The organism is Cryobacterium psychrotolerans, from assembly GCF_900101115.1.
Classification (GTDB): Bacteria; Actinomycetota; Actinomycetes; order Actinomycetales; family Microbacteriaceae; genus Cryobacterium; species Cryobacterium psychrotolerans.
Genome location: NZ_FNFU01000001.1, coordinates 285790 through 373714, shown reverse-complemented (window position 1 = coordinate 373714; position 87925 = coordinate 285790). Strand labels below are relative to the sequence as shown.

The following is an 87925-nucleotide window of genomic DNA, read 5'->3' as shown; positions in this document are numbered from 1 at the left end:
CCTTCCCGATATCGGCATACGTCATCCCGTTCCGATGACCGATCTGGATCATCCCCCGCTCGAATTTGGTCAACGACCGATACCGCCGAGGGACCCCACCCTGCTCGACGGCGGGCCACTCGTCCGGGACGTGCTCCGAGGCATCAGGAGCGATCTTGAGGCGTGACCGGGCATGTCGAAGAGGCATTCCGACAGACTGCCGCCACCACACCGTCGCCGTGTTGACCGACGCGCCCACACTGGCGCCCGCTTCTCGCAAACCCACCCCCGCGCACACCAAGTCAACGAACTCATCACGAGCAGCCTGCGGAAACAACTTGACCATAAAACGCTCCATCAATCAGAGCGTTGCTTTGACCCTATGACTTTGCCGCCCCACGAAGGTGCCAAACTCACAGTTCGGCGGATCGGGATGGAGCGGAAAAGGCGGGCGGGGGTCAGCGGACGGGGGTCAGCGGGCGGAAGGGCTAGCGGGTGGGGAAGTCGCGGGCCGGAGAGCCGATGTAGAGCTGCTGCGGGCGGCCGATCTTCGTCGCCGGGTCTTCGTTCATCTCGCGCCAGTGTGCCACCCAGCCGGGCAGCCGGCCGATGGCGAACAGCACCGTGAACATCCGGGTCGGGAAGCCCATCGCCTTGTAGATGACGCCGGTGTAGAAGTCGACGTTGGGGTAGAGCTTGCGCTCCTGGAAGTAGTCGTCGTTCAGCGCGATGTGCTCGAGTTCCTGGGCGATGTCGAGCAGGTCGTCCTTGACGCCGAGGGCGGCGAGCACCTCGTGGGCGCTCTCCTTGACCAGCGTCGCGCGCGGGTCGTAGTTCTTGTACACCCGGTGGCCGAAGCCCATCAGGCGCACGCCGTGCTCCTTGTTCTTCACCCGTTCGACGTACTTCTCGACGCCTTCGCCCGAGGACTGGATCTCGCCGAGCATCTTGAGGACGGCCTCGTTCGCGCCGCCGTGCAGCGGGCCGAAGAGGGCGTTGATCCCGGCGGACACCGACGCGAACAGGTTCGCCTCGGTCGACCCGACCAGGCGAACGGTGGAGGTGGAGGCGTTCTGCTCGTGGTCCTCGTGCAGCATCAGCAGGCGTTCGAGCGCCCGGCTCACGACGGGGTTGACCTCGTACGGCTCGGCCAGCGTGCCGAAGTTGAGTTTGAGGAAGTTGTCGACGAAGCTCAGCGAGTTGTCCGGGTAGAGGAAGGCCTGGCCGATGCTCTTCTTGTGCGCGTACGCGGCCATCACCGGCAGCTTGGCGAGCAGGCGGATTGTCGAGATCTCGACCTGGGCCGGATCCTTCGGGCTGAGCGAGTCCTGGTAGTACGTCGACAGCGCCGAGACGCCGGACGAGAGCACCGACATGGGGTGCGCGTTCGTGGGCAGCGCGTCGAAGAAGCGGCGCAGGTCCTCGTGCAGCAGCGTGTGGCGGCGGATGCGGGTGTCGAACTCCTCGAGTTCGCTCGCGCTGGGCAGCTCGCCGTAGATGAGCAGCCACGCGGTCTCGAGGAAGCTCGACTTCTGGGCGATCTGCTCGATCGGGTAGCCGCGGTAGCGCAGGATCCCCTTCTCACCATCGATGAACGTGATCGCCGAGCGGGTGGACGCCGTGTTGACGAAGCCCGAGTCGATCGTCGTGAGGCCCGTTTGCCGGGTCAGGGTGGAGATATCGATACTGCCGGCGCCGTCGGTGCTCTCCAGGATCGGGAACTCCGCGCTCCCGCCGGGGAAGGTGAGGGTGGCCATCTTCGGCTCGCCGGATGGGGTGCGTGCGACGTCGCTCACGGCGCCTCCTTGAAGTATGGCAGCGAGAAGATCGCTGCCTGATGGTCTGTGGCGGTCCGCCGCAGAGCACTGGTGCATGGCAACGTCAACCGCATACAGCCTAATCGTCCGTGCCGCCTACTGTCGCATCCGCCAAAGCTCCGGCGGATTCGATGGCGGTAATGCACAACGTCAGGAACGGAGCCGATCGGCGGCTGCCGCGATCCGTTCGTCGGTGGCGGTGAGCGAGAAGCGCACGTGCCTCGGGTAGAAGTCGCCGTAGAACGGCCCGGGGCCGGCCAGGATGCCGAGGTCGGCCAGACGGCCGATGGATTCCCACGCGTCGACGCCCTCGGTGGCCCAGAGGTAGAGGCCGGCCTCGCTGTGGTCGATCCGGAAGCCCGCGTCGCGCAGGGCCGGCAGCAGCACGGCCCGGCGCGCCCGGTAGCGTTCCCTCTGCACGGCCACGTGCGCGTCGTCAGCGAGCGCGGCGGCCATGGCCGCCTGCAACGGGGCGGGGAGCATGAGCCCGGCATGCTTGCGCACGGTCAGGAGGCGGGCCAGCACGCCGCCGCACCCCGCCACGAAGGCTCCGCGGTAGCCGGCCATGTTGGACTGCTTGCTCAGCGAGTAGATCGCCAGCACATTGTGACGGTTGTCCCCGATCACCCGAGGGTCGAGGATGCTCGGGATCCGCTCTGTCGCCCACGCTGCGTCCCAGCCGAGCTCGGCGTAGCACTCGTCGCTGACGATGACGGCGTCGATTTCGCGCGCCCGGGCGACGGCGGCTGTGAGCTCCGGGACCCCGAGGACGCGCCCGTCGGGGTTGCCGGGGCTGTTCAGCCAGATCAGTTTCGTCGTGGCCGGCCACTCCGCCGGGTCGTCGGAGGCCAGGGCCGAGGCTCCGGCCATGGCCGCGCCGATCGCGTAGGTCGGGTAGGCGGCCCGGGGGTGCACCACGGTGTCGCCCTCGCCGAGCCCGAGCATGAACGGGAGCAGGGCGACGAGCTCCTTCGAGCCGATCGTGGGCAGCACGTTCTTCTCGGCCAGGCCGGTGACGCCGCGGCGCCGCTCATACCAGGCGATGATCGCGCGCTGCAGCTCGGGGGTGCCGGCCGTCTGGGGGTACGAGTGGGCGTCGGTGGCGCCGGCGAGGGCCTGCCGGATGACGTCGGGCGTGGCATCCACCGGCGACCCGATCGAGAGGTCGACGATGCCGCCCTCATGAGCGCGCGCCCGTGCGGCAAACGGGACCATCTGGTCCCACGGGTAGTCGGGGAGCGGTTTCAGCACGCGAGGACTAGTGCGTGACCTGCGGAGGAAGCACCGCGATGACGGGGTGGTCCTTGGGGATGACACCGATCTTCGCCGCGCCGCCCGGAGAACCGATGTCGTTGAAGAACTCCACGTTGGCCTTGTAATACTCGGACCATTTGTCGGGCAGGTCGTCTTCGTAGTAGATGGCTTCGACCGGGCAGACCGGTTCGCAGGCACCGCAGTCGACACATTCGTCCGGGTGGATGTAGAGCGAGCGTTCGCCCTCGTAGATGCAATCGACCGGGCATTCATCGACGCAGGCGCGGTCTTTCACGTCAACGCAGGGTAAGGCAATGACGTAGGTCACAGTGGGCGGATTCCCTTCAGGAGCCGGATATCCAGTCTAGGCCGGTTCGGCGCGTGCGCGACCGTTCAGCGTTTGGCCGGGAGATGGGGCCAGGCGAGCACGAACGTCGCCACGAGGGCGGGCACGATGCTCCAGAGCGTTCCGGGCAGGCCCGCCGGGACGAGCACCGAACCGCCCGTGCTCCGCAGCGACAGCAGGAAGATCGTGCCGAGCATCCCGATGGCGCAGGAAAACACGACCATCCGGTCGCCGAACACGAGCCGCAGCCCGACCAGGAGCGCGGACACGGCGAGCAGGGCGAGGATCAGTCCGATCGGGATCGTCACCGGCCCGAGCACGAAGACGCCCTGGTGGGCGATCGTGCCCAGCAGTGCGAACGCCGCGCCGAGGAGCAGGGCGATCGCTGCGGCGGCCAGGCGGGCGCCCCGGGAGGGCGGGATGCCCCTGACCTCGCGGGCATCAGGCTCGTTGCGGAGGAACGCCTCCGTGCCGGTCACGGCGAGCAGCGAGCCATCCGGCAGTTCTGCGGCACCGTCGGTGACCGTCCACCGGTCCGGGTAGGCGGCGAGCGCGCCGCGCTTGCGTTCCAGCATGTCGCTGACATCGATGGCGACCAGGCGCGCGCCGGCCCCCTGCGTCACCCGGCGGGCGAGGAAGACGGGCACGCCCATCGCCTCGGCGGCCCGAGTCGCGGACTCCCGCAGCCCCTCGTCGGTGGAGCCGATCGCCACCGCGGTGGCGCGGGCCTCGGCGAGGGCCCGGCGGAGGGCGTCCTCCCGCCCGGCGGATGCCGCGGGCAGCGTCTGCCACTCGGTCACCCCGAGCTCGGCCAGCCCCGCACGGGCGGCATCCGACTCCCCCGGCAGCATGGCGCCGAACAGCACCACGACGGGTGCGCCGTCGGAGCGGAGCCGGGCGATTGTGCCGCCGGTCGCCAGCGCTTCGTCGCCGGGGCGGTCGTGCACGAAGACCACGCGTTCCTCGCTGCCGGACATGACCATCGGGACCCCACTGCCTTCGTGCGCGTGTGACGGGCCAAGCGCCCTCGTTCAAAAGCATAACTGGACAGCATCCGGCGGCCCCGGTTAGAGTGATCAGGAAGTAAGGTTAGCCTTACCAACCTCGGCCGAACCGGCCGCGGGAATCACGCCGCCGGCCGACCCGACGGAACAAACCAGGAAGACCCGTGCTCGCAAACTATCTGATCGGCCTGCGCGAAGGTCTCGAAGCCGCCCTCATCGTCACGATCCTGATCGCGTACATCGTCAAGATCGACCGGCGCGACGTGCTGGCCCGCATCTGGCTGGGCGTGGGCCTCGCCGTGCTTCTGGCCCTCGGCATCGGCGCCGTCCTCACCTTCGGAACCGTCGGCCTGTCCTTCGCGGCCCAGGAGACCATCGGCGGCGTGCTGTCGATCGTCGCCACCGGCCTGGTCACCTGGATGGTGTTCTGGATGCTCCGCACCGCCCGTGACCTCAAGGGCCATCTGCAGGGCAGCATCGACCGCCATCTCCTGGGAACCGGGCTGGGCCTCGTGCTGGTCGCCTTCCTCGCCGTGGGCCGGGAGGGCATCGAGACGGCCCTGTTCATCTGGGCCGCCGTGCAGGCGACCGGCGAAACCACACTCCCCCTGCTCGGCGCCGGGCTCGGCATCCTCACCGCGGTCGCCCTCGGCGCTCTGATCTACGCGGGGATGCTGCGGATCAACCTGGCGAAGTTCTTCGCCTGGACCGGCGGCATCCTGATCGTTGTCGCCGCGGGCGTGCTCTCCTACGGCGTGCACGACCTGCAGGAGGCGGGCATCCTGCCGGGCCTGCACAGCCTCGCCTTCGATGTGAGCGCCGCCATCCCGCCCGACAGCTGGTACGGCACCCTGCTCAAGGGCACGCTGAACTTCTCCCCCGCCACCACGTGGCTCGAGCTTGCGGCCTGGCTGGCCTATCTCGTGCCGACGATGACCCTGTTCATCCTGAAGAGCCGGCAGGGCCGGCCACGCCCGGCCGCAGCCCGCCCGGATGGCGCCGGTCGCGCCGTCGTCGCCGCCCGCTGAACCCTCTCTTTCCCGGCTACCAAAGGACTCCCATGCGCTCCCGCCTCGCCCTGCCCGCCTTCGTGTGCTCCGCCGTGCTCCTGGCCCTCACCGGCTGCGTCGCGAACGAGAGCGGCCCGGATGCCACCCACGCCACGCTGACCGTCGACAGCAGCGCCTCCGAGTGCGCGGTGTCGGCGGCCGAGGCCCCGGCCGGCACCGTGCGTTTCCGAGTGACGAACTCCGGCGACAAGGTCACCGAGTTCTACCTGCTCGGCCACGACGGCCTGAGGATCGTCGGCGAGGCCGAGAACATCGGCCCCGGCCTCAGCCGCGACCTGGTCGTGGAACTCGAGCCCGGAAAATACTTCACGGCCTGCAAGCCGGGCATGACCGGCGACGGCGTCGGCAAGGCGCCCTTCACCGTGACGGAATCGGGCGCTGCCGGCGAGGTCGACGCCGCCCTCGCCGCGCGGATCGAAACGGCCAACTCCGGTTACGCCGGCTACGTCCGGGACGAGGTAGCCGAGCTCGCCACCGGCACCGACGCCTTCGCCGCCGCCTATGTCGCCGGGGATGAAGCCCTGGCCCGCAGCCTCTACGCCCCGACCCGCGCCCACTGGGAACGCGTGGAAACCATCGCCGAGTCCTTCGGCGACCTCGACCCGAAGCTCGACCTGCGCGAAGCCGACCTCGAGGAAGGCCAGGAGTGGACCGGCTGGCACGCCATCGAGAAGGACCTCTGGCCCGCCGAAGCCGAGGCCGGCTATCAGGCCTACGGCGCCGACAAGCGCGCGCACCTGGCCAAGCTGCTCGTCGCCGACACGCAGACCCTCAAGGGCAAGGTGGCGGACCTGAGCTTCACCCTGTCCCAGCAGACGAACGGCGCGATCGGGCTGCTCGAGGAGGTCGCCTCCGGCAAGGTCACCGGCGAAGAGGAGTTCTGGTCGCACACCGATCTCTGGGACTTCCAGGCCAACGTCGACGGCGCGAAGGTGCTCTACGCGGGGGTGCGCGACATCCTGCTGGACAAGGACCGGAAGCTCGCGCGGCAGCTCGACACGGAGTTCGCCGCTCTCCAGGCGCTCCTCGACGAGCACCGGGTCGGTGACGGCTTCGCGGCGTACACCGAGCTCTCCGCCGCCGACATCCGCGCCCTCGCCGACCAGGTAAACGCGCTCGGCGAGCCGCTCAACCGGCTCACCGCGGCACTCGTCATCTCGTGACCGACGCCACGCCGCCTTCCGCCGGCCGGCCCGCCGCGCCGCGCGGCCTGTCCCGCCGCGGACTGCTCGGCCTGGCCGGAGCCGGCATCGCCGGGCTCGGGCTGGGGGTCGCCGGTGACCGCACGGTCATCGCAGCGACCGGGGGCGCCGGCACGGCGGCCGGCTACCCGTTCTACGCCCGGCACCAGGCCGGCATCGTCACCCCTGCCCAGGACCGCCTGCACTTCGCGTCCTTCGACCTCAGCCCGGGCACCAGCCGCGCGGACCTGATCGCACTTCTGCGTGACTGGACCGTCGCCGCGGCGGCCATGACCGCAGGCCGGGACGTCGGAGAGTTCGGCGCCGTCGACGGGCCCTACGACGCGCCCCCGGAAGACACCGGGGAGGCGCTCGGCCTGGAGCCCGCGGGCCTGACGATCACCTTCGGCTTCGGGCCGACCCTGTTCGAGGCGACGGATGGCACCGACCGCTTCGGCCTCGCCTCGCAGCGCCCCGCCGACCTCGTCGATCTCCCGCACTTCCCCGGCGACATGCTCGAGGAGGGCCAGGGCGGCGGCGACCTCTGTATCCAGGCCTGCGCGAACGACCCCCAGGTGGCCGTGCACGCGGTGCGCAACCTGTCCCGGATAGCGTTCGGCAAGGCGGCCATCCGCTGGTCACAGCTGGGCTTCGGGCGCACCTCGTCCACCAGCACGAGCCAGGCCACCCCGCGAAACCTGTTCGGGTTCAAGGACGGCACAGCGAACATCAAGGCCGAGGAACCCGCGGCGGTGGACGAGCAGGTCTGGGTGCAGTCCGGGGACGGCCCCGCCTGGCTGGCCGGGGGCTCCTACCTGGTGACCCGGCGCATCCGGATGACGATCGAGACCTGGGACCGCACGATCCTGCGCGAACAGGAGGCGATCATCGGCCGCAGCAAGGGCGAGGGCGCCCCACTGTCGGGCGGATCGGAGTTCACCGAGCCCGACTTCGACAAAGCCGGCCCGGACGACGCCCCACTGATCGACAAGGCCGCCCACGTGCGGCTCGCGCATCCGTCCCGGAACGAGGGGCGCAGGATGCTGCGCCGGGGGTACAACTTCGTCGACGGCAACGACGAACTCGGCCGGCTCGATGCCGGCCTGTTCTTCATCAGTTTCCAGCGGTCGCCGGAGCAGTTCTCCGCGGTGCAGCTGAGCCTGGCCAGGAACGACGCGATGAACGAATACACCCGGCACGTCGGGTCGGCGCTCTTCGCCGTGCCGCCCGGCGCCCGGGACGGCGCATACATCGGGCAGGCCCTCTTCGCCTGACCCGGCGCCCGTCAGGTTGAGTTACGGAGAAAGTACCCTCAATCCGAAAACGAAGGTACTTTCTCCGCAACTCAGCGCGTAGCGGCGCCCGCGGGGCGGATTAGCCCGGGCTGACCGTGTAGAGCAGGCCGTCGGAGTTGCTGGCGACGACGACGGTATAGGTGTCGTTCTTCATCGCGACGACGCTGGCGTCGCCGGCCGAGACGCGCGTGTCACCGACGAAGCCGGCATCCTCGAGCGTCTTCCTGGCCTCTTCGAGGGGGTCGGTGGCGTCGGACTTCACCGTCACGACCCAGCCGTCCTTGTTGTCGCCGGCGCCGCGGGCGCCGAAGAGGAGTTCCCCGTCAATGACGGCGACCTCGTCCGGCCAGCCCGTGGGCAGCTTCCCGCCGAGGCTGACGTCCCCGCCGGTCGCGCCCTGGACGGCGCCGTTGACGGCGCCTTCGGCCGAGCAGCCGGTGAGCAGCGGAACGCCCGCTACGGCGATGACGATGGCGAGCGAGACGCTCAGGCTCTGCCTGCTGATGGTCTTCATGGTTCTGCTTTCCTCATACAAAATGGCGCGAACCCGCAGTTGTGCAGGCTAAATCGACGATTTAGCGCGCACAACTGCGGGTTCGCGGATGGGGCAGGGGGGTGCCTAGTTGGCGTCCTGCTTCTTCAGGCGTGACGTCTGGCGCTGGCGGGCGGATGCCGCGAGCTCGACCTTGCGGATGCGCACCATGGCGGGCGTGACCTCGACGCACTCGTCCTCGCGGGCGAACTCGAGGCACTCCTCGAGGGTCAGCTGCTTGGACGGGGTCATCGACTCGAACGTGTCGGAGGTGGACTGACGCATGTTGGTCAGCTTCTTCTCCTTGGTGATGTTCACGTCCATGTCGTCGGCGCGCGAGTTCTCGCCGATCACCATGCCCTCGTAGACCTCTTCGGTCGGGTTGACGAAGAATGACATCCGCTCCTGCAGCGCGATGATCGCGAACGGGGTGACCACACCGGAACGGTCGGCGACGATCGATCCGTTGCTGCGGGTGACGATGGTTCCGGCCCACTCCTCGTAGCCGTGGAAGATCGCGTTGGCGATTCCGGTGCCGCGGGTGTCGGTGAGGAACTGGGTGCGGAAGCCGATCAGGCCGCGGGACGGAACGATGAACTCCATCCGAACCCAGCCGGTGCCGTGGTTGGCCATGTTGTCCATGCGGCCCTTGCGCGCGGCGAGGAGCTGTGTGATCGCACCGAGGTACTCTTCCGGCGAGTCGATGGTGAGGTGCTCGTACGGCTCGTGGATCTTGCCGTCGACGCGCTTGACAACCACCTGCGGCTTGCCGACGGTGAGCTCGAAGCCCTCGCGGCGCATCTGCTCGACCAGGATGGCGAGGGCGAGTTCTCCTCGGCCCTGCACCTCCCAGGCGTCGGGGCGTCCGATGTCGACGACCTTGAGCGAGACGTTACCGACGAGCTCGCGGTCGAGGCGGTCCTTGACCATGCGCGCGGTGAGCTTGTGGCCCTTGACCTTGCCCATGAGCGGCGAGGTGTTGGTTCCGATGGTCATCGAGATGGCCGGCTGGTCGACCGTGATGGTCGGCAGCGGGCGAACGTCATCCGGGTCGGCCAGGGTCTCACCGATGGTGATGTCGGCGAAACCGGCGACGGCGACGATGTCGCCGGGGCCGGCGCTCTCGGTCGGGTAGCGGTCGAGAGCCTTGGTGATCAGCAGCTCGGTCACCTTGACGTTCGCCACGGTGCCGTCGGACTTTACCCAGGCCACGGTCTGGCCCTTCTTGATCGTGCCGTTGAAGATACGCAGCAGGGCGAGGCGGCCGAGGAACGGGCTGGCGTCGAGGTTGGTGACGTGCGCCTGAAGCGGGTGCTCGTCATCGTACTGGGGCGCCGGGATGTGCTTGAGGATGGCTTCGAACAAAGGCTCGAGGTCATCGTTGTCGGGCAGCTGGCCGTTCTCGGGCTTGTTGCTGCTCGCCGCGCCGTTACGTCCGGAGGCGTAGACGACGGGAACGTCGAGGATCGCGTCGAGGTCGAGGTCGGGCACGTCGTCGGCCATGTCGCTGGCGAGGCCGATCAACAGGTCCTGGCTCTCGGCCACGACCTCGTCGATGCGCGCGTCGGGGCGGTCGGTCTTGTTGACCAGCAGGATGACGGGCAGGTGAGCCTCGAGCGCCTTGCGGAGCACGAAACGGGTCTGCGGCAGCGGGCCCTCGCTCGCGTCGACGAGCAGGACGACGCCGTCAACCATCGACAACCCGCGCTCCACCTCGCCACCGAAGTCGGCGTGGCCGGGGGTGTCGATCACGTTGATCGTGATCGGACCGTCGGTCGCGTGCAGCCCCTTGTAGGACACCGCGGTGTTCTTCGCGAGGATCGTGATGCCCTTTTCGCGCTCGAGCTCATTCGAGTCCATCGCGCGTTCTTCCACATGGGAGTGGTCTGCGAAGGAGTTCGTCTGCTTGAGCATCGCGTCCACCAGCGTTGTCTTGCCGTGGTCAACGTGGGCAACGATTGCAACGTTCCGGAGGTTATTGCGCGTGGCAATCGCCATAAGTTCTATTCCTTGTTTTGTCGTTTCGCAATCTGGCGAGCCTCGCGGCGAGCTCGTTGCTCGGCGGGGTCAGGCACAGGCACGGCGCTGATTAGGCGCTGGGTATAAGGGTCCTTGGGGGCACGAAGAATCTGGTCGCTAGTCCCCTGTTCGACTAGTTTACCCTTATGCATCACCGCAATGCGGTGCGACAGCGCATCGACGACCGCCAGGTCGTGGCTGATGAACAGGCAGGCGAAGCCCAAACGGCCCTGCAGCTCCTGCAAAAGCTCGAGGAATCGAGCCTGAACTGACACGTCCAGGGCGCTGGTCGGCTCGTCGGCGACGAGCAGATCGGGGTGCAGGGCGAGCGCCCTGGCGATGCCGACGCGCTGCTTCTGGCCGCCGGAGAGTTCGTGCGGGAACCGGTTGCGGTAGCTCGTGGGCAGTTCGACCTGCTCGAGCAGGGTCTGCACCCGCTTGTCGAGATCGGCACCCCTGGCCTCCCGCGACAGGTAGAGCGGCTCCCCGATCGACTCGCCGATGGGCATCCGTGGGTTCAGCGACGATGCCGGATCCTGGAAGACGATGCCCGCTTTGCGGCGCAGGGGGCGAAGGTCGCGCATGCCGGCCTTCGAGATGTCGATGCCGCACGAAATGAGGGTCCCCTCGCGGATCGGCAGCAGTCCGACGGCCGCGCGGCCCAGGGTGGTCTTGCCCGACCCTGACTCCCCCACGAGGCCGACGATCTCGCCCGGGAAGACCTGGAAGTTGATCTCGTCCGCGGCACGGAAGGCCGGGATCCGCCCACGCTTGGGGTACTCGATCGCCACGTTCTGAAAGTCGAGCACCGGCTTCGCGTCCACAGCGCGGAAGGCCTGCGGGCGCTCGGTGAGCTCGATGCCTTGGCCGAGGTGCGGGACCGCCGCGAGCAGCTGCTTGGTGTACGGATGCTGCGGCCGGTTGAAGATGTCGTCGATGACGCCGGACTCCACCGTGATCCCGTCTTTCATCACCATCACCCGGTCGGCGAGGTCGGCGACGACACCCATGTCGTGGGTGATCAGGATGATGGCGCTGTCGAGCCGCTTGTGCAGGTTGCGGAGCAGGTCGAGGATTTCCGCCTGGACCGTCACGTCGAGCGCCGTGGTCGGCTCGTCGGCGATGAGCAGGACCGGGTCGCAGGAAATCGACTGGGCGATCATGGCCCGCTGACGCTGTCCGCCCGACAACTGGTGCGGGTACTTGTTGAAGGACTCCGACGGGTTCGGCATCTCAACCATGGTGAGGAGCTCGATCGCGCGCTCCTTCGCCTCGTGCGGGGAGAGGTCGAAGTGCGAGCGCAGGGCTTCGGTGATCTGGAAACCAACCGTGTAGACCGGGTTCAGGGCCGTCATCGGCTCCTGGAAGATCGTCGCGATCGCGTTGCCGCGCACCTTGCGCAGCTCCGCCTCGGGGATGCCCCGCAACTGCTTTCCGAGCAGGGTGATCGAGCCGGTGACACGCGCGTTCGACGGCAGCAGGCCGAGCAGCGCCATGGTCCCCGTGCTCTTGCCGGAGCCGGACTCGCCCACGATCGCGAGGACTTCGCCGCGGCGCACCTCATAGTTCATGTCGATGGCGGCCGGGTACAGCTCGCCCTCTACCCAGAAGTCGACGTCGAGGTCCTTCACTTCGAGCACGATCTCGGGGAGGGTGTCGAAAACCATGTCGTCGCTCAGTGCGACGGTCGCTGGATCAGTCATTGCTTGCCATCCTGTCTGGGTGAAGCGGGCTATCTGCGAAACTAAGGGTGTGCTGACAGAGTCGTTCCAATTTCACCCCATGTTCGGGCGTGTCCTCGCCGCGGTGATCGTCGTGTTGTGCCTGATCGGGCTGGCCGGCCTCGCCGTTGCCGGCGACTGGGCCAACCTTCTCCGCACGGTCTGGCCGCTGGCCTTCTTCAGCGCCCTGGCGATCGCCGTGTTCTGGCGTCCCCGGATCCTGATCGACGATCACGGCGTCACGGTCGTCAACGTGCTGCGCACGTTCGAGGTGCCTTGGCCCGCGATCCTGCGCATCGACACCCGGTTCAGCCTGACCCTGTTCACTCCCGAACGGAAGATCCCGGTCTGGGCCGCGCCGAGCCCAGGCATCCGCGGAGCCGTTGCGATTGAGAGGGCCGATGTGCGGAACCTGGGCGAGACCGCCTACGGGCAGGGCCGCAGCGTGCGCCCCGGCGATTCGGTGAGCACCGCCTCCGGCCAGGTAGCCTTCGTGCTGCGGCGGCGCTGGGAAGCGCTGCGCGATGCCGGCCACCTGGACAGCGGGGTCGTTGAACCCGGATCGCTTAAGGTCACCGTGCACTGGGCCACCATTGCCGTGCTCGGCGGGCTTCTCGCGGGTACCGTGGCCGGCATGGTCGTGTAGCTGCACTGCCTGGAGCAGCGCCGCCTGGAGCACCGGGGCCACCGCTAGACCGAGACGCGCTTGTCGCGGGCCCGGCGGACGGCCGCCCGGGCGAGCGCACGAGGCGACGGCATCTTCTTCTGGCGGGGATCGAACGCATCGCGCAGGCCGTCCCCGATGAAGTTGACGCTCAGCGCAATGACGATGATGAACACACCCGGCCACCAGAACAGCCACGGCCTGGTCGCGAACGCGGCCTGGTTCTCGGCGACGATCAACCCGAGCGATGTGTCGGGCGACTTGACGCCGAAGCCGAGGAAGCTGAGCGCCGTCTCGCCGAGGATCGCACCCGCCATGAGCAGCGTCGCGCTGACGATGATCACGCCGACGGCGTTGGGCAGGATGTGCTTGAAGATGATCCGCTTGTCGCTGGCCCCGGAGACCCGGGCCGCATCGATGAACTCGCGCTCACGAAGCGAGAGGAACTCGCCGCGCACGAGGCGGGCCAGCCCGGTCCAGGCGAACAGACCGAGCATCAGCCCAAGGACGGCTGCTCCGAGCGACCCGGTGGAGCGTCCGATCACGGCGCCGATCACGATGAACGGGATCGTGATGATCACGTCGGTGAAGCGCATCAGCAGCGAGTCAGACCAGCCTCGGTAGAAGCCGGCCAGCGAACCGATGAACACGCCCACCATGGTGCCGACCGAACCGACGAGCACCATGATCATGATCGACTGCTGCGCACCGCGCATGACCAGCGCGAAGATGTCGTGCCCGACGACGTCCTGGCCGAACGGGTGAGGTCCGATGCCGAAGCCCGGCCCCGGAATCAGGTTCAGCGTCGGAATACCGCGGTTGACCAGGGGCGGGGTTTCCCGCCAATGCCAGGGCCACCACCCGGTGGTGCTCAGACCCCAGAGGTGGAGCCCGACGGAGGTGTAGGCGAGCACGATGACGAAGGCCAGCACGAAGATCGAGATGACGGCGCCACGGTGACGGAAGAACCGCTTGCGAACGATCTGCCCCTGGCTGAGGCCGATGGTTTCGCGCTGCTCGATCGTGGATTCGTCGCGTTCGGGTTCACCCTCGTGCGGAGGATCCTGGAGGGCCAGGTTGAGGTCGACCATTATGACACCCTGATTCTCGGGTCGAGGGAAGCGTACAAGAGGTCCGCGACGAGGTTGAAGATCACGGTCAGCAGACCGGTGACCACAAAGAACGCCATCACCGGGTTGGGGTCGACGTTTTGGAGCCCCTTCTGGAAGAGCTGGCCCATTCCGCTCCAGCCGAAGACGAACTCGGTGATCACGGCGCCGCCGATCAGCGCTCCGATGTCGAGCGCGATGATCGTGGCAATCGGGATGAGCGCGTTCCGGAGGGCGTGGCGAACGACGACCGTGCGCTGCGTGAGTCCCTTGGAGCGCGCGGTGCGGATGTAGTCCTGGTTCATCACCTCGAGCATGCTCGACCGCGTGTACCGGGTGAGCCCGGCGAAGGAGATCAGGATGATCGCGATCGTGGGCAGCAGCAGGTGGGTGAAGGTGTCAATCCCCTGCACCCAGAAGTTGCCGCCGAGGTTCGGCGTCGCCGAACCGAAGGTCGCGATCGGCCGCCCGTTGATCCTGGTCGAGTTGAAGTAGTCACTCCAATAGAACAGGTGGCCCTCGAGCGCGATGACCGCGCTGATGATGACCGACACAATGGCCGAGGTGCGAGCGGACTGCCACCGGTCTCGTCCGCCCAGAAAATACCCGATCGCGCCGCCGACCACGACGGAGAGTACCGCGAGGCCGAGGAAGAGCGGCAAGGTCATGAACCGGAAGACATACCAGGTCATCGGGTAGTAGAGCGCGATGCCCACGGCCGCCGTGACCAGCGAACCGCGCAGCGCGTTCCTGTTCTTCAACCCGACCGAGATGGCAGTGACGCCCAGGGCCGCGGCAACAGCTGTGAGGACCACGCCGACGATGCCGATGCTGGGGGTGCTGAACCAGCCGGTCAGGTTGAGGTAGGCCAGGAGCGCGCCCGTTGACACGGTGGCGACGGCGAGTGTGGTCAGCCGTTTCCTGCCGGTGCCGCCGAGAACAGACATCCAGAGCAGGCCCGAGACTATCGATATCCCGATCAGAACCGCTATCCCGATGCTGGGCTCAGCCAGCCAGTCATTGAATCCGATGGCGATGTACTGCTTGAGCAGTACGGCCACCCAGAAGATCGGGAGCGAGAAGAAGAGGAAGGAAGCGAACGTGATGGAGTAGTCGTATCCGCTGTACTGGCGCAGGGCGGTGGTGATTCCGACCGCGAGGCCGACGACAATCGCGATCAGCTGGGCGGAGACGACCAACTGCAGTGTTGATCCCATCGCCTGCTGGAGCAGCACGTTGACCGGCAGGCCCTGCACGTTGACGCCGAAGTCACACTGGCCGACGAAGCATTGCGCGATGCCGCCGAGCCAGATGAAGTACCGGAAGAAGGGGGGAACGTCGAGGTTGAGAAGCCTGGTGCGGGCCTCCATCAGCTCGAGCTTGTTCGGAGCGCTGCTTTCCCGCAGCTCCTTGAGCGGGTCGCCCGACATTGAGACGAGGATGTACATCAGGAATGTCGCGGCGAGGAGTACGAAAACTGCGGCGATCAGGCGCCGGGTTACGAATGAGGCCATGAGCGGTGGCGACCAGCCAATCTATGAGGATCTGGCAGTGGGCGCCGGGACCTTTCGGTCCCGACGCCCACCGGATTTCAGTGGAAGCGGGGGCTCAAGCCCTACTTCTTGGCTGCAACCTTCCAGTCCCAGATGTTCCAGAAGATGGTCGGCGACAGGATCGACGGGTCAACGCCGTCGATCTTGTTGTTGTATGCCGTGACACCGGGGAACTGGAAGACGGTGACGCCGTAGTAGCTGTCCCAGATGAGCTTGTCGAGCTGCTTCTGCAGTTCGATCTGCTTCTCCGGGTCGAACTCGCCGTTGAGCTTCTTGATGACCTTGTCAGCCTCGGCGTTCGAGAAGAACGTCATGTTGTTGATGCCGCCCGTCTCGAAAGTCGGGCCGGAGCTGGTCACGCCGAGGCTCGTGGACTGCCAGCCGAACAGCGAGGCGTCGTAGGCACCGGGGGTACCGAGGAGGCCACCCCAGTTCTCGTTGCCACAGTCTTCAACGACGAAGCCGGCAAGTGCCGCCGACGTCTGGATCAGCTGGAACTCGTTGACGCGGCGCGGGTTGGTCGAGCTGTAGAGGAAGCAGACCTTGGGGCTGGTCACGCCGGCCTCGGCGAGCAGCGCCTTGGCGCCCTCGACGTCAACCTCGGCGTATGCGGCCGAACCGTTGGCCTTGACGGAGTCGTCATAGCCTTCGGCGCCGGGGACGAAGATCTGCGAGTCACGCAGCGTGGCGTCCTCGCCGACGATCGGCTTGATCAGCTTGTCGATGATCTCCTGGCGCGGGATGACCTTCATGAAGGCCTCGCGCACCTTCGGGTCGCTGAACGTGCCGTTCTTCGACTTGTCGATCTGAAGGTCGATGTGCTCGTACGTGCCCTCGGCACCCTTGATCACCGTGACGTTCTTGACGCCGTCGAGGGCGGTCGTGATGTCAGCGGTCGCCTGGGGCGAGATGACGTCGACGTCGCCGTTCTGGAGCGCCTGCACTGCGGCCAGCGGGTCGCCGATGAAGCGGATGGTGACCTCTTCGATCGTCGGCTTGTGGGCGCCGGTGTAGTCGGGGTTGGCCTTGAGGGTGATGAACTGGTCGGCCTTGAACGACGAGATCGTGTACGGGCCGGTGCTCAGGTACAGGTCAGGGTCCTTGGGCAGCTCGGTGAAGTTGAAGCCCGAGTTCCAGAAGCTGGACAGCGAGGCCAGCGACTTGTCGTCCTTGTCCTGGATGGCCTTGATGACGGCATCCTTGGCCTTCTTGTTGTCCGTCAGGTCGAGGGCGTTCTTGCCGACAACGTGCGCCGGAAGAGCGCTCGGGAAAGCGAGCTCCCAGTCCACGTACGGGGTTTCGTACACCATCGTGATGGAGCGGCCGTCATCGCCGATCTTCGGCACGTCGTGCACCAGGCCGAGGCCGGAGTCGGGCGTTGCGCCGGAGTCGAAGAAGACGATGTCCTTCGGGAAGGCGTCGGTGAACTCGCCCGTGTCAGGGTCGGTGAACTCTGCCGGGTCGAAGTCCGGGGTGTCGAGCGAGCGCGAGTTGGCGGCCCAGTTGAGCAGCATGTCGGCGGCGTCGACGGCGGTGCCGTCAGACCACTTGACGCCATCCTTGATGGTGTACTTGACGGTCAGCGGGTCTTCGGAGACCTTCTCGTACGAGCCGAACTCGGTGTTCTTCACGAGCTTGGGCTCGTTGTCGTACAGGTTGAACCAGTCCATCGTCATGTAGATGATGTTGGCGTTCGCCGTGGCGTTGCCGAACGAGGTCATGCCGTTATACGAATAAAACGGCTGGTTCCACGCGACGTTGACCGACGTGCCCTTGTCGAGTCCGGATTCGGCCGTGGGGGCCGCGCATCCTGACATGACGAGAGCGACGACGCCAACGGCAGCAACTGCTGCCCCGATGCGTCTGATTCTCATTGTTCCTCCTGTGCAATGTGTGCAAGCGGCAGGGACTCCGTGCGGGCCTCGACGCCGTGCTGGTTGCTACTGACCCTAGAGAGGTCGACGCGCCCACCGCGCGCGACACGGGAAAACGTTACACATTGGTAATCAGGAGCCACGAAGATCTCATTTTCCGCACGAAAATTGCGTGGCCAACCGGACATATTGACCAGAAAGTGCGCTAGGGCCCCCGAAAGGGAGACTTCCGCCGTTAACGAATTCGACGGAGACTCCGTGCCGCGGCGCTCACATGAGCCTCACAGCATCCCTTTCGGGCAGAATCTCCGTCGAATTGGCGGAACGGGTTAGGTCAGCGACCGAACTCGAAGTTGCCGCCGGGGATGGCGGAGAGCAGTTCCTGCGTGTACAGCTCGCGGGGGTTGTCGAACACCTCGTCCGTTGTCGCGGCCTCGACGATCTGCCCCTTCTTCATGACGCAGACATTGTCCGCGACCAGCCGCACGACCGCGAGGTCGTGGGTGATGAAGAGGTAGGTCAGGTCCAGCTCGGCCTGCAGCTCGGTCAGCAGGTTCAGGATCTGGCCCTGCACGAGCACGTCGAGGGCCGAAACGGCCTCGTCGAGCACGAGCACGTCCGGCTTGAGCGCGAGCGCCCTGGCGACGGCGATGCGCTGCCGCTGACCGCCGGAGAGCTCGCTCGGATACCGGAATCGCGTGGACGACGGCAGCGACACCTGGTCGAGCAGTTCCAGCACGCGGGCCTGCCGTTCCCTGGCCGTGCCCACCTTGTGCGCGAGCAGCGGCTCGGCGATCGTGTTGCCCACGTTGTACTGCGGGTCCAGCGAGCCGTACGGGTCCTGGAAGACCGGCTGCACGCGGCGACGGAACTTCAGCAGCTCCGCGCCCTTGAGGCCGGCGACATCCTGGCCGTCGAACTCGATCCTGCCCTTGGTGATTCCCTCGAGCTGCAGGATGAGCTTGGCCACCGTTGATTTGCCGGAGCCGGACTCCCCCACGATGGCCGTGGTGGTGCCCTTCTTGACGCCGAAGGAGACATCGTTCACGGCGAGCAGTTCGTCGCTGCGGAACCCGCCCTTGCGGATGCGGTAGACCTTGGTGACGCCCTGCACGGAGATGAGGTCCCGGTCGGGAGCCGCGTTCTCACGCTTCGTCGCCCGTGCGATCAAGCCGGTGTCGAGCGATCCCTCTGAGTAAATCTTCTCGGCATCCGCCTGGGGGTTCTTCTTCGCCTGGATCCGCCGGGAGGCCAGGCTCGGCGCCGCTGCGACGAGCCGCTGGGTGTACGGGTGCCGGGGGTTGGCGAGGATCTCCCTGGAGGGCCCCGATTCGACGACCTTGCCCTTGTACATCACGACGAGCTGCTCGGCCCGCTCCGCGGCCAGGCCGAGGTCGTGGGTGATGAACAGCACCGAGGTGCCGTAGTCACGGGTCAGCGTGCCCAGGTGATCGAGGATCTGCCGCTGCACCGTCACGTCGAGGGCCGAGGTCGGCTCGTCGGCGATGAGGAGCCTCGGCCTGGCCGACAGGCCGATTCCGATGAGCACGCGCTGACGCATGCCCCCGGAGAACTGGTGCGGATATTGCTTGAGCCGGTCGGCAGCGTCACTCAGGCCGGCCTCCTGCAGCACCTCGATGGTGCGCTTCCTGACCTCCCTCTTGCCCTGAGCGACGTTGTTGGCCTTGATGGCTTCCTCGACCTGGTACCCGATGTTCCAGACCGGGTTGAGGTTGGACATCGGGTCCTGCGGGACGTAGCCGATCAGGCGGCCGCGAACATCCTGAATCTCCTTCGCCGACAGTTTCGTCAGGTCGCGGCCCTCGAAGAGGATCTCCCCGGCCGTGACCTTTCCCGTGCCGGCGAGCAGGTTGATGATGGCCTGCGCGGTCGTGGTCTTGCCGGAGCCGGACTCACCCACGATCGCCAGGGTCTGGCCCTCGTACAGGGTGAGGCTGACGCCGCGCACGGCGGGGACGAGCCCGTGCTGGGTCTGGAAGCCGACCTCGAGGTCACGGATCTGCAGCAGCGGTTGCCGGGATGCCGAATCCGTCGTCGTCGGGGACGCCGGAAGGGTCTGGAACACGTCGTCGTTCGCTATCTGGGTCATCGTCGGGCCCTCGCAGCCGGGTCGAGTGCGTCGCGGAGAACGTCGCCGAGCATAAGGAAGGAAAGCACGGTGATCGACAGGGCCGCCGCGGGATACAACAGAACCTGTGGACTCGTACGGATGGACGTCTGGGCCTGACCGATGTCATTGCCCCAGGACATGACGTCCGAGCCCAGGCCGATGCCCAGGAACGACAGCGTCGCCTCGGCCACGATGAACGTTCCCAGCGACACCGTCGCGATGACGATGACCGGCGCGAGCGAGTTCGGGATCACGTGGCGCAGCAGGATCTTGGAGTTCGACACTCCCAGGGCGATCGAGGCGGTCACGTAGTCGGAGTTCCGCGCCGACAGCACGGCGCCACGCATTATGCGGGCGATCTGCGGCCAGGCGAAGATCGAGAGCACGACCGCGATCGTCACCGGGGTGCGCACCGGCAGGACCGACATCAGCACGATGGCACCGAGCACGGTGGGAACGGCGAAGAAGATGTCGCCGATGCGGGACACGAGGGCGTCCAGAAGTCCGCCGTAGAACCCGGCCAGGGCGCCGATGATGACTCCGAAGAGCGTCACCAGCATGGTCGCCAGCAGTCCTACGGTGATCGAAGCCTGTGTTCCGAAGACGATCCTCGAGTAGACGTCACAGCCCTGGCGCGTGAAGCCGAGGGGATGTCCGGCCGCGGGTCCGTCGTTGCTGTTTCCCAGGTCGCAGGCGTCAGGTGCGGTCTGGGCGAACAGGCTCGGGAACAGTGCCACGACCACGATCAGCAGGATCAGCACGGAGGAGATCCAGAACGAGGGCCGACGACGCATCGAGTCCCAGGCATCCGCCCAGGTGCTGCGCGCCTTCTGCGATTCGTCGAGGCGGTCGACCGCGGCGACGGGAGTGTCCTCCAGTTCCGCGACGTAGTGGGTCTGCCCACTCGGGCTATTACTTGGCATAACGAATCCTTGGGTCAAGGGCTGCGTACAGCAGGTCGACGAGCAGGTTGGCCAGCACGAAGATGACGACCATCACGGCGATGAACGACACCACTGTCGGGCCCTCACCGAGCTTGATCGCCTTGTAGACGGTGCCACCGACACCGTTGATGTTGAAGATGCCCTCCGTGACGATCGCGCCGACCATCAGCGAACCCAGGTCGACGCCGAGGAAGGTGACGACGGGAACCAGCGAGTTGCGCAGCACGTGCACGGTGACGACGCGCGGTCGGGACAGCCCCTTCGCTGTCGCGGTGCGCACGAAGTCTGCATTGAGGTTGTCCGACACGCTGGCGCGGGTGAGCCGCACGATGTAGGCGAACGACACGGATGCCAGCACGAGAGCCGGCAGGATCAGCTCGTTCAGCGGCGCCTCTCCGCTCACCGTTGTGCGGGCCCAGCCGAGCTGCACGCCGAAGACGAACTGCAGCACGAAGCCGATGACGAAGGTCGGGACCGAGATCAGCAGCAGGCTGACCACGAGCGCGCTTGCATCGAACAGCTTGCCTTTGCGCAGGCCGGCGATGAGTCCGACGAGGACTCCCGCGAACGCCTCGAAGATCAGCGCGAGCATGGCGAGCCGGGCGGTGACCGGGAAGGCCGACGCCATGACCTCGGAGACCGGACGGCCCGAGTAGGTCGTGCCGAGATCGCCCTGGAAGAAGCCGACCATGTAGTGGAAGTACTGCACCAGCAGCGGCTGGTCGAGGTAATACTGGGCGCGGATCTGGGCGATCACGCCGGGGGAAGGCGTGCGGTCTCCGTAGAGAGCGGCGATGGGGTCTCCGGGGAGGGAGAACACCATGAAGTAGATGAGGAACGTGGCGCCGAAAAACACCGGGATCATCTGGAGCAGGCGCTTGCCCGTGTACCAGAGCATCAGGTTCCCTCGTTGGAACAAATGGGCATAACAGTCGCAATCACTGGGTGAGTCTGGTCAGTGCAATGCCCGGGGCGGTCAAGCGACCCCCCCGGGCATTCCACTGTGATGGATAACGTGCGGGTGTTACTTCTTGGTGATGTCGGTGTACATCGGGACGGAGTCCCAGCCGAAGACAACGTTGTCGACGGTCTCAGCCCACACACCGGTGACGTTCGAGTACCAGAGCGGGAGCGTCGGGAGGTCCTTCAGCAGGACTTCCTGTGCTTCCTGGTACTTTGCGGTGGCTTCCTCGACGGACGATGCGGCTGCACCCTCCTTGAGGAGCCTGTCGAACTCCTTGCTGCTGTAGCCTTCCTTGTTCGAGCCGGCACCGGTCTGGTACAGCGGAGCGAGGAAGTTGAACAGCGACGGGTAGTCCGCCTGCCATCCGGCGCGCGTGGCACCGGTCAGCTTCTTGGCGTCACGGTCGTCCAGTGCTGCGGCGAACGTGGGGTACGCCTTGCCGACAGCCTTGATGCCCAGCGTGTTCTTGATGCTGTTGGCAACAGCGTCAACCCAGGCCTGGTGGCCACCGTCGGAGTTGTAGGCGATGTCGAAGGTACCGGTGTACGGTGCGATTGCGTCGGCCTCGGCCCACAGCTTCTTGGCTTCCTTCTTGTTGTACTCGAGAACGTCGGCGCCCTTGAGCTTGTCCGAGTAGCCGTCGATGACCGGCGACGTGAAGTCGGTGGCCGGCGTGCGGGTTCCCTGGAAGATCACGTCGGTGATCTCATCACGGTTGATCGACATGGAGATGGCCGCGCGGCGAAGCTCGCCTTCCTTGCCACTCCAGTGCTCGAGGTAGTACGGCATGTTGAGCGCCTGGAAGACCGCGGCCGGCTGGTTCACCGAACGCTCCGGGAAGTCGGACTCGTAGGTCTCGAACGCGGCGTCCGGAATTGCATCCAGAACGTCGAGGTTTCCACCCTGGACATCCGCGTAGGCGGCATCCTGCGAGTCGTAGAAGACGATGCTCAGGCCGCCGTTGGCGGGCTTGCGCACGCCGTCGTAGGCCGGGTTGGTGACGAGGTCGATCTTGACGTCATGCTCCCAGGCGCCTTCGCCCTTGAGCATGTACGGGCCGTTGCCGATCGGGTTCTCGCCGAAGGCCGCCATGTCCTCGAACGCGACCTCGGGCAGCGGCGAGTAGGCCGAGTAGCCCAGGCGCAGCGGCCAGTCGGCCTCGGGCGCGACGAGCTCGACCGTGAAGGTCTTCTCGTCGACGACCTTGAGGCCGGTCAGTTCGGAGTCGGCGTCGTAGCTGAAGCCAGCGATGTCGTCGAAGAAGTAGGAGGAGCCCTGCGCGTTGCTGAAGAGCGCGCCGTAGTTCCAGGCGTCAACGAACGACTTGGCGGTGACGGGCTCGTCGTTGCTGAACTTCCAGCCGTCCTCGAGCGTGACGGTCCAGTTCTGGGCGTCATCGGACTCGATCGACTTGGCGACCTCGTTCTCGAGCTCGCCCTTCGCCGTGTAGGACACCAGTCCGGCGAACACCGAGGTGACAACCTTGCCGCCGCCGGTCTCGGCGGTGTTGGTGGGGATCAGCGGGTTCTGCGGTTCGGACCCGTTCGTGGTGATGATGGCCTTCGAGTCGCCCTTGGGGGCTGCGGCCTTTTCCGTGCCGGCAGCACAGCCCGAGAGCGTAAGCGCTCCCATGGCGGCGAGAGAAATGGCAACAATGCCAAGTCTGTTGATCTTCAATTTTCCTCCAGTGCAAAAGTGGGCGCGTTCCTCGGCTTGTGGCCGGCGAAACGCGCGCGATAAACAAAGACCTTAGGTCGAGGGCGTCGATAGCGCAAAACCTGAGGGGAACCGTTACCGATGAGCAACCTGCGAGGTCGATAGCTGCAGGGATTGATCTTTATGCGCATCATTCCCGCGGCTAACTGTGCGTTCGGTGGGAACGCCGGGGTGAGATGATGGAGCCATGGCGAGCCTTCCTGGTGCGAAAACGACGGTTCTGATCTTCGACGGGGACTGTGCCTTCTGCACGAGCGCCGTGCTCTGGCTGGGCCGAGTGCTGCCGGCCAGGCCGCCTGTCGAGCCGTACCAGTGGACGGATCTTGCCGCCTACGGCCTCACCGCTGCCGACGGCCGGTCACGGGTCTGGCTCGTCACCGGCGGGCGACGTTACGGCGGCGCCGCGGCCGTGGCCGCCCTGCTGCGCCACCAGCCGAACCCGGTGCTCCGGATGATCGGCTGGATCGGCACCCTTCCGCCGCTGTCCTGGCTCGCCGAGCTCGGCTACCGGCTCGTCGCCCGGTACCGCCACCGGCTGCCCGGTGGCACTCCCGCCTGCAGGATGCCGGCCGAAACATGAGCCTTCCCGATCTCCGTCCCCTCATGAGCGGAACCCGGCTGGCCTGGGAAGTTGCGATCGTGCTCGGGCTCTCTCTCGGGGCATCCGCAGTGTATTCGGTGGTCGCGATCGTTGCCAGGCTCACGAGGGGCAAGCCGCTCTCAGAGCAGTCGGCGGCGCTGAACGCCTCCCAGTCGGAGCGCGAGTGGCTCGACTTCACCTATCAATTCCTGGGCATCTTCTTCCAGCTGTTCGCCGTAGCCCTGGTGCTCTACCTGCTCTGGCTGCCCGGGAAGAGCGCGTTCGGCCGGATCGGCTTCGACCTCAGCCAACCGGGGCGCGACCTCTCCCGCGGAGTCGGCCTGGTTGTGGTGATCGGCTTTCCGGGCCTGGCCTTCTACCTTCTCGGTCGCGCCCTGGGGCTCACGGTCGCCGTGACAACCAACCCGCTCGACACCTACTGGTGGACCATTCCGATCCTCGTCTTCGCCGCGCTGGGCGCCGCGCTCTCCGAGGAACTCATCGTGGTCGGCTACCTGTTCACCCGCCTGCGCGAGTTCGGCTGGTCGACGTGGACGGTCATCCTGTCATCCGCCGTGCTGCGGGGCACCTACCACCTGTACCAGGGAGTCGGGCCGTTCTTCGGCAACGTCGCCATGGGCGTGCTCTTCGGCTGGTGCTACACCCGCTGGGGACGCACGATGCCGCTGGTCGTTGCCCACTGGATCCTGGACATCGTCTCGTTCGTCGGCTATCCCCTCGCGCTCGCCTGGTGGCCCGCCCTGGTCGCTCCCGCCGCCTAGCCCCCACCGCGAAACCGCAGTTGTGCGCGCTAAAACGACGTTTTAGCGCGCACAACTGCGGTTTCGCGGGAGGGGGAAGGGGCTACTCGAAGGCTTCGGGCGGCGGGCAGGCGCAGACGAGGTTGCGGTCGCCGAACGCGTTGTCGATGCGGCGCACCGGCGCCCAGTACTTGTTGCGGATGAGCGAACGCAGCGGGTAGACCGCGGTCGCGCGGTCGTAGGCGTGCTCCCACTCCCCCTCGATGACCGACTGCGCGGTGTGCGGCGCGTTGCACAGCGGGTTGTCGTCGGCGGGCCAGGTTCCGGCGGCGACGGCATCCGCTTCGGCCTTGATCGCGATCATCGCTTCGATGAACCGGTCGATCTCGCCCAGGTCCTCGCTCTCGGTGGGCTCGATCATGAGCGTTCCCGAGACCGGGAAGCTCATCGTCGGCGCGTGGAAGCCGTAGTCGACGAGGCGCTTGGCCACGTCGTCGACGGTCACCCCGGTCGCCGCGGTGAGCGGGCGGAGGTCGAGGATGCACTCGTGCGCGACCAGGCCGTTGTCGCCCGAGTACAGCACCGGGTAGTGCGCTTCCAGGCTCTTCGCCACGTAGTTGGCGGCGAGCACTGCGGCCCCCGTGGCCTGCTTGAGTCCGTCCATGCCCATCATGCGCACGTACGCCCAGGTGATCGGCAGGATGCTCGGGCTGCCGTACGGCGCGGCGGAGACCGGGCCGCCCTCGTGCCGAACGCTGCCGCCGAGCAGGTAGTGGTCCTCGCTCTGGGCGAGCGGGTGCCCGGGCAGGAACGGCGCGAGGTGCGCCTTGGCCGCGACCGGGCCGACGCCCGGTCCGCCGCCACCGTGCGGGATGCAGAACGTCTTGTGCAGGTTGAGGTGCGACACGTCGCCGCCGAAGTCGCCGAAGCGGGCGAAGCCGAGCAGGGCGTTGAGGTTGGCGCCGTCGACGTAGACCTGGCCGCCCGCGTCGTGCACGGCCTGGCAGATCGCGCCCACCTCGTGCTCGTACACGCCGTGCGTGGACGGGTAGGTGATCATCAGCGCGGAAAGGTTCTCGGCGTGCTCCGCGATCTTGGCGCGCAGGTCGTCCAGGTCGACGTTGCCGAGGTCGTCACAGGCCACGACGACGACCTTCATGCCCGCCAGCACGGCGGATGCCGCGTTCGTGCCGTGCGCGCTGGAGGGGATCAGGCAGACGGTGCGCTGCGCATCGCCGTTGGCGAGGTGGAACCCGCGGATGGCGAGCAGGCCGGCCAGTTCGCCCTGGCTGCCCGCGTTGGGCTGCAGCGACACGGAGTCGTAGCCGGTGACATCCGTCAGCCACGTTTCCAGCTGGTGGATCAGGGCCAGGTAGCCTTCGACGTCAGCGCGCGGCGCGAAGGGGTGGATGCCACCGAACTCGGGCCAGCTGACGGCCTCCATCTCGGTGGCCGCGTTGAGCTTCATCGTGCAGGAGCCGAGCGGGATCATGCCCCGGTCGAGCGCGTAGTCGTAGTCGGCGAGGCGCTTGAGGTAGCGCATCATGCTCGTCTCCGAGCGGTGAGTGTTGAACACGGCGTGGGTGAGGTACTCGCTCGTGCGACCGAGGCCGGCCGGGAGCCCCTCGGTCACGGCGGAGAAGTCCACGTGGCCGAACGCGTCGCGGCCGCCGAAGGCGCCGACGACGTTGGAAAGGTCGGAGGGCGTCGTCGTCTCGTCGACGGACACCCCCACGGTGTCGGCGTCGACGAGGTGCAGGTTGACGCCGGCTCCGGCGGCGCGCGCCACAACCTCGGCGGCGCGGGCGGGAACGGAGACCCGGACGGTGTCGAAGAACGAGTCACCCTGCACGTCGGCCCCGGCGGCGCGGAGCGCGGCGACCAGGCGGCCGGCGCGGTCGTGCACCTCGGTCGCGATCGCCTTGAGTCCGCCCGGACCGTGGTAGACGGCGTACATGCCGGCCATGACCGCGAGCAGCACCTGGGCGGTGCAGATGTTCGACGTGGCCTTGTCCCGGCGGATGTGCTGCTCGCGCACCTGCAGCGACAGGCGGTAGGCGGGGTGGCCGGCCGCGTCGACGCTGACGCCGACGAGACGGCCGGGGAGCTGGCGTTCGAGGCCCTTGCGCACGGCCATGTAGCCCGCGTGCGGACCGCCGAAGCCCATCGGCACGCCGAAGCGCTGGCTGGTGCCGACGGCGACGTCCGCGCCGAGCTCGCCCGGTGAGGTGACCAGGGTGAGCGCGAGCAGGTCGGCCGCGACGACGGCGAGGCCGCCCTGCGCCTGCGAGGCGGCGATGACGCCGGCCGGGTTCCAGACCCGACCGGATGCGCCGGGGTACTGCACGAAGGCGCCGAAGTGCTCGCCGAGGTCGCCGGCTGCCGTGGCCTCGTCGAGGTCGATGACGGCGAGCTCGATGCCCAGCGCGTGGGCGCGGCTGGCGAGGAGCGCCTGAGTCTGCGGCAGGGCATCCGAGTCGACGACGAACCGGGCCGACTTTGATTTCGAGGCCCGGCGGGCGAGGAGCATGCCCTCCACGACGGCCGTCGATTCGTCGAGCATCGACGCGTTGGCGGTGTTCAGCCCGGTCAGGTCGGCGACCATGGTCTGGAAGTTGATCAGCGCTTCCAGCCGGCCCTGGGAGATCTCGGGCTGGTAGGGCGTGTAGGCCGTGTACCAGCTCGGGTTCTCCAGGATGTTCCGCTTGATCACCGCGGGGGTGATCGTGTCGTAATAGCCCAGCCCGATCATCGACCGCTTGACCGTGTTCTGGTCGGCCAGGGCGCGGAGCTCCAGGATGGCCTCGCGCTCCGTGGCGGCCGGCGGCAGCACGCTGTCGTCGGCCTGGCGGAACTGGTCCACGTGGATCGACGGCGGGATCGCGGAGTCCACGAGCGACTCGACCGAGTCGTAGCCGAGGGCGGCGAGCATGTGGGACTGCGCCGCCGCATCCGTTCCGATGTGACGCTGGGTGAAGGGCTGTGACATGTGTGCTTGAACCTGCGCGTTCTGGTTGTGTGGCTGGTCGCCGGGGGAAACGGGTGCTGGGTGGGGCCTGTTAGCCGGTGCTACTCGCCGACGAGGGCGGAGTACTCGGCGTAGCTGAGGAAACTGGGCAGCTCGGTGAAGGAGACCTTGATCAGCCAGCCCTCTCCGAACGGGTCGCTGTTGACGAGCTCCGGGCTGTCGACGACGGCGTCGTTGATCTCGGTGACGGTGCCGTTGATCGGAGCGAAGAGCTCGCCGACCGACTTGGTCGACTCGATCTCGCCGACGACGGTGCCGCTCGCGACGTCGCTGCCGACGGCGGGCAGCTCGACGAAGACGACGTCGCCGAGCTTCTCCGCGGCGTACGCGGTGATGCCGATGGTCGCCGTGTCGCCGTCGACCAGCACCCACTCGTGCTCGGCCGTGTACTGCAATTCAGACTTGTCTGCCATGGGAATTCCTCTCGCGGGGGTGGATGCTGCTGTGCGCACTGCTGGTGGAGCTGGTGCTGACTACTTCTGACGCTTGTAGAACGGGAGCGAGGTGACGGTGGCCGGGATCCGGCTCCCCCGCACGTCGACGAAGACTTCGGTGCCCAGCCGGGCCAGGGCCGGCGCCACGTAGGCCATGGCGATGGGGTAGCCGAGGGTCGGCGACAGGGCGCCGCTGGTGATGACGCCGGATGCCTCGGTCGCGTCGGTGCTCGGGAAGATCTCGTAGTCTGCGCGACCGGCTCGCTTGCCCGCCGAGACGAGTCCGACCAGCACGCGCGCGTCGGCGCTGGGGCCTTCCTCGCTCGCGGCACGGCCGATGAAGTCGGTCTCCTTGGCGAGGCTGACCACGCGGCCGAGGCCCGCCTGGGCCGGGTAGGTCGACGTGTTCAGCTCGTGGCCGTAGAGCGGCATGCCCGCTTCGAGGCGGAGGGTGTCGCGGCTGGCCAGGCCCGCCGGGACGAGGCCGTGGGCCTTGCCGGCAACGACGAGGGCGTCCCAGAGGGCTGCGGCATCGGGCACGTCAACGTACAGCTCGAAGCCGTCTTCGCCGGTGTACCCGGTGCGGGCGATCAACACGGTGCCGTCTCGGTAGGTGCCGCCGAGGGCCCGGTAGTACTTGAGCGCCGCCAGGTCGCCGTCGACCGCGAGGCCCTCCGTTGCTTCCAGAATGGCGCGAGAGTCGGGTCCCTGCACTGCGATCAGTGCGACGTCGTCGCTCCGGTCGAGGACGGACACGTCGAAGCGGGCGGACCGCGCGGAGAGCGCCTCGAAGGCCTGCAAACGGTTGCCGGCGTTGGCGACGACGAGGTACTCGTTTTCGTTCGTGCGGTAGACGACGATGTCGTCGATGATGCCGCCGGCTTCGTTCAGGATGAGGCTGTACTTGGCCTGCAGCAGGTCGATCGCGGAGAGCTTGCCGGCGAGGGCGTAGTCGAGGAAGGCCCCGGCGTCGGGCCCGGCGACGACGATCTCGGCCATGTGCGAGAGGTCGAAGATTCCTGCTGCGCTGCGCACGGCGTGGTGCTCGGCGAGGTCGCTCGAGTAGCGGACCGGCATCTGCCAGCCGGCGAAATCGGTGAAGCTGGCACCGGCGTCGACGTGAGCCTGGTGCAGCGGGGAGTACCGGGTGCGCGTGGCGGGGGCTGACATGTCTGCCGAGGTCATGAGTTCTCCAGATTGGTCGGCCGCATGGCCGAGCGATTATCGCTGGGGTCGACGATGACCCCAGCTGGGAACTCCCCCTCTGTCATCCGGCCTGAGAGCTTCGTCGCACCTCGAGCGGGGTGTGACTTTCACCGTGGGCGAGCCGCGTATGTGCCGCGGCTACTTTTCAGAGTGGCCAGTTCGATGCGGTACGCGTACCTGAGAGATTGTCGGGGAGGATTGCTCCTTCGGTGTTCGCGCGCCTGGCGACGTCGAACTCTTCCGTATCGACCGTGTTGGCCCGGTATTCGGTTGTGGCTTGTGCGGTCCCAGCCTACCGCTCGCCGGGCGCATGCTCGTGTCATGACGGCATCCACAGCTCCGGTTCCCCGGGCCGGCCTCTATAAAAACGGGTCTGTGCAGTCGTGCGGCTTCGAACTGGACACCGAACTCCACGATCGTGGCAGTGGTTTCGCCAGGACGGTGCGCTGATGCGATCGGGCGAGTTCGACCGCGGTCAACAGGTGGGCGCCTGGCGCAGCTGGGACCGCGCGGGACGCCTGGTCAAGAAACGATCCTTCCGGCGAATCCCGACACATAACGGAACGGGCTACTGGTATTCCTGGCACGGGTAGCACCACCAGCCGCTGGCCCCGACCGGGGCCATCGCGTGGAAACAGCCGACGCACGGCGGGGCCGAGTGCAATTCCCCGCCGGCGGGGATCTCGCTGTCGTCGAGAAGCCTCAGGGGCGGAAAGGCCTGCGCGTACTCGGTTCGGTGCGGGGCTCCCTCGTCGTCGAAGCGCAATTCGGTGTAGCTCATGCCGGCTCTCGCTCTCGTTGTGAGTGGGGGTGACCATTCCTGAGCCCTGCATCAGGACGATCATTCTTCCCAATCCTAGAGAGAATGTATGCGCTGTCAATGGTGAGAGGAATCTTGCAGTCCGGACGAAAACCTGACGCAAAATCAGGAAACCGGTCTTTCATCGGGCCGTGCGTGACGTCGGCGGTGCCGAGCATGTGTTGCGGTTCCGGATGGGCGACAGTCGGCGCTACGACTCGCTCAGGCGGCCCGCCTCGACGCTCCAGCGGCGGTCGATGCTGACGTTTTCGAGCATCCGACGGTCGTGAGTGACCAGTAGCAGCGTGCCCTCGTAGGAGGCGAGGGCCTGTTCGAGCTGCTCGATGGCGGCCAGGTCGAGGTGGTTCGTGGGTTCGTCGAGGACCAGCAGGTTGACGCCCCGCGCCTGCAGCAGGGCCAGCGCGGCGCGGGTGCGCTCCCCCGGCGACAGCTCGTCGACGGGGCGATTGACGTGGTCGGCCTTCAGCCCGAACTTGGCCAGCAGCGTGCGGGCCTCGGCCGAGGACAGGTCGGGCACGAGGCCCTCGAAGGTCTCCGCGAGCGGCCGGGCCCCGGCGAGAAGGGTGCGGGCCTGGTCGATCTCGCCGATCGCGACGTTGGCGCCGAGACTCGCGGTGCCTTCGTCCGGCACCTGCCGGCCGAGGAGGGCGCGCAGCAGGGTCGACTTGCCCGCCCCGTTGGGGCCGGTGATCCCGATGCGCTCCCCCGCGTTGACCTGCACCGTCACGGGGCCGAGGGTGAAGCCGCCCTGGCGCAGCACGGCGTGGCCGAGGGTGGAAACCACGGCACTCGAGCGAGGGGCCGCGCCGATGGTGAACTCCAGCTGCCATTCCTTGCGCGGCTCGTCGACCTCCTCCAGCCGGGCGATGCGGCTTTCCATCTGGCGCACCTTCTGCGCTTGCTTCTCACTGGACTCGGCGGATGCCTTGCGTCGGATCTTGTCGTTGTCCGGCGCCTTCTTCATGGCATTCCGAACGCCCTGGCTGGACCATTCCCGCTGGGTCCGCGCCCGGCCGACGAGGTCGGCCTTCTTCTCGGCGAACTCGTCGTAGTGCTCCCGTTTGTGACGGCGCTCGGTTTCACGCTCCGCCAGGTAGGAGTCGTACCCGCCGCCGAACAGCCGATTCGCACCCTGGGCCAGGTCGAGTTCGAGCACGCGGGTCACGCAGCGGGCCAGGAACTCGCGGTCGTGGCTGACGAGCACGACGCCGCCACGGAGTCCGCGCACGAAGGCCTCGAGCCGCTCGAGCCCGTCGAGGTCGAGGTCGTTGGTCGGCTCGTCGAGCAGAACGATGTCGAATCGGGAGAGCAGCAGGGCGGCGAGGCCGACGCGGGCGGCCTGTCCGCCGGACAGCGACGTCATCAGGGCGTCCGCGGCGAGGTGCCCTCCCAGTTCCAGCCCGAGTTCGGCGAGCACGATCGGCAGCCGCTCGTCGAGGTCCGCGGCGCCGCTGGCGAGCCAGCGATCGAGGGCGCTCGAGTACACATCGGCGGGGTCGGGGGCGTCGGCTCGCGGGTCGGCGTCGCCGAGGGCGGAGGCCGCCGCGTTCATCTCGAGTGTGGCTGCGGCGCATCCGGTGCGGCGGGCGATGTAGCCGGCAATGCTCTCGCCGGCGACGCGTTCGTGCTCCTGCGGCAGCCAGCCGATGAACGCATCGGCCGGGGAGAGGCTGACCGTGCCCGCCTGCGGTTCGAGGATTCGGCCGAGCAGCCGGAGCAGGGTGGATTTGCCGGACCCGTTGACACCGACGACGCCCACCACATCGCCGGGGGCGACCGTGAGGTCGAGGGACTCAAAGAGCGTGCGGTGCGCGTACCCGCCGGCCAGGCCCTTGGCCACGAGTGTTGCGGTCATCCTCCAATGTTCTCACTGGTCGTCGTCCTCCTCCGGCCACTCGTCCGGAAAGGCCTCGCCCAGCGCGGCGGTGTATTCGATCACCGAATCGAGGAGCTGCTCCATCGTCGCCGAGCGCAGCAGCGAGACCTGGTCCAGGGGACCCAGTGGAGCGATCCCCGCGAGCTGCCATGCGGCCGCGGCCGGGTCGCCGGAGAGCTCAACGTCCGGAGGCCACAGCTGGTCGCTGAACTCGCTCGCCCTGGCCAGGGCGCGCCGCACCTCCCGCTCGGCGCGTTCCCGCAGCGGCAGCAGCCGATCGTCCCAGACGAGCTCGGCCAGCTCCTGCACCTCGGCCTGGGGGTACGGATCTTCCTCCAGCCAGTCGATCACCTCGAACCGGCGCCCGCCCTGCGCGACCAGGCCGACGAATCCTTCCGGCGCCACCATCTGCACGATCCGGGCCAGGGTTCCGTGGCGGAACCGTTGTTCCCCGCCGCCCGTTTCCTGGCCCCGTTCGATCAGGACGACGCCGAACTCGGCCGGGTCCGATTCGAGGATCCGGGACAACATGACCAGGTAACGGTCCTCGAACACGCGCAGCTGCAGCGGCATATGCGGAAACAGCACGGATCCCAGCGGGAACATCGGCAGCGTGGTCACCTGCCCAGCGAACCACGCTCGAGCCGGAACTCCAAGGGCTGGAACTGCACGGGCTGGAACTCCACGGGCCGGAGCCAGCACGCTTCGCGGGCGGCCGCCGCGGCGCGTACCCTGAGGAGTCGACCGCGAATCCCGCGGGCTTTACGAAAGGCGCTCCGTGGACATCTCCCTACTCCGGCTCTTCGTCGCCGCCGCCGAGGAGAAGCACTTCGCTCGCGCCGCGGAGACCCTCGATGTCTCGCGGATGACGGTGAGCGCGTCGGTCCGGGCGCTGGAAGCCGAACTCGGCTATCCCCTCTTCGACCGCACGGCGGAGACCACCACGCTCACCGACGAGGGTGTGGCGTTCCTGGCCACCGCCCGGCGGGAAATTGCCGCCGCCCCCGCCCCGGCGCCGGCCCAGGCGCCGCCGGTGCAGAAGGCCGGGGGCAAGGCGAAGGCGTCCAAGGGCAAGGGGCGCACGCCCGACGTCAAGGGCCAGACCCGCCCCGGGAAGCGCCGCCAGTCGCGCTAGCAGCCGGCCGCCGGCGCCGAGTTTGACCGTTCCGGTCGAGTTTGGCAGGCGCACCGGTCAAGCTCGGCCGAAACCGCCAAACTCGACGGACATCCGGCGAGCCGGTTACGGGGTCGTGACCGTCTCGAGCCCGGTCGACCCGCCGGCCTCGGAGATGCCTCCGGCGTCGGTGACGTTCGTGAAGCCGAGGCCTTCCATGCGCGCGACCGCAGCCGACGACCGGTTCCCGGAAGCGCAGTAGACGACGTACTCGCCGTCGGCCGGAAGCTCGGAGACGAGGCTGTCGAAGTCGGGCGCCTGCACGTCGATGTTGACGGCACCCTCGAGGTGGCCCGCGTTGTACTCGTCGCTGGTGCGGACATCGACGACGACCGTGTCGGCGGTCACCGCGATGGTCGGTTCTGCCGCCGGCGCTGAGCAGGCGGCCAGCCCGAAGACGGCGGTCAAGGCGAGGGCGAGGGCGGCAAGGGTTTTCTTCATCTGGAACTCTCTTCGGTCGTGGGGGTGGCGCGGGGAAGACCGCCTGAGGTGGCGGACGATCGGGGAAACAGTGGCCGGCAGGTGGTGCACACGACGCCGTCGGCGCCGGGCTCTGCCGCGTTCGCCTCGCGCTCGCTCTCGAGCCGTTCGCGCAGGGCCCAGACGAGCAGGGCAAGGGCGGCGAGTGCCACCACGGGGCGAACGGCGCCAGTCAGCACGGGCTCGAGGGATGCGACATCCGTCGCCAGGTACAGCGCGACCAGGCCGAGAACGGGCCAGCGGGTGTCGCACAGGGTCGCCTCGGCGCCGATCGGGGCTCCGAAGTAGCTGGCGACAACCAGGCCGATCAGGCCGGATCCGATCGCCGCGAACGCGTACGACCACCAGGGTCCGGCGACGCCGATGCCGAGCAGGCCGGAGGCGAGCGCGATGACCACAAAAGCCGCAGCGGCGGCGCCGGCGGCGATCAGCCGGCGTCGCCTCGGCCACAGGATGAGGTCAGCGAACACGATCGGTTGCCTCGGTGCGGCCGGTGACGGCGGCGTCGGCCGGGATCGCTGCGTCCGCTGCCCGGCGGGCGGGCAACCGGCAGGAGTTTTCGCGGGTGAGCCGGGCGTACAGTGCCCAGCCGAGCAGGATGATGGAGGCGGCCGCGAGGTAGGGCTGCACCGGTTCGAAGAACTGCATCGCGCCGGTCGTGCCCAGCGCCAGGAGCACGAGCTTGTTGCAGACCGGGCAGCCCACCGCGAAGAAGGTCACAACCCAGCCGGTCATTCCCAGGCGCCCCACGGCGCGGCTCGGCGCGGCGCCGTCAGGGTGGGCGATGTAGGTGGCCGTGACGAGGCCGGCCAGGACCGCGCTGACGAGCAGAACGGGCCAGGACCACACGGTCGGCGGGACCTCACGCGCGAAGAAGGGCGTATCGATCAGGTCGGTCGGAATCGCGATGAAGACGATGGTGAACGCCGCAGTGCCGAGGGCCACCCACCAGCGACGAGCAGGCCAGCGCCGAAGCTCTCCGCCGGCGACGCCGAACCCGCGGGCGACTCCGTTGAGTCGGGCCGCGATGCCAGGGGATGGCTTCGCTGGAGCGCTCTGCATTCGCCTGGACCTCATCCGCTGCGGGGGCCGGCTGACGGCCCCTGTTGTTGCTTGATACCCCGACGGGTATTCTGATACCCTAAGGGGTATATCGGCGCAAGGCAAGCCCGCGGCGCGCACGGCACGGATCAGAGCGTCACCGGCTGGGATTACCCGGCAAGACGCTTACCCGACCCGACGATGGCATCCGAAAGGGTATGGTGGCGTGATTATGGCTGCAGCAGCAACTCACCCCAGTGACGACATTCGCAAGACACTCAACCGCCTCAAGCGCGCGCAGGGACAACTCGGCGCCGTCATCGCGGCCGTCGAATCCGGCGCCGACTGCCGAGCCGTGGTCACCCAGCTGGCCGCTGTTTCCAGTGCCATCGATCGCGCCGGCTTCACCATCATTTCCACCGCCATGAAGGATTGCCTGATCGACACCGGATCCGACGGCGAGGCCAAGCAGCTCAACGTCAACGAACTCGAGAAGCTCTTCCTCTCCCTCGCCTGATCCGCGTTCATCTTTGAGTCCATCTGTGAGCAATGACGAGCGCCCTCCCCTCGTCGGCGTGCCCCCCGTCGACGACGAGCGGGACTCCGTGCTCCAAAAGCGGGTCGTCCGGGTGCTCGTCGCCGGGCAGATCCTCGGCGGAATCGGCATGGGGGCGACCCTGTCGCTCGGCGCCCTGCTCGCCGCGGACCTGTCGGGTTCGAGCGCCTGGTCCGGCATGGCCGCGACCATGAGCACCCTCGGTGCGGCCTTCGTCGCCGTGCCTCTCGCCCGTCTGGCCCAGGCCAGGGGCCGACGGGTATCACTGGCGACCGGATCCCTCATCGCGGGCAGCGGAGCCGTGCTCGCGATCAGCGCGGCCGCCCTCGATCTCTTCCCGCTCCTCCTCCTGGCCCTCATGCTTCTGGGAGCCGGATCGGCCACGAACCTCCAGGCGCGCTTCGCCGCGACCGACCTCGCCGGCTCCCGATTCCGAGCCCGGGACCTGTCCCTCGTGGTCTGGTCAACGACGATCGGCGCCGTGCTGGGTCCGAACCTGTTCGGACCGGGCGAGGCCCTCGGCGCCGTGGTCGGGCTTCCGGCCATGACCGGTGCCTTCGCCTTCTCGCTCCTGGCCACGGTCGCCGCCTCCGTCGTCTACGCGCTCGGACTGCGGCCCGACCCCCTCCTCACCGCACTCGCAGGCCGCGCCATCAGCCTCACCCCTCGGCTGCGCCGGGGCGGCCTGGCCATCATCCGCAGCAACTCGCCGGCGCGCTACGCCGTGGCCGTGATCGCCCTCAGCCACGCCACGATGGTGGCGCTGATGTCGATGGCCCCGGTGCACCTGCGAGACCACGGGGCAACACTGACCATCGTCGGCCTGACGATCAGCCTGCACGTGGCCGGAATGTACGCCCTCTCCCCCGTCTTCGGCTGGCTCTCCGACCGCGTCGGACGGCTGCCGGTCATCCTCGGCGGCCAGGCGATGCTGCTCACGGCGCTGACCATCGCCTGGCTCGGCGACGGCTCCCAGACCGCCATGACGATCTGCCTCATCTTCCTCGGCCTGGGCTGGTCGGCATCCGTGGTCGCCGGCTCCGCTCTCGTGGCCGAGGCGGTCGACGTGCACGACCGCTCGCCGCTCCAAGGGTTCTCGGATCTGTCGATGAACGCGGCCGGGGCGCTCGGCGGGGCGCTGGCCGGCCCCATCCTCGCGGTGGCGGGCTACTCCGGCCTGGGGCTCGCCGCCATGGCCATGGTCGCCGTCGTGATGGCGTGGTCCGCCCTGCGCCTTCGATACCCCCAGGGGTATACAAATTACCCCTAGGGGTATATTCTGGGGTCATGGCAACCATTGACATCACCGAGAAAACCTTCGACGAGACCATCGCCGGCAACGGCATCGTGCTGGTCGACTTCTGGGCCGAATGGTGCGGCCCCTGCCGCATGTTCGCCCCCACCTTCACGGCGGCTTCCGACAAGCACCCCGAGATCACCTTCGCGAAGGTCGACACCGAGGCCGAGCAGGGTCTGGCCGCGGCCGCCGGCATCCGGTCTATCCCGACCCTGATGGTCTTCAGGGACTCCGTGCTGGTGTTCTCCCAGCCCGGCGCGCTCAACGCGAGCAGCCTGGAGGAACTCATCACGGGCGTTCAGAACCTGAACATGGACGAGGTCCGCGCCAGCATCGCGGCGCGCGGCACGGGTCCCCAGGCAGCCTGACCGACCGAGGGGCGGCCCTACTCGGGCTGCTCCTCCGCTTCGTCCCCCGCAGCCGATTCAATGTCGGATTCTTCCCAGTTCTCGAGGTTCGTGAGCGAGGGGTGCGGACCCACCTCGGTCTCGCCCTGCTCCGTCATGTCCCCGACCGGGGATTCGGCACCCGGCCTGGCCGATGGGTTGGTCTTCTCGTCGCTCATCCTGAACCTCCGCGCTTCGTTGCAGCGAACACTTCCCTGCACCGAGGCTAAGCCCGATACCGGCGCCCGTCTAGGGTTCCGCCCTCACCGCAAACGACACCTAGCCGCCCGTCCAGGCCTGCACCACAAACGGGGTACCGGCCGCGTCGCAGGCGGTGAACACCCCGTGGAGCGCGAGGTTCCACGTGGACGACTCCCGGAAACTCAGCCCGTCCGGCGTCACCTCGGTCGGATCGACGGTGGACATGACGACCCTCAGCTCGGCAATGCGCCTGGCCAGGGTCGTGCCTTCCGCGGTGTCCACGCGGTCAAGCACTCGCGCGGCGAGCGCGGCTGCACCCTGCCACTCCTGCTCGGTCGTTCGGGTCTCGGCGCGCGAAATCGCCGCGTTCATGAGGATGGTCACGACGTCGGTCATCTGGTCGCAGGTCACTTTCGCCGTGACGGCAGGCGTGAGCGAGGCCGGCGGCGCCGCCTCCACGCGTGCGCCCGCGAACTGGGTCCCGGCGACCACGCCGGCGGCCGCCGCCACGATGCCGACGAGCACGACGACCTTCCGCGTCCGTTTCGAGGCACCCGCGGTCGCCGTACCCGCCGCACCGGGGCTGTCGACAGCCCCGCCCAAGGGACCTTCCGCGGGGAACAGCGACTCAAGCCCGGGCGCGCGTCCCTCCGACGCGGCGGCCACGGCATCCTCTATCGCTCCGCGCTCCGCGGATGCCTCCGCCTGGAGCTCACTGATCGAGCGGGTGGCGTCCGGGTCGCCCAGGGAACCGCCGTCCGCGGAGAAGACCCTGCGCTGCAGCTCGCGCAGCTCCTGCAGCGGGGACGGCGTGCCGTCGGGTGCGGGCTCAGTCGGATGTTCCAGCCACCACAGGGCATGGAGCGCGTCGTGGCGTCCGCGATAGTCACGGCGCACCGCCTCGAGGAAGCCCGGATCGCGCCGAGCCCGGGAATACGCATCCTCGATCGGCTCACGCGCCACCGAACGCCCCCGGTCTGCTGATGGTGCCGTTCATGGCCAACCCCCCTGGTTGCCGCCAGCCTACTTGTCGGCGTCGCCGGAACCAGCCAGGCTGCGGATCAGCGTCACGACCTGCACGATGATGCCGATGACCGTGCCGACCATGGCCAGGACGATCACGATCCGCACGAGCAGGGACCAGTCGAAGCCGTCCGGGAAGTCGAACGGAAACACCTGCCAGAACAGCACGAGCCCGGCCAGCCCGATTGCAAGCGTGACGAGGTCACCAAGCGCCCGCACCCATCGCCAGTCGAGGAGCAGGTTGAAAAGGTTGACGACCATCCCGGCGATCAGCGACGCGTTCACCAGGCCCAGCACATCGCGGAAGTCCTCGGTGAGGAACGGAATGATCTGCCAGCCCGGCCACACGTTGACGAGGTACAGCAGCACCCCATTGATGGCGACGGAGACCGCGTAGCCGACCCGTCTGGAGGCGCTGCTCGTCGTGCGGGGAGAAGCGGTGCTGGTCATTTTGGCCTCCGTCACAGGTCGGGCGGTACCGAGAGTAGACCCTTCCCCCGCGGCCCGCGCGGGCCGGATGCGGTCGCCGAGTGTCAGCCCCGGGTTACGGCTTCGGCGCCTGGGAGATCCGCACCGTGTTGCCCGACGGGTCACGGAATGCGCAGTCGCGCGGGCCCCAGGGCTGGTCGATGGGCTCCTGCACCACCTCGGCGCCGGATGTCCGGATCGTCTCGAAGGTCGCATCGAGGTCGTCCGTGCGGAAGACGATGATCGGCGGGGCGCCCTTCGTCAGCAGTTTCCGGAGGGTGTCGCCGTCTGGCGGCTGTGGCGGTGACCGCCATGCGTGCATGGCGGTCACCGCCATGCGTGCGGCGTCCATGCGGATGCCTGCGCGTCCGGCCGGTCCGGCGGTTAACGGCCCGGGGTGCGGCTACCGGCGCGGGCGTCTACCCAGGATGAAGTAGGAGATCGGGCCGAGGAAATTCACTCCGATGATCGCCGCCCAGACGCCCTTGCGTCCGTGGACGAGCGCCGGCGGGCGCTTCGCGAGGTCGGCCCATGCGGTCGCGGCCAGGGAGAGCTGCACCGAAGCCCCCACCAGAATCGCCGTTTGCTGCCGCTCGGTCAGCTCACTCCAGCTGCGCGCGCTCATGCGCCGGGCTTTTTCGCGGCGGCCTTCGCCGCCCGCTTTGTCTCCCGCACGCGTGTCAGGGTGTCGGCGTCGACGATGTCGGCGACCGAGCGGAACGACCCCTCTTCGCCGTACGGGGCGGACGCTTCACGCCAGCCCGCTGCCGTGATCCCGAGCCTCTTGCCGAGCAGGGCCAGGAAGATCTTCGCCTTCTGTTCGCCGAAGCCCGGAAGCCCCTTCAGCCGGCGGAGAATCTCGGCGCCGTCCGGGGAGCCGGAGGTCCAGATGGCCGACGCGTCTCCATCCCAGTCCGTGGCGACGACGCCGGCCACGGTCTGTACCCGCGCGGCCATCGAACCGGGGAACCGATGCACCGCCGGCGTCTGCCGGAAGACCTCGACGAAGGCATCCGCGTCGAACCCGGCGAGCGCCGCGGGGTCGAGGGTGCCGATCCGGTCTCGGATCTTGGCCGGCCCGGCGAAGGCGGTCTCCATCGCGATCTGCTGGTCGAGAAGCATGCCGAGCAGGAGGGCGAACGGATCCTCGCTGAGGAGGGTGTCGGCGGCGGAGTCGCCGGTGAGGTGCAGCGTCATCCGCCCAGTCTGGCACCGGGCGCGTGCATCCGCGCACCCCAGTGCAGCCGAAATGGCGACAGGTGCGAGGCGGCCCGGATACGCTCGGCGTATGAAGCCGTTCCGAGTGCGTACGTGTGTGGTCGGCGCCCCCCTGGCGCCGGGGGCGTCGGATGCCTGAGCGCACCCTCATCCTGCTGCGGCATGCCAAGTCGGACTGGTCGGGCGAGGAGGCCGACGTCGACCGGCCGCTGGCCGATCGCGGCCTGCGGCAGGCACCGGAGGCCGGCCGATGGCTGGCCGTGAGCATCGACCGCATCGATCTCGCCGTCGTGTCACCCGCGAGGCGGGCTCGCAGCACCTGGGAACTCGCCTCGGCAGAGCTGGCGAGCCGGCCGCCGAGCCGGATCGACGAGCGACTGTACGCCGCGTCCACGAGTCAGTTGCTCGGCGTGGTGCGCGCCCTGCCGGACGAGGTCGACACCGTCGTGTTGGTGGGCCACAACCCCGGGATCGAAGACCTTGTCTCGATTCTCACGGGCGACTCGGTGCCGATGCCCACCTCGGCTCTGGCGGTGATCGGGCTGGCCGGCTCGTGGTCGAACGCCGGCCGAACGCAAGCGACGCTGCGGGCGGCCGGCAGGCCACCCGCAGCGTCGCGGTAACTGCCCGGGTCAGCGGGCGGAGGTCGACTCCAGGGACTCCTGCTGGGCGACCCAGCCGATGTAGCTTCCGTCGAGCTCGACCACGTCATAGCCCTCGTGGCGCAGCGCGCTGGCCACGACCGAACTGCGGACGCCACTCTGGCAGTAGGTCACGATGGTGCCCTCGGCCGGGAGCTGGTCCAGGTTCCAGAGCACGCGACCGCCGTGCAACTGCGGTGAGCCCGGGATGTGACCGGCGTCGTGCTCGCTCTTGGCGCGGACGTCGAGCAGCAGTGCCGACTCGAAGCCGTCCAGCTCCTCGGGCTGGACCAGCCGCGGGGTGCTCAGCGGCAGGCCTTCGAACCCGGTGACATAGCCGCTCACCTTGTCGATGCCGACGCGCACGAGGTGGTCCCAGTATTCCTGGGCCTGGTCCTGGTCGGCGGCCAGGAGCACGAGCGGGCGGGAATCCCGCTCCGGGTCCACGGCCCACGCGGCGTAGGTCGCCACGCTCTTGCCGGCCGGGATGTTCAGCGAGCCCTGCACGGTGCCTTCATGCACCTCGGTGTTGTGGCGGGTGTCAACGAACGTCACCGTGTTCTCGGCGAGGTCCTTGGCGACGGTTTCGGCGGACAGTTCTTCCAGCGGAGCACGCTCGCCCATGATGGCCGGACCCTGACGGTTCTCGCGCTTCATCCGCCCGAAGTAGGCCGGTGCGTCGGGCTGGCCGTCGAGGAGTTCGTTGATGAAGCCTTCTTCGTCGCCCGCGACGAGGTAGGGGCCCCACCAGGCGTAGAGCCGCTCGTAGCCGACCGTCGAGGACGGGACCGCGCCGAGGGCCTTGCCGCAGGCGCTGCCGGCGCCGTGGCCAGGGTGCACCTGCACGTAGTCGGGCAGGGTCAGGAACTTGTCCCGGAGGCTGGCGAACATCTGCTTCGCCCCGGCGAACCGGGTGTCGACGCCGCCGGCTGCCTCATCCAGCAGGTCCGGACGTCCCAGGTCGCCGGAGAAGACGAAGTCGCCGGAGAGCAGGTAGCCGGGCTTGTCGCTGAACGCGCCATCGGTGACGAGGTAGGAGAGGTGCTCGGGGGTGTGGCCCGGGGTGTGCACGGCCTGGACGGTGATGTTGCCGATGGTGATCGCGTCACCGTCGTACAGCCGCTCGCCCTCGAATCGGTACTGCCAGTCCTCTCCGCCCTCGCCGGACACGTAGATGGTCGCGCCGGTGGCTGCGGCCAGTTCGCGGGTGCCGGAGAGGTAGTCGGCGTGGATGTGGGTCTCGGTGACGGCGACGATCTTCATTCCGTTCGCTGCGGCGACGGCCTGATAGACGGCAATGTCGCGGCGGGGGTCGACCACGACCGCCTCGCCCTTGCGCTGGCAGCCGATCAGGAAGCTGGCCTGGGCAAGGTCCTCGTCATAAATGCGCTCAATAAGCATGTGGGGGTCTCCTTCGTAGACAGTGCGGCGGAGGTCCCAGAGGGGTCCTTCCGTTCGTCTCTACTCCAGAGTAATACCCGGGGGGGTATAAGGCAAGCCCCCGTGCGGTCGGTTCGAGCGGTTGGCCGCCCAGTCCCTCTTGCTTGTCAAACCATGCGGCCGAGGGCACACTCCCCTCATAAGCGCGTACCGCACGATCCGTTTGGATCACCGTCGTAGCAAGGAAGCGGAGCATCATGCCCTCTGATAAGCACACACACAGCATCCACATCGACGCGCCCGTGGAGAAGGTCTTCCACTACGTCGATGACCCCGCGCACTTCGTCGCCGCGATGCCGGAGAAATCCAACATCACCCTGGGTGCCGTGAACCGGTCGCCCGAAGGGACTGTGTCCACCTACGAGGTCAAGTACCGCGAACTCGGCATGCACCTGACCGGTGTCTTCACAAGGGAGGAGTATGTGGTCAACGAGCGCATCGTCGACCATTCCTCCCTGGGCCCAATCTTCACCTTCTCCGTCGAGGCCGACGACAGCGGAACGACGCTCACAGCCAGCTGGGACGCCTCCACGCTGATGAAGATGCTCGACGCGGTCTTCTTCCACGGGGACAAGGACATTGAGCGCGCCCTTGCCACCTACAAGGTCGAGATCGAGGCCCTGGCCTGAGTCCGCGGTGAAGACGGCGTTGTCGGCCGAGTTCGCCTGTTCCGGTCGACATTGACAGGCACACCAGGGGAACTCGACCGGAACCGTCAATCTCGGCGGAACGCACCGCGGGCAGCGACGCGAGCGGCGAGCGAGTCAGACGTTGAAGCGGAACTCCACCGAGTGGCATCGCCGAGCAACCTTTAGAGCCACGTTTCGCGCCATCCTGGCTATCTCCGCATCGTAGCTGCCAGCAGCGCAGTGACTCCCCTACTCCCTGCCGTCCTCAAGCGGGATGAGCATCGTTCGAAATGGACCGGCAACGGCGTGGAGGTCCCAAATGCGATCGGCGACGCCGTCGATGCCGTTGACAAGCTGGAGCCGAGGAATGCCTCCCGGGATCACGAGTTGGCTGACACGGACTCCCTCACCCTCGAGTGCGTCGTGGAGCATCTCACCGTAGGCGCTCTCAGCCGGGAAGGCGACCGATGTGCCTGCGAAGTCAGCGCGGGCCTTCACCGAGGTTCCGCCGTTGATCAAGATGATGCTGCCGCTTCCTGCCTGCCGCATTGCCGGGAGCACCGTACGCACCGCGTGAATGAGCCCGAGAGCCGAGAACTGCAATGCCTCCAAAGCCAGCTCCGGAGTCATTTCAAGCACCGGCTTCAGATAATCACGCGACGGGAGCGGACTGTACTGCAACGTGGAGATGGGTCCCAGCTCTGCCGCGGCACGCGCCAGTGCATCTTCAAGCGTCGCCGGTACCCGTACATCCGCAGCGTAACCACCCACGGTGAAGCCGGCAGCAGTGAGCTCCGCAGCCATGGAGTCCAGCTTCGACTGGTTCCTCGAGATCAGGGCGATTGAGAAGCCCTCGCGCCCGAACCTTCGCGCAACTGCTGCTCCGAGTCCCGGTCCAGCTCCGATGATGGCGATGACAGGCACGGTGGTTTCCTCCGAATGATGATGGTGTGGTGTTGTGTCTGGAGTGAGGTCAGATTGGACGACAGTTCTTCGGGATCACGCACCTGAGCAAGTTCGCTTAGGCGAAGCGAATACTGAGAGCTTCTGCTGCGAGCGGTGCGCTCGGGCCCCTTCCGACCTGCCCGAGCCTAGACGTTGAAGCGGAACTCCACCACGTCGCCATCCTGCATGACGTAGTCCTTGCCTTCGATGCGGGCCTTGCCCTTGGCGCGGGCCTCGGCCACCGAGCCGGCAGCGACGAGGTCGTCGAACGAGAAGACCTCGGCCTTGATGAAGCCCTTCTGGAAGTCGGTGTGGATGACCCCGGCGGCCTGCGGCGCGGTCCACCCCTTGTGGATCGTCCAGGCGCGCGTTTCCTTGGGCCCGGCGGTCAGGTAGGTCTGCAGGCCGAGCGTGTCGAAGCCGATGCGGGCGAGCTGGTTGAGGCCGCTCTCCTCCTGGCCGGTGGAGGCCAGCATCTCGGCGGCATCCTCTTCGTCCAGTTCCAGAAGTTCCGACTCGAGCTTGGCGTCGAGGAACACGGCCTTGGCCGGGGCGACGAGGGCGGCGAGGGTGGCGAGCTTCTCGGCATCCTGCAGCACCTCCTCGTCGACGTTGAAGACGTAGATGAACGGCTTGGCCGTGAGCAGGCCGAGTTCGCGGATCGGCTCGAGGTCGATCGTCGAGGCGGACAGCGGCTTGCCGGCGTCGAGGAAGGCCTGGGCGGCCAGGGCCGTCTGCAGCACGGCCGGGTCGAGCTTGCGGCCCTTGGTGTCCTTCTCGAAGCGGGTGACGGCCTTCTCGAGGGTCTGCAGGTCGGCCAGGATCAGCTCGGTGTTGATGGTCTCCATGTCGCCGGCCGGGTCGACCGCGCCGTCGACATGCACGACGTCGGGGTCGGCGAAGCCTCGGATGACCTGCGCGATGGCGTCGGCTTCACGGATGTTGGCGAGGAACTTGTTGCCCAGGCCCTCGCCCTCGCTGGCGCCGCGCACGATTCCGGCGATGTCGACGAACGACACCGGGGCAGGCAGGAGGCGCTCGCTGCCGAAGATCGTCGCGAGCTTCGCCAGGCGCGCGTCGGGCAGGTTGACGACCCCGACGTTCGGCTCGATCGTCGCGAACGGGTAGTTCGCCGCGAGCACGTTGTTCTTGGTCAGGGCGTTGAAGAGGGTGGACTTGCCGACATTGGGCAGTCCGACGATTGCAATAGTTAGAGCCACGAGACTCAATCGTACCGGCTCGCGCCCGGCCCTTCCTTGACGGGCCCTGTCAGCGGCGCGTGAGACGATGAGGACGTGCCCCTCAACTTCACCGCCATCGACTTCGAGACCGCCAACTCCTCCGCTGCTTCGGCCTGCTCGGTCGGCATGGTGAAGGTCAGGGACGGCAAGGTCGTCGAGCGTGTGGGCTGGTTCATCCGGCCCCCGGTCGGCCACGACGCATTCCAGGAGTGGAATATCAAGATCCACGGCATCCGCCCGTCGGATGTCGCCGGTGCCGCCGGCTGGGCGGCCCAACTCCCCGACCTGGTTGCCTTCGCCGATGGCGACCACCTCGTGGCACACAACGCCGGCTTCGACCTGGGCGTCATCTCGACCTCGTCGACCGTCGCCGGCCTGGCGATCCCCGACTTCGCGTACGTCTGCAGCCTGCAGGTGGCCCGGCGCACCTACCACCTCGACTCCTACCGGCTCCCGGTCGCCGCGATGGCCGCCGGGTTCGAGGACTTCGCCCACCACGACGCCCTGGCCGATGCCGAGGCGTGCGCCGCGATCATGATCCACGCGGCGCAGCGGCACGAGGCCGACACTCTCGAGCAGCTCGCGCACATCACCGGCGTCAAGATCGGTGTGATCGGCCCCGTCGCCACTCGCGAACACGCCGCCACGCACGGTCCAATGGCGCTGAACTAACAGCGCACCTCCCGCGCTTCACGGGCTCTGTCGGTGGCCACTGGCACACTTGAGACATGGACCCACTGCTCAGCCTCATCCTCGGAATCGTCATCGGCGTGCTCCTCGGCGCACTCCTGGCGGTCGTCGTGCTGCAGCGCCGCCGCTCGGCCTCGACCGCGGCCGAAGACCCGGCCGTGGTCGAGGCGCGGCACCAGGTGGCGCTGGCCGAGACCCGGGCGGCCGACGCGGCCGTGCAGTCCCTCCTGCGCGAGGAACTCGCGGCGATGCAGGCCACCGCCGAGGGCATGCGTGGCCAGATCCTCGACGCCCAGCAGCAGTACCGCGAGCTCATCGACCGCCAGCGCACCGACCAGGAGGCCCGGTCGGAGCGGGAACGCCAGGAAAGCAAGGTGCTCCAGGCCCTGGCCCCGGTGCGGGAGAGCTTGCAGGACATGCAGAAGAAGGTGTCCGAGCTCGAGGCACAGCGCAGCCTGCAGCACGGCGAACTCAGCCAGCAGCTTCGTTCGGCCACCGAGTCCGAGGAGCGCCTGCGCAGCACCGCGGAATCGCTGGCCTCCGCCCTGCGCTCCAACAGCACCCGCGGGGTCTGGGGCGAGACACAGCTGCGCAGCGTGGTCGAGGCCGCCGGCCTGATCGAGCGGGTCGACTTCGACATGCAGTCCAGCATCACCTCGGATGCCGGCGCGGGGCGCCCCGACATGGTCGTGCACCTGCCCGGGGGCAAGAACATCGCCGTCGACGCGAAGGTGCCGTTCACCGCCTTCCTCGAGGCGAGTCAGATCCCCGCCACCGCTACCGGCGCGGAAGGCGCCCGTCGGGAGACCTACATGAAGGCGCACGTGAAGGCGGTCCGCGACCACATCACGGCCCTCGGCAGCAAAGCCTATTGGCAGGGACTCGAGGCGTCGCCGGAGATCGTGATCGCGTTCATCCCGAGCGAATCGCTCGTCTCATCGGCTATGGAAGCCGACCCGACGATCATGGAGTTCGCCTTCGGCAAGCGCGTCGCTCTCGCCTCGCCGGTGACGCTCTGGTCGGTGCTCAAGACGGTCGCGTTCAGCTGGCAGCAGGACGTGCTCACCCAGGATGCCAAGGTTCTCTTCGACCTCAGCCGGGAGCTTTACTCGCGCCTGGCCACGACGGCGACGCACATCGAGAAGCTGGGCCGCTCGATCGAACGCACCGTGAAGGACTACAACGGCTTCGTCGGCTCGATGGAACGCCAGGTGCTCCCCACGGCGCGCAAGCTCAACGCCCTGGACGAGTCGAAGGTCCTCGCGCCGCTGGTGGGCATCGAGGAGACGCCGCGCGAACTGGCCGCGTTCGAATTCGTGGCCGAGCTCGAGACGGCCGAGCTCGAAGCCGCCGTCATCCGCGCCGCCGACTGACCGCTCGCGAGCAATCCTCCACGCGGCCCGCGAAGTTGAACTGCGGACAAAGTACCTTCAACTTTGCGACGAAGGTACTTTCTCCGCAACTCAACCGGGACGGGCCTGAAGGGGACAGGAAGAACCGCCCAGCACATGTGCTGCGCGAGCGCGCCGAACTGTGAGTTCGGCACCTTCACGAGCGCGCCGAAGGTGCCAAACTCACAGTTCGGCGAGGGAAGTCAGGGCCTTAGAGCCACTTCTCGGCGAGGTGCTCGGCGACGACGCGGCGGGCAGTGCCCGAACGCGACCGGAGCACAATGCTTTCGGTGCGGATCATCGGGCCCTTGCGGCGCACGCCGTCGACGAGTCCGCCGTCGGTGACACCGGTGGCCACGAAGAACGTGTTGTCGCCGCTGACCATGTCGTCGATTTCGAGCAGTTTGTCGATGTCCAGGCCGGCCGCGACGCCCCTGGCCCGCTCGGCGTCGTCCTTGGGCGCGAGGCGGCCCTGCATGTAACCGCCCAGCGCCTTGAGCGCGCAGGCCGTGGTGATGCCCTCGGGGCTGCCGCCGATGCCGACGCACATGTCGATGCGAGTCTCGTAACGGGCGGCGTTGATGCCGCCGGCCACATCGCCGTCGAGCATGAGCCGGGTGCCCGCCCCCGCGCTGCGAATGGCGTCGATGAGTCCCGCGTGGCGGGGACGATCGAGGACGGCAATGGTCATGTCGCCGACCGGCTTGCCGATGGCCTTCGACAGCTCGCGGATGTTCTCGCCGATCGACTGGTCGAGGCTCACGACGCCGCGGCCGGCGGCGCCGGTGACGATCTTGTCCATGTAGAACACGGATGACGCGTCCAGCATCGTGCCGCGGTCGGAGACGGCGATCACGGAGATGGCGTTCTGGCGGCCCGCGGCCGTGAGGCTCGTGCCGTCGATCGGGTCGACGGCGATGTCGCAGGCGGGGCCACGGCCGGTGCCGACACGCTCGCCGTTGAAGAGCATCGGCGCCTCGTCCTTCTCGCCCTCGCCGATCACAATGAGGCCGTCGAAGTTGACGGTGCCGAGGAACGCGCGCATGGCGTCGACGGCGGCCTTGTCGGCGGCATACTTGTCGCCGCGGCCGATGAACGGCACGGCGCGAATCGCGGCTGCCTCGGTCGCGCGCACCAGCTCCATGGCCAGGTTGCGATCGGGGTGCGCGTACACGATGGGGTCAGTGACGATGGGGTCAGTGCTGTTCACAAATGGTCCTTCCCGGACGAAGCGTGTTGCAGTGGCGAAGCCCGTCAGCGGGCCGGCGCAGGTAGGCCAGAGCCACCTCGGCCAGCTTAGCGTCGCGCCGCTGGGGGTGCGGCGGCGGGTCGACATATGCGCCCCGGCCTATGGGCAGTCTCGGTAGTATTGAGCCACCCAGCCGGATACTTCCTCAGGAGACGCCATGCCTATCGCCACCCCAGACCAGTACGCCGAGATGCTGAACAAGGCCAAGGACAAGGGATTCGCCTACCCCGCATTCAACGTCTCTTCGTCTCAGACCATCAACGCGGTGCTGCAGGGCCTCACCGAGGCCGGCTCCGACGGCATCATCCAGGTCACCACGGGCGGCGCGGACTACTTCGCCGGCCACACCGTGAAGAACCGCGCATCCGGCGCCCTCGCCTTCGCCCGCTTCGTGCACTCGGTCGCCGACAACTACCCGATCACCGTCGCGCTGCACACCGACCACTGCCCCAAGGGCGCCCTCGACGACTTCGTCATGCCGCTGATCGCGGCCTCCGAGGACGAGGTCAAGGCCGGCCGCAACCCGATCTTCCAGTCCCACATGTGGGACGGATCCTCCGTGCCGCTCGGCGAGAACCTCGAGATCGCCAAGAACATGCTGGCGCGCACCCGCGCGATTAACGCGATCCTCGAAGTTGAGGTCGGCGTCGTCGGCGGCGAAGAGGATGGCGTCAGCCACGACATCAACGAGAAGCTCTACACCAGCCTCGATGACGCCATCGCGCTGGTCGAAGCCCTCGGCCTGGGCGAGCAGGGTCGCTACATGTCGGCGCTCACCTTCGGCAATGTGCACGGCGTGTACAAGCCCGGCAACGTCAAGCTGCGCCCGGAACTGCTCAAGGGCATTCAGGAGGGCCTGGCCGAGAAGTACGGAACCGGCCCCAAGCCGCTCGACCTCGTCTTCCACGGCGGCTCCGGCTCGACCGACGCGGAAATCGCCGAGGCGGTCGCCAACGGCGTCATCAAAATGAACATCGACACGGACACCCAGTACGCCTTCACCCGGGCGATCGCCGACTACATGCTCAAGAACTACGACAGCGTGCTCAAGGTCGACGGCGAAGTGGGCAACAAGAAGGTCTACGACCCCCGCGCCTGGGGCAAGGTGGCCGAGGCGGCCATGGCCGCCCGCGTCGTCGACTCGACCCGTCAGCTGGGCTCGGCCGGCCACTCGAACAGCTAGCTCCGGCGCATGACGATTCCCGACCCGAATTCTTCCGAGCCGAACCGCCCGGAGGACACCCGCCCCCGGCCGCAATTCGGCGAGCTCGCGCCGGAAGGCTGGAGTTGGACGCCGCCGAAGGATGACTCCGCCGCCCCGGCCATTCCCGTCGCGCCCGACGCCGCATCGGTCCCGGCGGCCGCCACGGCGCCCGGGGCGTCCCGCACGCCCGCTTGGGACCGACCGGTCACGCTCGCCCTGCTCATCTTCGGGCTCCTGGCGACGTTCTTGATGGTCTCGGTCCTGGGCTCGCTGCCCCAGGCCATGCAGGTGCTGTACACGCAGGAAGACCTCGGCACCTACACCCCGGCCGTCTCGGTCGCCGGCCTGATCACGGCCGGTCGCATCGTCGAAGCCGGAATCTGGATCGTGACGACCGTGCTGTCGATCCTGCTGCTGACTCGCGGCCGCCGCGCCTTCTACGTTCCGCTGATCGGCGGCGCCGTCTCGGTCGTGGTGATCTTCGTGTTCATCGGGGTCGTCGTGACTGCCGATCCAACCCTGCTCGAGCTGTACGGCCAGCCGTAGCCGGCGCGCTACTCCGGTTGTGCGGCCCGGCTGCCCTTGAGGTTGCCGCGCAGTTCCTTGGGCAGGGAGAAGATCAGGTCTTCCTCGGCCGTCTTGACCGGAATGACGTCGGCGTAGCCGGCATCCGCGAGGGCGGAGAGCAGCTCGTCGACGAGTTCCTCCGGAACGGATGCCCCGCTCGTGACGCCCACGGTGTTCACCCCGTCGAGCCACTCCTGCTTCACTTCGCTGGCGTAGTCGATCCGGTAGGCGGCCGTGGCGCCGTACTCGAGGGCCACCTCGACCAGGCGCACGGAGTTGGACGAGTTCGCTGAGCCGACGACGATGACGAGGTCGGAATCGGCGGCAACCTTCTTGATGGCGACCTGGCGGTTCTGGGTGGCGTAGCAAATGTCGTCGCTCGGTGGATCCTGCAGCAGCGGGAACCGCTTGCGCAGGCGGCGCACGGTTTCCATGGTTTCGTCCACGCTCAGGGTCGTCTGGGACAACCAAACGACCCTGGCCGGATTCCGCACCTCGACGATGTCGGCGTCGTCGGGGCTGCCGACCAGGGTGGTGTTCTCCGGCGCCTCCCCGGCGGTGCCTTCGACCTCTTCGTGGCCTTCATGGCCGATCAGGAGGATTTCGAAGTCGTCGCGGGCGAAGCGCACCGCCTCGCGGTGCACCTTGGTGACGAGCGGGCAGGTCGCATCGATGGCCTGGAGTCCGCGTTCCGCGGCGGCATTGACCACGGCCGGCGAGACTCCATGCGCGCTGAAAACGATGTGTGACCCGGTCGGCACCTCGTCGACCTCGTCGACGAAGACGGCGCCCTTGTGCTCCAGTTCGGCCACGACATGGGTGTTGTGCACGATCTGCTTGCGCACGTAAACCGGGGCGCCGTAGTGCTCCAGGGCCTTCTCCACGGCGATGACGGCACGGTCGACCCCGGCGCAGTATCCGCGCGGGGCGGCCAGCAGCACCCGTTTGCCCCCCGCCACCGGGGTATCCTTGAGCCTGCCCGGCGCACTCAGTATCCGAGGCATGCCAAGGCCGATCACGGGCGAATTAGTACTGATGGTCACGGTCCCATTCTAGGCGCGCACCCCTGGACGGGTTCCGTGGGAGGAGACCAGCAATGACCCAGGGCCCCACCACCGTCGAGACCCCCTGGCCGGTCGCGATGCTCTCCGGCAAGATCCGCGACTACATCGACCGCCTCGGGACCGTCTGGATCGAGGGGGAGATCACCCAGTGGGGCCAGAGCGGCGGCAACGTCTACGGCAAGCTCAAGGATCTCACCGAGGACGCCACGGTCAGCTTCACGGTCTGGTCGTCCGTCCGCGCGAAACTCACCAACGACTTCAAGCAGGGCGACCGGGTCATCGCGCTGGTCAAACCCAACTACTGGGTCAAGGGCGGCACGCTCACCATGCAGGTGTTCGAACTTCGCCACGTCGGCCTCGGCGACATGCTCGAGCGGCTGGAGCGGCTGCGCAAGCAACTCGCCGGCGAGGGACTCTTCGACGCCTCGCGCAAGATCCGCCTGCCGTTCCTCCCCCACTGCATCGGCCTCGTCACCGGCAAGGATTCCGATGCCGAGAAGGACGTGCTTCGCAACGCCCAGCTGCGCTGGCCCGCCGTCACGTTCCGGGTCGTGCACGCGGCCGTCCAGGGGGACCGCATGGTGTCCGAGGTGACGGCGGCGATCAAGCGGCTGGACGCCGACCCCGAGGTCGACGTGATCATCGTCGCCCGAGGCGGCGGCGATTTCCAGAACCTCCTCGGCTTCAGCGACGAAGGGCTCGTCCGCGCGGCCGCCGCCTGCCGGACCCCTCTCGTCAGTGCGATCGGCCATGAAGCCGACCGTCCCCTGCTCGACGAGGTCGCCGACCTCCGCGCCTCCACACCGACCGATGCGGCCAAGCGGGTGGTCCCGGATGTCGCGGACGAGCTCAACCGGGTGCAGCAGGCCCGCGCCCGCCTCAGCACCCGGCTCACCGGCATCCTCTCTTCGGAGGTTGACCGGATCGGGCAGCTCCGCTCCCGCCCTGCGCTGAGCTCGGCAACCTGGATCGTCGACTCCCGGTCCGAAGACCTGACCCGGTATGTCGCGCGCGGTTCCGAGCTCGTCGGCCGGGTGGTCGAACGAGCCGGCGCCGCCGTCGTCGACCTGCGCTCCCAACTGCGCGCCCTCTCCCCGCAGGGCACCCTCGACCGCGGCTACGCCATCGTGCAACTGCCGGACGGGCACGTCGTGCGCGCCCCGGACCAGGCGCCCGGCGGCACGGAGCTGCGCATCACGCTCGCCCGCGGATCCCTGAGGGCCGTGTCGAAATAGAATGGATGCCATGACCCAGCCCGCAGACGATATCAGCGCTCTCAGCTACGAGCAGGCCCGCGACGAACTCATTCGGGTGGTCAACGAACTCGAGCAGGGATCGTCCACCCTGGAGCAGTCGCTCGCCCTGTGGGAACGCGGCGAGGCGCTCGCGCGCCGCTGCGAAGAGTGGCTGATCGGCGCGAAGGCGCGGCTGGACGCCGCCCGCGCCGGCCAGGCCGCCGAATCCGACGCATGAGCGCCGCCAGGCGCGAGCCCCGGATCGTCGCCGAGCTCGGACGACCGGAAACCCCGGAGGAGACGGCCGCCCGCAAGGCCGAGAACACCCGAACATACCGGGCCCGCAAGACCGTCAACAACCTGATCCTGTCCCTCCTGGTCACCGTCGCAGCCGTGGTGGTCCTGGTGATGATCGTCCCGCGCAGCGACACGCCCATCGACCGAACCGTCGACTACCGCGCCGTTGTCAGCCAGGTGCAGCCCGGCGTCGAGGAACCGCTGGCCAGCCCCCGCCTGCCGGACGGCTGGCGTGCAAACGCCGCGACCTGGCGTTCCGGCGGCAGCGACAAGGTCGCCTCCTGGTACATCGGCCTGCTCACCCCTGCCGACGCCTACATCGGCCTCAACCAGGGCATCGACGCCAACCCCAGCTGGGTGAGCGAGCAGTTGCAGGGCTCCCCCGCCGCCGAAACCGTCACCCTCGACGGCATCCAGTGGGATGTCTATCGCAACACCGCGCCAGAGGACGAGCGCGGAAACTTCGACTATGCCCTCGTGACGACGGCCGGGACGAGCACCTTCCTGCTCGTCGGCACGGCCCCCGAGGCCGAATTCACGGTGCTCGCCGGCGCGCTGACCGACACCATCGCGCGGAACACGAACGGAGACCAGGGATGAGCCCGGCATCGACTCCCTCGAAGGTCTGGAACGAGCTCCGCCGGGGCAACGAACGCTTCGTCAACGGCGAGCCGAGCCACCCGCGCCAGGACGTCGACCGGCGCGCCGAGATCGCCTTCACCCAGGCCCCGGTCGCGGCACTGTTCGGGTGCAGCGACTCGCGCCTGGCCGCCGAGATCATCTTCGACAAGGGCCTCGGCGACCTGTTCGTCGTGCGCAACGCGGGGCAGGTCATCTCGGATTCCGTGCTGGGCTCGCTCGAATACGCCGTGGAAATCCTGCACGTGCACCTCATCCTCGTGCTGGGGCACGACCGTTGCGGGGCCGTGCGCGCGGCCATTGAGTCCCAGGCAGAAGACGCCATCCCCCTGCCTCCCCACATCAATTCGATCATCCAAAAGATCGTGCCGGCCGTCCGCCGCGTGAGCGGGCTGGCCGCGGACGTGCCCATCGACCCGGACACGATCGACGAGCCGGCGGTCGGACGGGAGCATCTTCGCGACACGGTCGCCGAACTGCTCGAACGCTCCGAGATGATCAGCGCCGCCGTCGCAGAAGGTACATTGGCTATCGTCGGAGCGAATTACAGCCTCCTCGAAGGGCGCGCTGACCCCGACATCGTCGTGGGCATTGTTTAGCGCGCCCGCGCACACAAAAACCGAAAGGGAACACACAGTGGTGGACAACTCCGCAGACGCCGGCTACCGGATCGAACGCGACACGATGGGCGAGGTGCGCGTGCCCCGGGATGCGCTCTACGGCGCCCAGACGCAGCGTGCCGTCGAGAACTTCCCGATCTCGGGCTCCGTGCTCGAGTCGGCGCAGATCGCGGCCCTCGCCCGGATCAAGAAGTCCGCGGCGCTTGCCAACGCACGGCTCGGCGTGCTCGACGGCGCCATCGCGACCGCCATCGCCGATGCCGCGGACGAGGTCATCACCGGCCGCTACGACGGCCAGTTCCCGATCGACGTCTACCAGACCGGCAGCGGGACGTCCTCGAACATGAACATGAACGAGGTCATTGCGACCCTCGCCACCCGCTCCCTCGGCCGCCCGGTGCACCCGAACGACCACGTCAACGCGTCGCAGTCCTCAAACGACGTGTTCCCCACCTCGGTGCACATCGCCGTCACGAGCGCGCTCATCGACGACCTCATCCCCGCACTCGACCACCTCGCCGTGTCCCTCGAGGCCAAGGCCGAGCTGTGGGCCGGCGCCGTCAAGGCCGGGCGCACGCACCTGATGGATGCCACGCCCGTCACCCTCGGCCAGGAGTTCGGCGGCTATGCCCGCCAGATGCGCCTCGGCATCGAGCGCGTGCGCTCCGCGCTCCCCCGTGTCGCCGAGGTCCCGCTCGGCGGAACCGCGGTCGGTACCGGCATCAACACGCCCGCCGGCTTCCCACAGCTCGTGATCGAGCTGCTTTGCTCCGAGACCGAACTCCCGATCACCGAGGCCAGGGACCACTTCGAGGCCCAGGCCAACCGCGACGGCCTGGTCGACGCATCCGGCGCCCTGCGCACGATCGCGGTCAGCCTGACCAAGATCTGCAACGACCTCCGCTGGATGGGCTCCGGCCCCAACGCCGGCATCGGCGAGCTGCACATCCCCGACCTGCAGCCGGGGTCCTCGATCATGCCCGGCAAGGTCAACCCGGTCATCCCGGAGGCCGTGCTCATGGTCTGCTCGCGGGTCATCGGTAACGACGCGACGATCGCCTGGTCCGGCGCCTCGGGCTCGTTCGAGCTCAACGTCGCCATCCCGGTGATGGGGACCGCGCTGCTCGAGTCGATCCGGCTGCTCACGAACGCGAGCCGCGTGCTCGCCGACAAGACCGTCGACGGCCTCGAGGCCAACCTGGAGCGCGCCCGCGCCCTCGCCGAGTCCTCCCCCGCCATCGTCACCCCGCTCAACCGGGTGATCGGCTACGAGGCGGCCGCGAAGGTCGCCAAGCACGCCGTGTCCGAGGCGCTGCCCGTGCGCGAATCCGTCATCGCCCTCGGCTTCGTGGAGCGCGGCGAGGTCACCCTCGAGCAGCTCGACGTGGCCCTGGACGTGCTGAGCATGACCCGCCCGCCCCAGGCCAGGTAGCCGGCCCAGCCCTCGAGTTTGACAGTTCCGGTCGAGTTGCCCTGTTCCGCGGGGCAAACTCGACCGGAACTGTCAATTTCGGCGGTCAGGAAGGGCCGTTGCCCTCGAGCATCTCGGTGACCAGGGCCGCGATGGCGCTGCGCTCCGAGCGGGTCAGCGTCATGTGGGCGAAGAGCGGATGCCCCTTGAGCGTCTCGATCACGGACGCGACACCGTCGAAGCGGCCCACCCGAAGGTTGTCCCGCTGGGCGACGTCGTGGGTGAGGATCACCCGCGAGTTCTGCCCGATCCGGCTGAGCACCGTGAGCAGCACGTTCCGCTCCAGGGACTGGGCCTCGTCGACGATCACGAACGCGTCGTGCAGCGAACGCCCGCGAATGTGCGTGAGCGGCAAAACCTCGAGGATCCCCCGCTCCACGACCTCTTCGAGCACGTTCTCCGAGACGAGGGCTCCGAGCGTGTCGAAGACCGCCTGTCCCCAGGGGTTCATCTTCTCGCTCGCGTCGCCGGGCAGGTAGCCGAGTTCCTGGCCGCCGACCGCGTAGAGCGGCCGGAACACCATGATCTTGCGGTGCTGCTGCCGCTCGAGCACCGCCTCGAGTCCGGCGCAGAGGGCGAGCGCCGACTTCCCCGTCCCCGCTCGACCTCCCAGCGAAAGGATGCCGATGCTCGGGTCGAGCAGAAGGTCGATCGCCAGGCGCTGCTCGGCGGAGCGCCCGTGCAGGCCGAACACGTCGCGGTCGCCGCGCACGAGCTTGAGCTCGCCGCTGCCGGTGACCCGGCCGAGGGCGGACCCGCGCTCCGAGTGGATGACCAGGCCCGTGTTGACGGGCATGTCCTGCACAAGCCGGGTCGTCATCACCTCGTGCTCGTAGAGTTCGTTGATCTGGGCCCCGTTCAGGGTGATCTCGTCCATCCCGGTCCAGCCGGAATCGACGGCGAGTTCGTGCCGGTACTCTTCCGCTGCCAGGCCGAGCGAGGACGCCTTCACCCGCAGCGGGAGGTCCTTCGAGACGACGGTGACGTTCATCCCATCGTTGGACAGGTTCATCGCGACCGCGAGGATGCGGGAGTCGTTGTCGCCCAGCTGCAGCCCGGACGGCAGGACCGACATGTTCGAGTGGTTCAACTCGACGCGGAGGGTCCCGCCGTCGCCGACCGGGATCGGGAAGTCGAGACGCTCGTACTTCATCCGCAGTTCGTCGAGGTTGCGGAGCGCCTGGCGCGCGAAGTACCCGATCTCGGGGTCGTTGCGTTTGGCTTCCAGCTCGGTGATCACCACGACCGGGAGCACAACGGAGTGTTCGGCGAAGGCGAAGATCGCCTTCGGATCGGACAACAGCACCGAGGTGTCCAGCACGTAGGTGCGTTCGGCCTGGTTCACGGGCGACGCCGGCTGGTCTGCACTGCGCCGGTCGGTCTGATTAGCGGTCACAACCACTCCCCCCCACGCCCATGACGGGCGCGGATTCCATTGGCGAGCTGGCCACGAGCGGTTCTCGAGCCGTACTTATGTGGCCGTCTCGATCAGGCGCCATACCTGATGTGGATGACGCTACGTCCCCCGGGCGGCAAAGGGAAGAGCGACACGCCTGCCGTCACCCACCGGTCACATTCGGGGGGTACCGCGCCGCCTCGGGAGGGTCAGTAGCTGGCCGCGGTGGAGTAGGACGTGAACGCGGCCCGCAACATCTCGATGGTCTCCGGCGATAGCGCCGCGTGCACGCTCAGCCGCACCCGGCCGCCCCTCGTCGTCGCCGTCACACCGTGGTTGTACAGCGCCGCGGTGAGCAGCGTGAGCTGCTCGGCCATTGGCTCGAGCACGATGATGCCCGCGCGTTCGCGTTCGTCCCGCGACGACGCGAGCGGGACTGAGAATTCATCGGCGAGGTCGATCAGTCGCGTGACATTCTCGGTGACGGCGGCCTCGATCCCGGCCACTCCCACCGCGGTGATCTCCTCGAGCGCTGCGGCGAATCGAGCCTGGGCCGAGCTGTCCGGGTTGCTGATCTGGAACGCGCCCGCGCCGCAGCCGGGCGGCAGGACCTCGTCCCAGGGCAGGTCCGGCGAGTCCGTGCCGCTGAACCCGGAAAACACCGGGGTGAGCATCTCGACGGCGCGGTCGCTGAGCGCGAGGAAGCCGGTGCCCCAGCCCGCGCGGGCCCACTTCTGACCGCCGGACGCGACGACATCGGCGACCTCGTACGGGGCATCCGTGACGCCGAAGCCCTGGATCGCATCGACGATGAGCAGCCGGTCTCCGATCACTTGCCGGATGCCCTCGAGGTCGGTGCGATAGCCGGTGCGGGCATCGACCAGGCACACGGCCACCGCGGCGGTCGTGGCGGTGAGTTGTTCCCTGACCAGGCCGGGCGTCACGCGCTCATGCTCACCGTCGAGCCAGAGCGGGGTGACCACGTGCAGCGCCTCGGCCGCACGCACCGCGGCGAAGGGCAGGCTGGGGAAATCGTGCGGCGAGAGCAGCACGTCGCCGGTCAGGCCGAAGAGTGCCTGCATGAGCCCGGTGCTCGTGTTGGGCTGGGACACGACCTGGTCGGCCCGGAAGCCGGTCGCTGCGGCCACGGCGGCGCGCAGCCGTTCGTCCTGCTCGATCAGGTGGTCGAGGCTGCCGAACCGGGCGCGCGAGAGCACCTCGGTCTGACCGAGGGTTTCGGCGACGACGACGGACGCCAACGGGCCGACCCGCCCGTAGTCCAGGTAGCCGGGGTCCTCGAGGAATCCGTCGATGAAGCGCTGAAGCGAGGTCACCTGCGTGTCCTTTCCGGTCGTTGTTGCACTAACCTCCGAAACGGCGCTGCCGCTTGGCGAAATCTCGCAGGGCCCGCAGGAAGTCCACCTCGCGCAGGTCCGGCCCGAGTGCCTCGACGAAGTAGAACTCGCTGTGCGCGCTCTGCCAGAGCATGAAGTCGCTGAGCCGCTGCTCCCCCGAGGTGCGGATCACGAGCTCCGGGTCCGGCTGCCCGCCGGTGTACAGGTGCTGCCCGATGAGTTCGGGGGTGAGCGTCTCGGCCAGGTCCTCGAGCCTGCCGCCGTGCGCGAGGTGGGTGGCGACGATGCTCCGCATCGCGTCGGTGATCTCGGTTCTTCCGCCGTAGCCGACGGCCAGGTTGATGTGCAGCCCCTTGTTGCCCACCGTACGCGCCTCGGCGGCCTCCAGCGCCGCCACAAGCGGCTCGGGGAGCTTGTCCCTGGAGCCAACCTGCTGCACGCGCCAGTTGCGGTAGTGGGAGAGTTCCTCGGCCAGTTCGGCGATGATCTCGACCAGGTCCGCGAGTTCCTCGCTGGGCCGCTGGGTGAGGTTGTCGGCCGACAAGAGGTACAGGGTGACCACGGAGATGCCCAGGTCGTCACACCACTCGAGGAACTCGCGCATCTTGGCGGCGCCGGCCCGGTGCCCGTGCGCGGCAGAATCGAAGCCCAGCTGTTTGGCCCAGCGCCGGTTTCCATCGATGATCATGGCCACGTGGCGGGGAAGCTGGCTCGGCGACAGGCTGCGCCGGAGCCGACGCTGGTACACGCTGTAGAGGAAGTCACGCCCCAGGGGTATTCGCCGATTCTGCACACAGTCACGCTAGCCCACTCCGCTCCGGGAGCGGCAAGCCCGGCCCGTCGACTGCCGTATTCTGGCTGCATGGCCGCAGAGCACTCCAAAGACGCACAGCACCGGGACGGCGCAGGCCTTCCCGACGACGCCGAGAAGGACGCCGAGCAGGAGATCGCTAACCTGCCGCTCCTCGAAGAGGACGAACCGCGACCGGAAGACCTCCGTCCGACCTGGCGGGGCTGGATCCACGCCGGCACATTCCCGGTCACCATCGTCGCCGGGATCATCCTGCTCGTGCTCGCCGAGGGTCCGGCGGCCACGTGGAGCTCAGCCGTCTTCGTCGCCACCTCCATGCTGCTGTTCGGCAACTCGGCGCTCTACCACCGCTTCGACTGGCAGCCGCGCACGAAGGTCATCCTCAAGCGCATCGACCACGCCAACATCTTCCTGCTGATCGCGGGCTCGTACACCCCGATCACGGTGCTCTCCCTGCCGCCCGAAAAGGCGACGCTGCTGCTCTGGCTGGTGTGGAGCGGCGCGATTCTCGGCATCGCGTTCCGCGTCTTCTGGATTACCGCGCCACGCTGGCTCTACGTTCCGCTGTACCTGTTGCTGGGCTACGGCGCGCTGATCTTCATCGGCGACTTCTTCCGGGCAGACCCCGTCATGATGACGCTCATCCTGGTCGGCGGCATCTTCTACAGCATCGGCGCCGTGGTCTACGGCCTGAAGAAGCCCAACCCGGTTCCGGGCGTGTTCGGATTCCACGAGATCTTCCACACGCTCACCGTGCTGGCGTTCCTCTGCCATTGGGTGGCCATCGTGATGATCGCCACGCACCCGCTCTACCCCTGACCCGAGGCGCTCGCGGTTACTCCGGGCGGTCGCGGTCGCCGGCGTCCCTGGCCGCCGCCTCGGCTTCCAGCTTTTCCTGCACCTGCGCGCGGTAGGTCGTGCGCCGGACTCGGCGGGCCATGTCCAGCCCGAGCAGCAGCGTGGCGACGGCGACGAGGAAGATCGCCGCGAAGCCCCAGGCGCCAGGGGTGACCGTGTCGGGGTTGAATTCCGGCTCCGGGGTGCTCGCGAGCACGAAATCGACGAGCAGGGGGGCGAAGAGCACGTTCACGACACGTCCTTCACACCGGAGAAGAGGTCGGATTCGGGCATGACGGTGTCCACTTTCGATTCGACGAGCTGGAAGTCCTCGAACGGCCAGGCCTCGCGGATGAGGTCATTGGGCCAGAAGAAGAAGCTGCTGGTGGGCGAAACCTGGCTCGCGTGCGACTTCAACGCGGCGTCCCTGGCCTCGAGGAAGTCGCCGACCGGCACGTGCGTCGTGGCCAGTTTGGGGTAATCCTTCATCCAGTCCCTGGCCGCACCGAGCGGCTCGAGAAGCGGGGAGTCCGGCTCCTTCACGCTCAGCTCCAGGAACATCGCGTCTATGCGCTCCAGGTTGAAGATGCGGTCGTAGTAGAGCTTGTCGATCTGCCAGGGGGCACCGGCCTCCGGGTACCGGCCCCCGTCGGAGGCGGCCCGGTAGGCCTCGAGCGACACCTCGTGGGTTCGGATGTGGTCCGGGTGCGGGTAGCCGCCGTTCTCGTCGTAGGTGATCAGCACCTGTGGACGGAACTCGCGGATCACGTGCACGAGCGGCTCCGCGGAGATCTGCACGGGGATGTCGGCGAACGAGTGCGCGGGCACCGAGCCGTCATCGTTCATGCCGGAATCCTGATAACCCAGCCAGCGGTGCTCCACGCCGAGGTGAGCCTGCGCCTCGGCCATTTCCCGGCGGCGGAGCCCGGCCATGTCGCGTTCGGCCATCGGATTGCCGACCAGCGCCTCATTGAGGATGCTGCCCCGCTCGCCCCCGGTACAGCTCACGATGAGCACCTGCACGCCCCGGCTTCGGTAATGGGCGTAGGTCGCCGCGCCCTTGCTCGACTCGTCGTCGGGATGGGCGTGGACCGCCAACAGTCGCAGCGTCACAAAACTCCTCAGGAATGGCGGATAACCTTGAGTACAAGACTAATCGTTGAAACAAGAGTGTGGAGTCGCGTGAGTGTGGAGTCCCCGGAGGCCGTGAACGCCAGCCTCGACGCTCGGTACGGGCGCACGCCGAACCGGCGCGTCCGCGACCGCCGCATCCTCTGGATCGTGGCCGGCGCCTTCGCGCTCGTCCTGGGCTCCTGGGTCATCTGGGCCGGCCTGGACGGGACCAAACCGCTGATCGAAGCGCGCGACACCGCGCACAGCATCATCGACGAGCACAGCGTCAGCGTGACCTTCGAGGTGTCGATGCCGACGGGAACCGCGGCCAGTTGCGCCGTCGAGGCGTTGAACGAAAACTTCACCATCGTGGGCTGGAAGGTCGTTGACCTTCCGCCCTCCGACCGCTACACCCGCTCGGTCACGGAGATTGTACGCACGACGGAATTAAGCAACACGGGTTTGATTTACCGTTGCTGGCTGACCTAGACTGACGTATTCGCCCTGACGGTAATCGTCGGGGCGACCCCTATATCCCCCGGTGAAGACCAATTCCGCGGGCCGAGTGCACTGAAGGAGAGCATCCGTGACGACCCCCACAACTGTCACCTGGCTGACCCAGGAGGCCTACGACCGCCTCGCTGCGGAGCTGCACACGCTCAGCACCATCGGCCGCGATGACATCGCCAAGAAGATCGAATCGGCGCGCGAAGAAGGCGACCTCAAGGAGAACGCCGGCTACCACGCCGCCAAGGAGGAGCAGGGCAAGATGGAGGCGCGCATCCGCACCCTCACCCTGCTGCTGCGCACGGCCGAGGTCGGCAGTGCCCCCGAGAGCCACGGCGTCGTCGAGCCGGGCACCGTCATCACCGCGATCATTGCCGGCGACGAGAGCCGCTTCCTGATCGGCAGCCGTGAAATCGCCGGCGACAGCGACCTCGACGTCTACAGCGAACAGAGCCCGCTGGGCCTGGCGATCATCGGCCTCAGCGTCGGCGCGTCGACGACCTACGAGACCCCGAGCGGCAAGGAGATCACCGTGCTGATCTCCCTCGTCGAAACCTGGACCGGCAACTAGCCCGTCAGTCGGTCTGGGGGTCGTAGCCCGCGGACCGCAGCAGGTCGAGGACGTGCTTGCCGTGCTCCGGCCCGCGCGTCTCGACGCTGATGTCCAGTTCCACCTCACTCAGCTGCATGCTCACGCCATGGCGGGTGTGCAGCACTTCGATCACGTTGGCCTGCGCCTCGGCGAGCAGTTCGGCGATCCGCGCGAGCTGGCCCGGACGGTCGGGCAGCATGATCCGCAGGGTGAGGTAGCGCCCCGATGCGGCAAGCCCGTGGCTGATCACGCGCTGCATGAGAAGCGGGTCGATGTTGCCTCCGGAGAGGATGGCGACGGTCGGCCCCGACGCGGTGACCTTGCCGGCGAGGAGGGCCGCCACCGCGACGGCCCCGGCCGGTTCGACCACCAGTTTGGCGCGCTCCATCAGCACCAGGAGGGCCCGGGCGATGTCGTCCTCGCTGACCGTGACGATCTCGTCCACGACGTCGCGGATGATCTCGAAGTTGAGCAGGCCCGGCCTCGCGACGGCGATCCCGTCGGCGATCGTCGGCAGGATGGTGACCTCGACGGCCTCGCCGGCCTCGAGGGAGGCCGGGTAGGCCGCCGCGTTGGCCGCCTGCACGCCGATGACGCGGATGACGCGCCCGTCCTGAGCGGCTCGCTGCTTGAGCGCGCTGGCGACGCCGGAGATGAGTCCGCCCCCGCCGATGGGGACGATGATCGTGGCAAGATCGGGGACCTGGTCGAGGATCTCGAGGCCGAGGGTGCCCTGCCCGGTCACGACATCCACGTGGTCGAAGGGCGGGATCAGGATCGCGCCGGTCTCGGCGGCGTAGGCGGCGGCGGCCATCAGCGGCTCGGACACGGTGTGCCCGCGGAGGATGACGTCGGCGCCGTAGTCGCGGGTGGCCTGGAGCTTCGGCAGGGCCACGCCGACCGGCATGAAGATCGTCGCCTTGATGCCCAGTTCCCTGGCCGCGAACGCGACGCCCTGGGCGTGGTTGCCGGCCGACGCCGCCACGACGCCGCGGGCCTTCTCCTCGTCGGTGAGCTTGGAGAGCCGGTTGTACGCGCCGCGGATCTTGTAGGATCCGGTGCGCTGCAGGTTCTCGCACTTGAGGAACACCGGTGCGCCCAGGATGGTCGCAAGGTAGCGTGAGCTCTCCATCGGCGTCACATCGGCGACGCGCGCGACCACCGCTCGCGCCGCTTCGAAGTCGGCCAGGCTGGGCCCAACGAGGGAAACACTGGTCATTCGGGGTTCTCCGTTCGGCGGAATCCTGGGCGGCGCGGCACCGTCTGCCAGAGCGGAGAACCGAGCAGGTCGCCCGCGGGCGGCGGAACGGCGCGCCAGACGCCGCTGTGAATGTAGTTGGTCATCACGTTGAGCACCGCGGCCACCGGCACGGCGAAGAGTGCGCCCGGGATGCCGGCGAGCAACGACCCGGCACCGACGGCGAGCACGACGGCGAGCGGGTGCACCTTGACGGCGGTTCCCATGATCAGGGGCTGCAGCACATGCCCTTCGACCTGCTGGACGAGCAGAACGACGCCGAGCATGGCCAGGGCGTAGCCGGGGCCGTTGAAAAGGAGGGCGATGATCACGGCGACGATTCCGGTGGCCACGGCTCCGACGATCGGGATGAACGAGCCGAGGAAGACGAGGATGCCGATCGGGACGGCCAACGGCACGCCGAGCAGGGCGGCGCCGACGCCGATTCCGACCGCGTCGATCGAGGCCACCAGGATCTGCACCTTGGCGAAGTTGCCCAGGGTCGACCAGCCGGCGATGCCGGCCCCGTCGACGGCGGCGCGGGCACGGCGGGGGAAGATCCGCACGATCCAGTCCCAGATGCCCTTCCCGTCGATCAGGATGAACAGCAGGCTGAACAGGGCCAACAGGAACCCCGCAACGAGATGCCCGACCGAGGACCCCACGGACAACGCGCCGGTGATGAAGACCTGGCTGTCGGACTGGATTGCCTGATTCGCCTGGTCGAGGTAGTCGTTGAGCTGGCTCTCGGTGAGCTGCAGCGGCGACGCGAGCAGCGCGGCCTTCAGCTTCTCGACCGACGCCTCGAACCTCTGGGTCAGGTCAGAGGACCCGGCGGCGATCTGCGAGGCCGCGAGTGCGATGAGTCCCCCGACGACCGCCAGGGTGCCCAGCAGGGCGAGCGCGACGGAGAGGCCCCTCGGCCACCGGTGGCGGACCAGGAAGGACACGAACGGAACCAGGAGGGCCGAGACCAGCACGGCGACCAGCAGCGGGATGACGATGAGCCGCAGCTGGATGATCAGGAAGATGAGGACGGCGGCCGCTCCCGCGATGGCCAGCAGGCGCCACGACCACGCCCCTGCGAGCCGGATGCCGGGGGGAATGTTCTCGTCCACGCCGTTGTGCTCGTGCCTCGGCACGTGCCGGGGCAGGTCGGCGGGAGCGCGTCGAACGCGGCCGCGGAAGAGTCCACCGAGGCCTGGCTTGTCCGTGGGTTCCTTCACTCACCCAGTCTAGGACTGGTCTCGACCGTTACCGGCGCACCGGTGAAGGCGAGGTGCACCCGCGCGCCGAGGGCAGGATTCAGGCGCACGCTGTGCTGGGTGACCAGGGTCGTGCCGTCCTCCAAACGCACCCCCGTGCGCCTGAGCGACCCGAGGAAGCTGGACGAGGTGACCACCCCTGCGACCCCTGCGGCGGCAAATTCGACGTCTTCGGGGCGCACGAAGACCTGCACGCCTCCGTCCGCCTGTGACGGGTCGACCAGGGGCAGCGCCGTTCCGTGCACCTGAGCGAACCCGTGCCGCACGACGCCGGCCACGCGATTGTTCAGACCGACGAAATCGGCCACGAACGGGGAGACCGGCCGGGCGTAGAGGTCCTCCGGCGTACCGATCTGCTCGATGCTGCCGGCCCGCATGACCGCGACCCGGTCCGCCACGGCCAGGGCCTCATCCTGGTCGTGGGTGACGAACAGGGTGGTGATGCCGAGGTCGGTCTGGATCCGCCGGATCTCCTCGCGCAACTGCACACGCACCCGGGCGTCCAGGGCCGAAAGCGGCTCGTCGAGCAGCAGGACGCGCGGCTGCGTGACGAGGGCCCTGGCCAGCGCAACGCGCTGCTGCTGCCCCCCGGACAGCTGGTGGGCGTACCGGTCGTGGTGGGCGTCCAGCTCGACGAGGGCCAGAGCGGCACGAGCGCGGCTCCGACGCTCCTCCGGACTCACCTTGCGCATGCGCAAACCGAACTCCACGTTTTCGCCGGCGCTGAGGTGCGGAAAGAGCGAGTATGCCTGGAACACCATCCCCATGTCGCGTCTGCTCGCCGGCAGCCTCGAGACGTCGGCTCCGTTCAGCAGAATGCTGCCGGCATCCGTCGATTCGAGCCCGGCGAGCACACGGAGGGCCGTGGTTTTCCCGCTGCCGCTCGGGCCGAGCAGGGCCACGAATTCTCCGGCCCGCAGGGTGAGGTCGAAGCCGGCCAGCGCCCGGTGCCCGGCGAACTCCTTGACCACGCCGCGGAATTCGACGACGGCGCCGGGGCCGGCGCCTGAGTGTGCCTGGGTCATGACAAGCCTTTCGAGAGGGAACGCGGCCGCGGGGAACGCGTGCGCGCCGCACCGAGCCGGCCGATGGTCAGCAGCAGCAGGAAGGCGAACGCGAGGGCGAGGAGGGACACGATGACGGCCGTGTACGGGTCGCTCTTGCTCACGACCACGAGCGCGGTCTGCAGGTTGACCCGGTTCAGCAGCGACGCGATGGTGAACTCGCCGAGCACGACCGCGACCGAGATGAACGCCCCGGCGAGGATGCCGCGGCGCAGGCCCGGCAGCAGCACCCGCAGGAGCACGGTTCCCCAGCCCGCCCCGAGCGAGCGGGCGGCCTCGCTGAGCGTGCGCGCGTCGACGGCATCCAGGTTGGACTGGATCGCCCGGTAGGCGTAGGGCAGAACGGTGACGCCGTACGCGAAGGTCAGGGTCCAGACGCCGCTGCCGAAGAGCCTAGCAACCATCGAATACACCGGGGCGAGGCCGACGACCAGGACGATCGCCGGGATGCTGACGGGCAGGATGCAGATGACTTCCATGGGCCGGCGCAACCGGGGGAACCGCAGCTGGATCAGGATCATGGTCGGAACGAGCAGCAGGAGCACGATCAGGACGGTGCCGATCGCCAGGGCGACCGAGTTGCCGGCGGCGACGAGCAGGGGGCGGTACTGGCCGGTGAACCCACTCTGGAACAGGGTGATCCAGCGCGAAAAGTCGTGGCCTCCGCCCAGTCCCTTGCGCAGGGTGAACTCGACCATGGCAACGATCGGCACCGCGAAGAGCAGCCCGATGACACCGAGGATGGCAATCCGGATGCCCCGAGCGGGCGCGTGCGCGACTCCGCCGCTGCGGAGGCCTGCGCTCATCGCTGCCACCTCGCGGCCCGGGACGCCAGCGCCGAGTAGCCGAGCATGACGACGGCCATCACCAAAATCATCCCCAGCGCCAGTGCCCCGGCCAGGTTCTCCTGTCCGAGCATGGTTTCGCTGGTGAGCGCCGCGCGGATCTGCAGGGGCGCGATCTGCGACCCCTGGCTGATCAGCGCCGCGGCGGTGGCGTACGACGAGAACGCGTTCGCGAACAAAAGCAACAGGCTGCCGAAGAACGACGGCGCCAGCACCGGGAAGGCGATGCGCAGCCAGTAGCTCGCCGCCGTGCCGCCGAGGGTGGCGTTCGCCTCGGCCCAGGCCGGTTTCAGCGACTCGAGCGCCGGCATGAAGGTGATGATCATCAGGGGCACCTGGAAGTACAGGTAGGGCAGCACCAGGCCGGGCATCGCGTAGATCCAGACGCCGTCTTCGAAGATGTCGAGACCGAAGACGTCGCGCAGGAACAGGGTCACCATGCCCTGGATGCCGATGGTCGCGACGAACGCGAACGCGAGCATGACGCCGCCGAATTGGGCGAGCACTCCGCTGAGCGAGTCGACCGCGGAACGGAGGGCCCCGTCGGGCCGGGCGCCGAGCAGCGCGTAGCAGGCCAGGCCGCCGACCAGGGCGCCGACCACCGCGGTCAGCGCCGACAGCCAGAATGAATTGGCGAACGTGGTCAGCACTTCCGGACTGCCCAGCGCCGCCACCGTGTGCCAGGTGAAGGAACCCGATTCGTCGACGAAGCCCGTGCCGACGGCGATGATGGTGGGCACGGCGAGGAACAGCAGCACATACACCGCGAACGGCAGCAGCCCCCAGGCTGCCGCCGTTCCACGGACCCTACTGGACAGCGGCCGCCCAGCTCTCGCCGAGCAGCTTCGCGGCGGTTTCGCTCTGCTTGCCGGACGGGACGACCGTCGTCTCCGGTGCCTTCGGGAGCGCGTCGAACAGCGCCGCGTCGATGGTTCCGGCCGAAGCCATCGCCTCGGCGCGTACGGGGCGGGCTCCCCCGGCGAGCCACAGGTTCTGCGCCTCGTCGCTGTAGAGGAACTCCTGCCACAGGCGTGCGGCGGCCGGGTGCGGGGCATCCTTGCTCACGGCCTGGTTGTAGTAGCCGGCGTAGCCGGTGCCGGGGAAGACCACGACCTTCCAGTCGCGCTGGCCCGCCAGCGTCTTGCCGTAGCCGACGTTGAGGTAGTCCCAGTCGAGCACGACGGGCGTCTCGCCCGAGGCGATGGTGGCGGGCGTGGGGTCGACCTTGAGGAAGTTCCCGCTCCGATTGAGCTTCTCGAAGAAGTCGATGCCCGGCTGGAAGTCGTCTACGGATCCGTCGTTCTGCACGCTGGCCATCCCGACCGCGGCGAAGGCGGCGCCGGCCTGGGTCGGGTCGCCGTTGATTGCCACCTTGCCCTTGTATTTCGAGCCGAGGAGGTCGCTCAGCTGCGTGGGCGCGGGGACCTCCGCGGGGTCGTAACCGACGGCCATGTATCCGCCGTAGTCGCCGGTATAGAGGCCGTTCGATTCCTTGAGGGCATCCGGAATGTCCGCCCAGGTTGCGACCTTGTACGGCGCGAAGCGATCCGTGCTCGAGAGCGCGACGGGCAGGCCGAGGTCGAAGACGTCCGGCGCGGTGTCCTGGCCCTTGAGGTTGTCCGCCGCCTGGATTTCCTCGGCGCTCGAACCGTCCGGGGACGCCTCGGTGAGGGTGATCTCCGGGTACTTCTCGGCGAACCTGTCGAGCACGGCGCCGTAGTTGGCCCAGTCGCGGGGCAGGGCGATGACGTTCAGCGCGCCTTCGGCCCTGGCTGCCTTCTCCAGGCCGGCCAGGTCGCCGAACGCGGCCAGGCTCGTCGCGGTGGCCGCGTCGACGCCGCCGGCGGCGGGCGCTGCGCCTGCCGAGCAGCCCGTGAGGGTGAGAGCGAGTGCCGCGGTGGCGGCGATCCCGGCGATCATGGTGCGCGTGGTGAACACGTATCCTCCGTCGTGACCGCGCCCGGCCGCCCGCCGGTGGGCGAACTGTTGAGTGCCGGAATGCGGTCACGGGTGACCATACGGACGCCGGGCGACGGGACGGGCGGAGCCACCTGAACGGGCAGTGAACGTCCGGCGGCGGCACTACGCTCGAATCGATGCCTCAGTCAGTCGCCCCCGCCCTTGCTCGCCGCATCGCGCTGGCGGCGCAGGGCTTCGGCCGTGCGCCGGGCGAGGCGCCCGGCATCCGTCAGCTGGACGCGCTCGTGAACCGGCTCGGCCTGCTCCAGATCGACTCGGTCAACGTGTTCGAGCGCAGCCACTACCTGCCCGCGTTCAGCCGGCTGGGCGTCTACGACAAGAAGCAACTGGACCGGCTGACGACCGGGCGCGAGGCGCGGTTCACCGAGTACTGGGCGCACGAGGCGTCGTTCCTGCCGCTCGAGTCGTGGCCGCTGTTCCGGTGGCGCATGCAGGCCTACCGCGACCTCTCGGCGCGCACACCGGAGGCCTGGTCGGCGGCCAACCGTCCGATGCTCGTCTGGCTGCTGGCTGAACTGGCCGAGAACGGTCCCATGCGGGCGAGCGCGATCGAGCACGACGCCAACAAGCGCAGCGGGCCCTGGTGGGGCTGGTCGGACGTGAAGACGGGGCTCGAAACCCTGTTCCGCTGGGGCGATGTGGTGAGCGCCGGCCGCGAGCGTTTCGAGCGCATCTACGGCCTGCCGGAGCAGGTGTTCCCGGATGCGCTGCTCGGGCGGGAGGTGAGCCGCCACGACGCGCACCGCGAGCTGGTGAGCCGGTCAGCGCGCGCGCACGGCATCGGCACGGCCAGGGACTTCGCGGACTACTTCCGGTTGAAGACCCCGCCGACCCTGGCCGCGATCCGCGAGCTCGAAGACGCGGGCGAGCTGATCCCGGTCGAGGTCCCCGGCTGGACGCGGGCCGGAAAACCCATCGCCGCCTGGCTGCACCGGGACGCGCGGCTGCCCCGCAGCATGGACGCCGCGGCCGTGCTCTCGCCGTTCGACCCGGTCGTCTGGAAGCGCCCGCGCGCCCTGCGCCTGTTCGACTTCCACTACCGGATCGAGATCTACACACCGGAGCCGAAACGCATCTTCGGGTACTACTCGTTGCCCGTGCTGCTCGGCGACACCATCGTCGGCCGGGTCGACCTGAAGAACGACCGCCAGGCCGGTGTGCTGCGCGTGCAGGCGGCCTGGGCCGAGGAGGGCGCGCCGGCCGACACGGCCGCGCGCCTGGCCGGGGTGCTCCGGGACGCGGCGCGCTGGCAGGGGCTCGGCGAGATCGAGGTCGTGCGGCGCGGCACGCTGGCGCCCGGGCTGGCCGCCGAACTCCGCTAGCCCTCGACGATCTCGACCACCGGACGGTTCGCCGAACTGTGAGTTTGGCACCTTCGTGGGCCCACGAAGGTGCCAAACTCACAGTTCGGCGGAAGGTGGAAGGCAGAAGGCGGGTCTCGACCTCCAGGAGATTGTCCGTGTCCGGTGATCGAGCTAGTCGAGATCGCGTCGCGCGGGCAGTGCGCCGCTGCGCGGGTGGCACAGCGGCGCAGCACCACCGCGGGCGGCCGGGCGGCCGGGGATCGAGCCTGGAGATCCCCGTCCAATCGGTCTGCGCTGCGGTGGCAGCCTGGTGCGGCCGGGCAGGCGGATGCGGCCGCGAGTGTCGCCGTTTGCGCCGAGTGTCGCCGCTATACCGGGTCATCTCGGCGTAATCGGCGATTCTCGGCGTGGTGACGGCATCCGTTCGCCGACCTGGACACTTCCGGTCGAGTTCGCCTGGTGTGCCTGGCGAACTCGACCGGAACAGGCGAGCTCGGCGCGCCGAACTGCGCCAGGCCGCGACAGGATCGACCATCGGGGCGGATCGGCTAGAAGGTGCGGCCCATCGTGTGCAGGCGCTCCACGCGCTCGGCGATCGGCGGGTGCGTGCTGAACAGCTTCGCCATCAGGCCCGGCTTCAGCGGGTCGGCGATCCACAGGTGCGCCATCGACGTGTTCTGGCGTTGCAGCGGCCGCCCGTACGCCTCGAGCTTCTCGAGCGCCCGGGCGAGGGCATCCGGGTGGCGGGTGGTCATCGCGCTGGTGGCATCGGCCAGGTACTCGCGCTGCCTCGACACGGCCATCTGCACCATGCTCGCCACGAGCGGCGCCACGATCATGGCGGCGAGGCCGAAGACGAGCACGATCGGGTTGCCGTTGTTGCGGTCGCTGCGCCCGAAGAACGCCATCCGGAGCATCATGTCCGAGATGAACCCGACGGCAACGACGAGGCCGAAGACGATCATCGAGACCCGGATGTCGTAGTTCTGCACGTGCCCGAGTTCGTGGGCCATCACGCCCTCGAGCTCCGAGTCATCCATGATCTCGAGCAGCCCGGTGGTGGCGGCCACGATCGCGTGCTCGGGGTCGCGCCCGGTCGCGAACGCGTTCGGGGCAGGGTCGCTGATCACGTAGATCTCGGGCATCGGCGTGCCCGTGGTGATCGACAGGTTCTCGACGATGTTCCACAGGCGCGGATGCTCCGCCTTGCTGTGGATCTTCACGCCGCCGCTCATCGCCGCGGCCTGGCGGCCGGCCATGAAGTACTGCACGACGGCGTACCCGATCGCCACGACGAGCGTCATGACCAGGATGCCGTAGCTTCCGGGCGGGCTGTACACGTAGTTCGCCAGCCAGCCGAGCCCGGCAATCATGACCAGGAACAGGATGATGATGAAAACGGTGTTGCGTTTGTTCCTGGCGATCGCGCTATACATTGCCGCTCGCCGTTAGAACTGCACGCGGGGCGGCTCCGCAATGGCTGCGGAGTCGGACACCTCGAAGAAGTCACGCTCGGTGAAGCCGAGGTTGCGTGCGATGAGGTTGTTCGGGAAGACCTTGATCTTCGTATTCAGCTCGCGCACGCCGCCGTTGTAGAACCGGCGCGAGGCCTGGATCTTGTCCTCGGTGTCGACGAGCTCGGCCTGGAGCTGGAGGTAGTTCTGGCTGGCCTGCAGCTGCGGGTAGGCCTCGGCGACGGCGAAGATGCTGCGGAGGGCTTGCTGCATGTGGTTCTCGGCCGCGGCCAGCTCGGCCGGCCCCTGGGCGGAGAGCGATTCGGCGCGGGCCCTGGTGACGTTCTCGAAGACCGTCTTCTCGTGTGCGGCGTAGCCCTTGACCGTTTCGATCAGGTTCGGGATCAGGTCGGCGCGACGCTTCATCTGCACGGTGATGTCGCTCCACGCCTCGTCGACGCGCACCTTGAGGGTGACGAGCGAGTTGTAGGTGACCCAGAGGTAGATTCCCACGATGACGACGAGTCCAACAACGATGAGGACCGGGATGAGCCATTCCATGGCACGACTCCTTGAACTTAGGCGGCTTGAGCTTATGCGGCGTGATTGCAGTATTCGAATTCATCATATCCGCGCCCCCCGTGCTCCCACCCGGTTCCCATGACACTCCAAGCCAACCGTCGGCAAATGGATGACTTTCGCCCCTGACCGGCGAATAATGCAGTCATGGTGAACAACGAAGCTCCCGCCGTGGTGGTGCGGGACCTGCACGCGAGGAGGGGCAGGCATCCGGTGCTGCACTGCCTGAGCCTGACCGTGCCGCGGGGCATCGTGATGGGCCTGATCGGCCCGAGCGGCTGCGGCAAAACCACGCTCATGCGCTCGATCGTCGGGGTGCAGATCGTGCAGTCGGGCGAGGTTACCGTGCTCGGCGAACCGGCCGGCACCGCGTCGCTCCGCCGCCGGGTCGGCTATGTCACCCAGGATGCGAGCATCTACGATGACCTGACCGTGCGGCAGAACCTGGCCTACTTCCGGGCCGTGCTGGGCGTGCCCCGGGGCGACGTCGACCGGGTGATCGAGGCCACCGACCTCGGCAGCAATGCCGGGCAGCTGGCCGGGTCGCTCTCCGGCGGCCAGCGCAGCCGCGTGTCCCTGGCCGGCGCCCTCCTCGGCTCGCCCGAGCTCCTCGTGCTCGACGAGCCGACGGTCGGGCTCGACCCCGTGCTCCGGGTCGAACTGTGGGGGCTGTTCCACCGCCTCGCGGCGGCCGGAACGAGCCTGCTCGTCTCGAGTCACGTCATGGACGAGGCGGCGCGCTGCGACCGTCTGCTGCTGATGCGCCACGGCGAGGTCCTCGCCGACGACACCCCGCAGGGGCTGCTCGCCGCCACCGGCACCGCCGACATCGAGGCGGCGTTCCTTGCTCTGATTGCGGAGCATCCGGCCGCGCCCGATGAGGCGGCCTCGTGACCCCGCTGCGCACACTCGCCACCGCCGGTCGCGTGCTCGCTCAGATTCGCCACGACCCGCGGACCATCGCGCTGCTGCTCGTCGTGCCCAGCCTGCTGATCGGGCTGGTGGCCTGGATCTTCTCGGACACGACGGTCTTCTCCACCATCGGGCCGGCGATGCTCGCGCTGTTCCCCTTCGTGGTCATGTTCGTGGTCACGAGCATCACCACCCTGCGGGAGCGGCGCACGGGCACGCTCGAACGGATGCTGTCGATGCCGCTCGGCAAGGCCGACCTGATCCTCGGCTACACGCTGGCGTTCGGCCTGCTCGCCGTGCTGCAGTCGTCCATCGCGGTCGGGCTCTCGGTCTGGGTCTACGGGCTCGAGATCGAGGGATCGGTCTGGCTTCTTCTGTCCGTGGCCGTCGCCGATGCCGTGCTCGGCACGACGCTCGGCCTGCTGGCCAGCGCGTTCGCCCGCACCGAATTCCAGGTCGTGCAGTTCATGCCGGCGTTCGTGTTCCCGCAGATCCTGCTCGGCGGCATCTTCCTGCCGCGCGACCAGCTGCCCGCGGGCCTGGAGGAGATCAGCGACTGGCTGCCGCTCTCGCACGCCATCGACGCGCTCCGGGCCGTCGCCACCGACTCCGAGGACGCGGCGTACGTCACCGCGGAGCTCCTCGTCATCGGCGCCTGGATCGTCGCCGCGGTCGTCATCGGCTCAATCACGCTCCGCCGCCGCACCCCCTAGCCCGCGAAACCGCACTTGTGCGCGTTATCAGGGCGTTTTAGCGCGCACAACTGCGGTTTCGCGGGGAGAAGTGGGCGGGGTTAGCGGGCGGAGAGGACGCGCTGCAGCCAGCGGTAGGAGGACTTGGGGGTGCGGTTCTGGGTGGGGAAGTCGACGTGCACGAGGCCGTAGCGCTGGGTGTAGCCGGCCTCCCACTCGAATCCGTCCAGCAGCGACCGGATCATGTAGCCGCGCAGCCGGACGCCCTCCGCGATGCCGCCGGGCCGGACGGCGTCCACCGCGGCCGTGAGGTGCTCGGCGAGGTAGTCGATCCGGACCGGGTCGTGCACCGCGCCGCGCTCGTCGACGGTGTCGGGGAAGCCGGCGCCGCCCTCGGTGATCCAGACCGGGGGCAGGGCGTCCCCGTACCGGTCGCGAAGCTGAGCGAGACTCAGTCCGAGATATTCGGGGGCGATCGAATGCCCGGAGCCGGTCGCCGGGTACTCCCGGAGCGGCTCGAGGTGGAAGGGCAGGTGGGCCGCCGCCGAGGGCTGCCCGTCGGCGGTCGTGGAGGCTCCCCGTCCCGCCGCGACGCGGGAGGGCCCGCGGTAGTTCAGCCCGTAGAAGTCCAGCGGCTGGTGGATGGTGCGGAGGTCCGCGTCGTCCACCTCGATCAGGGCGCGGAGTTCGGTGGTGAACTGCTCCGGCGGCTGCGGGTACCGGCCGAGCAGCACCGGGTCGGCGAAGATCCGGTTGTGCAGCACGTCGACCAGCTCCGAGAAGACCGCGTCGGCCTCCCGGTCGCCGGCCGGTTGCACCAATGAATGCACGTTGGCGATCCCGATCCGGCCGCGCACGTCGGCGGCACGGAGGCCCTGCACGGCGAGGCCGTGCGCGAGGAGCAGGTGGTGCGCCACGGGCAGCGCGCCGAAGAGCATCCGTTCGCCGGGCGCCTGGGTGCCGAGCGCGTAGCCGCCCAGGGTCACCGTCGCGGGCTCGTTGAGCGTCACCCAGTCGTCGATGCGGTCCCCGAAGGCCTCGCCGACCGCGTGCGCATAGTCGCCGAAGCGCTGGGCGGTGTCGCGGTTCAGCCAGCCGCCGCGGAGCTCGAGCGGGGTGTCCCAGTGGAAGAGCGTCGCCATCGGGCTGATGCCCGCGCGGAGGAGCCCGTCGAGCAGCCGGTCGTAGAAGGCGAATCCGCTCTGGCTCAGTCCCCCGCGCCCGTCCGGCTGCAGCCGGGGCCAGGCGAAGGAGAAACGGTAGGCGTCCACGCCGAGTTCGCGCAGGAGCGTCACGTCCTCGGCCTGCCGGTGGAAGTGGTTGGCCGACACCGAGGCGTTCGAGCCGTCCAGGATGCGCCCGGGCTGGGTCGTGAAAGCGTCCCAGGCCGACTCGTGGCGGCCTCCGTCCCTGGCGCCGCCCTCGACCTGGAAGCCGGAGGTCGATGTGCCGACGATGAAGCCGTCCGGCAGGCCGGAGCCGAGTTCGCCGGCCCGGTGCTGCCAGGCGCGTGCGGTGGGCGTGTTGCTGTTCAACTTCTTCGTGCTCAACGGCCGAGGACTCTTTCCAGGTAGGGGTTGCTGAAGCGGCGCTCCGGGTCGAGCCTGTCACGAACCCGGAGGAAGTCGTCAAAGCGCGGGTAGGCCTGGCGGAGAGCATCGGCGTCGGTGTAGTGGATCTTGCCCCAGTGCGGGCGCCCGCCGTGCGCTCGCATGATCTCCTCCACCGCCCGGAAATACTCGGTGTGGTTCTCCCGGTAGTACCGGTGCACGGCGATGTACCCGGTTTCCCGTCCGGCCGCGGTCGAGAGCCACAGGTCGTCGGCGGCGGCCGAGCGCACCTCGATCGGGAAGGAGATCCGCCAGCCGCGGCGCTCGATCAGGGCGCGGACCTCGGCCAGCGCGCCCGGGACGAGGTCCAGCGGCAGCGCGTACTCCATCTCGCGGAAGCGCACGGTGCGGTTGGTCACGAACACACGGGTCGAGACATCCGTGTACTCGCGCCGGCCGGAGAGTCTCTCGGCCAGCCGGTTGAAACCGGGAACCAGCGCCGGCTGGAGCGCCCCGAGGGCGCAGATGCCGCGGTAGGCGCCGTTGGCGAGCAGTTCGTCGTCGATCCAGCGCGAGACCCGGCCGCGCGGCTCGCGGACCGCCCCGAGCGGCATCCGCGTGTTCGTTCTCGTCAGCGCGCTCCCGGTGTGCGGAAACCAGAAGAACTCGAAGTGGTCGGCCGTCCGGCTGCGCTCGAGGTAGCTCTCCAGCACGCCCTCCAGCGGCTCGGTGTTCTCGACCGCGTGCAGGAGGAAGCCCGGAACGCACTGGAGGGTGACGTCGACGATGATGCCCAGCGCCCCGAGGCCCAGGGCCGCGGCCGGCAGGAGGTCGGCGTTCTCGGTGCCGCTCACCGTCAGCAGGGAGCCGTCACCGGTGACCAGGGTGAGCGCGACGACCTGGGAGGCGAGGCCGCCCAGGGCGGAGCCGGTGCCGTGGGTGCCGGTGGAGATGGCGCCGGAGATGCTCTGCCGGTCGATGTCGCCCATGTTCGCCAGGGCCAGCCCGTACGGTGCGAACAGGCGCTCCAGCCGGTGCAGCGGGGTACCGGCGGCCACGGTGACCTGGCGGGCCGCGCGGTCGACGCGGATGACCCCGCTGACCTCGTGCAGGTCCAGCTGCACATCGGGTGCGAGGGCGATCCCGCTGAAGCTGTGCCCGGCCCCGACCGCCTTGATCCGCAGGCCGGCGTTGCCCGCGGCGATCACCGCGCGCTGCACGGCGCCGGCGGAGCCCGGTCGTTCGACCCGCCGGGGGCGCACGGCCTCGGTGCGGGCCCAGTTGCGCCAGAGCGCTCCGCTGGCGCTCACAGGAACGCTTTCCCCTCGCCGCGGTAGGTGGGCAGGACGTCGACGACCCGGCCGTCGTGCACGAGCGCGAATTCGTTGACGTGCTCGCTCAGTTCCCCGGATTTGGCGTGGCGCAGCCAGACCCGGTCCCCCACCGAGAGCCCCTCGGCCCCGCGCCCGGCGACGGGCGTCTGTACCTCGCCGGCCATTTCGAGCGGCAGGAGGCGGAGCCCGTCCGGCCACACCGGGAGCGGGAGACGGTCCCTGCCGGGCGGGCCGGAGCCGATCCAGCCGCCGCCGAGCAGCACGGCCGTGTCCGGGGCGGCCTTCCGCACGACCGACAGGGCGAAGGCCGCCGCCGGCGCCGGCTGGAAACTCGAATACCCGTCGAACAGGTGCCCGCCGAACAGGCCGCTTCCGGCCGCGAGCTCGGTAACGGATGCGTCCGCGCGGGTGCTCTCGATCGACCCGGTGCCCCCGCCGTTGACGAATTCAAGCTCGGCGATCCGGCGCACGGCCGCGACGGCCGCGCCCCGCCGCTCGGCGAGTTCCGAGATCGAACGGCGTCGGACGAAGCGGTTGACCGCGCCCCGGGCGGGCTGCCCGGCCGGGCGGTCACGGATGCCGGCGATCTGGGCCTCGTAGCCCATCATCCCGACGAGCCGGAAGCCCGGACGGGCGACGATGGCGATCGCCAGGGCGCGGGCATCCTCCGCGGTGTGCACCGGCGACCGCCGCACGCCGACATGGCCGAAGACGGGGACATCCCACGCCGAGTCGAGCTCGAGGCAGACCCGGATCGGGGCGCGGCTTCCCGCGGGGAGCACCGAATCGATGAAGTCGAGGTGGGCGATCGAGTCGACCATGAGGGTCACCCGCGCGGCCAGCTCCGGCGAGCGCCCCAGCCGCTCGATGCCCGACCGGTCCGCGGTGGGGTACCCGACGAGGATGTCGTCGGCGGTCTCGGCCAGCCACAGCGACTCGGCCAGCGTGTAGGCGAGCACCCCGCGAAACCCCGGCAGGGCCAGGACGGCGTCGATCACGCTGCGCACCCTGATCGACTTCGTGGCGACGCGAATCGGGGTCCCGGCCGCGCGAGCCAGCAGCTGGTGCGCGTTGTGGCGGAGCGCGTCCAGGTGCAGGGCCGCGACGGGGGCGTCCCGCTCCGAGGTCGCGGCGGTGAGGTGCGGCCAGTACGCCTCCGGGGTCAGCCAGGGGGCGGCATCCGGCCGCCGGGACAGATCGATTTCCCTCACCGCACCGACTCTACTTCGGCGAGCAGGGCTCCCGCGACAGGCACCGAATCCGGATGATTGCGCCGGGCTGATAACGAATGTGACGCAGTGTCTCGTCCTGCGGGTGCGGGGGGTTGACTTTGCCTCGCCGTCCCCCTGAAATGGGGGTTGAGGGTCGGGGGACTGTGAGCAGAACGAGGCGGTTCGAAGCGCCACGAGTCGCGGGCCGGGCAGGGCGGGCAACCGCGCACCCACCGCGGCGCGTTTCGCACCCCTGTATCGGCGTTCTCGGCGCCACCCTGGTCGTGCTCGCGAGCCTGGCCGGCACCCCCGGCGCCGCGCTCGCGGAAGAACTGGTTCCCCCGGCGACGTCGACCCCGACGCCGACCCCGACGCCGGTCGCGGCGCGGGCGGGCGCACCCGCGATCACGAGCCCGTCCGACGGGGTCTTCGTGGGCAGCTCCAACACGAGCCTGGCCGGCACCCGCAGCGCGGGGCAGGACGTGCAGGTCCTCGACCCGGCAGGCGGGGATCCCCTGTGCTTCGTCCCGGACGACGGCGGCACCGAGTGGGCGTGCACCGGCATTCCGCTGCCCAACGGCCCGTCCATCGCCCTCCGCGTCGTTGTCGCCGGCGAACCGGACCTGTGGGACGAGATCACGGTGGCCGTGCTCGGGGAGCCCACGGTCTCCGGCGGCGCCCGCGGGCAGGACTCCTCCAACGGCATGGTGCGCGGAACCGGCTACCCCGGAGCATCCGTCACCGCCCGGCTGTCCGGAGGCGGGCAGTGCGTCTCCACCGTCGATGACGCCGGCGACTGGGTCTGCCTGTTCACCGGGCCGCTGCAGGGCGGCGACAGGCAGGTGGCCGCCAGCCAGTCCACGGGCTACAGCTCACCGTCGTCCTCGAACGCGAGCGAACCGGTCAACGTCTTCTTCGACGTCGACGCTCCCACCGCTCCCCTGATCAGCGCCCCCACCAGTGGCGACCGGGTGCCGCTCGGCGGCGCCGACTACTCGGGCACCGGGGAAACCGGCGCCCGAGTGACCGTCTTCGCCGGCGCCTACTCGGTCTGCAGCGCCACCGTGCAGACGGGCGCGTGGCGCTGCTCGGGGGGCGGTGTCGCCGCCGGTTCGTACTCGGTGACCGCGGTTCAGCAGGATGCCGCCGGCAACGTCGGCCCCGGCAGCTCACCGATCAGGGTCGCCTACGGGCCGCGCCCGGCCTCCAACCCGAAGCCGTCCACCGCCGGCCCCACCGCGGCGCCGGCCACCCCCGCCGCCCCGGTCCCCCCGCAGGCAACCGCCGAAGCGACGCCGCTGCCCCCCACGACGGCCCCCGAAGCCCACGGCCCGGGCAGGGGGACCGGAGGCACGACCGGGGACTGGGATGACGCCACCGCGTTCACGAGCGCGGTGGCCCCTCCCGGGTCGGCGGGTCCGTTCCCGTGGCTCCAGGCCGTGCTCTGGGCGCTCGGGGCCCTGGTGCTCGTCGCGATGCCCGCGCGCCTGCTGGCCGGCACCATTTCTCGCTCGCGGGACGGGCGTCCGCTCTGGCACCGGATGCCCCTGACCGGCCGCAACCGGGCCGGAGAGGAATTCGAGGTGGCCCCGGCCGTGCGCCTCAACCGATGGCTCCTGGGCGGCGCGGCCCTGCTCGCCGCGGCAACCCTCATCATGCTCTCCGGCCCGGTGACCGACCGGCCCGCCTACCTGCGCCTCCTGGTGGCCGTCGTCATCGGCCTCGTCGTCGTGAACGCGGCGGGAACGCTCGTTCCGCTCTGGTGGAGTTCACGGGTGCTGCACACCCCGGCCTCGGCCACCTTCCTGCCTCGCTACCTGCTCCTGGTCGGCGTGGCCGCGCTGGCCTCGCGGGTGTTCGAGATCGAGCCCGCCCTCGTCTTCGGCCTGCTCGGCAGCGTCGCGGTCGCCGACGGCGCCCCGGCGCACCGGCGCGGGCAACTGGCCGCGGTGCGTGCGGGCAGCCTGATCCTGCTCGCCGTGCTCGCCTGGCTGGCCCTGGGCGCGCTGCCCGGCGCCACCGGCTTCGTCGGTGCGCTGGCGGCCGAGACCTTGAATGCCGTGGTGCTCGCCGCCATCGGGTCGGTCGTGCTCGTGCTGGTCCCCCTCGGCAGCACGAGCGGGCGCAGGATCCTGGCCTGGTCCCCGCCGATCTGGGCGGGCCTGACCGTGCTCGCCAACACGTTCTTCTTCGCGGTGCTCTCCCCCGTGGTCGCCAACTGGTACAGCGACGGCACGGTGACGTTCCTCTGGGCCGCCGTGGCGGTCTTCGCCGCACTCTGCGTCGGAGCCTGGGCCTGGCAGCGATTCGTGGTGCCCGCGCTCCGCTGACCGCCGGGCCGCTAAGGTCGAAAGGTGCGCCTGGGAGTCCTCGACGTCGGTTCCAATACCGTCCATCTGCTCGTTGTCGACGCCCGGGCCGGTGCCCCTCCCGTGCCGATGGCCTCGGAGAAGGCCGTTCTGCGGTTGATGCGCTACCTCACGCCGGAGGGCGCGATCACCGACGAGGGCGTCGCCGCCGTGCTCTCCGCCGTTCGGAACGCCGCCGAGGTCGCCCGCACCCACGGCATCGACGAGCTGCTTCCCTTTGCGACCTCGGCGCTCCGCGAGGCCACCAACGGGCCCGAGCTGCTCGCCCGGGTCGAGCGGGAGACCGGGGTCGCGCTGCAGGTTCTGTCGGGCGAGGACGAAGCCCGCCTCACCTTCCTCGCGGTGCGGCGGTGGTACGGCTGGTCGGCCCGGGAGATCCTGCTCTTCGACATCGGCGGGGGTTCGCTCGAAATCGCCTCAGGGGCGGACGAGTACCCGCGGTCGGCAATCTCGCTGCCCATCGGTGCAGGCCGCTCCACCATCGCCTTCCTGCATAACGACCCGCCGCTGCCGGACCAGGTCAAGGCGCTGCGCGAGCATGCTGCCGCCGTGCTCGCGGATGCCGTCGCGGGCTTTGCCGGACGGCCCGCACCCCACCACGTTGTCGGTTCGTCGAAGACGATCCGCTCCCTCGCGCGGCTGGCCGGCACGGTGTCGGGGTCCGGCGCCGGCGAACGGATGCTCCTCACCCGCTCGCAGCTCGCCAACTGGGTGCCGCGGCTGGCCCGGATCCCCGCCGAGGCCCGGCCGGCGCTGCCCGGCATCACGGCCGACCGCACCTTCCAGATCGTCGCCGGCGGCATCGTGCTCGGCGAGGCCATGGCCGCGTTCGGCGTGGACGAGCTCGAGGTGTCGCCGTGGGCGCTGCGCGAGGGGATCATCCTGCGCTACCTGGACCGCCTCGGCTGACACCGTGTGCCCCCGCTGGGACTCGAACCCAGACTGTGACGATTTTAAGTCGTCTGCCTCTGCCGATTGGGCTACGGGGGCGCGTTCGAGTGATCTCGGACGTCTCAAGCGTAGGGGGTGCGCGCGGACGGGGCGCACTCGCCGGGGGTACGCAGAAGGGTCGGCGCTCACGCACCGACCCTTCTGGTGACCCTGCCTCTCGGCAGGCCCGGAACCTTACTTGGCAGAGACGGCCGCCGCCTCGCGCTTGTCCGCGACGGTCTGGGCGGCATCCTTCTTCGGAGCTGCCTTCGCTGCGACCTTGCGAGGCGCGCGCGGGGCCTTGGCTTCGACGGCGGGTGCCGCGGCGGGTGCTGCGGCGGCCGGCGGCTTCGGACGAGCGGCGTACTCTTCGAAGACCGCGCGGGGGTCCTGCACGGCGCTCAGCGAGACGATGTCGCGGCCGAGGAAGAAGTTGTTCACCCAGCCCCAGACGACGCGGATCTTGCGCTCCCAGCTCGGCATCGCGAGGCCGTGGTAGCCGCGGTGGGCGAACCAGGCCGGCAGGCCCTTGATCGCAAGGTTGCCCGACTGGAAGACACCGTGGCCGATGCCGAGACCGGCGACGGCGCCCAAGTTCTTGTGCAGGTATTCCTTGGTGCCCTCGCCGCGGATGGTGGCGACGAGGTTCTTCGCCAGCAGCTTGCCCTGGCGCACGGCGTGCTGGGCGTTGGGCACGCAGAAGCCGCCGACTCCCCCACCACTGAGGTCGGGGACCGCGCTGACGTCGCCGGCGCCCCAGGCGCCCTCGATGATGACGTCCTCGGTGCCGACGCGCAGGTCGGTGCGCACCTGCAGGCGGCCGCGTTCCTCGATCGGAAGGTCCGTGTGGCGCACGATGGCCGGGTTGGCCATCACTCCGGCGGTCCAGACGATCAGGTCGGTTTCGAAGCTCTCCCCGGTGGACAGTTCGATCTTGCCGCCGACGGCGGAGGTGAGCTGGGTGTCCAGGTGGATCTCCGCGCCGCGCTGGGACAGGTTCTTGATCACCCAGTGGCTGGTCTCCAGGGAGACCTCGGGCATGATCCGGCCCATCGCCTCGATCAGGTGGAAGTGCGTCTCCTCGAAGCTGATCTGCGGGTACGACTTGAGCAGCGAGCTGGCAAACGAACGCAGCTCGGCGAAGACCTCGATGCCGGCGAAACCGCCGCCGATGACGACGAAGGTGAGCAAGCGGTCGCGCTCGGGCCCGGCGGGCAGCTGCGCCGCCTTGTCGAAGTTAGTGAGCACGCGGTCGCGGATGGCGACGGCCTCTTCGATCGTCTTGAGGCCGATCGCCTGGTCGGCGACACCCGGGATCGGGAAGGTGCGCGACACGGCGCCGGCGGTCACGACCACGTGGTCGTACTCGAACTCCCACGGCTCACCGACCGCCGGGGTGATCGTCGCTGACTTCGTTGCGTGGTTCACGTTGGTGACCTTGGCCGTGATCACGGTCGTCTTCTTGAGGTGACGGCGGTGTGCGACCACGGAGTGGCGGGGCTCGATCGAGCCGGCCGCGACCTCGGGGAGGAACGGCTGGTACGTCATGTACGGGAGCGGGTCAACGACGGTGACCTCTGCCTCGCCGGCACGCAGCCACTTCTCAAGCTTCCATGCGGTGTAAAACCCGGCGTAGCCGCCACCGACGATGAGAATTCTGGGCACGATGAAAAGGCCTCCTACATAATCCTGGATGTGCGAAAACCTACGACTCGCGTCGAATCCGCCTGAAATGCCGAGTGGCCCCTGTGCCGAACAGCGTTACTAGAATACCAAACCCCAGGAGGACGGCGAGCGGGATGCTGACATAGGTCAGAGTGTGCTGGTTCGGCAGCCAGACCGCGGCCTTGTTCCACGGGGGCAGGGAGGGATCTTCCCTCGGCTGGATCGGCGCTGCCGCGGTCGGAGTGGGCGTCGGCGTCGGCGTGGTGTCGGCGCGCCGGTGCAGGTGGATCCAGTCCTTGAGGAGGGCGGTCGGCGTCGGCCCCGCGGCGGCGGGGACGGTTGCCGTGACCGCCGCGGCCGCGTTGATCAGTCCGTTGCCGTAGATCGGGCTCGGGACCTCGCGGCCGTTCGGATCCGCCGTCGCGATGATGCGGTTCATGACCCCGGCGGCGTCGAGCTCCGGGTAGGCGGAGCGTACGAGTGCGACCAGGCCGGAGACGATGGGCGCCGCGGCGCTCGTCCCGCTCCACTGCACATAGCCGCCCGCCGGCACGGCGCCCACCAGCTTCTCGCTGGGCGCGGCAACCGAGATGGTGATGCCCTGCGAGGAGGCGTCGAAGCTCGCCGTCTTATTGCGGTTCACCCCGGCGACCGCGAGCACGCCGGGGATCGTCGCCGGAGCCCCGACCTCGGTTGTACCGCTGCCACGGTTGCCGGCGGCGGCCACGACAACGACGTCGTGCTCGAAGGCATACAGGAACGCCGAGTCCCAGCTCTCCGGCCAGTCGAGCGTGTTCCGGGTCAGCGACATGTTGATCACGGAGGCACCGTTGTCGACGGCCCAGCGGATGCCCTCGGCAATCTGGTCGTCGTTGCTCACCGTGGCGCCGCTCGAGCCGAACGCGAGCGAAACGCTCAGGATCGATGCCTCCGGGGCCACGCCGATGATGCCCGCGTCGGTGCCGGTCCCCCGGCCCGCGAGCAGCGAGGCGACGAGGGTGCCGTGTTCGCTGCCCTCGCCCACGGGAGTCTGGCCGTTCGGCGTGCCGAGGCCCGAGACATCCGTGCCGCCCACGACCGCGCCGGCCAGGTCCGCCACGCCGCCGGCGACGCCGGTGTCGATGATGGCGACCTTGACCCCGGCGCCCTTGCTGGTGGCCCAGGCCTGGGTGAAGCCGTAGTCGTTCAGCCAGTACTCCAGGTCGCGAACCTGGTCGGCGCGCGCGGGCGTCGAATCGACGAGCACCGGGGCGAGTCCCAGCCCGGCGACGGCGAGGCCAACGGCGACGCCGGCGCCCAGTCGGCGCCAGGCGCTGCTCATGCCCCCGCCGGGCCCTGTGCGCTGTAGTCGAGGCATTCGCACACGCTGGGCGTCCAGGCCGAGCGTGCCAGGGCGAGGTCGCCGATGGGGTTGACGCCGGGCCCCGCGGCCAGCGAGTGCGCGACGAGGGCGTGCAGGCACTTGACCCGGGTGGGCATGCCGCCGGAGGAAATCCCGGCGATCTCCGGAACGGACCCGAGGGATTCACGGTCGGCGAGGAAGCTCTCGTGCGCCGCCTGGTAGCGGGCGCGCACCTCGTCGTCTTCGGCGAGCAGCTCGTTGTACTCGTTCATCACCTGGGTGGCCTCGAGGAATGAGACGGCCGCCGTCGCCGCCGGGTGGCACAGGTAGTAGAGGGTGGGGAACGGCGTGCCGTCGCCCAGCCGGGGCGCGGTTGCCACGACGGTCGGGGCGCCGCAAACGCAGCGCGCGGCAATGCCGACGACGTCCCGGGCCGGGCGGCCCAGCTGCGCGGAGACGGTGGCAATGTCCTCCGCCGTCACGGGCCCGAAGGGGGGTCTGGTCATGGGGATGCCTCCTCCGGCGCCAGGCCTGCGGTCATGACCGAAGCGAAGACGGATGTGAGCCAGTCGACGTCGGTCGATTGGATGTCGGTGCTGACAGGCGTGTCGCCGCCCCGGCCGGTCACCGGGAGCTTCAGGTCATTGATCACGAGGAAGCTGATGTCGCCGGGCAGTACGTAGGAGAGCCGCTCGCGGGCCTGGGTCGTGATGAACGTGCGGTCGTTCCAGCGCTCGCGTTCCGACTTCAGGTGGTCGACGGTGTCCTGCTGATCGGTGACGGCCGCCTTCAGCCGGTCGATCTCCTGGCGCTGTTCCCCGTAGGTGCGCAGGCTCGGGGCGAGCACGACGACGGCGAGCACGAGGATCCCCATCATCACCAAGGAGAACCCCGAGTTGCGGATGCCGCGGATCCAGCCGCCCACGGGCGTGTCCGCCCGGCCGGCGGCGGGCTGCCGCGGGGTACGGGTCCTCTCCACGGGCACCTCCTTTCGCTGGGCGTGCAATCAAACCGAAACGGGGCTCGAAGCGGCGGGCTGACCCACGCGCCCCGAGCCCCGGTCGAACTAGGCGCTGAAGCGCGGGAATGCCGAGCGCCCCGCGTACACGGCGGCCTCACCCAGCTCTTCTTCAATCCTCAGCAACTGATTGTACTTAGCCACGCGCTCGCTCCGGGCAGGCGCTCCGGTCTTGATCTGGCCGGCGTCGGTCGCGACGGCGAGGTCGGCGATCGTGGTGTCTTCGGTCTCGCCGGAGCGGTGGGACAGGATCGCGGTGTAGCCGGCGCGCTGGGCCAGGGCCACGGCATCCAGCGTCTCGGTCAGCGTGCCGATCTGGTTCACCTTGACCAGGATCGAGTTCGCGGCCTTCTCCTTGAGGCCGCGCGCCAGACGCACCGGGTTCGTGACGAACAGGTCGTCGCCGACGATCTGCACCTTGTCGCCGAGCTCGGCGGTGAGGTGCACCCAGCCGTCCCAGTCCTCTTCCTCGAGCGGGTCTTCGATCGAGACGAGCGGGTAGGCCTCGACCAGTTCGGCGTAGTAGCCGACGAGCTCCTGGGCCGAGAGCTTCTTGCCCTCGAAGTGGTACGCGCCGTCCCTGAAGAACTCGGTCGCCGCGCAGTCGAGGGCCAGGGCGATGTCGGTGCCGGGCGTGTAGCCGGCGTTGGTGATCGCTTCGACGATGAGGTCGAGGGCCGCGCGGTTGCTCGGCAGGTTCGGGGCGAAGCCGCCCTCGTCGCCGAGGCCGGTAGAGAGCCCCTTCGACTTGAGCAGCGCCTTGAGCGCGTGGTAGGTCTCGACGCCCCAGCGGAGGGCCTCGCTGAACGACTCGGCGCCGATCGGGACGATCATGAATTCCTGGATGTCGACATCGTTGTCGGCGTGCGAGCCGCCGTTGATGATGTTCATCAGGGGAACCGGCAACGTGTGCGCGTTCGGGCCGCCGAGGTAGCGGAAGAGGGGCAGCCCGCTCGAGCTGGCGGCCGCCTTGGCGACGGCCAGGCTCACGCCGAGGATGGCGTTAGCGCCGAGGCGCTCCTTGTTCTCGGTGCCGTCCATCTGGGTGAGCACGGCGTCGATGATGCGCTGGTCGCTGGCGTCGAGGTCTTCGATCGCCGGGCCGAGTTCGTCGATGACGGCGTCGACGGCCTGCAGCACGCCCTTGCCCTGGTAACGCTTCGGGTCTTCGTCGCGCAGCTCGTAGGCCTCGAAGGCGCCGGTGGATGCGCCGGACGGAACGGCGGCGCGGCTGATCGTGCCGTCCTCCAGGTACACCTCGACCTCGATGGTCGGGTTGCCTCGGGAATCGAGGATCTCGCGTGCGTCTACTGCCTCAATGAGTGCCACAACTGTCTCCTGTGCTTGGGGTGTGGGGGCGTGAGGAAAACCTCGGGGGAATCCCTGAACAGTCTAGTGAATGCGCCCTAAGCGAGGGATTTGAAGTCGAGCGATGAGGCGTCGACGGTCTCGGCTGTGACGAACGCGAACCGGCTGTAGCCGGCCTCGCCCGCCCGGTCGAGCAGCGCCTTGAGGTTCTTCGTGCGCCGCTCGAGGCGAACGCGCAGCCCGCCCTCGACGAGGGCGGACTTCAGAGCGACCAGCCGCGCCGGGTCGGCGTCCTTCTCGTGCACGAGCACGACGGCGTTCGCGGCGGATGCCTCGTCGGCGCCGAGCAGGTCGACGATGCGTTCGAAGCCGATCGAGAAACCGCAGGCGGGGACATCCGTGCCGAGGAAGCGGCCGATCATGCCGTCGTAGCGGCCGCCGCCGCCGAGCGAATAGCCCAGGTCGGGGTGGGCGATCTCGAAGATGGTGCCGGTGTAGTAGCCCATCCCGCGCACGAGGGTCGGGTCGAAGACGATTTCGACTCCCGGGAGGGCGGCCCGGAGCGCACGCAGGTCGGCGTAGGCTGCGGCGTCGAGCCAGGCGGGCGCTGGGGCGCCATCGGCTTCGGTGAGGTCCCAGCCGGCCGAGCCGATGGCGCGCAGGGTGTCGGCGATGCCCTCGGTTGCGAGGCCCAGGCCGGCGAGTTCGGCCACGACGCCGTCGACGCCGATCTTGTCGAGCTTGTCGATGGTGATCAGGGCGCGCTCGTTCCGCTCGGGCGGCACGCCCCAGTGCCCGAGCAGCGTGGTGAGGATGCGGCGGTCGTTGATGCGCACCGAGCAGCCGGCCAGGCCGAGGGCGTCGAGGGCCGCTGCCGTGGCCGTGATCAACTCGATCTCGGCCAGCGGGCCGGCCTCGCCGATGATGTCGATGTCGCACTGCACGAACTGGCGGTAGCGGCCCTTCTGCGGGCGTTCGGCGCGCCAGACCGGGGCGATCTGGATCGCCCGGAACACGGCGGGCAGTTCGGCGCGGTGGGTCGCGTAGAACCGGGCCAGCGGCACGGTGAGGTCGAAGCGGAGGCCGAGGTCGGCCAGGGCGAGCAGGTCGCCCGAGGCGGCGGCGGCCGCGGCATCCGCCGGCCCGAGGCCCCGCTTCAGCACGGCGAAGGCGAGCTTCTCGTTGTCGCCGCCCAGCCCCGAGTGCAGCAGGGCGGAGTCCTCCATCACCGGGGTTTCGATCTCGTCGAACCCGTGGGCGGCGAAGCTCTGCCGGATCACGCCCAGCGCGTGCTCGCGGGCGGCCTTCTCCCGAGGGAGGAAATCGCGCATGCCGCGCGGAGGATTAACGGAGGAAGCCATACCCCCGATTCTGTCAGGTCGCCCTCCCCCTCCCCGCGAAAACGCACTCGTGCGCGTTATGAACGCGTTTTAGCGCGCACAACTGCAGTTTCGCGGGGGTGCGGAGGGGTTAGAGGGCGCCGCCGGCGGATCCGGGGGCGTCCGCTTCGACGGCGGCCGAGCCGACTGTCTCGCGGGCGATGTAGTTCTCGATGTCGAAGAGGTTGTCGCCGGCGCGCTGCGCGATCGTCAACAGGGTCGACATCGAGGCGATCTCCTCGACCTGCTCCTTGAGGAACCACAGCATCGCCTGCTCGCCGAGGGCGTCACCGTCGGCCCGGGCCGCCCGGAACAGTGCCTCGATCTGGCTCGTCACCTGCCTCTCCTGGGCCAGGGCCAGCGCGATCGGCTCGACCGCGTTGGCGAAGGAATTGCGCACGGCCGGGATGCCGGGGATCTCGACGCCGAGGTCGCGGTCCAGGCGGTACTGCACGAGCATCATGGCGTGGTTGCGCTCTTCGATCGACTGGCGGTAGAAGTGCGCGGCCAGCTGAGGCAGGTCCTCGTTGTCGAACCACACCGCGATCGCGATGTACTGCTGCGACGCGGCAAACTCGTTGCCGATCTGGGTGGACAGAAGTTCGTTGAAGGAAGTCTCGCTCATGGTTCGACGGTACCGGCCCCCGGCATCCCCCGCTACCGCGCGACATCCCCCTAGACTTCGGGCACAGCCGGAGGGGGCAACGATGGAGCAGGCACACATGGGGCACGCACACATGGGGCACGCACACCTGGAGCACAGTGCACCGCAGGGAATATCGGTCACGGGGGTGAGCCGCTCGTTCGGCAGCGTGCACGCGGTGCGGGACG

The 87925-nt window shown here is 68.6% G+C and carries 87 protein-coding genes, 1 tRNA gene, 2 pseudogenes and 2 riboswitches (1 of these 92 cut by a window edge); of the genes and pseudogenes, 31 read left to right on the top strand and 59 right to left on the bottom strand.

Features of this window, described 5'->3' with window-relative positions; translation table 11 throughout:
* The 5 genes and pseudogenes from BLQ39_RS15935 to BLQ39_RS01585 all read right to left on the bottom strand — a co-directional run.
* Positions 1-325, bottom strand: a pseudogene (locus tag BLQ39_RS15935) (hypothetical protein); the annotation flags it as partial.
* Positions 326-467: 142 nt separating this feature from the next.
* Positions 468-1736, bottom strand: a complete 1269-nt coding sequence (locus BLQ39_RS01600; protein WP_092321352.1) for a citrate synthase — start codon at positions 1734-1736, stop codon at positions 468-470.
* A 210-nt stretch (positions 1737-1946) separates the two neighbouring features.
* Positions 1947-3047 (bottom strand): succinyldiaminopimelate transaminase, encoded by a 1101-nt coding sequence (gene dapC, locus BLQ39_RS01595; protein ID WP_277870622.1) that lies wholly within the window; start codon positions 3045-3047, stop codon positions 1947-1949.
* 7 nt (positions 3048-3054) lie between these two features.
* Positions 3055-3378, bottom strand: coding sequence for a ferredoxin (fdxA, locus tag BLQ39_RS01590; protein WP_092321306.1), 324 nt, complete (start codon positions 3376-3378; stop codon positions 3055-3057).
* Between the two features lie 65 nt (positions 3379-3443).
* Positions 3444-4379, bottom strand: a complete 936-nt coding sequence (locus BLQ39_RS01585; RefSeq protein WP_092321305.1) for a PIG-L deacetylase family protein — start codon at positions 4377-4379, stop codon at positions 3444-3446.
* A 185-nt stretch (positions 4380-4564) separates the two neighbouring features.
* On the opposite strand from BLQ39_RS01585, the gene efeU reads away from it, so the two are divergent.
* Genes efeU through efeB form a run of 3 tightly spaced genes read left to right on the top strand, consistent with a single transcriptional unit; the run spans position 4565 to position 7925 of the window.
* The gene (gene efeU, locus BLQ39_RS01580; protein WP_134574722.1) at positions 4565-5428 is read left to right on the top strand and encodes an iron uptake transporter permease EfeU; all 864 of its coding nucleotides are present in this window, start codon (positions 4565-4567) and stop codon (positions 5426-5428) included.
* A gap of 32 nt (positions 5429-5460) precedes the next feature.
* Complete coding sequence (efeO, locus tag BLQ39_RS01575) at positions 5461-6633, top strand: iron uptake system protein EfeO (RefSeq protein WP_092321304.1); 1173 nt, start codon at positions 5461-5463, stop codon at positions 6631-6633.
* The gene (gene efeB, locus BLQ39_RS01570; protein ID WP_092321303.1) at positions 6630-7925 is read left to right on the top strand and encodes an iron uptake transporter deferrochelatase/peroxidase subunit; all 1296 of its coding nucleotides are present in this window, start codon (positions 6630-6632) and stop codon (positions 7923-7925) included. Before efeO ends, efeB begins: the two co-directional genes overlap by 4 nt.
* A gap of 100 nt (positions 7926-8025) precedes the next feature.
* Here efeB and BLQ39_RS01565 read toward each other — a convergent pair whose 3' ends face one another.
* The 3 genes from BLQ39_RS01565 to BLQ39_RS01555 form a co-directional block, all read right to left on the bottom strand.
* A complete protein-coding gene (locus BLQ39_RS01565; protein ID WP_092321302.1) occupies positions 8026-8460 on the bottom strand; it encodes a hypothetical protein in 435 nt (144 codons plus the stop codon).
* Positions 8461-8565: 105 nt separating this feature from the next.
* Complete coding sequence (typA, locus tag BLQ39_RS01560) at positions 8566-10476, bottom strand: translational GTPase TypA (RefSeq protein ID WP_092321301.1); 1911 nt, start codon at positions 10474-10476, stop codon at positions 8566-8568.
* 5 nt (positions 10477-10481) lie between these two features.
* On the bottom strand, positions 10482-12164 hold the full coding sequence (locus BLQ39_RS01555; RefSeq protein ID WP_092321300.1) for an ABC transporter ATP-binding protein: 1683 nt from the start codon (positions 12162-12164) through the stop codon (positions 10482-10484).
* 115 nt (positions 12165-12279) lie between these two features.
* On the opposite strand from BLQ39_RS01555, the gene BLQ39_RS01550 reads away from it, so the two are divergent.
* On the top strand, positions 12280-12864 hold the full coding sequence (locus BLQ39_RS01550; RefSeq protein ID WP_167738576.1) for a PH domain-containing protein: 585 nt from the start codon (positions 12280-12282) through the stop codon (positions 12862-12864).
* A gap of 44 nt (positions 12865-12908) precedes the next feature.
* Here BLQ39_RS01550 and BLQ39_RS01545 read toward each other — a convergent pair whose 3' ends face one another.
* The 7 genes from BLQ39_RS01545 to BLQ39_RS01515 form a co-directional block, all read right to left on the bottom strand.
* The gene (locus BLQ39_RS01545) at positions 12909-13973 is read right to left on the bottom strand and encodes an ABC transporter permease (protein ID WP_092321298.1); all 1065 of its coding nucleotides are present in this window, start codon (positions 13971-13973) and stop codon (positions 12909-12911) included.
* Positions 13973-15505, bottom strand: a complete 1533-nt coding sequence (locus BLQ39_RS01540; protein WP_092321297.1) for an ABC transporter permease — start codon at positions 15503-15505, stop codon at positions 13973-13975. The genes BLQ39_RS01545 and BLQ39_RS01540 overlap by 1 nt, the downstream gene beginning before the upstream one ends.
* Positions 15506-15606: 101 nt before the next feature.
* Positions 15607-17418, bottom strand: coding sequence for an ABC transporter family substrate-binding protein (locus BLQ39_RS01535; RefSeq protein WP_241982865.1), 1812 nt, complete (start codon positions 17416-17418; stop codon positions 15607-15609).
* A 334-nt stretch (positions 17419-17752) separates the two neighbouring features.
* The gene (locus BLQ39_RS01530) at positions 17753-19528 is read right to left on the bottom strand and encodes a dipeptide ABC transporter ATP-binding protein (protein WP_092321296.1); all 1776 of its coding nucleotides are present in this window, start codon (positions 19526-19528) and stop codon (positions 17753-17755) included.
* Complete coding sequence (locus BLQ39_RS01525; RefSeq protein WP_092321295.1) at positions 19525-20472, bottom strand: ABC transporter permease; 948 nt, start codon at positions 20470-20472, stop codon at positions 19525-19527. Before BLQ39_RS01525 ends, BLQ39_RS01530 begins: the two co-directional genes overlap by 4 nt.
* A complete protein-coding gene (locus BLQ39_RS01520) occupies positions 20462-21391 on the bottom strand; it encodes an ABC transporter permease (protein WP_092321294.1) in 930 nt (309 codons plus the stop codon). The genes BLQ39_RS01525 and BLQ39_RS01520 overlap by 11 nt, the downstream gene beginning before the upstream one ends.
* A gap of 126 nt (positions 21392-21517) precedes the next feature.
* The gene (locus tag BLQ39_RS01515; RefSeq protein WP_241986997.1) at positions 21518-23089 is read right to left on the bottom strand and encodes a peptide ABC transporter substrate-binding protein; all 1572 of its coding nucleotides are present in this window, start codon (positions 23087-23089) and stop codon (positions 21518-21520) included.
* Between the two features lie 271 nt (positions 23090-23360).
* Here BLQ39_RS01515 and BLQ39_RS01510 point away from each other — a divergent pair, with 271 nt between their 5' ends.
* Together BLQ39_RS01510 and BLQ39_RS01505 are read left to right on the top strand one after the other, a co-directional pair.
* On the top strand, positions 23361-23753 hold the full coding sequence (locus BLQ39_RS01510; RefSeq protein ID WP_092321292.1) for a thiol-disulfide oxidoreductase DCC family protein: 393 nt from the start codon (positions 23361-23363) through the stop codon (positions 23751-23753).
* A complete protein-coding gene (locus BLQ39_RS01505; protein ID WP_092321291.1) occupies positions 23750-24535 on the top strand; it encodes a CPBP family intramembrane glutamic endopeptidase in 786 nt (261 codons plus the stop codon). Before BLQ39_RS01510 ends, BLQ39_RS01505 begins: the two co-directional genes overlap by 4 nt.
* A gap of 82 nt (positions 24536-24617) precedes the next feature.
* Here the strand turns inward: BLQ39_RS01505 and gcvP are convergent, their stop codons facing one another.
* The 3 genes from gcvP to gcvT form a co-directional block, all read right to left on the bottom strand.
* Entirely contained in the window at positions 24618-27503 is a 2886-nt protein-coding gene (gene gcvP, locus BLQ39_RS01500; protein WP_092321290.1) for an aminomethyl-transferring glycine dehydrogenase, read from the bottom strand.
* An 80-nt stretch (positions 27504-27583) separates the two neighbouring features.
* Positions 27584-27955 (bottom strand): glycine cleavage system protein GcvH, encoded by a 372-nt coding sequence (gene gcvH / locus BLQ39_RS01495; RefSeq protein WP_092321289.1) that lies wholly within the window; start codon positions 27953-27955, stop codon positions 27584-27586.
* Between the two features lie 60 nt (positions 27956-28015).
* Positions 28016-29161 (bottom strand): glycine cleavage system aminomethyltransferase GcvT, encoded by a 1146-nt coding sequence (gcvT, locus tag BLQ39_RS01490; protein WP_241982867.1) that lies wholly within the window; start codon positions 29159-29161, stop codon positions 28016-28018.
* 72 nt (positions 29162-29233) lie between these two features.
* Positions 29234-29336, bottom strand: a riboswitch (glycine riboswitch).
* A 1-nt stretch (position 29337) separates the two neighbouring features.
* Positions 29338-29435, bottom strand: a riboswitch (glycine riboswitch).
* Positions 29436-29503: 68 nt separating this feature from the next.
* Here gcvT and BLQ39_RS16040 point away from each other — a divergent pair.
* Positions 29504-29632 carry a hypothetical protein gene (locus BLQ39_RS16040; protein ID WP_256332665.1) on the top strand — a complete coding sequence of 43 codons (129 nt, stop codon included), beginning with the start codon at positions 29504-29506 and terminating at the stop codon, positions 29630-29632.
* Positions 29633-29750: 118 nt separating this feature from the next.
* Here the strand turns inward: BLQ39_RS16040 and BLQ39_RS01485 are convergent, their stop codons facing one another.
* The 3 genes from BLQ39_RS01485 to BLQ39_RS01475 all read right to left on the bottom strand — a co-directional run bounded on the left by BLQ39_RS01485 (position 29751) and on the right by BLQ39_RS01475 (position 32499).
* Positions 29751-29963 carry a hypothetical protein gene (locus tag BLQ39_RS01485; RefSeq protein WP_092321288.1) on the bottom strand — a complete coding sequence of 71 codons (213 nt, stop codon included), beginning with the start codon at positions 29961-29963 and terminating at the stop codon, positions 29751-29753.
* A 229-nt stretch (positions 29964-30192) separates the two neighbouring features.
* Positions 30193-31857, bottom strand: coding sequence for an ABC-F family ATP-binding cassette domain-containing protein (locus BLQ39_RS01480; RefSeq protein ID WP_092321287.1), 1665 nt, complete (start codon positions 31855-31857; stop codon positions 30193-30195).
* Between the two features lie 12 nt (positions 31858-31869).
* Positions 31870-32499 carry an LON peptidase substrate-binding domain-containing protein gene (locus BLQ39_RS01475; protein ID WP_241982868.1) on the bottom strand — a complete coding sequence of 210 codons (630 nt, stop codon included), beginning with the start codon at positions 32497-32499 and terminating at the stop codon, positions 31870-31872.
* Between the two features lie 157 nt (positions 32500-32656).
* Between BLQ39_RS01475 and BLQ39_RS01470 the strand changes: the two genes are divergently transcribed.
* Complete coding sequence (locus tag BLQ39_RS01470) at positions 32657-33013, top strand: LysR family transcriptional regulator (protein ID WP_092321286.1); 357 nt, start codon at positions 32657-32659, stop codon at positions 33011-33013.
* A gap of 105 nt (positions 33014-33118) precedes the next feature.
* On the opposite strand, the gene BLQ39_RS01465 is transcribed toward BLQ39_RS01470, so the two are convergent.
* From BLQ39_RS01465 to BLQ39_RS01455, 3 genes are read right to left on the bottom strand one after another with little or no spacing between them, the layout of a single operon-like run.
* A complete protein-coding gene (locus tag BLQ39_RS01465; RefSeq protein WP_092321285.1) occupies positions 33119-33493 on the bottom strand; it encodes a rhodanese-like domain-containing protein in 375 nt (124 codons plus the stop codon).
* Positions 33490-34002 carry a hypothetical protein gene (locus BLQ39_RS01460; RefSeq protein WP_092321284.1) on the bottom strand — a complete coding sequence of 171 codons (513 nt, stop codon included), beginning with the start codon at positions 34000-34002 and terminating at the stop codon, positions 33490-33492. The genes BLQ39_RS01465 and BLQ39_RS01460 overlap by 4 nt, the downstream gene beginning before the upstream one ends.
* Positions 33992-34594 carry a hypothetical protein gene (locus BLQ39_RS01455; protein ID WP_174775385.1) on the bottom strand — a complete coding sequence of 201 codons (603 nt, stop codon included), beginning with the start codon at positions 34592-34594 and terminating at the stop codon, positions 33992-33994. The genes BLQ39_RS01460 and BLQ39_RS01455 overlap by 11 nt, the downstream gene beginning before the upstream one ends.
* A gap of 211 nt (positions 34595-34805) precedes the next feature.
* On the opposite strand from BLQ39_RS01455, the gene BLQ39_RS01450 reads away from it, so the two are divergent.
* Genes BLQ39_RS01450 through trxA form a run of 3 tightly spaced genes read left to right on the top strand, consistent with a single transcriptional unit; the run spans position 34806 to position 36794 of the window.
* A complete protein-coding gene (locus tag BLQ39_RS01450; RefSeq protein WP_092321283.1) occupies positions 34806-35090 on the top strand; it encodes a metal-sensitive transcriptional regulator in 285 nt (94 codons plus the stop codon).
* Between the two features lie 25 nt (positions 35091-35115).
* Positions 35116-36399: an MFS transporter gene (locus tag BLQ39_RS01445; protein ID WP_422386382.1), complete on the top strand. Its 1284-nt coding sequence runs from the start codon at positions 35116-35118 to the stop codon at positions 36397-36399.
* A gap of 17 nt (positions 36400-36416) precedes the next feature.
* Complete coding sequence (gene trxA, locus BLQ39_RS01440; RefSeq protein WP_092321282.1) at positions 36417-36794, top strand: thioredoxin; 378 nt, start codon at positions 36417-36419, stop codon at positions 36792-36794.
* A gap of 17 nt (positions 36795-36811) precedes the next feature.
* Here the strand turns inward: trxA and BLQ39_RS01435 are convergent, their stop codons facing one another.
* The 6 genes and pseudogenes from BLQ39_RS01435 to BLQ39_RS01410 form a co-directional block, all read right to left on the bottom strand.
* Complete coding sequence (locus BLQ39_RS01435) at positions 36812-36991, bottom strand: hypothetical protein (protein ID WP_092321281.1); 180 nt, start codon at positions 36989-36991, stop codon at positions 36812-36814.
* Between the two features lie 100 nt (positions 36992-37091).
* Positions 37092-37976 carry a hypothetical protein gene (locus BLQ39_RS01430; protein ID WP_092321280.1) on the bottom strand — a complete coding sequence of 295 codons (885 nt, stop codon included), beginning with the start codon at positions 37974-37976 and terminating at the stop codon, positions 37092-37094.
* A 60-nt stretch (positions 37977-38036) separates the two neighbouring features.
* Positions 38037-38486 (bottom strand): hypothetical protein, encoded by a 450-nt coding sequence (locus BLQ39_RS01425; protein ID WP_092321279.1) that lies wholly within the window; start codon positions 38484-38486, stop codon positions 38037-38039.
* Positions 38487-38580: 94 nt separating this feature from the next.
* Positions 38581-38823, bottom strand: a pseudogene (locus tag BLQ39_RS01420) (VOC family protein); the annotation flags it as partial.
* A gap of 84 nt (positions 38824-38907) precedes the next feature.
* Entirely contained in the window at positions 38908-39129 is a 222-nt protein-coding gene (locus BLQ39_RS01415) for a PLDc N-terminal domain-containing protein (protein WP_092321277.1), read from the bottom strand.
* A complete protein-coding gene (locus BLQ39_RS01410) occupies positions 39126-39701 on the bottom strand; it encodes an HhH-GPD-type base excision DNA repair protein (RefSeq protein WP_092321276.1) in 576 nt (191 codons plus the stop codon). The genes BLQ39_RS01415 and BLQ39_RS01410 overlap by 4 nt, the downstream gene beginning before the upstream one ends.
* 152 nt (positions 39702-39853) lie before the next feature.
* Between BLQ39_RS01410 and BLQ39_RS01405 the strand changes: the two genes are divergently transcribed.
* A complete protein-coding gene (locus tag BLQ39_RS01405; RefSeq protein ID WP_092321275.1) occupies positions 39854-40345 on the top strand; it encodes a SixA phosphatase family protein in 492 nt (163 codons plus the stop codon).
* A gap of 9 nt (positions 40346-40354) precedes the next feature.
* Here the strand turns inward: BLQ39_RS01405 and BLQ39_RS01400 are convergent, their stop codons facing one another.
* On the bottom strand, positions 40355-41764 hold the full coding sequence (locus tag BLQ39_RS01400) for an MBL fold metallo-hydrolase (RefSeq protein ID WP_092321274.1): 1410 nt from the start codon (positions 41762-41764) through the stop codon (positions 40355-40357).
* A gap of 236 nt (positions 41765-42000) precedes the next feature.
* Between BLQ39_RS01400 and BLQ39_RS01395 the strand changes: the two genes are divergently transcribed.
* The gene (locus tag BLQ39_RS01395) at positions 42001-42432 is read left to right on the top strand and encodes an SRPBCC family protein (protein ID WP_198417116.1); all 432 of its coding nucleotides are present in this window, start codon (positions 42001-42003) and stop codon (positions 42430-42432) included.
* A 249-nt stretch (positions 42433-42681) separates the two neighbouring features.
* Here the strand turns inward: BLQ39_RS01395 and BLQ39_RS01390 are convergent, their stop codons facing one another.
* Both BLQ39_RS01390 and ychF read right to left on the bottom strand, forming a co-directional pair.
* A complete protein-coding gene (locus tag BLQ39_RS01390; RefSeq protein WP_092321272.1) occupies positions 42682-43356 on the bottom strand; it encodes an SDR family NAD(P)-dependent oxidoreductase in 675 nt (224 codons plus the stop codon).
* A 167-nt stretch (positions 43357-43523) separates the two neighbouring features.
* Complete coding sequence (gene ychF, locus BLQ39_RS01385; RefSeq protein WP_092321271.1) at positions 43524-44597, bottom strand: redox-regulated ATPase YchF; 1074 nt, start codon at positions 44595-44597, stop codon at positions 43524-43526.
* A 75-nt stretch (positions 44598-44672) separates the two neighbouring features.
* Here ychF and BLQ39_RS01380 point away from each other — a divergent pair, with 75 nt between their 5' ends.
* Together BLQ39_RS01380 and BLQ39_RS01375 are read left to right on the top strand one after the other, a co-directional pair.
* Positions 44673-45290, top strand: coding sequence for an exonuclease domain-containing protein (locus BLQ39_RS01380; RefSeq protein ID WP_092321270.1), 618 nt, complete (start codon positions 44673-44675; stop codon positions 45288-45290).
* Between the two features lie 56 nt (positions 45291-45346).
* A complete protein-coding gene (locus tag BLQ39_RS01375) occupies positions 45347-46681 on the top strand; it encodes a DNA recombination protein RmuC (protein WP_092321269.1) in 1335 nt (444 codons plus the stop codon).
* A gap of 229 nt (positions 46682-46910) precedes the next feature.
* Here the strand turns inward: BLQ39_RS01375 and glpX are convergent, their stop codons facing one another.
* Entirely contained in the window at positions 46911-47843 is a 933-nt protein-coding gene (gene glpX / locus BLQ39_RS01370; protein ID WP_092321347.1) for a class II fructose-bisphosphatase, read from the bottom strand.
* Between the two features lie 262 nt (positions 47844-48105).
* On the opposite strand from glpX, the gene fbaA reads away from it, so the two are divergent.
* Together fbaA and BLQ39_RS01360 are read left to right on the top strand one after the other, a co-directional pair.
* Entirely contained in the window at positions 48106-49131 is a 1026-nt protein-coding gene (fbaA, locus tag BLQ39_RS01365; RefSeq protein WP_092321268.1) for a class II fructose-bisphosphate aldolase, read from the top strand.
* 9 nt (positions 49132-49140) lie between these two features.
* Positions 49141-49698 (top strand): DUF6264 family protein, encoded by a 558-nt coding sequence (locus BLQ39_RS01360; protein WP_092321267.1) that lies wholly within the window; start codon positions 49141-49143, stop codon positions 49696-49698.
* Between the two features lie 8 nt (positions 49699-49706).
* Here the strand turns inward: BLQ39_RS01360 and BLQ39_RS01355 are convergent, their stop codons facing one another.
* Positions 49707-50723 carry a 4-hydroxy-3-methylbut-2-enyl diphosphate reductase gene (locus tag BLQ39_RS01355; RefSeq protein WP_092321346.1) on the bottom strand — a complete coding sequence of 339 codons (1017 nt, stop codon included), beginning with the start codon at positions 50721-50723 and terminating at the stop codon, positions 49707-49709.
* A gap of 92 nt (positions 50724-50815) precedes the next feature.
* Here BLQ39_RS01355 and xseA point away from each other — a divergent pair, with 92 nt between their 5' ends.
* From xseA to BLQ39_RS01330, 5 genes are read left to right on the top strand one after another with little or no spacing between them, the layout of a single operon-like run.
* Complete coding sequence (gene xseA, locus BLQ39_RS01350; protein WP_092321266.1) at positions 50816-52018, top strand: exodeoxyribonuclease VII large subunit; 1203 nt, start codon at positions 50816-50818, stop codon at positions 52016-52018.
* Between the two features lies 1 nt (position 52019).
* Positions 52020-52256 carry an exodeoxyribonuclease VII small subunit gene (locus BLQ39_RS01345; RefSeq protein WP_092321265.1) on the top strand — a complete coding sequence of 79 codons (237 nt, stop codon included), beginning with the start codon at positions 52020-52022 and terminating at the stop codon, positions 52254-52256.
* On the top strand, positions 52253-52915 hold the full coding sequence (locus BLQ39_RS01340; RefSeq protein WP_092321264.1) for a DUF4245 domain-containing protein: 663 nt from the start codon (positions 52253-52255) through the stop codon (positions 52913-52915). The genes BLQ39_RS01345 and BLQ39_RS01340 overlap by 4 nt, the downstream gene beginning before the upstream one ends.
* Positions 52912-53553: a carbonic anhydrase gene (locus BLQ39_RS01335; protein WP_092321263.1), complete on the top strand. Its 642-nt coding sequence runs from the start codon at positions 52912-52914 to the stop codon at positions 53551-53553. The genes BLQ39_RS01340 and BLQ39_RS01335 overlap by 4 nt, the downstream gene beginning before the upstream one ends.
* A gap of 40 nt (positions 53554-53593) precedes the next feature.
* Entirely contained in the window at positions 53594-55006 is a 1413-nt protein-coding gene (locus BLQ39_RS01330; protein WP_422386383.1) for a class II fumarate hydratase, read from the top strand.
* Between the two features lie 85 nt (positions 55007-55091).
* Here BLQ39_RS01330 and phoH2 read toward each other — a convergent pair whose 3' ends face one another.
* From phoH2 to BLQ39_RS01315, 3 genes are all read right to left on the bottom strand, one after another.
* On the bottom strand, positions 55092-56441 hold the full coding sequence (gene phoH2, locus BLQ39_RS01325) for an RNA 5'-3' helicase PhoH2 (RefSeq protein ID WP_370254809.1): 1350 nt from the start codon (positions 56439-56441) through the stop codon (positions 55092-55094).
* A 209-nt stretch (positions 56442-56650) separates the two neighbouring features.
* A complete protein-coding gene (locus BLQ39_RS01320; protein ID WP_092321261.1) occupies positions 56651-57775 on the bottom strand; it encodes an aminotransferase class V-fold PLP-dependent enzyme in 1125 nt (374 codons plus the stop codon).
* Between the two features lie 28 nt (positions 57776-57803).
* On the bottom strand, positions 57804-58589 hold the full coding sequence (locus tag BLQ39_RS01315) for an isoprenyl transferase (RefSeq protein ID WP_092321260.1): 786 nt from the start codon (positions 58587-58589) through the stop codon (positions 57804-57806).
* 69 nt (positions 58590-58658) lie between these two features.
* Here BLQ39_RS01315 and trhA point away from each other — a divergent pair, with 69 nt between their 5' ends.
* Positions 58659-59426 carry a PAQR family membrane homeostasis protein TrhA gene (gene trhA / locus BLQ39_RS01310; RefSeq protein ID WP_092321259.1) on the top strand — a complete coding sequence of 256 codons (768 nt, stop codon included), beginning with the start codon at positions 58659-58661 and terminating at the stop codon, positions 59424-59426.
* A gap of 16 nt (positions 59427-59442) precedes the next feature.
* On the opposite strand, the gene BLQ39_RS01305 is transcribed toward trhA, so the two are convergent.
* Together BLQ39_RS01305 and mca are read right to left on the bottom strand one after the other, a co-directional pair.
* Positions 59443-59697: a hypothetical protein gene (locus BLQ39_RS01305; protein ID WP_092321258.1), complete on the bottom strand. Its 255-nt coding sequence runs from the start codon at positions 59695-59697 to the stop codon at positions 59443-59445.
* Entirely contained in the window at positions 59694-60557 is an 864-nt protein-coding gene (mca, locus tag BLQ39_RS01300; RefSeq protein ID WP_174775386.1) for a mycothiol conjugate amidase Mca, read from the bottom strand. Before mca ends, BLQ39_RS01305 begins: the two co-directional genes overlap by 4 nt.
* 69 nt (positions 60558-60626) lie before the next feature.
* Here mca and BLQ39_RS01295 point away from each other — a divergent pair, with 69 nt between their 5' ends.
* A complete protein-coding gene (locus BLQ39_RS01295) occupies positions 60627-61046 on the top strand; it encodes a DUF4307 domain-containing protein (protein ID WP_166784442.1) in 420 nt (139 codons plus the stop codon).
* A 97-nt stretch (positions 61047-61143) separates the two neighbouring features.
* Positions 61144-61635: a transcription elongation factor GreA gene (gene greA, locus BLQ39_RS01290; protein WP_092321257.1), complete on the top strand. Its 492-nt coding sequence runs from the start codon at positions 61144-61146 to the stop codon at positions 61633-61635.
* A 4-nt stretch (positions 61636-61639) separates the two neighbouring features.
* On the opposite strand, the gene ilvA is transcribed toward greA, so the two are convergent.
* From ilvA to BLQ39_RS01260, 6 genes are read right to left on the bottom strand one after another with little or no spacing between them, the layout of a single operon-like run.
* Positions 61640-62875, bottom strand: coding sequence for a threonine ammonia-lyase (ilvA, locus tag BLQ39_RS01285; RefSeq protein WP_092321256.1), 1236 nt, complete (start codon positions 62873-62875; stop codon positions 61640-61642).
* Entirely contained in the window at positions 62872-64119 is a 1248-nt protein-coding gene (locus tag BLQ39_RS01280; RefSeq protein ID WP_241986998.1) for an AI-2E family transporter, read from the bottom strand. Before BLQ39_RS01280 ends, ilvA begins: the two co-directional genes overlap by 4 nt.
* A complete protein-coding gene (locus BLQ39_RS01275; protein WP_092321255.1) occupies positions 64116-65183 on the bottom strand; it encodes an ABC transporter ATP-binding protein in 1068 nt (355 codons plus the stop codon). The genes BLQ39_RS01280 and BLQ39_RS01275 overlap by 4 nt, the downstream gene beginning before the upstream one ends.
* Positions 65180-66028 carry an ABC transporter permease gene (locus tag BLQ39_RS01270; RefSeq protein WP_092321254.1) on the bottom strand — a complete coding sequence of 283 codons (849 nt, stop codon included), beginning with the start codon at positions 66026-66028 and terminating at the stop codon, positions 65180-65182. The genes BLQ39_RS01275 and BLQ39_RS01270 overlap by 4 nt, the downstream gene beginning before the upstream one ends.
* A complete protein-coding gene (locus BLQ39_RS01265) occupies positions 66025-66831 on the bottom strand; it encodes an ABC transporter permease (protein WP_422386384.1) in 807 nt (268 codons plus the stop codon). The genes BLQ39_RS01270 and BLQ39_RS01265 overlap by 4 nt, the downstream gene beginning before the upstream one ends.
* 43 nt (positions 66832-66874) lie before the next feature.
* On the bottom strand, positions 66875-67987 hold the full coding sequence (locus BLQ39_RS01260; protein WP_092321340.1) for an ABC transporter substrate-binding protein: 1113 nt from the start codon (positions 67985-67987) through the stop codon (positions 66875-66877).
* Between the two features lie 176 nt (positions 67988-68163).
* Here BLQ39_RS01260 and BLQ39_RS01255 point away from each other — a divergent pair, with 176 nt between their 5' ends.
* Positions 68164-69369 (top strand): winged helix-turn-helix domain-containing protein, encoded by a 1206-nt coding sequence (locus tag BLQ39_RS01255; protein WP_092321253.1) that lies wholly within the window; start codon positions 68164-68166, stop codon positions 69367-69369.
* A 530-nt stretch (positions 69370-69899) separates the two neighbouring features.
* Here BLQ39_RS01255 and BLQ39_RS01250 read toward each other — a convergent pair.
* Both BLQ39_RS01250 and BLQ39_RS01245 read right to left on the bottom strand, forming a co-directional pair.
* Complete coding sequence (locus BLQ39_RS01250) at positions 69900-70787, bottom strand: M48 family metalloprotease (RefSeq protein WP_092321252.1); 888 nt, start codon at positions 70785-70787, stop codon at positions 69900-69902.
* Between the two features lie 12 nt (positions 70788-70799).
* On the bottom strand, positions 70800-71366 hold the full coding sequence (locus BLQ39_RS01245; RefSeq protein ID WP_092321251.1) for a LemA family protein: 567 nt from the start codon (positions 71364-71366) through the stop codon (positions 70800-70802).
* Positions 71367-71531: 165 nt separating this feature from the next.
* Between BLQ39_RS01245 and BLQ39_RS01240 the strand changes: the two genes are divergently transcribed.
* Entirely contained in the window at positions 71532-72278 is a 747-nt protein-coding gene (locus BLQ39_RS01240) for an ABC transporter ATP-binding protein (protein WP_092321250.1), read from the top strand.
* A complete protein-coding gene (locus BLQ39_RS01235) occupies positions 72275-73009 on the top strand; it encodes an ABC transporter permease (RefSeq protein WP_092321249.1) in 735 nt (244 codons plus the stop codon). The genes BLQ39_RS01240 and BLQ39_RS01235 overlap by 4 nt, the downstream gene beginning before the upstream one ends.
* A gap of 80 nt (positions 73010-73089) precedes the next feature.
* Here the strand turns inward: BLQ39_RS01235 and BLQ39_RS01230 are convergent, their stop codons facing one another.
* The 3 genes from BLQ39_RS01230 to BLQ39_RS01220 are packed head-to-tail and all read right to left on the bottom strand — an operon-like array spanning position 73090 to position 77083.
* Positions 73090-74538 (bottom strand): glycoside hydrolase family 1 protein, encoded by a 1449-nt coding sequence (locus BLQ39_RS01230; protein WP_241986999.1) that lies wholly within the window; start codon positions 74536-74538, stop codon positions 73090-73092.
* On the bottom strand, positions 74535-75848 hold the full coding sequence (locus BLQ39_RS01225) for a D-arabinono-1,4-lactone oxidase (protein ID WP_092321248.1): 1314 nt from the start codon (positions 75846-75848) through the stop codon (positions 74535-74537). Before BLQ39_RS01225 ends, BLQ39_RS01230 begins: the two co-directional genes overlap by 4 nt.
* Positions 75845-77083 carry an alanine racemase gene (locus tag BLQ39_RS01220; protein WP_174775387.1) on the bottom strand — a complete coding sequence of 413 codons (1239 nt, stop codon included), beginning with the start codon at positions 77081-77083 and terminating at the stop codon, positions 75845-75847. The genes BLQ39_RS01225 and BLQ39_RS01220 overlap by 4 nt, the downstream gene beginning before the upstream one ends.
* Before the next feature lie 164 nt (positions 77084-77247).
* On the opposite strand from BLQ39_RS01220, the gene BLQ39_RS01215 reads away from it, so the two are divergent.
* Both BLQ39_RS01215 and BLQ39_RS01210 read left to right on the top strand, forming a co-directional pair.
* Positions 77248-79413: an Ig-like domain-containing protein gene (locus BLQ39_RS01215; RefSeq protein WP_135109435.1), complete on the top strand. Its 2166-nt coding sequence runs from the start codon at positions 77248-77250 to the stop codon at positions 79411-79413.
* 24 nt (positions 79414-79437) lie between these two features.
* Entirely contained in the window at positions 79438-80361 is a 924-nt protein-coding gene (locus BLQ39_RS01210) for a Ppx/GppA family phosphatase (protein WP_092321246.1), read from the top strand.
* Between the two features lie 7 nt (positions 80362-80368).
* Here the strand turns inward: BLQ39_RS01210 and BLQ39_RS01205 are convergent.
* The 8 genes from BLQ39_RS01205 to BLQ39_RS01170 form a co-directional block, all read right to left on the bottom strand.
* Positions 80369-80442: transfer RNA gene (locus BLQ39_RS01205), tRNA-Leu, on the bottom strand.
* A gap of 135 nt (positions 80443-80577) precedes the next feature.
* The gene (locus BLQ39_RS01200) at positions 80578-82047 is read right to left on the bottom strand and encodes an NAD(P)/FAD-dependent oxidoreductase (RefSeq protein WP_092321245.1); all 1470 of its coding nucleotides are present in this window, start codon (positions 82045-82047) and stop codon (positions 80578-80580) included.
* Between the two features lie 40 nt (positions 82048-82087).
* Entirely contained in the window at positions 82088-83368 is a 1281-nt protein-coding gene (locus tag BLQ39_RS01195; protein ID WP_092321244.1) for a S8 family peptidase, read from the bottom strand.
* Positions 83365-83895: a DUF501 domain-containing protein gene (locus tag BLQ39_RS01190; RefSeq protein ID WP_092321243.1), complete on the bottom strand. Its 531-nt coding sequence runs from the start codon at positions 83893-83895 to the stop codon at positions 83365-83367. Before BLQ39_RS01190 ends, BLQ39_RS01195 begins: the two co-directional genes overlap by 4 nt.
* Positions 83892-84368 (bottom strand): FtsB family cell division protein, encoded by a 477-nt coding sequence (locus BLQ39_RS01185; RefSeq protein WP_092321242.1) that lies wholly within the window; start codon positions 84366-84368, stop codon positions 83892-83894. The genes BLQ39_RS01190 and BLQ39_RS01185 overlap by 4 nt, the downstream gene beginning before the upstream one ends.
* Before the next feature lie 87 nt (positions 84369-84455).
* Positions 84456-85736 carry a phosphopyruvate hydratase gene (gene eno / locus BLQ39_RS01180; RefSeq protein ID WP_092321241.1) on the bottom strand — a complete coding sequence of 427 codons (1281 nt, stop codon included), beginning with the start codon at positions 85734-85736 and terminating at the stop codon, positions 84456-84458.
* Positions 85737-85813: 77 nt separating this feature from the next.
* Positions 85814-87076: a histidine--tRNA ligase gene (gene hisS / locus BLQ39_RS01175; protein ID WP_092321240.1), complete on the bottom strand. Its 1263-nt coding sequence runs from the start codon at positions 87074-87076 to the stop codon at positions 85814-85816.
* A 109-nt stretch (positions 87077-87185) separates the two neighbouring features.
* The gene (locus tag BLQ39_RS01170) at positions 87186-87719 is read right to left on the bottom strand and encodes a ferritin (protein ID WP_092321239.1); all 534 of its coding nucleotides are present in this window, start codon (positions 87717-87719) and stop codon (positions 87186-87188) included.
* Between the two features lie 97 nt (positions 87720-87816).
* Here BLQ39_RS01170 and BLQ39_RS01165 point away from each other — a divergent pair, with 97 nt between their 5' ends.
* Positions 87817-87925, top strand: the 5' end (the start) of a protein-coding gene (locus tag BLQ39_RS01165) for an ABC transporter ATP-binding protein (RefSeq protein WP_241982870.1). 863 nt of this gene lie beyond the right edge of the window; the window shows 109 of its 972 coding nt (coding positions 1-109); the start codon lies at positions 87817-87819; its stop codon lies beyond the right edge, outside the window.

What these genes read in the sequence shown, in the direction of transcription:
- BLQ39_RS01600 (WP_092321352.1), bottom strand. Translation starts at nt 1,736, where the DNA reads ATGGCCACCCTCACCTTCCCCGGCGGGAGCGCGGAGTTCCCGATCCTG.
- BLQ39_RS01585 (WP_092321305.1), bottom strand. Translation starts at nt 4,379, where the DNA reads ATGGTCATGTCCGGCAGCGAGGAACGCGTGGTCTTCGTGCACGACCGC.
- efeO (WP_092321304.1), top strand. Translation starts at nt 5,461, where the DNA reads ATGCGCTCCCGCCTCGCCCTGCCCGCCTTCGTGTGCTCCGCCGTGCTC.
- BLQ39_RS01565 (WP_092321302.1), bottom strand. Translation starts at nt 8,460, where the DNA reads ATGAAGACCATCAGCAGGCAGAGCCTGAGCGTCTCGCTCGCCATCGTC.
- typA (WP_092321301.1), bottom strand. Translation starts at nt 10,476, where the DNA reads ATGGCGATTGCCACGCGCAATAACCTCCGGAACGTTGCAATCGTTGCC.
- BLQ39_RS01555 (WP_092321300.1), bottom strand. Translation starts at nt 12,164, where the DNA reads ATGGTTTTCGACACCCTCCCCGAGATCGTGCTCGAAGTGAAGGACCTC.
- BLQ39_RS01550 (WP_167738576.1), top strand. Translation starts at nt 12,280, where the DNA reads ATGTTCGGGCGTGTCCTCGCCGCGGTGATCGTCGTGTTGTGCCTGATC.
- BLQ39_RS01545 (WP_092321298.1), bottom strand. Translation starts at nt 13,973, where the DNA reads ATGGTCGACCTCAACCTGGCCCTCCAGGATCCTCCGCACGAGGGTGAA.
- BLQ39_RS01540 (WP_092321297.1), bottom strand. Translation starts at nt 15,505, where the DNA reads ATGGCCTCATTCGTAACCCGGCGCCTGATCGCCGCAGTTTTCGTACTC.
- BLQ39_RS01535 (WP_241982865.1), bottom strand. Translation starts at nt 17,418, where the DNA reads ATGAGAATCAGACGCATCGGGGCAGCAGTTGCTGCCGTTGGCGTCGTC.
- BLQ39_RS01530 (WP_092321296.1), bottom strand. Translation starts at nt 19,528, where the DNA reads ATGACCCAGATAGCGAACGACGACGTGTTCCAGACCCTTCCGGCGTCC.
- BLQ39_RS01525 (WP_092321295.1), bottom strand. Translation starts at nt 20,472, where the DNA reads ATGCCAAGTAATAGCCCGAGTGGGCAGACCCACTACGTCGCGGAACTG.
- BLQ39_RS01520 (WP_092321294.1), bottom strand. Translation starts at nt 21,391, where the DNA reads ATGCTCTGGTACACGGGCAAGCGCCTGCTCCAGATGATCCCGGTGTTT.
- BLQ39_RS01515 (WP_241986997.1), bottom strand. Translation starts at nt 23,089, where the DNA reads ATGGGAGCGCTTACGCTCTCGGGCTGTGCTGCCGGCACGGAAAAGGCC.
- BLQ39_RS01510 (WP_092321292.1), top strand. Translation starts at nt 23,361, where the DNA reads ATGGCGAGCCTTCCTGGTGCGAAAACGACGGTTCTGATCTTCGACGGG.
- BLQ39_RS01505 (WP_092321291.1), top strand. Translation starts at nt 23,750, where the DNA reads ATGAGCCTTCCCGATCTCCGTCCCCTCATGAGCGGAACCCGGCTGGCC.
- gcvP (WP_092321290.1), bottom strand. Translation starts at nt 27,503, where the DNA reads ATGTCACAGCCCTTCACCCAGCGTCACATCGGAACGGATGCGGCGGCG.
- gcvH (WP_092321289.1), bottom strand. Translation starts at nt 27,955, where the DNA reads ATGGCAGACAAGTCTGAATTGCAGTACACGGCCGAGCACGAGTGGGTG.
- gcvT (WP_241982867.1), bottom strand. Translation starts at nt 29,161, where the DNA reads ATGACCTCGGCAGACATGTCAGCCCCCGCCACGCGCACCCGGTACTCC.
- BLQ39_RS16040 (WP_256332665.1), top strand. Translation starts at nt 29,504, where the DNA reads ATGACGGCATCCACAGCTCCGGTTCCCCGGGCCGGCCTCTATAAAAAC.
- BLQ39_RS01485 (WP_092321288.1), bottom strand. Translation starts at nt 29,963, where the DNA reads ATGAGCTACACCGAATTGCGCTTCGACGACGAGGGAGCCCCGCACCGA.
- BLQ39_RS01480 (WP_092321287.1), bottom strand. Translation starts at nt 31,857, where the DNA reads ATGACCGCAACACTCGTGGCCAAGGGCCTGGCCGGCGGGTACGCGCAC.
- BLQ39_RS01465 (WP_092321285.1), bottom strand. Translation starts at nt 33,493, where the DNA reads ATGAAGAAAACCCTTGCCGCCCTCGCCCTCGCCTTGACCGCCGTCTTC.
- BLQ39_RS01455 (WP_174775385.1), bottom strand. Translation starts at nt 34,594, where the DNA reads ATGCAGAGCGCTCCAGCGAAGCCATCCCCTGGCATCGCGGCCCGACTC.
- BLQ39_RS01450 (WP_092321283.1), top strand. Translation starts at nt 34,806, where the DNA reads ATGGCTGCAGCAGCAACTCACCCCAGTGACGACATTCGCAAGACACTC.
- trxA (WP_092321282.1), top strand. Translation starts at nt 36,417, where the DNA reads ATGGCAACCATTGACATCACCGAGAAAACCTTCGACGAGACCATCGCC.
- BLQ39_RS01435 (WP_092321281.1), bottom strand. Translation starts at nt 36,991, where the DNA reads ATGAGCGACGAGAAGACCAACCCATCGGCCAGGCCGGGTGCCGAATCC.
- BLQ39_RS01425 (WP_092321279.1), bottom strand. Translation starts at nt 38,486, where the DNA reads ATGACCAGCACCGCTTCTCCCCGCACGACGAGCAGCGCCTCCAGACGG.
- BLQ39_RS01415 (WP_092321277.1), bottom strand. Translation starts at nt 39,129, where the DNA reads ATGAGCGCGCGCAGCTGGAGTGAGCTGACCGAGCGGCAGCAAACGGCG.
- BLQ39_RS01410 (WP_092321276.1), bottom strand. Translation starts at nt 39,701, where the DNA reads ATGACGCTGCACCTCACCGGCGACTCCGCCGCCGACACCCTCCTCAGC.
- BLQ39_RS01405 (WP_092321275.1), top strand. Translation starts at nt 39,854, where the DNA reads ATGCCTGAGCGCACCCTCATCCTGCTGCGGCATGCCAAGTCGGACTGG.
- BLQ39_RS01400 (WP_092321274.1), bottom strand. Translation starts at nt 41,764, where the DNA reads ATGCTTATTGAGCGCATTTATGACGAGGACCTTGCCCAGGCCAGCTTC.
- BLQ39_RS01395 (WP_198417116.1), top strand. Translation starts at nt 42,001, where the DNA reads ATGCCCTCTGATAAGCACACACACAGCATCCACATCGACGCGCCCGTG.
- BLQ39_RS01375 (WP_092321269.1), top strand. Translation starts at nt 45,347, where the DNA reads ATGGACCCACTGCTCAGCCTCATCCTCGGAATCGTCATCGGCGTGCTC.
- glpX (WP_092321347.1), bottom strand. Translation starts at nt 47,843, where the DNA reads ATGGAGCTGGTGCGCGCGACCGAGGCAGCCGCGATTCGCGCCGTGCCG.
- fbaA (WP_092321268.1), top strand. Translation starts at nt 48,106, where the DNA reads ATGCCTATCGCCACCCCAGACCAGTACGCCGAGATGCTGAACAAGGCC.
- BLQ39_RS01360 (WP_092321267.1), top strand. Translation starts at nt 49,141, where the DNA reads ATGACGATTCCCGACCCGAATTCTTCCGAGCCGAACCGCCCGGAGGAC.
- BLQ39_RS01355 (WP_092321346.1), bottom strand. Translation starts at nt 50,723, where the DNA reads ATGCCTCGGATACTGAGTGCGCCGGGCAGGCTCAAGGATACCCCGGTG.
- xseA (WP_092321266.1), top strand. Translation starts at nt 50,816, where the DNA reads ATGACCCAGGGCCCCACCACCGTCGAGACCCCCTGGCCGGTCGCGATG.
- BLQ39_RS01345 (WP_092321265.1), top strand. Translation starts at nt 52,020, where the DNA reads ATGGATGCCATGACCCAGCCCGCAGACGATATCAGCGCTCTCAGCTAC.
- BLQ39_RS01340 (WP_092321264.1), top strand. Translation starts at nt 52,253, where the DNA reads ATGAGCGCCGCCAGGCGCGAGCCCCGGATCGTCGCCGAGCTCGGACGA.
- BLQ39_RS01335 (WP_092321263.1), top strand. Translation starts at nt 52,912, where the DNA reads ATGAGCCCGGCATCGACTCCCTCGAAGGTCTGGAACGAGCTCCGCCGG.
- trhA (WP_092321259.1), top strand. Translation starts at nt 58,659, where the DNA reads ATGGCCGCAGAGCACTCCAAAGACGCACAGCACCGGGACGGCGCAGGC.
- ilvA (WP_092321256.1), bottom strand. Translation starts at nt 62,875, where the DNA reads ATGACCAGTGTTTCCCTCGTTGGGCCCAGCCTGGCCGACTTCGAAGCG.
- BLQ39_RS01275 (WP_092321255.1), bottom strand. Translation starts at nt 65,183, where the DNA reads ATGACCCAGGCACACTCAGGCGCCGGCCCCGGCGCCGTCGTCGAATTC.
- BLQ39_RS01270 (WP_092321254.1), bottom strand. Translation starts at nt 66,028, where the DNA reads ATGAGCGCAGGCCTCCGCAGCGGCGGAGTCGCGCACGCGCCCGCTCGG.
- BLQ39_RS01260 (WP_092321340.1), bottom strand. Translation starts at nt 67,987, where the DNA reads ATGATCGCCGGGATCGCCGCCACCGCGGCACTCGCTCTCACCCTCACG.
- BLQ39_RS01255 (WP_092321253.1), top strand. Translation starts at nt 68,164, where the DNA reads ATGCCTCAGTCAGTCGCCCCCGCCCTTGCTCGCCGCATCGCGCTGGCG.
- BLQ39_RS01250 (WP_092321252.1), bottom strand. Translation starts at nt 70,787, where the DNA reads ATGTATAGCGCGATCGCCAGGAACAAACGCAACACCGTTTTCATCATC.
- BLQ39_RS01245 (WP_092321251.1), bottom strand. Translation starts at nt 71,366, where the DNA reads ATGGAATGGCTCATCCCGGTCCTCATCGTTGTTGGACTCGTCGTCATC.
- BLQ39_RS01240 (WP_092321250.1), top strand. Translation starts at nt 71,532, where the DNA reads ATGGTGAACAACGAAGCTCCCGCCGTGGTGGTGCGGGACCTGCACGCG.
- BLQ39_RS01195 (WP_092321244.1), bottom strand. Translation starts at nt 83,368, where the DNA reads ATGAGCAGCGCCTGGCGCCGACTGGGCGCCGGCGTCGCCGTTGGCCTC.
- BLQ39_RS01190 (WP_092321243.1), bottom strand. Translation starts at nt 83,895, where the DNA reads ATGACCAGACCCCCCTTCGGGCCCGTGACGGCGGAGGACATTGCCACC.
- hisS (WP_092321240.1), bottom strand. Translation starts at nt 87,076, where the DNA reads ATGGCTTCCTCCGTTAATCCTCCGCGCGGCATGCGCGATTTCCTCCCT.
- BLQ39_RS01170 (WP_092321239.1), bottom strand. Translation starts at nt 87,719, where the DNA reads ATGAGCGAGACTTCCTTCAACGAACTTCTGTCCACCCAGATCGGCAAC.